Source organism: Terrimonas rubra, from assembly GCF_042686025.1.
Classification (GTDB): Bacteria; Bacteroidota; Bacteroidia; order Chitinophagales; family Chitinophagaceae; genus Terrimonas; species Terrimonas rubra.
Genome location: NZ_JBHUOZ010000003.1, coordinates 230,687 through 346,029, shown reverse-complemented (window position 1 = coordinate 346,029; position 115,343 = coordinate 230,687). Strand labels below are relative to the sequence as shown.

Genomic DNA, 115,343 nt, shown 5'->3' with positions numbered 1-115,343 from the left:
ATAAGGAATACCTAAAGAGCTGTTATCCGTTCCTTTTTTGTAAGGCTGTGCAAATAAAATAGCCAGCATATGGTGCGCATAAGCTCTGGCAACCAATGCTTCACCTTTATAAGGTAATGCGGCATTACCAAAATTACCGTTCTCAATTACTTCCAGTGCCTGGTTGGCGGCAGCAATAGCGCTGTAACAGCCGTTCCAGTAGTTTGTACTGGTATTGGTTCCCGCACCAACATAATCCTGCCAGGTATAGTAGCTGCTGATGATATCATTTACGCTACCCACACCATCACCTTTATCCTCCGAGTTATCGGAAGCGGCTTCGGTAAATGTATAATAATCGTAAGAAGGATATGCCGTGCTCACCAGTTGCGCAATTTTTTCAACCGTATTAATTTCGGTCCTGTTATCGGGCGACTTCTCCAGGAAGCTTTTTTTACATGCTGTCAACAGCAATGCAGATAACAGGTAAATAGATATTTTTCTGAGTTTCATTTTTTTAAAATTTTAGAATCCGATTTTAAGAGATAAGGTAACTTGTTTCATGGCAGGTAATGCCACACCACCCGACGCAAAGAACTCAGGATCCTGGCCATTTAATCTTTTATCTGCATGAATGATCCACAGGTTATTTGCTACTACTGCTACAGAAGCATTGGCCACACCTATACGTTTAGCCAGCGCCTGAGACAGGTTATAACCTAAAGCAACATTTGATAATTTGATATAGTCACCTTTAGCGATACGCTGGTCAGAATAGTTATACAGGTTGTAGGGGTATACTGAACTTACCTGGGCGCCACTGGCATCTACGATCTGTAATTGATATACAGGGTCCATAATGCCCGGAACGGTTGTTCTTGCTTCATCGCCCGGCATCATCCACCTGTTCAAGGCATCTCTTGTCATAGAAGCCATATCAGTGTAGTTAGCCGAGATCTTCGGAGCCAGTCTCAGGTAGTTGCCGTATGCAAATTTTATTAAACCGGATAATGTAAAACCTTTATACCTGATCTGGTTGTAGAAACCACCGGTAGTAATGGGATCAACAGGTCCGATATACTCCAGGTTTGCGATATTATTGCTTTGTAAGTTAATATAGGTTGTATTCGCTTTCGGGTCACCAATACCCACATAAGTAGGATAACCGAAGTAGTGATTCAGGCCGGTAAATTTAACCGCGTATAAACCTCTTTGTGGTTTACCGATAACAGTTCCACCGTTCGGAGATACCAGGGTCCAGATATTAGGGTTAATATCCAGTTTGGTGATTTTATTTTTGTTAAAGGCAAGGTTCAGACGTGAGGTCCAGCCAAAATCTTTTTTCTCGATCACTTTAGCATTTAAGGTAAACTCCACACCATTTGATTTCATGGTAGCGTAGTTACCGATCTTAACAAACTGGCCACCGATACCGGAAGTATTGATAGGACCGATCAGGTCACGGATGCTCCTGTTATAAAAGTCTGTTACGAATAAGATCCTGTTGCCGGGTAAAAATCCTAACTCCAGTCCAATGTTCAGGTCATTTGTTTTTTCCCAGGTCAGTTCCGAGTTCTCCAGGCTGGAAATAAAGGTTTGTGTTTCCTGATCATTCAGGTAAGGTCTGCGAGCTATCTGGTTGTAGAAAGTTGCAGCAGAGTTGGTAGCATTACCAATATTCGCTACTAAACCATAAGAGCCTCTCAGGATAGCTGTGTTCAGGATGCTGTTTTTCCAGAAGAATGATTCACTATGAATATTCCAGCTACCGGAAACGCTCCATGTTGGTAACCATCTTGCAGTCCTGGTTTTTCCCATTTTATTGGAACCATCATACCTGAAAGTAGGGGTAATGGTAAACCTGTCATCATAGGTATAAATACCCTGGAACATATAGGCTATATAGCGGTCAGTACTTGGTTGCATACCGAAATAAGGGCGGCCTTCTTCACCCGCTCTTTTAAAGTACATATGGTATGGATTAACCAGGCCACCGTTACCATATTGGTAACCTACGCCATCAAAGAACTCGTATTGTCTTTCCGCATTCCTTACCTCCATACCGGCAAATCCCTGTACGTGGTGTTTACCAAAGTCCTCCATGTATTTCAGGTCATGACGCAGGAAGTAGCTTTTAAGATTGTTCATGTTCACATTATAAAAACCACCGCTTGGTAAAGTAACAATGGGGTATTCCCATGTATTATCAGGGTTACGGTATAAGTATTCGTTACTACCTAACACGGTAGGATCATAAGCTGCTTTATACGCCTGTACCATGTTAGAGTTCTCCAGGATATGTACCTGGTTCTCGGTTTTGGCATAACGGTAAGCACCGGTAAGGTTATAGTTGATCTTAGGAGTGATCTGGTAACCTAATGAACCCTGAACCCGCAATTCCATTACCTGTAATTTCATGTAATTAGAATTCAGTTCGTTCAATATGTTGAACGGTGCAAAATCCCTGGTAAAATATTCCAGGCTTCCGTCTTCATTATAAGGCGTAATTAAACGGCTGGTGTTCATCGCATAGTTATATGGGTTAATATCAAAACCGCGGATATAGCTACCATATACAGGCTCTGACTGTACATTCTGTGTACCCGGCGCCCTCTGGTTCCTGATAGATCCGTTGGTTAAAATTTCACCGGTTATTCTTTTACCCATTTTAAAGTTAGAACGGAAATTACCGGTAAACCTTTCCACACTGTTACCCAAAGCCTGCCCATCATCTTTTAAATAAGAAGTAGAGGCATAGGTCTGGAATTTTTCAGTACCCGAAGAAACACTCACCGAATGTTCCTGTAAGAAAGAGTTTTGAAATAATATATCAAACCAATCCGTATTGGCATTGGCATACCTTTGCAGGTATTCGTTCATACTGGGTTTGTCATTCCTTAATTTATAGGTATTGGTCACAGGATCATAGTCCATGATATCCCTGTACATTTTATTAAATATACCACCGTTGGCACCGTTGATCATGCCGGGCATCTGGAAAGAACCTTTATTCCACATTTCCATTAATACACCCATCTGGTCAGCAGAGTTCAATACGTCGAACTCAGAGTAGTTGGGTTTAATGTAACGTGAAAAATTACCGGTGTAAGAGATCCTGGGCTGACCTGAAGTTTGTTTACCTTTTTTGGTAGACACAACGATCACACCGTTCATCGCACGGGCACCGTACAATGCAGTAGCGGCGGCATCTCTTAAGATGGTGATATCCTGGATATCATCGGGGTTTAAACCGGCAACAGACGAGCCTAATAAAGTGCTCATATCACCGGTAGATAAAGCTTCATTGGATATATTCACCACATCTTCCAGGATGATACCATCAATTACCCATAATGGTTTATTATCGCCGGAAAGAGAAGTGGCACCACGGATCCTCAGCTTAGGTGCAGCCCCGAAAGTACCCGATACGTTCTGTACCGATACACCGGCAAACTGGCCTTCCAGCATTTTCGAAATATCCGGCAAACCTGCCCGCTCTACATCCGATGCGTTTAAGCTGGTGGCGGCACCTGTAAAGTTTTTCTTTTTAATGGTCTGTAAACCTGTAACAATCACTTCTTCCATCTCTTTGGTGTCTTTTTTCAAAGTGATGGTAATACCTGTAGCCGCGGCCGCTACTTTGTATTCCTGCTCCAGAAAGCCTACCGCCGATACTACTAATACAGTGCCGGCAGAAACATCGCTTACTTTAAATTCGCCCTTGGTATCGGTGTGGGTTCCTTTACCCGTTAAACCTTTTACCTGGACGCTGGCATTACTGATAGGTTCACCGGCTTCATCAACCACCTTACCGGTAACATCAATAAAACGGGAAAAGCCATTATACTTTTCCTTATCATAAAATCCTGGCTTGCCGGGGTTACCATTTGCCTTCGCGTCTGCGCAAGCCACAAAGACAAGTAATACCATAGCATGAAAGGCCGTAAGTTTCCTTACAACGGAATTTCGTTTTCTGAAATCCCGTGATCTCAAGTTCAAAATCATACAGTTTAGTTGTTGTTTATTAATCAAAGCAGTTTCGGAAAAAACAGTTGTTTATATTTTATTTAAAATATCAGTCATGTCCTGGCCGGTGTTCACATACGATACCCTGTATCAATAACCTTTATCAAACAAAAAGATCCTTGATCAGGATTCGGTCAGCAGCATCTGTATACCCCTCTTTTAAATCTATACGGGACCAGATGATTTCTACCCTCCAAAAACAACACACACATTATATTCTAAAAGCTATCATGTCGTAATAGTTATCTCTTTCAAAACCTGCATTATCATGATCAATCAGTGCCTGAGATTAAATGGATAAAGTGCGGGAAGCAGGTTATGAGCAACTCACATATAACTATTGTCGCATATTTATACTATTATATATCAAGTATTTACAAAAATGAAATGAAAACAAAGATGAATTGAATGAAAATAATTCCCACAAATTGGATCTGTAAGGGCTATTTGCCTTCATGAAGTAATTTTTTAAGCAGTTAAATATGTTGGTTAACCCAAATATATGCTTCACAGTTTGGGATTCCAAAACTCATTTCTACCAAACTATGATACAAATTGAGTGTTTTTACTTAACATAAGCTCAAAAAATGAACAAAATCACCCTGGAGAATGACCTATTTTGTTTATAATAACAAATATTAAATATTATTTATAATTATAATATATAAATGAAAAAATGATATTACAATCGTTTGCATAAATTTTCAACAGGCATAAAAAAAGCCGCCATGAATCATGGCGGCTTTTTTATCAGGGTGATCAACTGATTATTCTTTCTAAAACACAAAACCCAGTTTAAAAGCCCAGCGGCTAAAACGGGATTTGATGTATTCATTCATATTATCACAGGGCGGGTTGTTACAAACACCGGGTACTTCAAACCGTTCTTTAAAGTTTTTATAGGAGTAATAAGTTCCAAATAATATCCCCTGTTCAGGATTCCTGGTTTCCAGCCGGAAGCCGAAACCGGCTTCTGCAAACAAACCGGGAAAAGCTTTACTGTCCAGTTGATTCCATAACCGGTTACGTTCACTTTTCCCCCATACAAAATTGGGACCCGCATTCACATTTATAAACAGGTTATTTTGGGATAAGAGGTACCTGGAAACAGATAGGATAACCGGGACAGAGCGGTTCCTGTAATCATCCACCCCGGTTCCAACTCCCGCATACCATGATTTATAACTTACCCCATGTGTAGTGAGTACCTGGTAAGCGGATTTACTGTTACCAATGGCCATACCAACTGTATTAAAAGACCTGTATGCCGGTTTTACCTGTGCCGCTGCCCTTATACCAAAAGTTATGATAACCAGTAAACATAATAGTCTGTTCATAATGCTTAGTGTTTACTGATCCTGCTTAATTCAGCTATTTTTTCAGGGTTGCCGGCATCAAATTGTATAATGCCTTCTTTAGCGCTCACGATTATTTTCCCGTCCAGCGGTATCACATCATAAGCCTCCAGGTTTTTAAAATGGTATTTAACGTTCATTTGAAGCGGGTTAGCGGCATCGTATACTTTTAAGCCGGCTTTACCATCGCAAACCCATAAAAGGTTGCCTGTTTTGCCCAGGCCGTACGGGTTATCCAGCGGATAGGTTTTCAGCAGTGCGGGCCTGGCAACATTGGTTACATCCAGCACCTGCATCTGGCTATCGGTTGTGCCGCCACATACAGTACCGGCACGTAAGGTTACATACGCATACTGGCCATCGGTAATCACCGGATCGCACCGGCGTATATGTGATACGGTGCTGACAAAAGCGGGAGCTGCTGCATTGCTGATATCAAAAATGAACATGCCGGTAGAAGAACCAATGAATAGTTTATCCTTAAAAGGATAAATGGTTTCTATTTCCCAGCCTACCGGAACAGTATTCACTTTTGCAGGATTAGCCTGGTTACTGATATCGAATACCACCAGCGAAGATTTGTTTACTGTATATAAATAGTTACTTACAATGTTAAAGCGAGACATTGAACCAGCAATACCGGCCGTTGCCTTGGCCATGCTTTGTGCGTTAGTATTGCTGAAAGTGGCCAGATCAAACCAAAGTCCGCAACCCCAACATGGTGTACCTTCATAATCTACCGTAGTATCTTTTCTTATCCAATCAACAATATATTGAGAATTATCGGCCACAAAACCATTAACATATTGGCGTTCAGGAAAAACATTCCTTGTTATTTCCGTCACTTCCACTTCCAATGGGTCTGCAATATCCAGCGTAAGCATATCCGTATAAATATCGGCATACAGTGTATTCCCTTTTACCGCTATATCCACATTCCCGGGTATATTAATAAAACGTTTGTTAACGGGGGCGGCAGGGTTACTGTTATCAATCACATGTACGCCTTTATTGATCTCATTGACAAATAAATAGCTTCCATATACATAGATTTTCCCGGGGTTGCCCAGGCTTCTGGCCGTGGTACTGCCCACTTCACTCAATACAAGTTCTTTGGATTTGTACACCGGTTTCAGCAAGGTGTAAGTATGGGTAACTTTGTCTTTTAAACAGCCGCTTAAAAACAACAAAGCCACTATAGCAGGTAGCAATCTGGTTATACGTTGCATAATTTTGGTTTTGCCATACTGACAACCTTTTATGTGTAACCATTGCATCTTATCATATATTTTTTTCCGTTATACTTAATCGTCAGGAGGACAAGTATTTATTGGGAACATTTGGCGGGGAATAGTCAAGCCCCCACTGGTGTTTTAAAAGCATGGATATAACAGTATAAATATTACGCTCGGTACGCTGAAACTGTGGCAGTAATCCCATCATCGCATAACTGATCACATTCACTGCAGGTATAAAAGTTTCCCAGGAATAGCTTTTACCCCAGATCAGCCCTTTCACGGTGATATTTAATTCTGCCCGGTGGGCAAGTAATAAATTCATCACATCCATTGTTTTATTGCTATGCTGGTTCACCGTATGAAATATGGGTGTATGCCCGCCAAAGCCATGTTCATCAATACCTGCCTTTACATTTACATCGGCACCATGTTTTAACAATGTTTCGGCACAGTAGTAATGATTGTACTCTGCGCAGATATGCAAAAGGCTTACCTCGTATAAAGGGGTAAAGGCACAACTGAAAGAATAGCTACGGTTAATAAGGGATTTATCTTTTTGCAGATAACTATCCAGGGTAGCCGCATCATCCAGTAATACGGCCAGCAGTATTTTATCTTCAAAATCAAGTCCGTGATCTGCAAATACCCTGATGCAGGATTTAAAGCCGGGGCCACGGGTGTACATGTTAATAAGCTCCTCTATCAGCGGCTTACCCTTATACACCATATTCGGGTCAATGCCGTTTTCAAAACACCATTTTATTTCATCTGCGGCATGTAGCTCAAACGCTTCGATGATCTTTTGTAAAGGGTTCATGCGCTGCTTTGTTGTTTTATAAAAAATAAAGTCCGGCATTAACCGGACTTTATCGTTTTACTGCTTAAGGTGTTATTCTTACCAGGCCTGCTCCGTTGTAGGAGTGATACTCCCCGTTATACATGGCATCGGCACTAACCGGCCCCTGTTTGTATAACCCGGGAGATACAGCCCGTACTGCATAGTAATAGGTTTGTTTATTATAACCGGCATTTACAAAGAAATGTATCCGGTCGTCACGCACATCCAATGCATCCGGTGTACTGCCGTCTTTGATCCAGTCCATACCCGGTATTTCTTTGGTGCGTGGATTTTCAATTTCAAAACCAGCCGGTAACAGGTCAGTTATGACTACGTTCTCCACTGTTCCGCTGTAATTTTTTTCCAGGGTTACCGCAATAATGATCAGCTCATTTTGTTTGAAGCTGCCACCCTCAATAGCCTGGCCAAAACGGTTGTAATAACGGCGCCTTACTTTCAGGTAACTATCTTCTTCTTTATAATCGCCGGTAGCACTGATGCCTTCGGCCTGCCAGAAGTAATACAGGTTACCGCTGCCCTTGGTCACTATTTCAATATTAGTGCCTTTGAGTGTAGCCTTATCACCACGCCAGCTGCCGCCATCTACTTTAGCGATAGTTTTACCATCACTTTTTATTTCAGCTGTCACAGTTGACTGATTAGCCAGTTTAGCATGTTTTCCGAGTGCCAGGAAAGCGAAAGCACGCTCCTGGGTACTTAACCATGATCTTGATTTTAATTTATCGCTCACATGTTTTACCATCGTACCTACCTGTTTGTTACCGGGATCAACATCTATCAGGGCATTCAGGGCTATGGCTTCGTCACGCACATCGGAGTAGAAGCTGCCGCCTGTTTGCGGTACCGATTCCTCACCGCTGAAAGCAGGTGGCAATAATGCGGCAAATGATTTTTTATCACCTGCAATAGCGTATGCTGCTGACAATAGGTAGCGGCTATCCAGGGCCAGTATAGCAGGGTTGGCTTTGTAATAGTTCATAGCCGGTACATTACTGCGGCCAGCCAGGGCCAGTACATACAAACCATAAGCTACTTCCTTAGGCGCTATTTTTTTATTCTGCTCCCGGTTATAGTAATAAGTAATCAATTCACGGTTACGCAGTTTCAACGTGATATAAGTAAGCATGGTTTCAATTAAACTATTGTCCACTTCAAAACCTGCTTTACGTGCTTCCAGTAAGAAGTGCGCCGCATAAACGGTGGTCCACCAGTTTTCATAACCGCCGCCATCCCACATGGTCACGGCACCATTGTATAACTGGCGCATTTTTATTTTACGGATCGCCTCTATCACATTGGTATTGGCGTTGGTGTTTTTATTCAGCTTCATCAGGTCGGCCAGGTCGCCGTAATATAATTGCGGGAAGGCGGCCGATATGGTTTGCTCTGTACAACCGTAAGGGTATTGCACCAGGTATTGTAACTGGCTGCCCAACTCAATTACCGGTGACCGGCTAACAACCAGTTCATAATTAACGGTGCCGGGGATAAGATCACTCAACCCTGCCCCTATTTTTTTACTGCTGCCACCCTGCACCGAACCGGCATCGGTTCTTTTTTGCAAGGTAGATGGTGGCCTCACCGAAATATCGGTAGACTCTACAAATTGTTCACCCATGCCATCCACGGTAACGGAAATATTTTCCACACCAATCTTAGGATCGGCCACCAGGTTAAACAATACACGTTGTTCGGCCTTGGGTTGCAGGGACACAGATTGTTTGGCATTGCCCATTACTTTCACCGTACCATTAGCTGTTTTAATAGCGGCGGTAACATTGGCCGCTTTTTCCGTGGTATTGGTAATGGTAACAGGTACCAGCACCGTATCACCCGGGCTTAAGAACCTTGGCAGGGCCGAACTGATCACAATAGGATCAGCCACCGTCATGGTGTTTTCGCCGGCGCCAAAACTATTGCCTTTATAGGCTACAGCCATTAAACGCAGCTCACCGCTGAACTGCGGTATCTCTACATCAAAACTTGCTTCACCACTACCATTGGCTTTTACAATTCCGCTCCAGAAGCTTACAACTTTCACCCTTTTGGCAGGCATAGGATTGGTACGCTTGGCCATATCCAATGCCCCGTCACCACCGGTGCTGCTCATCTTGGCACGTACTTCGGCAAATAACAATGGATACAGATCGTAAGCCGTTACCTGTAATGCTTTTTTCTGGTAGAAATAATCGTAAGGATTAGGTGTTTTAAAGTCTGTTATCTGTAATACCCCATTATCCACCGCTGCTAACGTAACATAACTGCCCGGTGTAGCTTTTACCTTTATTTTTTGTTTCGTTTTTGATCGAACCGTTTTTGATCCCTGTATCTCTACATTTATCTTCCTGTTCTTCTCAGTAACACCTACATTCATAAAGCCATGTGCAACGGTTAACGGAATATCAGATACCTCATGTGGTTTGATGAGGGTAGCGGTGATGTACACATTAGGTACATGTTCACCGGTAAGCTTCAGGTTTACACTGGCGCTGCGGTTCTCTACATTTACATATTCATGGCCGATCACTTTATCCGTTTCATAGGTAACCAGCATACGGCCGCTGAAAGGTGTTTTAAACAAGGCTTTTACCGTTTCGCCTGTATTGTATGCCTTTTTATCCAGCTCAATATCAATATTGCCTTCATTGTTTACTTCAAAGGAATTATAGTCGCCGCCATAACTGCCATAGCTGTAAAAAGTTTTAGCCACATAGCTGTTAGAGCCCGGTACATATACCCGCACTTCATAATCGCCGGGTGAACGGGGCACATAAGTGTACACCGTATTATTGGATACCTGAACATTGCCTTCGATCATTACTTTTTCTTCACGCTGCGAAGTATAACGGAAGTAACTGCCGCTTTTGGCCAATACGGTTTTATACTCCTGTTTAATTACTTTAACCAGGGCTGTAGTACTTACCGCATTCCCTTCTTTATTTACCGCAACTATATTGGTTTTTACGGCCTGGTTCAACGGCTGGTAATAGTACCAATCACGTTTTATACCAAAGAAAACTGATTGCGTATAAATATCGGCGCTGGCGCCACGGCTCACCGGGCGGCCGGTTTCATCGAACACCGTAGTGTAAAACGAAGCCTGCAAAGCCCCCATATTGCTGTAAGAAGCAGGTACCTCATATTGTTCACTGGCGTTACCGCCATCATCGGTTTTCCCTTCGCGGAATACTTTATCAAAGAAGCTTTGTTTATTACTTAAACTAAAGTCATAATCGCTGAATTTTTCAGCCGTAAAGTATTTTTGTTTAACCTGTACTTCCAGTTCGTAGTTACGGTTGGCCGCAGGTGGTCCGAAGAAGTTGGTGGCGTTAATAGCCAGCGAGGCCGTTTCACCCGGACGTAAAGAAGGTTTGTCCAGTTTAGCAGCCACTTTAATTCTATCCGGTACAAATTCCTCTACCGAGAAGGTTTTGGTGCTTAACAGTATATCATTGCTGGTATACACTTCTAAATTGTAAGTACCGGTAATGGCCGATGTGGCCAGGTCAACAGAAGCTTCCAGGGATCCTTCCTCGTTCAGGTTTTTCCGGAATGATTTCAGTTCCTTACCATTAGGCATTAAAAATTTAAGCTTTAAGGGTATAGCGCCCGGTGTTTCCCATTTACTGTTACGCAGGATAAGGGAGAAATTAATTTTTTCACCCGGCCGGTAAATATCCCTTTCCGCATACACAAAGGCATCAAAACCGCTGGGGTTGGTACGTTTACCCCCCACTTCAAAACGGGATATATTAACACGGGTATTATTAAAAGGCAGGTAATTAAAATCAGTAGCCGTTTTAGCGATCACCATGGCGGGTTTAAACCCGCCGATATCTTTTTTGGTATAAGCCACTTCGGCTACACCATCGGCATTGGTACTGCCGGTACCCAATAACTGGTTATTGGCAGCATATACCATTACATCCACACCTTTCTCCGGCAGGGCCGTTTTTAAGGAGTTGGCAAATACCAGTATTTTATCCTGGCCTTCTTTGGCTATCAGGCCAAGGTCCGATAAGGAAATGAAACGGCTGTCACGCACCCAGTATTCTTCGGTAGAACGGATCATGACATGATACACACCTTTGAATTCCGGCAAGCGGTCTTCAAACTGGGAGAAGTTCAGTAAACGTCCGCCACCCGATTTGGGTAAAGTACGGGTATCAATTTCTTTTTCAAATATCACATCGCCCAGGGTTATATCGCCACCTCCATAATAGTCACCATCATAGTATTCGCCGTCATACTCATTATAACGGTTATTGTTGGTGGTCTCCTGCGGGTAGTAACCATAACGTTGTGCCATTAACAGGTTGTTCTCGTAAATTTTGGAAACAACCACTTTTATTTTAGGCACACTGGTAATACGTATTTCCAGGTTTTTACCACCCTGTTTGGACAGGTACACAGCTTTGCTGTTGGTAAACCTGATATCAGCTTCCAGCTGACCGAAAGCCACATTGGTCTGAAAATCTTCTTTCAGTACACCGCCCAGTTTGCCGCGTAATCCTTTTTTAAAGGTCACACTATAGGCGTTCTCCACGTTGAATTTATCGCTGCGTAAATTAAAACCGGTTTCCGTATAATCTACTGTATAGGCAATAGCGGGGTCAAAGGTTACATAAGGACGTATATCCAGGCCGGTAACCTGTTGTGATGTACTTACCCTTACAATACCTTCGGTACCGTCATGCTCCGATTGTACATCCTGTATAGTGAGCACATAGGGTGAAGGAATGGATAAGTTATTGGTTATATCGCTGCCGGTACTGTTACTGCCGGTCTCGGGTTTTAAACCTTTACCTATCGTAATTTTTGTTTCATATTCTTTATCCTCGGCTTTCAGGCTGGCAAGGCGTACCGATATTTTTGTATCGGGTGATACGGTAACCAGGGTAAAATCCTGTTTTTTACCATCCACCTCGATGGTCAGTTTATCTTTTAAAGCATTAGGATCTACCGCATAATTGAATTGCATATCTACCTGCGGAATGGCGCTGGTAGCACTTTCACCCTGCCAGATCACCTGTGAGGCCACCAGGGACAGGTCGGGGGTATGGAATTTTATATCATCACCACCGGTTACTTTATCAAACTTGCTGAATTTTAAAACCGATTTGTTAACCGTCGCCGTATAGTTAGTGGCCGGCGCCAAAGGCTGTGCAGGTGAAAACACCAGTTCATCGGGGCTTTGCCACCGGAACTTTCCTTTGATAGCAGGCGAAAAAGTGACAAAATCGGTACTGTCCCAGATATTTAACAGGGAGTCGGCCATTAAAGGCTGGTTAAACTGGAACACAATATTAGTGAGCAGGGGCATCTCATCTTTGGCATTGGTGTAATCCAGCGATACTTTGTTGGTTTTACACGATGTTAACACGAAGGATGCCACGATGGACATGAAAAGAAGCAAGCGATAACGAATACGCATATTGTTGGTTTGTATGTTGCGGAATCAGTTTTCTATTAAAGGATACAATTTGGGTATTAATTACATAAACCTGGCCATGCTGCCCGAACAGCAATGGCAGTATTACAGGTGCAGGCCGTTAAAAGCAACATAATTGGTTCAGGTGGGTGGCTTGCTATTTAATCGTTGCGGCTTTATGCCTGCACAAATAATTAATACTCAAAAATCTAATTAAAAACTAAGGTATCAAAAAACCTTGTATTCCACCAACTGCCTTTATAAAATTTTATAGAAGAATGACACAACTGTGCTATACCGGGGCAAAGTTTTTTTAAAAATTATTCGTTACCAAGCTGCCGGTTTTACGGATATTTGTCTTTGTATGATCTTGTTCATACGCATTACTACAGTTGAAGTGTGCGACGCAAGGGACGATGCCGGTAGTACTGCAGCTGATACCATAAATAATAACATTGAAATTAAGGATAACCAGGAAAACAGTTGTACGCCGCCTGCGCCAGGCAGGCATGGTGCTATTGGGATTAGTGTTGCTTTTTTTTATACTTAACTGGATATTCCCGGTTCCGGATAAAGTGGAGTATTCCACCGTTATCACCGATAACAAAGGCGAGCCTATTCATGCTTTTTTAACCCGCGACGATAAATGGCGGATGAAAACGGAGCTGGATGAAATATCGCCCCTGTTACGTAAGACCATTATTGCCAAGGAGGATAAATATTTTTATTCGCATCCGGGTATTAATGCAGGCGCTGTATTCCGGGCGCTTTTTAAAAATATCATCCGCTTTAAACGCACCAGTGGAGCAAGTACCATTACCATGCAGGTGGCCCGGGCTTTGGAGCCAAGGCCCCGTAACCTGCTAAGCAAGATCATAGAAAGTTTCCGTGCTTTACAACTGGAATTAAAGTACAGCAAGAACGAAATTTTACAATTGTACCTGAACCTGGTACCCTACGGAGGCAATATTGAAGGGGTAAAAGCCGCGTCCCTTTTATATTTCAAGAAAAACCCGGACCATTTATCGCTGGCGGAAATAACAGCCTTGAGCATTATTCCCAACCGTCCCTCCTCCCTGGTTATCGGCCGTAATAATGACCGCATTATTACCGAACGTAACCGCTGGCTGCAGCAGTTTGCTGACGAGAAGATATTTACCCAAAAAGAGATTGCCGATGCACTGGCCGAGCCATTGGATGCCCAAAGAGGCCAGGTACCCCGGTATGTACCGCATTTATCCAATTTGTTCCGCCACAGCCAGGCGCCGCTGATTGAAACCACCATTGACCTGAATGCACAGTTAAAAACGGAGAAGCTGGTGGAAGATTATATACGTACACAACGTTTGCGTAATATTAAGAATGCTGCCGTGGTCATTGTTGACAACCGCACTCATAAGATTATTACCTATGTAGGCTCCTCCAATTTTTATGACAGCCTGGATGGCGGCCAGGTAAATGGAGTAAAAGCCATCCGTCAGCCGGGCAGTACCTTAAAGCCTTTATTATACGGCGTTTGTTTTGATGAAGGCCTGCTTACGCCCAAAACCACCTTAACCGATGTACCCATTATGTACGACGGATATGCGCCGGAGAATTATGATAAAAAATTCCATGGCAAGGTAACGGTGGAGTATGCCCTGGAACAATCATTAAATATACCGGCCGTAAAAAGCCTGCAGCAGTTAACGCATGAAAAGTTTATCCAGACCTTAATACTATGCAATTTTAAACAGGTACAGAAAGACCAGCGAAAACTGGGGCTTTCATTGATATTGGGTGGTTGCGGTACATCGCTGGAAGAATTAACAGGACAGTTCTCCATTTTTGCCAACAATGGCCTGTATATTAAACCCGGTTTTTTACAGCGTGATTCGGTACAGGCAAAGACCCGTATACTCAGTACTGCCGCCAATTTTATGGTGAATGAAATTTTATCAAAAGTTAACCGTCCCGATTTTCCCCTGAACTGGACCGCCACCGAACGTATGCCCAAGATAGCCTGGAAAACAGGCACGAGTTATGGCCGACGTGATGCCTGGAGCATTGGGTATAATACCCATTACACCATTGGCGTATGGGTGGGTAATTTTTCAGGCGTAGGCGCTGCCGACCTGAACGGCTCAGGGATTGCTACACCCCTGCTGTTTAAAATTTTTAATACCATTGATTATAATAACGATAAGGAATGGTTCAGCCCCCCGGCTGATATTGATTTCCGTACCGTATGCAGCGAAACAGGCCTAACACCATCGGCTAATTGCACCAACCTGGTTACGGATTATTTTGTGCCCCTCATATCCTCCACCAAAACCTGCGATCACCTGCGGGAGGTGGCGGTAAGCATTAACGAAAAAATATCCTACTGCAAAGCCTGTGTACCGGAAAGCGGCTTTAAAAAGAAGATGTATAAGTATGCCGAGCCGGATATGATCGCCTGGTACGAAGAGAATAAACTCAGTTATGATAAAATTCCGCCCCATAACCCGGACTGTGAACTGATCTTTAAAGGCAGTGCCCCGGTAATTCAGTCGCCGGTAAGCGGAACAGAATACCTTATCAGTAAAAAACACCCCGAGCCTTTACAGCTATCCTGTAAAGCAGCTAACGATGTTACCACGGTGTACTGGTATGTAAATAATAAATTCTTCAAATCATCCCTGGCTACCGAAAAACAGTTTTTTATACCGGAAGAGGGAAGCAATAAGATCAGTTGTACCGATGATAAAGGCCGTAACCGTGATATAAAGATAATGGTGAAGTATGTTGATCTGTGATCAATTTGATAATGAGACAATGTGCTAATGGCTTCGCCGCCGTTTTCTTTCATTAGCTAATTAGCAAATTATCACATTAGCTAATTCTCTTTATAGTTCATAGTTAATAGTACAGTTTCGCCGCCGCTTTTCTTTCATTAACTAATCAGCACATCACCAAATCAGCACATTATCGTATTAGCTAATTTGCTCCCCCGCTTCTTCACCGGTATTGATCGCGCCTTCCATAAAACCCTGCCAGTCGGCCAGGTGTTCGCCGGCAAAATGGGTATGCATATGCGGCCTGTTGAGTATTGGCCTTAAGCGAAACCATTGGCCTACGCCATATAAGGCATAGGCGCCCTGTGAATATTCATCATGGCCCCAGTAATAATTGGTTTGTCCCAATAGTAGTTTTTGTACATCGCCGAAAAATGGCTGCAGGGTTTGCTGTACCGTTTGTGCACGCCAGGCATCCGTTTGATTGGCTACTACAGCCGCCTTATCACCAATCGTGTAAGATAGCAATACCCCTTTTTGATTGTGCTGGTTTTTGGTGGCATGATAAAAATAATGCGGCGTTTGATCGGTAATCAGATCAAAGTTCTCCCGTTGCCAGAACCTTTCGCTGAACAGCAAAGGATTTTTATTAATGCGGGCATATTGCAGTTCATTCAGGGCATTCACCTGTTCGGCAGGCAGGCCCGGTTGCCAGTTAATTTTTTTTACGGCAAATGTGGGTGCAGTGCAAATAATTTTATCGCCGGTAAACTGTTTGCCATTGTTACAATACACGGTAACCCCGGCTTTTGTTTGTACTACTTTGGAAACAGCATGTTGCAATAAAATTTTATCGCGGCCTATTTCAGCTGCTATTTTATAGGCCAGCTGGCTGTTACCCCCTTTTATCTTACAATCCATCTCGTTTTTATCACTGCTCTCGGCGTACTCAGCCAAAGCGGCAAAGGCCGAAACATGGCGGATACTTTCGCCAAAATCGGTACTATCCAATAATTCTCTTAACTCCAGGTCAAGGCCTGTACAACCATTGTTTACCAAAAACCGCCACCAGTCCATCTTATCCAGGCGCAGCTTATCGGCATGCGTCAGTTTTGTATAGTTCGCCTTAATGGCCTCAAACTTTGCTTCCCATTCCGGGGTGTAACCCCATTCAAAAGCTTTTGCATGTTTACCGGTATAGATCAGGTCGCTTTCAAACTGGTTATCCTCCAAGGCCAGGCCAAAATCGTTGCAGAGATTTTGTACGCGTTCATGTGAGTTCCCTACCCATTCCGCACCCAGCTCCACCACCAGGCCATCGCTGTTATCCATGGTATGCGAAAAAACCCGGCCGCTGATACGGTTCCGGGCTTCCAGTATTACAAAATCAATTTTCTTTTTATGCAGGTAATTGGCCGCAGCCAGGCCGGCAAAACCGGCACCAATAATAATTACTTTGGGTTTGCGGGAAATAAAAATGTTGCTGAAGGCCGATGTACCCACAAGTACACCTGCGCCGGCTAACACCGACGTTTTAATAAACTGCCTGCGCGAGCTCATATAGATAAGGTTTGGTTTAATGGGGGCTCAAAGCTGAAAGCCAAAAGCAGAAGGCTCAAAGCTGAAAGCATTCATCATTCAGCACTCATCATTCAACATTCATCATTCAGCACTCATCATTCATCGTTCAACATTCATCACTTAATCCACTTTTTTTATACTTCCGGCTCCGCTGGTCTCCTGCTTCACATCGGTAGCGCCGCCTTTGTATTTTACATGACTGGCGCCATCTGCTTCCGCTTTAATACTTACGCTTGCATACACTTCGGCCGAGGTCGCACCCGACAGGTCAACTGTTGTATTTTCCGATAGTAATTCAAAAGCCTTGATCTTGGAAGCACCATCGCCATCAATATTCAATGTGCGTGTTTCCCCGCCAATGGTAACGGTTGATGCACCGCTGGCCTGTATATTTACAATGGGCGATTTAGCGGATAATTCTATCTGCGAAGCACCCGACAGGTCAATATCCAGCTGCGAGTTCACGGCAAACTGTCCTTCAGCAACTAATTTGGTAGCCCCGGACAGGTCAAACTTTTTTATAAAAGGGGCAGTCACATAAACCGTTATTCTTTCTTTCGTGCTGATAGAGGTATTCTCTCTTTGTTTAACCAGTAATTTTCCGTTCGTCACCGATATTTCAATATACTCCAGCAGGTTCTCATCACCCTCCACTTTTACACTTTGTACCGAATCCTGTTTTAAATGCACCATTACACCACCGTTCATTTCAATCTCATCAAAACTTTCTACGTTCCTGTCCTGGGTACCAACTTTCCCGTTCCCTCTTACCGTATCATGATCCACCAGTCCGCAGGAAGTAAAAATAAAAGCAGTTAAAAAGACTAAAAAGATATAACGCATGGTATATAGTTTAAACATTAAAATAATAATCGTTGTAAAGTTAGAAAAATGTTGGCCTAGTTCCCAATCCCATTTTAACAGGGGCTGTCATCGCCGGTAACTCCGGTCGGCAACAGTTCCCGCTGTACGCTGCTACTCCGCCACACCCCCTGGCCCCCAAAGGGGGAACCCTGCACACAAGCCTTCAGCGGGGTATCCGCTGCCATCGGGCAGCCCGTCAGCAATATTACACAGCCATTATGACGCTATCCTCTTTCATCAGGTTACTGTTATTAGTTGGTAAGTTTAAGTATCTTTATTTATACCAGTAACTTTCACTTACAGGTACCAGGTGTTCTTAAATATTTTATCCATGGCAACTTATAAACCGCTTCATTACAACTCGCTTTCGCCTTATTTAATTGTGGATAATGCGCAGGAGCTGGTAAACCAGCTGACAGATGTTTTTAACGCCACCGTTCTAAGGCGTTACGACCGGCCCGATGGCAGCATCATGCATGTTGAACTGCAACTGGATGACAGTGTGATCATGCTCAGTAACAGCACGGCTCAATACCCTGCCCACAAAACCATGCTGCATTTTTATGTGCCCGATGTATTGGCCACTTACCGGCGGGCCATTAACAACGGCTGTACCCCTATCAGCGAGCCGGTAAACCAGCCCGGCGATCCGGACACCAGGGGTTCGTTTTACGATGCTGCGGGCAATCACTGGTCCGTCAGTACACAACAATAAGCCTGGTTACTAAGTAATAATGGTCCAATTTACCTTTTGTCATTACAAAACCGGGGCACCCTGCCAGGGTAAAACAGCAGCCCTGACAATGGGCAACCGCGGCATTTTTCTTATCCCGGTTTTTGCTACCTTCGCAGCACTATGACGGAAAAAATTCTGATTCTCGATTTTGGCTCTCAATATACCCAGCTGATTGCCCGCGCTGTAAGGGAAGCAAATGTTTACTGCGAAATTGTCCCTTTCCATAAAAATGTACAGTTTGAACCCGGTTTAAAAGGCATTATCCTGTCCGGATCGCCTTTTTCGGTTAACGATGAAAACGCCCCCGACGTACCGGTAGCTGATTTTATTAAAGAACTGCCGGTTTTAGGCGTTTGTTACGGTGCACAGCTTACAGCCAAAAAGTTTGGCGGTATTGTGGCTAAAAGTAATAAAAGAGAATATGGCCGGGCTATATTAAAACAACAGCAACATGATGTGCTGTTAAATAATATGAGTGCCGAAAGCCAGGTTTGGATGAGTCATAGCGACAGCGTAAAAGAAGTGCCGCCGGGTTTTGAACTGCTGGCTTATACCGACAGTATACCCGTAGCTGCCTTTAAAAAAACCGCTGCAGCAGGAGAACAACCTTTATATGGCGTACAGTTTCACCCCGAAGTGTACCATTCTGTAGAAGGTAAAAAACTGATCAATAACTTTTTAGTGGATATATGCGGCTGTAAACAGGACTGGACACCCGCCCATTTTATTACCGATACGGTGGAAGCCCTGAAAAAACAGATCGGCGACCGCAAAGTGGTAATGGCTTTAAGCGGTGGTGTAGATTCTACCGTTGCCGCCACTCTCATACACAGAGCCATCGGCGACAGGCTGTATGGTATTTTTGTTGATAATGGTGTATTACGTAAAGGTGAGTTTGAAAGCGTACTGGAATTATATGGCAAACTGGGCCTGAATGTAAAAGGTATTGATGCCCGCCAGCGTTTTTATGACGGACTGGCCGGTAAAACCGACCCTGAAGCCAAACGCAAGGTGATCGGCAGCCTGTTTATTGATATTTTCCAGGAAGAAGCAAAAGCAATTGAGGGCATCGGCTTATTAGGCCAGGGTACTATTTACCCGGACGTTATTGAAAGTGTATCCGTACACGGCCCGTCGGTTACCATTAAATCGCACCATAATGTAGGCGGTTTACCCGCACATTTACACCTGGAGCTGGTTGAGCCTTTACGCTTATTATTCAAGGACGAAGTACGTAAAGTAGGCCGTGAACTGGGCATACCTGCCGATATGATCGACCGTCACCCTTTCCCCGGTCCGGGCCTGGCTATCAGGATCCTGGGCGAGGTAACGGAAGAAAAGGTACGATTATTGCAAGATGCTGACCACCTATATGTTAAAGCGTTAAAAGATACCGGTTTATATGCAACTGTCTGGCAGGCAGGTACCATCTTGTTACCGGTAAAAAGCGTAGGGGTAATGGGCGACGAAAGAACCTATGAGTTCACTGTGGCGCTGCGTGCTGTAACCAGTGTGGATGGGATGACCGCAGACTGGGCACATTTACCCTATGATTTTTTAGCTAACATATCGAACGAGATAATTAATAACGTAAGGGGAATTAACCGGGTGGTATACGATATCAGCAGTAAACCGCCGGCTACTATTGAATGGGAATAAACCTCCCCTCATAAACACTTATTCATGAAGCAATTCATTGCCGTTGTTGTTTTTATTTTTGCCGGCTTTAGCCTTGTGCATGCACAACAGGACGGTAAAAAGAAAATAGCCATTTTTGCGCCCCTGTATCTTGATTCGGCATTTTCGGCCGATGGCGAATACAGGTACCCCAGTAACAGCATGCCCAAGTTTATTACACCGGGGCTGGAATTTTACCAGGGTGCGCAACTGGCACTGGATTCACTGGCACAAACAGGTGTACAGTTAGATGTTACCATTTACGATACCCGTGCCCGCTGGCAGAATGTAGATGACCAGTTGGATAAAGCGGTTAAAAACGGTACTTCCCTTATCATTGCCCATTGCAGCAATAACGAGTTAAGAAGTTTTGCCGATAAGGCCCGTGAAAATAAGATACCCGTTATTAATGTTAACCTGCCCAACGATGGCGGCGTAAGCAACAATCCTTATTTTGTAGTACTGAACCCTACCCTGAAAACTCAGACCCAGGGACTGTACGATTTCATTAAAAAGAATTACAGCGGCAGTAATAAACAAATTGTATTCTTTAAAAAGAAGAACAATTCCGAAGCGGCCATCAAAACAATGTTTGAGGATGCCATTAAAAACACACCGGGCAGCGCTGTAAAGATCAAATATATTGACCTGATAGACAGCTTTACCGTGAACCAGTTAAAAGCACAGCTGGACAGTAACAAGCAGAATATCTGCATTGTCGGTTCTTTTGATGTGAATTTTGGTAACAGGGTCATCAAACAACTGGCATCTTTCAGCAAACAATATAAATCGGTGGCAGTAGGCATGCCTACCTGGGAAAACCTGAAAGGCCTGAGCAAGCCGGAGTATAAGGGTGTGGAAATTGTATACAGCAACCCTTTTCATAATGCAAAAGCCGATAAACTGAGCCAGAATATCAACCAGTATTTCACACAAAAAATGTTTGCCCGTCCCAGCGATATGGTGTTCAGGGGTTACGAGGTTACCTGGAAGTTTGCCAAATTGTTACAACAATACGGAAACGATTTTAATGCCAACCTTACCAGTAAAAATTACCAGTTATTTACCGATTTTGATATTCAGCCGGTACTGGATAATGATACCATGACACTGGAGTACCTGGAGAATAAAAAGTTATACTTTGTTAAATGGATGGACGGGGTTGTGAAGCAGGTACTGTAAGATGTAAGATGGCAGATTGAATATTTGGATATTCAGATAAAAACGATAAAAGCGCCTGCGGCGCTTTTATCGTTTTTATGTTATCGGCTGCAGGCTTGGTATTTGGGTTGAACATTTGCTTAGCTACGTTGCCTTTAAAAACATTCCCAAAATCACTTTTATTTGGCTCTGATTAAAAAAAACGAGTATATCACAATGGAAAAGACGCCAACATGGCGTCTCTATTTGTCCATTGTCAACTGTCCATTGTCAATTGTCCACTGTCAATTCCTTTCTATTAGCTACACTACTTTTAATAATAATACCGCAATACCATAAATAACCGTGATGGTAAATATCCCCTTGGCTGTTTTATCCTTATTGGTATTAAGGTATAAAGTAAACAAAGCAATATTGGCCAGTAACATCAGCGACCCGATAGAGGTCAGCATCTGGTTTTGCGTAAAGAAAAAATGTAAAAATTCACCGAAGCTGAAACCGGTGCTCTTGATAAAATAAATGATCACCAGGCCAACAAATAATCCTAAAAAGCCGATGAGTATACCAAACTTAAAATTGTCGGTCTTAAATATGTTTACCACAGTTTTTCCAGTTTTTCTTTTAGCGAATAGTTGGTCAGGTCAAATTGTACGGGCACCACACTTACATAGCCATTGTTCAGGGCCCACACATCCGTATCCTTTGATTTATCGAAGTTAACAAACTCACCGGTAAGCCAGTAATAATGCCTTCCGTTGGGGTCGGTGCGCTCAATAAAATCTTCCTCGTATTTGGCATAAGCCTGTTTACACAGTTTAATGCCTTTGATATGCGAGGCTGGTAAAACCGGGATATTTACATTTAATACGGTATGTTTTTCCAGTTTGGTGCTCAGCATCAGCTCCACCACCTTACGGGCATACACTTTTGCGCCGGAAAAGTCGGCATCAATACTATGGTCCAGTAAAGAAAAACCGGCCGAAGGAATATTTTCAATGGCTGCTTCTACCGCTGCCGACATGGTACCGGAATAGATCACGTTAATACTATGGTTAGCGCCATGATTAATACCGCTGATACAGATATCGGGTTTGCTATGCAATACCTTATCAACAGCCAGTTTTACACAATCAACAGGTGTACCGGTACAGGCATAGGCTTCAATACCGTTAAAGGGATCAACTTTATGTAAACGCAGCGGGTGACCAATGGTGATGGCATGTCCCATGCCTGACTGGGGTTTATCCGGGGCTACTACCACTACTTTACCCAGGTCGCGAACAGCCTCTACCAGGTTACGGATACCCGGTGCCGTGATACCGTCATCGTTCACAATAAGTATGACGGGCTTTTTTTTCTTTACAGCCGTTTTTTTAGCTGCTTTCTTTTTTGTTGCCATGAGTGCAAAAATATACGAATAAGTTGGAAGTACTAAGTTATAAGTTTTGGGTTATACGCTATTGAAGTTATAAAAGGGAAGTAATTTATTATGGGTTGGCCGGCATAATAGTTCCGGACTTATTAACTATCCGTCTTCCCGACTAATATTTAAATGTAGGGCAAAGTGTCTGGCGGCGATTGCCTTTGAAAGTGTCGTATGCACCTTGTTTCACCAGGGATATTTCGTAAGCGCCGCGACGGCCATTATAGTTACCTAATGAAGAGATGGTAACATCGTAATTAAATGTAACCACATAATCCTTAAACCCGATGCCCACCATAGGTATAATGGCATCCTGGTGACGGTAATAAGCTCCGCCGATAAGGATGGTTTCGCCATCGCCGGATAAGTTATAATGGGCATTGGCACCCACAACTGTTTCAGTGGATTTTGTTTGCAGCGAGAAATAAACATTCGGATTCACGATCCATTGATCGTTTAGTTTAAAACTACCATTTACAAAAGCCGTATGCCGCATGGGGATGCGGTTATCAATACCCGGCGCTTCGTTAAAGAAGGATTCCCTTGGCCTGTTCAGGTGATGGGAGGACCAACCGATATTGAGGTAAACATTTTCGTTAGGGAAATAGGCGTAATTCAACCCGGCCTGTATATCCAGATAATTGATATTGGTATTGGCCAACACTACACTGGTAGGCATATTGGCATCAAAGAATTTTCCGTCAAACTGGTCGGGAAATTTCAGGTTGGTTACATTGATCCGTTTATTGGCCCAACCCACATTAAAGCCACCGCTTAATAAACTACCCAGGCCCAAAGTCTGGTGATAGGCCACCGAACCATATACCCTTGTGGAAGTAAGGTTTCCACTACCGGCCACATCTCTGAGTATTAAACCACCCACGCCCAACCAGCCGTCGCGGCTTTCATCATTGAGTAATTGTACATCACCAAAAGCACTCATGGTTTTATAAGGCACCGACATAATGGATGACCATTGGTTACGGTAGTTTGCCCCCACCCGGTAATCCGCATCGGGTAAAAAACCTGTATTGGCCGGGTTGGTGAGTAAGGGCGAGTTCATGAATTGCGAAAAATGCAGGTCCTGTGCATACATAACGGTGCCCGATAATAATACCAGCAGGGTTGCCAGCGATTTACCGATCCATTGTGTTTGTATGTACTTTTTTATATTCATGCCAGTCAATCAGCTAAGTTTTATTTACAGCATTTTAAATGCCGGGTAAGGTTACTGCAGCCCAGGTGTGCGACGCAAGGAACGATGCCAGTAGTACTACAGATGACAACCATAACTAAACTACATAATAAATATGAAATATTTTGTTATTGTTGTACTACCTGATCAGGGTTATATCTCCTTTCTTCGATGCCTTAGTGCCATCAAAAAATTCTACCTCAAGGGTATACGCATATACATCCATGGGCTGTACAGCGCCTTTTACCCTTCCATCCCAGCCTATGTTGCGGTCGTTTGTTTCAAATACTTTTTGTCCCCAGCGGTTCCAGATAATAAACCTCATTTTCGCAATACCAAAACCACGCACTTTTACAATACTGTTTACATCACCACTATTCGGGGTAAAGGCATTGGGCACATCGAGTGCAGGTTCAATGAGGGCACTTACCGGTAAACAGGTGGTATCCCTGCAACCTGTATTGGTAATAGCAATTAAACAGGCGTTAAACGTGCCGGTTGAGTTATACTGGTGCGATACATTGGCACGAGAAGTGGTTTCCAGCGTTTCGCCATCGCCAAAATCCCACACAAAACGAACCGCATTGGCCGATGATTGATTGCTGAACACCGTAGGCGTATTAACCTGTGGCGTTACCGGTGTAAACGAGAACAATGCTTCCGGCAGTTCATTTACCACAATAGTGAAATACGTTGTATCCGTCAGGTTACAGGTATTGGGGTCATTGGCCACGAGCCTTATTCGGTAAGTACCCGGCGTATTAAAGGTATGCGTGGGGTTAACCAGGGTGGAGGTATTATTGGCACCCGAAGCCGGATCATCAAACAGCCATTCAAAAGTTAAACCACCTATCGAGGTATTGGTAAAGTTTGCCGTATAAGGCGCACAACCCGCCGGAGGCGTATCAAAAGCCGCTTCTACATTGGCTGCTACCCGCACGGTGATAGTGAGTGAATCCGGATTATTACAGTAAGCCGTATCCCGTAATATCAGTTTTACATCGTAAGAACCGGGGTTGGCATAAGCATGTGTTAAAGAGTTTAAACCTGCAATAACACGAGGTGAACCATCGCCAAAGTCCCATACAAAGGAAGTATCGGTAAACGGTCTTGACGGATCGGTGGTGGACAGGTTATCGAAACGATAGTTAAACGCTTCGCAGGGAGCCAGTTTCACAATATCGGCCGCAAGATTAGCCCTCAGATCACCTACCCGTATATTAATATAAGACGTGTCCCTGATATTACAGCTGGAAGGATCGATAGCGATCATCATTACCCGGTAAGTACCAACCGTATTAAAAGTATGGGTTTGCGTATAACCCGTACTCGCCGGTAAAGGACCAATATTAAAACCGGAATAAGCAGGATCAGAAGCATCGATAGGTCCGGCACCATTATCACCAAAGTTCCAGATATATTCTGTGGCATTCAATACCTGGTCCCTGAAAGTCACTTCTAAAGGAAAACAACCGGCCGTATCGTTGGGCACACCACCAATGGCTGAAGACACATCACTGCCAACACCCGCCAGGTCAAGCTGTATCTTTAACATGCCCAGGTTACAGTTGGCAGAGCCGGGTTTGGTGGAACCCCACACACCTACGGTAGTAGGATAAGGAGCCAGTAGTCCACAGGCCGCACACATACTCTGGTAAATAATACCATTGGCATCAAAACGGCTGGTACCGCCATCTACGTGGTCAGGGAAACCTCCGTTTTGTCCATAAAAACTGGCATATAAAGGTTCAGGGCCCACCGCATCACGACGCATCACAAAAAAGTAAAAGTCGGAGCCGTCTGTCTGGCGGCCACTACGCCCCGGTGGCGTTACCGCGTTGGCCGTTGTGGGCATGGAGTTGGTAGTACCGGTTAATACACCTGCATAACCTTCCATTACACCTCCCCAACCGGAAACATATACATTTTCGCACCTGTCCACCAGGAAGGCAGTAGGTGAAATATTGGGGGTTGTGCCCCCGCTACCGAAAGTAGTGGAGTAAACATAGGCCGAAAGATCGGACCGTAGTTTAACAATAAATTGCTGTGAACTGGAACCAAAAGCACTGGCATTGATCAGCGGCCATGCACCATTGGTTGTACCCATTACATAGGCAAAACCGTTCCTGTCGAACTGTATACCATATGCCTGGGTAAAAGTATTGGCACCTGTTGCATTTGAATTAAGATAAGTGCCCCGTATCAGGGTATTACCGTCCGGTGACAGCTCGGCCACATAACCGGATATCGTGTTGCTTTTTGTGGGGTTGACCGTTCCGGTACTCTGGCCTGCAAACAAATCTGTACTCTCCGTACCACCGGCCACGTATATATTGCCATTGGGGCCTACACTTAATACATAAGCTGCATCGTTAAGCGAACCGCCTAAGTAAGTACCGAATAGTAAATTATTTAAATTAGGATCGAATTTGAGTATTAGTGCATCCTGGCTTCCCCTTAAAGTGGATTGGTAACGCCCCACGGTAAAATCTAAGTTGGCCGATTTTGTATTGGAAGCTACGAGTATATTACCGCCGCCATCTAAAATCACTTCACTGCGTCCGTCATCACCATAGTTACGGCTGAGTGAACTGGGAGATCGGCTTGTACTGATGTTTACTCCGTCATCACCTGCACCCCCAACCCTTACTGAGCCCAAAAGGCCGCTGCCTGCAGCGTTCAGCTTGGTAACAACAATATCATAGTTACGTGCCGGCCCGCCACCGCCAATAACACCATTGATACTCGAGGGATAATTATTTGAGTTAGATCTTCCGGCCAGCACCAGGTTACCTGCGGCATCTACCACTAAACTATGCGGCTGTTCGTTGCCATTACCACCAATATAAGTAGCATAGACCCTGTTTGTACCGTTAGGATTCAGTTTGATAATACCAATATCAAAGCCCTGCAGACCACCATCACTGACACCTCCGGCAAAAGTGGTTTGAAAAGCACCTGAAGAAGTAGGAAAGCCTGCGCTGAATACGATACCTCCACCAAAAAAACTGCCATCAGGACCATAAGTAGCGGTAAAGCCCCAGTTATCGCCGGTACTGCGCGAGAACGAACAGAAAACCAGCGTAGGGTCAATAACCAGTGTTGCTTTGGGGTCGTAGTTTTTTACATCAAAAGTGACAATATTGTTTTTTACCACATATTTTACCGCCACCTCCTTCATTTGTTTACCATCGCTCTGGTAACTGTATGGATAGGTTTCTACAAAATCGCCCAGGGAGGTATTGGTCACTAATTCTTTGTTCCGGATCGATAATTTATCCACCCCATCATACCGCAGGGCGATCTTTTTTACATCCCCGCCCGGCTTTACAATAATATCGTACTTCAACAGGTTATTATGGGTATAATACCGCACATCCACATTGGGGTACACCTCCTTCATTTCTATGGTCTGGTACACTTTACAATTAGCTGCCCATTTAGAGGGATCATTACCTACAAAATAATTGGTATGGGTTTCCAGCGCTTTGGAAGGAACCACTTTCAGGTTGGGATTGGCATTAACAAAATCAATATTATAGGCATGTGACCGCATCACGATCTTATCGGTCATCCGCATAGCCTGCTGGCCCATAAATTCATGGCCATGCATGGTAGCCATTACTTTTTTATAATCTTCAGGATTGTTTTGCAGGATGGTCACCCCGCCGTTACGAATGAAAAAGCTGCCGAAATTTACGTCGCCTTTGAATTTTACACGATCATCCCATTGACCTTTGTTCTCCACAAAATCGATCATACCATACTCCTGCTGCGCTTTCAACAGTAAAGGCAGTACAAAGCTTACAATAACTAACAGTAAATTTCTCAATGGCGTATATGAATTACATTCCTTAAAATAACGAATTTTAAAGGCAAAAGCATTAAAACTTATGTTAAGATATTTTACTCCACAAAGTTTTTCCCTTTTGCGATTGTAAGAACTGTTTTAGTACACGGTTTTCTTCCTTTTCCAATAAACTATCTTCCTCCAATAATTGTACCGCAAACTTCCTTGCCGTGTCTAAAATGGGCTTATCGTTAACGATATTAGCCAATTTAAAATTCAGCACCCCGCTTTGCCGGGTTCCGTCTATATCACCGGGACCACGCAGGTCCAGGTCCTTTTCCGCAATCTCAAATCCGTTATTGGTCGAGGTCATGATCTTGATCCGCTCCCGGGCATCATTCCCGAGTTTCTGACCGGTTAACAGTACACAATAACTTTTTTCACTACCCCGGCCCACCCTGCCACGCAGCTGGTGTAACTGTGACAAACCAAATTTCTCCGCACTTTCAATCACCATTACCGACGCATTGGGCACATTTACCCCTACTTCAATTACGGTGGTGGAGACCATTATCTGGGTATCATTCTCTACAAACCGCCGCATATTGGTTTCCTTTTGTTCGGCGGGTTGTTTACCATGTACCATACTGATCCAGTATTTAGGCTCCGGAAAATATCCTTTTACCGTTTCATACCCCCGCATCAGGTTTTCATAGTCCATTTTATCGCTTTCCTCAATCAGGGGAAAAATAATATACACCTGTCGTCCCAGGCCTATTTCAGCCTTTAAAAAATCCATTACCCGGCTCCTGTCGTTCTCATAACGATGAACTGTGGTAATTGTTTTACGGCCGGGCGGTAATTCGTCAATAATACTGTAATCCAGGTCGCCATAGGCCGTCATTGCCAGGGTACGTGGTATGGGAGTAGCCGTCATTACCAGTACATGCGGGGGCACGGCTGCCTTCTTCCACATTTTTGCTCTTTGTTCCACACCAAAACGGTGTTGTTCATCCACAATGGCCAGTCCCAGGTTTTTAAACACCACTGCCTGTTCAATAATGGCATGTGTGCCAATGAGTATATGAATTTCTCCATCCGCCAGTTGTGCCAGTGTTTCCCGGCGGGCCCTGCTTTTTGTAGAGCCTGTCAATAGCCCCACTTTTACCGGCAACCCTTCCAGTTGTTTGCTGATGGTTTCATAATGTTGTTTCGTTAATATTTCGGTAGGGGCCATTAAGCAGGCCTGGTAACCATTATCCAGGGCAATTAACATACTTAACAGTGCCACCATGGTTTTACCGCTACCTACATCGCCCTGTAATAAACGGTTCATTTGTTTACCACGGGCCGTATCCTGCCGGATCTCCTTCAACACCCTTTTTTGCGCTCCTGTTAACTCAAAAGGCAGGTAATTATTATAAAACTCGTTAAACAGGCCACCCACTTTCTCAAACACCACCCCTTTGGAATACCGGTGCCGGTCCAGCTTTAACAGGTTAAGCCTTACCTGGGCCAGGAAAAACTCCTCAAATTTTAAACGGCGTATCGCATTGTTATACGCTGTGGTATCGGGCGGAAAATGGGCATGTTTATAAGCCAGGAACCTGTTTTCCAGTTTCAATTGCTGTAATATATTTTCCGGGATATTTTCAGGAATATCTGCCGGTTTTAACTGGGCAAAAATAGCCTGCGATAATTTACTCAGCTGCCGGCCACCCAGGCTGCGGGATTTTAATTTTTCCGTAGAGGGGTATACAGGCTCCAGTACATCCTGGCCATCCTTTTTTGCAGGAACCCATAATTCCAGTTCCGGGTGAACGATCTGCGGCTTTCCCATAAAAAAGCTCACTTTCCCGAATACCAGGTACACTTTACCGGCTTCCAGCGCTTTCTGCACCCAGGTTATACCCTGGAACCATGCCACTTCCAGCACACCGGTCTTATCCCGTATTTCCCCCACCAGTCTTTTAGCCCGGTTCTCCCCTACCACTTCCAGGTTCATCAATACACCGGCCACCTGGATATAATCGGTTGCGGGTGTGATCTCGTTGATAAAAGCAACTTTTGTTTTATCTATATGCCGCAGGGGAAAGTGCTGCAACATATCGTTATAGGTAAAAATGTTCAGCTCCTTTTGCAACATTTCGGCACGTTGCGGCCCTACCCCTTTAATATAGGCAATAGGTGTTTGTAATATATACGGAGGATTACTAATAAAAGTTTTTTTACAAAAATAAGCATTCAGCAACGAGATTATACCCCGACATACCAATCTCCCGGTTTCCTGGCAGGGGTACTTGCAAAATCCAAAACTGCATATTACTTTTAATATGAAAACCAAAGAACTTTTCAGCCAAAACCATTTAATCCATGCCCGATTCCTATATCTTTTTACAGGCCGGCTTTTCCTTTACCGGCAACTTTACCATACCAATTCAGAGTTTTATAACAGCCTTTATTATTTCGCTGCTACTGGTACCCATACTCATAACCCTGGTAACACGTTACCGGTTACTGGACAAGCCAAACGCCAGGAAAGAACACCATACTCCCGTGCCTACCATGGGCGGTATAGCGATAGCAATTGGTTTTTTGTGCAGCTGTTTACTATGGCTACCCATTACCTGGAACGCTATCAACATCAGTTTTACACTGGGACTTATTGTTTTATTAATGATAGGCATGATGGATGATGTTAAGGATGTACCGGCCCGGTATAAATTCCTCATACAAATAGCAGTAGCAGCCCTGCTGGCAGTATCAGGTTTACGTATCCAGGACTTTGGCGGCATTATGGGTATTCACCAGTTACCGCTTGCAGCACAATACAGCTGTACAATTGTCATCATTGTAGGTATTACCAATGCCTATAATCTTATTGATGGTATTAACGGCCTGGCAGGCAGCCTGGCCTTCATGGGCCTGGTAACCCTGGGCATTTTTTTACAAATGGCCGGCGATACCACCGGTAGCTTACTGGCTTTTGCCCTGGCGGGCGGCGTATTGGGCTTTTTATATTTCAACTTAGACCCGGCTAAAATTTTCATGGGTGATACAGGCTCCCTCCTACTTGGTTTTGTTATTGCGGTACTGACCATCCGGCTCATGAACAGCAATATTGTATTACCTAACGGCACAGTGGTACAGGAAAACATTCTCGCCCTGGGCATTGTATTAATTCCTGTTTTTGATACGGCCAGGGTATTCCTGCAACGTATCTGGAAAGGAGGTTCGCCTTTTGTAGCCGACAGGACACATTTACACCATTATTTTACCAATAACGGCCTGGGACATGCTGTAACCACGGCCAGCATCCTTGTTATCAATGGCATTATATTAATGATCGCCCTGAAAGTACAATACAAAAATCCCAACGTGGCCGTATTGCTGCTGCTCACTTTTACGGGTTGTATCACCTACCTCTGTTCCAGCATTACTTATTTCAGCTTCGGCAAACAAAAAAAACTTTCCAACAGCTGATCCCCGGCAATTTTTAACGGTTAACTATTAACGCGAACGGCAAATAAATAAAACCTTCTACCCGTCATAAACCCATCAAACAGTCATAATTTTGACACATGAAAGGGCTTACAAAATGGACGGATACAATAGTAGCAATAGCAACACCGCCGGGCTTAGGCGCATTGGGCATTATCCGGTTAAGCGGCAGTGAAGCGGTGGGTGTGGTAAATGCACTTTTTCCATCAAAAGACTTAGCCAAACAGGCTTCTCACACTTTACATGTCGGCTTTTTACAGGAAGGAGAAACGGTGTTGGATGAAGTGGTGGTGTCCTTATACAAAGCACCGCGTTCCTATACCGGTGAAGATATTGTGGAGATCAGTTGTCACGGTTCACCCTATATTTTACAACAGGTAGTGCATGCCTGTATACAACAGGGCGCACGCCTGGCCACCCAGGGCGAATTTACCCAACGTGCTTTTTTAAATAATAAAATGGACCTGGCACAGGCTGAAGCTGTAGCCGATTTAATAGCTGCCGATACCGAAGCCATGAAACAAACAGCCATGCGCCAGTTGCGTGGCGGTTTTTCACACGACCTGGACAATCTCCGGGAACAACTCATCAACTTTGCCGCGCTGATTGAACTGGAACTTGATTTTTCGCAGGAGGATGTAGAATTTGCTGATCGTACAGCCTTACAGGAACTAATTACCAGTTTAAAAGCAAAGATCAGTGAGCTTGTTAGTTCCTTTAAGCTGGGCAATGTGATCAAAAACGGCGTAAGTGTAGCCATTATAGGTAAACCCAATGCCGGTAAAAGCACTTTACTGAATGCATTACTGAACGAGGAAAGAGCTATCGTAAGTGATATTGCGGGCACTACCCGTGATACGATTGAAGAGACACTTAATATTAACGGTGTACTGTTCCGCTTAATTGATACCGCCGGTATAAGAGAACATACTACCGATGTAATTGAACAGATAGGCGTAGGCCGCAGCCTGGCAAAAATGCGGGAAGCCAATGTTGTGGTATACCTGTTTGATGTGCAGGATACGGACACCCATGCTTTTCAGCAGCAGATCGGTCTCCTGGAAAAAGACGGGCTTATTTATTTACCGGTGGGTAATAAAGCCGATAGTAAACCGCTTGCTAGCCTGCAGAAGGAATATGTACATGATGATATAATCTTTCTATCGGCTAAAGACAAAACCAATATACAGCAGCTTAAACAGGCCCTGTATGATATTGCCGTAGGCGGCACTATCAATACTGAGAGTACCATTGTAACCAATGCCCGCCACCATGCGGCCCTGCTGAAGATACACGAAAGCCTGCAGGACATTGATGCGGGCATGCAGGAAAACCTGACCAGCGATCTGCTGGTGCTGGATATACGCCGTTGCCTGCATTACCTGTCCGAAATAACCGGCCGTATTGAAGTAGACCGGGATATATTGGGTACTATTTTTGGCAAATTCTGCATTGGTAAATAAACCTTTCAGCAACCAAAAAACTTCAATTATCTGCAACTACTTTGCTAGTTAGTTCTAGCGGCCGGGGTATTTAAAACTTTGTGTTCAAACCCCGTTTTTAATCCCGGTGGATTATCAATAAGCGATTTATCCAAAGCACGTGGAGCAAAAGTAAATGTATTGTTATCCTGTTCTCCATCACGCGCTGTTTGCGAAGGTGCTGTAAGTATAAGCTGTGTTTCGTTTGAACCTGAAAAATAATGCAGGTCAACTGTATAAGTCACAGGTTCTAATTTCCAGCTTCCGGATCTAGCCAGGCTACCCCATTCGCTCGTCCTGTTACTGGCAGCTTTGCTCCACCATCCGCCTTTACCCTGGCGGGGTGTAAGAGTAAGTTTATTGCCATTTAGTTTCCAGTTACCAGTTTCATACACAAACTCTATTTCCTTTACAAAAACGGCCCAGTTTTTCATACGGAACAAATATGTGCCGTCGTCATAAAAGGCATATTCTTTCCTAAAATATCCGCCCGAAGGTTGTGGAAATCCATTGGAGTAGCCGCTTGTTTCGATAGTATAACGAACCCACAAACCCACAATGGAGGAGTTATCAGTAGCTGCAGTTGTTGTTGTATTAGTATTGGTACTGGTGTTGGTATTTTTTTGTGCATCGGATAGTTCCAATGAATTAATAAAAGCCAGCAAATCGTTTTCGTACTGCTGTGTATTGGTCATCAATACCACGCTTACCATTTGTCCGCCACCGGTGGCAGTTAGTAATGTTGCCAGTCCTTTTTGAGCATTATCAGTATAATTGGCTGTTCCGGAAATAATATCCCAGCCCTTTTCAGTTATTGGTTCCTGCATATCGGGTGCATCGTTTACCTGTACAGAGGCTTTTACCAGTTTATCCCAATCGGCCTTAAAATTATCAGCAGCACCGGCATCACTTGCTGTAGCCTTGGTAATAAGGGCTATAGCATAAGCACCTGTTTTATTATCGGTAACTGATAATTGCACACCACCCTCGTTTTGCTGTTTTTGCCAGCCCTTGGGAGAAGTATAACTAAGTACATCAAAACTTTGCTTTTGTGTACAGGCATTTAAACTCATTAACAGGACCGAATGAAAAACAAATATTTTTTTAAACAATTGCATGATTATACATTTATAATGAACAACAGCATTATTTTACATCATAGGGGCAGGTGCAGCCGGTGCCGCTGCCGACGCTTTTCTTGCTCTTGCATTCGCAGAACCTGCATTATCCAGTTCCATCGTCAGGGTTTCCATAAACTGGTTAAACTCACTGATACAATCGTTATTATTGGTAAGTAGTTGGTAATACAAAGTTTGACTACCATTGCTTAACGAATAAAAGTAGCTATGTATCTTATCCATTTTTTGGATGGTAGTACCTTTTGAAAAAAAGCTTATTAACCCATCGGCTTCGTATTTGATAACAGCGCCTTTTTGGTTTGAGTAGCTGATGCCCTTACCTCCATTTTTTGTCCGGTAAGCCAGGTAATCGGCATCGGTATTAACTGCTCCCTTTTCAGTGGCCGAGATAATTATCTTGCAAACAACACCTTTTTTTAAGGCCTTCTCCAATGTTACCGTTTCGGTGTTTTTTGTCATTTGCCAGCCGGCGGGTACGGTAAAGCTCGCTTTACCAAAAGTCTCCTGCGCTTTTAATTGATACAGTGATAGCAGCATCAGGCAGGTTATCATCATTCTTTTCATGGTAATAAAATTTTATGAGATAAAAATACGTCCCGTCCATCCCTTTTGTTATCCTATAAAAGCATGATTTTTTACAAAAGAGTAATATCCCTGTCTCTAAACCACTTGCTGTAATCTTCGCCATAAGCACCACCATAATTAATGCAGATTTCGGTGTGGGCAGGAATAGGCTCATGAGCGGTAAATATCATCTGCTTTTCGTCCCGGTCCAATATATATAGGGCATTGGGATACAACCGGTGGTTATACATAGAACCAAAGCCCATCGCCAGCGATAAGGTATTTTCTTCTTTGTTAAAATAAAAACAATAACCGGATAGTGGCGTGCTGTTAAGCAGCACAAAATCATCAGCAGGTACAACAATAACAGGGCAAACTTCAATCGTATCTCCTGCTGCAATATCCTGGTTGCAAAAAACACCTCTCCCCTTGCCCTGCACTTCTTTCAGGTATAAATATGGCTTCATTCCTTGTTTTGTTGGGGAAAATAAACTGCTTCCCTGTTGAGGGGGTGTCCGTTATAATTAATCGTTATTTCTGTACCCGGTTCAATGGTTCTATAGGCATAAATATTAAGGGTATTTCTCTTATTTGAAAACGAATAAAACGCATTAGCTTCGGGCGAATGATTATAAAACGATGCATAGCCAAAACCAAAAGCAGCAGGCATTTCCTGGTTCTTTATTAAAAAATAATAATTGAATAGTTTGGTATAACGCAAGGCCTCTTTTGCTTCTGCCGATAAAAAAACTACGGGAGCTCTTTCAATCAGGCTGCCTTTAAAAATTCTCTGTTTTGCATATACACCCCTGCCATGCAACGGGCTTTCTTTCACTTCAACATTTGTGGGTTGAACAATTCTTTTATTAAAAAGCAACATAGGGCTTATCGGGTTTGCTTTAGTTATCCTTTTTTGTATTCGCTCTTTTGGCTGCTTCCATTTCAGCCTTTTTGGCTGCAGCGGCTTTTTGTTCCGCTTCACGTTTATCTTTTGCTTCTTTTACGGCGGCTTCTTTGGAGTAAGGTGTTGTGTTTTCTTTGCCTTTATCCTTATGTGCGGCCTGTTTGGCCGCTTCCATTTCAGCCTGTTTGGCTATTGCCGCTTTTTTTTCGGCTTCCCATTTTTCTTTCGCTTCTTTTACGGCAGCTTCTTTAGAATAAGGCACCGTATTGTCTTTAGCTCTATTCTTATATGCAGCTTCTTTAGCGGCTTCCATCGCCGCTGCCTGTTTAGCTTTTACATCATCCTTTGTTGCTGCCGGGTTTGCGGCTTTGGGGTCAGTTGAAGTGGTGGTAGTACCTGCAGCCTGGCTACTGCCGGGTTTTTGGGTTTCCTTCTGGGCATTGGTTGTTTGTGCTTTAAGCGATGTAATAAACAACAGGGTACTTAAAACAGATATAATTCTTTTCATTTGTATAATATTTATTGTTTAGCAGAAACTGCTTTATCTGCCACCACATCCGCCTTCTTAATTTCGGCATTTTTAAATGCGACATTTTTTATTGCTGCATTTTTAAACCCCGCATCTTTTGCATCAGTTTTCTTAATTACCGTAGTTTTTTTAATAGTAGTACTCTTAGTCGTTTTTGCGGAAGTATTAATAGCTGTAACGGGCGGAGTAGTTTCTTTTTGTACGTTACTGTTTTGGGCCTTTAAGCCTGCCGTAATAAGCAAGGCACTGACAATAGTCAATAAACGTTTCATTGCTTTTAAAATTTATGAACTAAAAATACACTGTAGCCATCCCCTTTATTATCATATAAAAACATGATTTTTTGTTTCATAAAAACCAAACATCCCGAATATGAAAACCATTTACAATAATCTTCATTCAAAATCGTTAACACCAGGCTATGAATTGAATAGGTTGTTTTTAATAACACGCTCTCACAACTGTATTGTAAGTTGTCGAACCTGGCAGATGCAGCGTAGTGAATTTTCCGGTTGATTCAATTTTACTAAAGGACGGAGGCAAAGGGCTAAAATTTTTATTGTACCCGCAGTCAGTATACGCAATTGGTTTTTATTACTCGTTATATCATCACCCGGCTTGTACCCAAGCAAACCGAAAACATTAAAGCTGATTGTTTTAGCAGCAAATGAAGGATGAGGGTAGGTGTTACCATTTCGGTCCTTAAGATAAAGCGTAACGGGAATCGTATTTATCTTCCAGGCATCACTGGCCCAGGCTTTATTATCATATATAATAGTTAAAGCAAGTCCCTTCTGTTTCAGGTTGCAAAGGGAGATTGGTGTAAGATAATAGGTACTATTGGTAAGAAAAAAAATCAGTTGCAGTGTTAACTTTCATCTCAGGAGCAGAACCTGTTCCTTTTGCCCATTCCCAAAACCAGAAAATCCGCTTTCATTGTAGTTAGCCATACCCAGGTACAAGTAAACATGTAAATTATTCGCTTCCTTATTATCATTGCCGGTATTAATGGTAACTTTTGCGGATTCAATATAGAAAACCGGCATCTTTTATAGCTCCCGCAGTAACAGCCGCCTCAGCTGTATTATTTTTAAGATAAATCAATACCGGTAAATGGTATCGGGTGTCCCTTAAAAGAATAATTTTAACTATTGCAGTAGCCTGTAATAGGCCGGATAATCAAACTTATTGGTAAAGTTTTGTAACAACCGAAGCGATGAGGGCAAGGTAACATACCGGAACGCTACAGTGATGAATTGTGGTGTAGCTGCTCCGGTTGCTGCAGTTTTAAAATAGCCGGCGTTGTATTGATACAATGGCTCACTTTTCTTTTCATTATCGTAAAAACGCCAAAATCGGTTATAGTTAATTTTTTTTTTTAATTTATGCTTGTTGTTCTGGTAGACATCTTCACTCCGGTTAATAATGGCTTGTGCACCCAGCCAATCTTCTTTTTGAGTGGCCAGTATATTTTTTACAAGTTCAACTTTTTCGTTCACCACCGTTTCCCACCCATCGTATTGTTTTACACTGTTATCACGGTCTGCTGTTAATTTTGCGACCAGTTTTGTAAAGTATAGTTTTTCCCGCTCATAGTATTCCAATAAACTTACCAGGTATTCTTTACGGCTTACAGGAATTAATACAGGCATGTTTTTCTTTTTCACAAACCAATACCGGTATATATGTGGAACCCGGCTGTTGAGCTTTACATCCTTTTCGGCTACATCCTGAAAATAATCCTGCCCGGTATTTATGGCTTCCAGCAGCGAGGGGGTATTGCAAGAGAAATACGTAAACAACTTAATCAGCTTATCACCGGGGTCAGAAAGTTTATGATTTTTCCAATCCGCATATTCAAATCCCAAATCATAGTTTCCAAAGCTTCTGCCAAACGGGTTTCGCAAAAAACGTTCTAATGTATTAACCGGTATGGCGTTTACATATACACGCAACACAGTACCGTATTCAGTATTTCGTTTTAGTTTCCCGGCGGCGCAAAAGAACTCATAATGCCCCGCCTGCAAATAATATTTCCCCAGTTTCACACTACCTGCGTATTCGTAGCCATTACCAGAAAAAGTATTTTCCCAATTACCACCGGTAAGGATAAAACCTGCACGGCTTTGCTGCTCGGCCTTTTCAATCTGCTCCAGCGTTTTTTTCGCTATAGCTTTGTCAGCGGCAGTTTTTAGTTCCTTAAAGTAATCAGCCCTTGCCGCCGGCCACGGGTGCTGTGCCGCTGTAAGATATTCGCCAGGTACATTATCTAATTCTGCAGTAGTTTTACAGTTTTGCGCATAGCTGCTTTGTATACCTGCCATCGCCAGACATGCTAAGAAAAAAAATTTCGTTGTCATCATTTTTAATTTACTTCATCAATATTTTTAAACCAGGTAATATTGCTAACCCTGCACGGCGTTCCTGTTCGGTTCGCCATCGTCGGTCTTGTGCTGACGCGATGAATGACAGAAAAAAGTATGACACTACCTTCTTACTAAGCGTAAAAATTTATTGGAGCATTTTTCTCAACGCAGTCATATCAAAACTTTTCAAAAAATTATTAAAATACCGTTCAGAAAAACCTTTGCCTTCAGCTAATTCGTATCGCATCTGCACTTCCATAAACATCGGTTTCGCCGGTTGGCCATCCGGAGCGGTAAAATAGGCCGGATTTAAAATGTATAAAGCCGACGTGTATTCATCTTCTGCATCATAAAACTTACCAAGGTTTTCAAGGCGTTTATTCGCATCGTAGGTTTTGTTATTATTATCAACTACTGCAGGCTTTTGTAACCATGCCTGTTTTTGGCCTGCAAGCAGTTCTTTAATTTTTGCTTTCCGGGCTTCATAAATTCCTGGATAGTCTTTCTTGTCTTTTTCCAGGATAGCACGATCTCTTTTTGCCCCATCAGACATGCTATTGCCAATATTTTTTACCCTGGCCGCATGGTCAAAATAAAAATTAGTCTTTTCAATTTCCAGGTATTCCAGCATATCTTCCAGGTATTGTTTCCTGCTCACAGGAATAAGCAACGGCACACCCGGCTTGGTAATTAAGTAACGCCTGTCTATAAAACGGTATTTGCTTGACGAAGGCTTATACCGGTCGCCGCGTATCCAGTTTTCAGTATACCCGTCACCATGAATGATCTTTAAAAATTCAGTATGCGTGTTTTTATAATCATTGGAGCGATTGGCGAGTACCATCGACTCTGAAATGTACTGCGAAACCTTGCTGGGATTGTTTTTTGCCATATTAACATAATCCGGGCCTTCCCTGGCTTCTATCGGAATTGAGTAGCGAATGCCATTGATGGCAAACTCACCGGTTCCACCTGCTTTTGCGCCTGCAGGCATATATGGATTCACATCTACCCGGAGAACGGTCAGGTATTCGCTGACTATTTTGGTTACATGTTGGGTAACATGACAAACATATTTATAAATGCCCAACTGGTAACCATACCCGGGGTAAGCAATTTTACCATAATTATTATAGTTTCCGCCTGAAAAACTTACCCTGGCCGCACACCCGGTCAGTTTAAAATCTTTCCGGCTTGCTTCCTCCAGTTTTTCAATAGCTATGAGCTGCTTCATCATGGCAGCTTTTATGGTCGCGCCACCTTTGATACTGTGAGAACCATATTTTGGATTAGTATGGTCCGTATAAATTCCTGCTACCGCATCCGCCGTTTCGTGACAAGGGGTTAGCGGGTCTGTTATCTTTTTAACCTGTGCAGGCACATTATGACAATAAAACAAAATAGCGAAACCCAATACTAATATTTTCATCGCTTTAATTTTTAGTTATCACTTGCCATAATAAGTATAGGCAGTCGTATCAGTCTGTACCAAAGCATTGCCCGGTTGTGTGTGTATATTCAATACCCTCCGGGTTACCAGGCCAATCTCATTTGTCTGATACTGGTATTCGATTGTTTGCCTGATTGCATTATTATTAAGTTTATCGTAGTAAGTGGTTTTTTGGAGCAGGTTTTTTGCAGGCTTCCCAGTAAAGGAAACAGGCAGGCCGGTGCTGTAAAAACCGGCACGGTAGGGCAGGTTGGTGTACTCGTACACTACAGAATCGCTGGCATTGGTAATAGATGGAATATGCGCAATTCTTTGGCTATGCGCATAGTTTGCTATGCCATTTTTATAGTTGTACTGTACCCGGTTGGTATAAGTCTGATAATAACTGATGGCAGTAGCCAAACTACCATCGGCATTGTAATGATTTTTGGAGCTTTGAGCAACGGTAGTATTATTGGTAATCCAATTAGAATCGATATATCCGGCCGCGTTTAGCTGGTAATAAACTTTTTGGGAAGAAAGAACACCATTCACATAAGACACCTGCGTGTATAGCCCGTTGCTAAGGGTAGCAATGTATTCCACGGTATTGTTGTTTTGTTTCCGTGTATATTTACAAGTGGTGCCATCGTAGACGTAAAGTGTCGTATCAAATGATATGGAAGAAGTGGTACCTGAATAATTCCTTAGCGAGTGAGTGGCTGTTTTAATTTTATATTGATTGTAGTCGATAGCCGATGGCGACGCTGTATCGTTTTTTGAGCAGGATAAACATCCGAATCCCAAAAAGATGAAGGCGAAAATATTTCTCATTGTTTGCATTTTTATAGGGTAAAAGTACCGGCATGCTATTATTATTATTATCGTCAAAAAAGATGATTTTTAAACCCTATGCTAAAAAAATCATTAAAAAGTATGAGCGGGAAAAGCTACCTTAATGTTTTAATTTGCAGAAACTGAAAATGATCATGTAATGAACAAATGGCTTGTTTGTATAGTTTTACTACTATGTTGCACCACAAAAGCTACTGCCCAGCAAAATATCGACAGCCTGCTTAGCGCATTAAAAACGGCAAAAGAAGACAGCAATAAAGTTTTATTATTATTATCTATCGGGGAGCAATACGAGCGATTTACGCCGGAAACATCCAAGCAATACTATCAGCAATCATTACAACTCAGTCAAAAGATTGGTTATAAGCCCGGCGAAATCAAATATGCCTCCTATTATACCGCTGTATTGAATATGCAGGGAAAGTTTGACTCGTCGTTAATCCTGAACAAAAAAGCGTTAGATCTGGCAAAACAGCTGAAAGATGAATTAATGATCGCAAAAACTACTTTAAATACAGCCAATTCGTTTCACATGATTTCAAAACACGATTCGGCGCTGTATCACTATATGCAGGCTTTGCCCATACTGGATAAGTTGGGGAACAAACGTATGCTGGGTATTGCCTACAGTAATATCCAAAATATTTATACAGATTTAACCCAGTACCAAAAAGCAATTGAATATGGCAGGAAAGGACTTGAGATTTTTAACCGCGAGGTAAATGACCCCTTGAATGAATCCTATTGTTTAAGTAACCTTGGCATCGTTTATAATTATCTGAAAAAGTATGATACCGCCGAGATCTATTTTAACAGGGCTTTGCAAATCAGCCAAAGCATTGGCGATAAATACACCGAATCCGCTGTACTCCTTAACCTGGCCGATATACATTATAGACATGGCAGACTGGAGGCGTCCAAAAAAAATTATGATAAGGCCTATGTAATTGCAAAAGAAATGGACCTGACGGAAACCCAAACTATTGCATTGAAGGGGATGGCCATGTACAGCTTGGAAAATAAGAATTACCGTTCAGCCCGTCAATTTGCAGATTCGGCATTGCTTATTGCTGTAAAAAATGATAATCGTAAACAAAAGCTCAAATTATACAACTTGCTGGCAGATATTTCTTATGCCAGCCAGGATTTAAAAGCGGCACATGAATTTGAAGACAGGGAAGATGCGCTGAATGACAGTATCAATGCTGATAACTTACAAGAAATCTCCACCGAATTTGAAACCAAATACGAAACCGAAAAAAAGGAATCACAAATACAACTACAAAAAGCACAGCTAAGACAGCAATCGGCACTCAACTATTTTTTAATCGCCGGCTCAATAGCCTTGCTTGTCATTTCATTACTTGGTTACCGCAACTACAAACACCGACAAAAATTGCAACAGGTCAAAATTGACGAGCTTGAAACAGAAAAATTACTCACCGCCACAGAAGCAGTAATGAAAGGAGAAGAACAGGAAAGAAGCCGTTTAGCAAAGGATTTACATGACGGATTAGGAGGCATGCTTAGTGGTATAAAACATTCGTTAAGCAGTATGAAAGAAAATTTAATTATGACGCCTGATAATGCACAGGCTTTTGAAAGAAGCATAGACATGCTCGATTCTTCGATCAATGAAATGCGCAGGGTAGCGCACAATATGATGCCGGAAATGCTGTTAAAATATGGGTTAGATACCGCATTGAAAGAGTTTTGTAACGAGATCAACCGTAGCGGTGCGGCAAAAGTGAACTACCAGTCCATTGAAACAAATAATGCTGAGATTAACCAAACCATATCGGTTACTATTTACAGGATTGCGCAGGAGTTGGTGAACAATGCCATTAAACATGGCAAGGCCGACGAGGTACTTGTACAGCTACACCTGCATCAGCAGGAGCAACTGCTGGCACTAACCGTGGAAGATAATGGTATCGGTTTTAACGTAAACAGTTTAAGCGAAGCAACGGGAATAGGATGGAAAAACATTCAAAGCCGGGTAGATTTTATAAAAGGAAAACTGGATGTACAGTCTGTACCCGGCAATGGAACATCGGTAATGATTGAAATTAATATATAATGGCAATACGTATATTTATAGTGGACGACCATTATATGGTAATAGAAGGCATACGGTCTTTACTGCAAAATGAAAGTTCGATAGAATGGATGGGGCATGCCACCAATGCCGCCTCCTGTCTTAGCTTTTTAAAACTGCAGCAGCCCGACATTATTTTACTGGATATTAACCTGCCCGATAAAAGCGGAACAGAGCTGTGTAAAGAAATAAAACAACTGTACCCATCTGTATTTGTATTGGGGCTTAGTACTTTTAACCAGCAGGTCGTTATCAGGAATATGATGAATAACGGCGCCTCGGGTTATTTATTAAAAAATGCCTCTAAGGAAGAAATACTGGAAGCCATTGCTACTGTATTAAAGGGAAAAGAATATTTAAGTATTGAAGCGGCATTCGCCATTAAAGAAACGGATAAACATTTTCCCATCATTACCCGCAGGGAAAAAGAAATATTATTACTGATAGCCGAAGGACTTACCAATGCGGAAATTGCTGAAAAACTATACATAAGTACGCCTACGGTTAATACACACCGTAAAAGCCTTTTGGAAAAATTTGACGTAAAAAACACGGCTTTATTGATAGGTAAAGCCATTAAATATGGGTTTGTGCAACATGAAGATTAAAAGACTTTTACCGACAAACACATGACAACCAGCTAATAACAAGTAGCTGAAAGCAAAGCCTCTCTCCTCTCGTATAAGTTCCGATCCCTGTATTGTAAATCTTATAACACATAACCATAATTGTATAACAGCTACGCCTTACCGTCTGAATAACTTTGTTGTATTAAAAAAACAACAGTTATGGCAGAAGATGTTTTACATATTCCGCTGCAGGATGTAGAAAGCGAACACTGTGCCCTGATAGTAGACAAAGGACTGGGCAAAGTGAACGGCATTTCATCCCATAAAGTAGAATTAAATAATAAACAGGCGGTGATTACCACTGCCGATCCGGTAACTACATTACCCCTGGCGGTGCAGGCCATTAAAGACCTGGGCTACGGCGTGGATACTGTTTCCAAAAACTTTCCCGTTACCGGCATGACCTGCGCCTCCTGCGCCAACAGCACACAAACCATTTTACAAAACCAGCCCGGTGTATTACAGGCAGCCGTAAACTATGCCAACGCATCGGTACAGGTGGAGTACGTTCCAACCATTACCACCCCGCAGGCTTTAAAAACAGCCGTACAAGGTATTGGCTACGACCTGGTAATTGATGAAAGTGAAGAAGCCAAAGACGAACTGGAAGCCATCAATGCCAAAAGGCTACAAACCCTGCGTGTCAAAACCATCTGGGCCATCGCCTTATCGGTTCCGCTGATGCTGATCAGTATGGTGTTCATGAACATGCCTTATGCCAATTATATTATGTGGGCATTGGCCACTCCTATTCTCTTTATACTGGGCAGGCAGTTTTATATCAATGCCTGGAAACAGGCTAAACACCGGTCAGCCAATATGGATACATTAGTAGCGCTGAGTACCGGCGTGGCCTATTTATTCAGTGTATTCAATACTTTATTCCCCCAATACTGGCATAGTAAAGGTATTCATGCGCATGTGTATTTTGAAGCAGCTGCTGTTATTGTGGCCTTTATACTGCTGGGTAAGTTACTGGAAGAAAAAGCCAAAAGCAATACTTCCTCCGCTATTAAAAAGCTCATTGGCCTGCAGCCTAAAACAGTGATACAAATAACTGCCGACGGTACGCATGAAGAAATACCGATCAGCAGTGTACAGATCAATGACAGATTGCTGTCGAAACCGGGTGAGAAAATAGCCGTTGACGGCATTGTGGTTGATGGCAGTTCTTTTGTAGATGAGAGTATGATCAGCGGTGAGCCCATACCGGTAGAAAAGAAAACCGGCAGTAAAATATTTGCCGGCACTATCAACCAAAAAGGAAGCCTGGAGTACAGGGCCGAAAAAGTAGGCGGTGATACGGTTTTAGGCCAGATCATTAAAATGGTACAACAGGCACAGGGCAGCAAGGCCCCGGTACAAAAGCTGGTGGATAAGATTGCAGGCATATTTGTACCCATTGTTATTGGTATTGCCTTGTTAAGTTTTGCAGCCTGGCTGGTATTGGGTGGTGAGAATGGTTTTACGCAGGGCTTACTGGCGCTGGTTACGGTATTGGTGATCGCCTGTCCCTGTGCTTTGGGCCTGGCCACCCCTACCGCCATTATGGCCGGTGTAGGTAAGGGCGCCGAAAACGGTATACTGATTAAAGATGCGGAAAGCCTTGAACTGGCCAACAAAATAGATGCGATCATTTTAGATAAAACAGGTACTATTACCGAGGGCAAGCCTGTTGTGACCAATATTCATTGGGCCAGTGGGAAAGAAAATTTACAACCCGTTTTATCAGGGATAGAAAAAAAATCGGAACACCCGTTAGCCGAAGCTGTATTAAAATATTTTGGCAATAAGCCGGTAACGGACGTAACAGAATTTGAAAGTATCACCGGCTTTGGCGCAAGGGCCGTTTACCAGGGAACCACTTATTTCACCGGTAATAAAACATTGTTAGCAAATAACCATATTGCTATTGCCCCTACACTTGCAGCAAAGGCCGATGAATGGTTAACAGCCGGTAATACGGTCATTTTTTTCGCCGACGAAAAAGAAGCACTGGCTACCATTGCCATCACAGATAAAATAAAAGCAACATCCTCAGAAGCGATAAAAAAATTACAGGATGATGGCATAGCTGTTTATATGCTGACCGGGGATAATGAAAAATCCGCGGCCATTATAGCCAAACAGGTAGGCATCCATCACTTTAAAGCAGGCGTATTACCGGCAGAGAAGGCGGATTTTGTAAAAAGTTTACAAGCCGAAGGTAAAAAAGTAGCCATGGTAGGTGATGGCATTAATGACAGCAATGCCCTGGCACAGGCCGATGTGAGCATTGCCATGGGTAAAGGCAGTGATATAGCCATGGATGTAGCCAAGATGACCATCATCTCCTCCGACCTGGGTAAAATACCTACCGCTATCAGGTTATCGCACCATACTGTTAGCACCATTAAACAAAACCTGTTCTGGGCCTTTATTTATAACCTTATCGGTATACCGGTTGCAGCGGGTATTTTATACCCCATCAACGGCTTCCTGTTAAACCCCATGATCGCGGGTGCAGCCATGGCCTTAAGCAGTGTGAGCGTAGTTACCAACAGCTTACGTTTAAAATGGAAAAATATATAACAACATTCTTCAACAATATAAATAACAACGATTATGAAAACAATGACAATAACCATTCCCGATATGCAGAGTAACCATTGCCAGGCAAGAGTTGCCGGTGTATTAAAAAATATACCCGGTGTAACGGTTGACCAGGTACAGGCAGGATCGGCCAATATAACCGTACATGAAATATCCGCACAGGAAGCCGTTACCATGGCCATTCAACAAGCCGGTTATATGGTGGAAGGCATTAGTGTAACTACCCCGGAAGACAAAATGAAATTCAAGACCAATATCAATTGCAGTGGCTGTGTTGCAGGCGTTACACCGGCTCTGAATGCTTCAGTAGGCGAAGGCAACTGGCAGGTAAATACACAGGATCCCAATAAAACACTCACCATTACCAATACGGAGTTAACTGAAGCAGATATTATTGATACCGTACAAAAAGCAGGATTCAAGATCGAAAAAGCCTAATCACCTGTTACTGATCAGCGGTCATATACCATCAAAGGGAGTTATAAATAATTAAACAATGAAGTACTTAATTACAACATGCCTGGCATTCCTTTTATTTTTTTACGCGGATGCGCAAACCACCAAAACTATTTATACCTGCCCTATGCATGCCGAAGTTCAGCAGGAAAAGCCGGGCAAATGCCCCAAATGTGGCATGAACCTGGAAATTAAAAAAATAGCCGGTGAAAAAAAAGCGGATACCACACAGCGGCAACATGATGACCATCATAAAAAAGAAACGGTGTACAGTTGCCCCATGCACCCGGAAGTAAAAAGTGATAAGCCCGGTAAATGTCCCAAGTGCGGTATGGACCTGGTAAAGAAAGAACAAACAGCTACCAATCCACCTCACACAAACATGGAACATATTAAAAAGGATAGTTTTGATTTTGGCCACAACAAAGCATACACTCCTTTTAACAGGTTTGCCATTCCGGTATTACAACCCACACCACCGGGTGCAAATATTCCGCCTGGTACCATTGCCAACAGGGAAGGCGATATTACCCACAAGCCTATTGAAGCCGCCAATGCAGGCATTCATTTTCCTGCAGGAACAGCGGGAACAAAGACAGTGCGTTACGATCTTTATATCAGCGATACCATGGTTAATTTTTCCGGTAAGAAAAGAAAAGCCATTGCCGTTAACGGGCAGCTGCCAGCCCCGCCCCTGGTATTTACTATTGGCGATACGGCCCTGATATATGTACATAATAATGCCAATGAACCCAGCGCAGTACACTGGCATGGTGTACAATTGGCCAACAGGATGGATGGGGTACCCTATCTCACCCAACTGGAGATACCGCCACATACCACCTATATCTATAAATTCCCGGTAGTACAAAGCGGTACTTACTGGTACCATAGTCACTTTAAACTACAGGAACAACAAGGCTTATACGGCGCATTGATCTTTAACAAACGTACCGAGCCGGATATACCTACCATACCTGTGGTATTAAGCGAATGGAGCGACCTGAAACCCGGGGTTATTAACCGGTACCTGCACAATGCCAATGACTGGTTTGCCATTAAAAAAAATACGGTACAGAGTTATGGGGAAGCCATCGGCCATAAAGCATTAGGTATTAAGTTAAAAAATGAATGGCTGCGCATGAATGCCATGGATGTAAGTGATGTGTACTATGAACGTTTTTTAATTAACGGAAAAAGCAGTAATACGCTTTCACAATTTAAGGCCGGGGATAAGGTACGGTTACGTTTGATCAATGGCGGTGCTTCCTCTTATTTCTGGGTAAGTTTTGCCGGCGGTAAACTGCAGGTGATAGCCAATGATGCCAATGATGTAATGCCGGTAGAAGTGGACAGGCTGATCATTAGTGTATCAGAGACCTATGATGTGATCGTTACCATTCCTGAAAACAAAAAATATGAATTACTGATCACCCCGGAAGACCGGACCAAATATGCCTCCTTATGGCTGGGCGATGGCGAAGCCGTACCCGCAACAAAAATGGGTAAGCTGAATTATTTCGCCGGTATGAAGATGATGAACAGTATGATGAAGATGAACGGTGATATGAAACCCATGGGCATGAATATGAGTTTACAAAAAATGGACATGAATACGGTCATGTATCCCGAAATGCAAAACAATAACAGCATGCAGGGCCATGACCATTCACAACATGCCATGGCCGGTACCGGGGCTACAGATCAAACCACTTATACCTGCCCCATGCACCCGGAAGTAAAGAGTGATAAACCGGGTAAATGTCCCAAGTGCGGTATGGACCTGGTACCTGCTAAAGCCCCTGAACATGCGGGTATGAATATGCCTGCTGCCAAAGGAATTACCACCCTGAATTACGATATGCTGCAGTCGCCGCATAATACCACTTTACCGACCGGTAACTGGCGGGAATTAAAGTTTGTACTGGAAGGCAATATGAACCGTTATGTATGGACCCTGGATAATAAAACCGTGGGTGAAAGCGATAAGATACTGATAAAAAAAGGTGAGAACCTGCGTATTATTTTATACAACAATTCCATGATGCGCCACCCCATGCACCTCCACGGGCATGATTTCCGCACACTGAATAAATACGGTGATAATGCTCCCATGAAAAATGTAATAGATATTTTACCGATGGAGACTGATACCCTGGAGTTTCATGCGGGTGAAACAGGTGACTGGTTTTTCCATTGTCATATACTCTACCATATGATGAGTGGTATGGGCCGGGTATTTTCTTACGAAGCATCAACACCCAACCCCGAAATACCCAACCCGGCCAGGGCATACAGGAATCTGCAAAAAGACGACCGCATGTTTCACCTGATGGCCCAGAACGATTTTGCCACCAATGGTAACGACGGCATGCTGATGTATGCCAATACCCGCTGGGCTTTCCAGGGCGAATGGCGTATAGGTTATACACCGCATCATGGCTATGAAATAGAAACACATTTTGGCAGGTATGTGGGTAAAATGCAATGGCTGTTCCCTTATGTGGGTGTCGATTTCCGCTACCGCAGGGGACATGCAGGTGAAAAAAATATGTTTGGCCAAAAATTAACCAAGAACAGCCGGCAGGTAGTGCATGCAGGTATACAATACACTTTACCTATGCTGGTGGTAGCCGATGCTTCTGTTGACCATACCGGTAATTTCCGTTTGCAGCTAAGCAGGGAAGATATACCCCTTACCCGCAGAACAAGGGCCATGTTTATGGTGAACTCTGATAAAGAATATATGGTAGGTGCGAGATATATTATTACCCGTCACCTGGCGCCCGGTGTACATTATGATAGTGATATGGGTTGGGGCGTGGGCCTTACAGTAACTTATTAAACTATTTATACCGCTGCAATGGTACTCTTATGCAAACCATTAATTTTACAGGCAAATGATAACACTGTAATTTTAGCATATGTCCGTAACGGTTACCTTAGATGCCAGCCAGTTCAATGATCTCGAAGGTTTTTATACCACTATTTACGGGTTAATGGACTGGCATGAAGACTGGGAGCCTGCGCATAACCTGGACGCATTGAATGATGTACTCTATAGTGGTTTTGGTACGGGACCTGTGATATTGATCTGGGAGCAGGCCGGCAAAAGCAAAGCGGAGCTGGGACTGGAAGCCACAAGGGTGTTTTATCAAAACAAGATCGACCAGGGTAAACCTTATAATATAACCTGGGCACAGGAACAACTGGATGCACTGAATGCAGGCGAAGGGCAAACCCTGTATGATATTATTGTAGAAATATTTCAATCACATAAAGCAATAACACTGCTTCTGAAAGAGAACCAAGAAGGTTAAGGCATAACAGTTACCAACAGCATTTTTATACTTCATTAAACCACAAAATCCACCCTTTTGCTAAATTTTGCTAAAAAATTGTGGATTAAAATTTTTTAATGTTAAAAATGTTAGTATTTTGCAGCTAAAATAATTAGCTATGTCAATTGCCAACAAAAACATGAAGTACCTGCGTAAGCTGAGAGGCTGGACCCAGGAAGAGTTTGCGCAAAAGCTACGAATAAAAAGATCCCTGGTAGGCGCCTACGAAGAGGAACGTGCCGATCCGCGAATTGACATCCTGGAAGCTGTTTGCGATATGTTTAAACTAACCCTTGACGATATACTGCGTAAGGACCTTAGCGAAGACTCCGGGAATTATTTAACCAAACGCAGGGCGATGAAGCTGGCCGCCGGCCGGGCCGATATTCCCTTTGTTCCGGTAAAAGCAGCTGCAGGTTACCTGGCCGGTTATGGCGATCCCGACTTTATAGATGAACTGAATACTTTTACCCTTCCCTTTTTGTCAGGCGGTAATTACCGGGCTTTTGAAATTGTAGGTGACTCTATGCTGCCTACACCCAGCGGCTCTGTAATTGTTGGTGAAAAGATCGACAAGATGGATGACCTTAAAAATAATGCAGCCTGTATCGTGGTATCACGCAACGAAGGTGTAGTATACAAACGGGTACAAAAAAATACACGTAACCAGGCAAAGCTTACCCTCATCAGTGATAATCCCGTTTTTCAGCCTTATACGGTGAGTGCCGAAGATGTACTGGAAATGTGGGAGGCCCAGGTGGTTATTTCCAAAACCAGCAGCATGCAACGCTGGAATGTTAACCAACTGGCCAATATTGTTACCGACCTGCAGCAACAGGTAAGCTCCTTAAAAAAGAAAGTAAATTAGTACGACGGCGGAATATAAAATAGAGGACGGCGGTGTGATCAACACCGCTTTTTTTATGCCCTGATCTCTTTATACGACAGAACGTTTTTTACGGCCGAGTTTACGGATATGCTGCAGGCTGTTATTGATAACGGCATAGACATCTTCACCGGTTTGCTGTTTTACCTTATACCGTTTTCCGTATCCGCTGAAAGCCGGTAAGAGGCCTTGCTCCGCTGTAAAATAAAAACAGGGCAGGTCGGCCTTTTGCACCCCATCTACTTTACGGGAAATAACCGGCCTTAAATGTCCCGACAAAGGATACCCCGTCATAGCAGGCACATCGTTTTGCTTTTTGTATTTCTCCAGGTTATGTACAAAACTGAAAGGCCCTTCATTGAACAGGTGATAACAAATATCCACCTGGTGTTCGCGGTACCAGGCCTCTTCAATAAAATCTTCCTTTCCTTTTACCCATACCATTTGTATACCCGAAAAATTTTTACGCCAGTTTTTAAACTCCTGCGGTATATTATTGATGATGCTGTAGGTAAAATCGCCCAGGATAATCAGACGGTCTGCCTTAAAAAAGTAAAGCTGGTGCATTAACCGCTGCAATTCCAGTTCATAGTCGGAATCGTGAATGAGAATATCGCCTGCTTTTATTTTTTTAGAACGGCCCAGGTGCAGATCGGAAATGATAAGGGTGTTGGCCCCCTCCCAGAAAATTGTTTTTTCGGGTGTTAACAGTAAGGGGGTATCCTGTACAATATGATAAAGATAATCCTGCATACGGTTACAAATGTATTGAGAATTATGGCGAGCTGCGGATGAATTACAAAGGGAAAAGTAAAAATTAAAGATAAGCATGGAGGGCGGGGTGATAACCGGCCCGCCGGGTTGTTGAACTAATATTAGTCATTATTTGTTATACCAGAGGGTAAGCGTAATAGAAGCGGGCATCATAGCCACCCGGCGAATATGAGGTGGCGTGACAGCAGAAAACGCCGGGGAAGAAAAGATACCCCTGCCGGGCCTTAGAAGATAGCAGAAGGGCTGCCCCGCTTAGGCGGAAATAGACCCCGCCTCAAAGCGGGGGATATTGCAGACGGGCGGGGAACCGCTGCCCATAAGCATTACCACAGCCGACAGCCCCAAAATGATTTTATTGCTGTCAACCAATCCCCTGCATGACACGTCTTTTTTTTCTGTAATCTTTTTCAGTAAATTCGTATTTCATGGAGACTGTAGCACAAATTCCCAAGTATAACCTAAATGAAGAACAGGAGCGAAAACTGATTCTGAGAGAGTACCGTTCCCTTTTACGATCGCTGAAGCTGAAACTGAAACCGGGTGATAAACGCCTGTTACGCATAGCTTTTGAAATGTCGGTAGAAGCGCATAAGACCATGCGCCGGAAAAGCGGGGAACCTTATATTTTACACCCTATTGCGGTAGCCAAAATATGCGTGGAGGAGATAGGCCTTGGTGTGCGTTCCTCCATCTGTGCACTACTGCACGATACCGTAGAGGATACGGATGTTACCCTGGACGATATTGAACGTGAGTTTGGCGGCGAGATCACCCGTATTGTGGACGGGCTGACCAAAATATCGAATGTAATAGATATTAATGCATCGCAGCAGGCGGAGAATTTTAAAAAGATATTACTGACCCTGACCGATGACCCGCGGGTGATTTTGATTAAGCTGGCCGACCGGCTGCACAATATGCGCACCATGGACAGCATGAAACGGGAGAAACAATTAAAAATTGCTTCGGAAACCGTATACGTGTATGCGCCCCTGGCCCACCGGATGGGTTTGTATAATATTAAGACCGAGCTGGAAGACCTTTCCATGAAATACATGGAGCCGGAAATTTATAAGGATATTGCCCAGAAGCTGGCCGAAACGAAGAGGGAAAGGACGAAATATATCAATGAATTTATCCGCCCGCTAAAAGAGAAACTGGAGAAGAACAATTTTAATTTTGAGATCCAGGGCCGGCCCAAAAGCATTCATTCCATTTCCAATAAAATAAAGAAGAAGGGCGTAAGCTTTGAAGAAGTATACGACCTGTTTGCCATCCGTATTATTTTAGATTCACCGGTAGAAAGAGAGAAAGAGGATTGCTGGAAAGTGTATTCTATTATTACCGATGCCTACTCCCCCTCCCCCGAACGTTTACGCGACTGGTTGAGCAGTCCAAAGGCCAATGGTTACGAAGCATTGCACACCACGGTGATGGGCCCCAAAGGTAAATGGGTGGAAGTACAGATACGTACCAAACGTATGAACGAGATTGCTGAGAAAGGTTTAGCCGCACACTGGAAATATAAAGAAGGCGCATCGGATGAAAGCCGTTTTGATAAATGGTTCCAGCAGATACGCGAAATGATCAGCAGCCAGGAGACGGACAGTATTGACTTTTTACAGGATTTCAAGACCAGCTTTTTAACGGAGGAAATTTATGTATACACACCCAAGGGTGATGTGAAGATGATGCCGGTAGGCTCCACCGCACTGGATTTTGCCTTTGCTATTCACAGTGCCATTGGTGTAAAGACCATTGGCGCCAAGGTAAACCACAAATTGGTGCCCATCAGTCATGTGCTGCGCAGTGGTGACCAGGTGGAGATCATTACCAGCAGTAAACAAAAACCTTCGGAAGACTGGCTGACCTTTGTGGTAACCGCCAAGGCACGCGGCCGGATTAAAGATGCGTTGAAGGAAGAGAAAAAGATTGTAGCCGATGAAGGCAAGTATACCGTACAGCGTAAACTGGAAGGTATGGGCGCCAGCATGCAGCAAAGTAATATTGATGAGCTGGTACAATGGTATAAATTAACCTCTAACCTGGAATTGTTTTACCAGGTGGCAGTGAAGAATATTGATTTAAAGGACCTGAAAGAGTTTAAGGTAACCGGCGATCGTATTGAGGCTCCGAAACCGGTGAAGCCGGTGATTGAACATAAGCCGGAAAATAATCACCAGCATCATAATAATTTAAAGAAGGATGCCGAACTGATCATTTTTGGCGAGAGCAGCGATAAGATTGTTTACAACCTGGCCAATTGCTGCAAACCCATTCCGGGTGATGACGTGTTTGGTTTTGTAACCACCGGTAAGGGATTGACCATACACCGCACCAATTGCCCCAATGCCACCAAGCTAATGGCCAATTATGGCCACCGGGTTGTAAAAACCAAATGGGCTAAAAACAAGGAAATATCATTCCTTACCGGTGTACGCATTATTGGTATGGACGATGTAGGTATTGTAAACAAAATCACCATGCTGATATCCGGTGAATTGAGATTGAATATTGCGGCCATTACCATTGAAGCCAAGGAAGGGTTGTTCGAAGGCAATATCCGTCTGTATGTACACGACAAGGAAGAGCTGGACGAGCTGGTAACCAGGTTAAAAGCACTGGAGGGTATTGATTCGGTAGAACGTTATGATACAGAGGATATACCGGGTTATTAAAGTTGATATTGTTTTATTCCCGGACATAGTATAAAAAAGAAAGAGTCGCCTTGTATGCAGGGCGACTCTTTCTTTATCTGTCACTACGTTCACCAATTATTTCGACAATCCATCGATAACCGCACTGTATTGGGGAAAATGTTTTTTAACATCCGCTTTAAAACTGTACATCTGGAAATTATCATCCACCAGTTTGCCTTCTTCATTTATGATCACATACCTAGGAATGCCGTTGAATTTGAATAATTCACGCAGGTAATGGTAATCGCTGATCTTTAAATAGTGGGTATTGCCCAGCTTTTGTTCCTGTATAAATTTATTGTAGTCCTCTTTGGGCGATTCATCTTCTGATGTAATAAAAACAAAATCAAATTCTGGTGTATTGTTAAATTGCTCTCTTACCGCATAATTACTTTTAATGCCGGCTACACAGGGGCCGCAGGTAGTAGCCCAGAAATCGACATAGAGTCTTTTTCCTTTGTAGCGGTTAATAATATCTTTAAAGATTTGTGCCGCCCTGGTATCGGGCAGGTCCGTGCCTATATTACTTTTACGTTTGAGGTCGGCTGTCGCCAGCCGGTCCTGCTCCTGGGCCAGGAATTGTTCAGTCAATTGTTTTTTGCTAAAGCTCAGATAGCTGTTCTTATCCGCTTCGGTTACTTTATCAAAAACATAACGCAGGGTAAAAGGCAGTGCCCGTATATGTATGATCTGTAAAATTAAATTGCTGTGTTGAGGCCCCAGTACATAAAACAGGGAATCAGTTACCTGGTATTTCCGTTGTTCCCTTTCCAGGGCAGGCGTTTCATTATTCACCAGCCGGTTGGCTTTAAAAATGGGTTCGCTATACTCCAGCCGGTTAATGAAGGTAGAAAACTCGCTGGATATAAGCAGTTCCCGGTTGTTGAGATCAAGATCGTTGATAAAATTAAAGAATGATGGCTCTAACGGAAGCTGAACAATTTTGTTAGCAGTATCGGCTTTTTCGTATTCCCGGTACATGGCATAATCAAACAGGTTGGTAGCAAATAATACATCCTGGTTGGCTAATGCAATAAGCTGTGTTGTTGCCGCTATTTTTTTCTGCTTAAACTCCTTACGCAACTGCGCTTTGGCATTTTTCCATTTTGCCAGTGTTGCTTTTTTAAAATCATCCGGTGCCATAGTTTTAACGGCATCGTTCAGTTCGGTGTACTTAATGCTTTGAAAGTTTATAGCAGCCAGTTCATTATTGATCCGGCCGGTAGTGCCGGCATACCGGTAATATCCTTTATCCAGTTTTTGGGCTTCCTGCTTTGCTTTATCAACAATAACGGCGACTGTTTGTCCAGGTTCCAGGTAAAAGGGAATCCATACATCATCAATATTAATATTATTGATCTGCGGGTATTGTAATATAAAATCCGCTTCGAATGATCCATCCGGGTTAATTTTTACTACGGTAGGATAATCCTCTCGGGTAAGGTTATTGGCTGTATAGATCATGCCGGTGGTATAACTGCCGGCCGCATTATATCCTGTTAAATAACCGATGACCCTGGATGTTTTAGGAGCAAAGAAATCCCCTTTATTAAAATCCTTCATCAGGGTTTTATCAGGTGCTTTTGCCAGCTCCTTATCTATCCAGTTTTGTACATTTTTGGGGACAATAATATTTGTCTGGGCGTGAACGGTCCATACGCCAAAAAGAAGGATAAGTGTAAAAATATGCCTCATAAAACAGATTATTTTCTTCACTAATGTAAATGAAAATAAGCCAGGTACCATAGAAATATTGTTAAAACGAATAAGAACACCTGATGGTGTTCTTATTGCCTTGTAGAGCCACCAGCATGATTTGAATGATGGTTTCCTTATTGTCTTGTAGAGCCACCAGCATGGTTTGAATAATGGTTTCCTTATTACCTTGTAGAGCCACCAGCATGGTGTCTCTACAAGGCTAAATATTTACCGGTATGACTGGCTTTTATTTTTTTAATCCCTTTGGGTTCACCGGCGTAAACTAAATTACCGCCCTGGTCACCGGCTTCGGGGCCCAGTTCAATTAACCAGTCGGCGCTTTTAATTACATCGGTATTGTGTTCAATTACCAGGATACTATGTCCCTGTTCGATCAATGCCTGGAAGGATGCGAGCAGTTTTTTAATATCATGAAAATGCAAGCCGGTAGTAGGCTCATCGAAGATGAAAAGGATATTATTACCAGCCCGCCCTTTGCCTAAGAAAGAAGCCAGTTTAATACGTTGTGCCTCACCGCCCGAAAGGGTATCGGATGATTGGCCCAGTTTTACATAACCCAGTCCTACATCACTCAGGGGTTGTATGGCCCTTGCAACAGACTGACCATCTTTTACACTGCTGAAAAATTCAATGGCATCATCCACACTCATATTCAGCACATCGTAAATACTGTTATCCTGCAGTTTTACTTCCAGTACTTCATCCTTAAACCGCTTGCCGCCGCAGCTCTCACATACCAGGTGTACATCGGCCAGGAACTGCATTTCCACTACGGTTTCGCCTTCACCCTTACAGGTTTCACAGCGACCACCTTCTACGTTAAAAGAAAAGTGTTTAGGCAGAAAGCCCCGCATTTTACTCAGCGGTTGTTTGGCAAAAATATCCCTGATATCGTCATAGGCTTTGATGTATGTAACCGGGTTACTGCGGGATGAACGGCCGATCGGGTTCTGATCCACCATCTCCACCTGTTGTATGCTGTCTATATCACCGGTGATGGCTTTATGAAAACCTACTTTATCGCCGCTGAATTCCCCTTTTAGTTTTTGTAAAGCAGGATAGAGAATTTGTTTTACCAGGGTTGTTTTGCCGCTGCCGCTTACACCGCTTACCACGCAAAGTACATTCAGCGGAAAACTTACATCAATATTTTTCAGGTTATGCTGGCGGGCGCCTTCTACGGTAATGCTACGGGTCCATTTACGTACATGGGCCGGCGGCGTAATACTTAAAGCCCCGCTTAAATATTTACCCGTAAGGCTGGCAGGGTTGCTGATCAGTTCATCATAATCGCCTTGTGCAATTACTTCACCACCCAGGTGTGAGGCCAGGGGACCGATATCAATAATATGATCGGCCTGCTGCATCATCATTTCATCATGCTCTACCACGATCACCGTATTACCCAGGTCGCGTAATTCCTTTAACACCCTTATCAGGTTATCGGTATCCCTGGCATGCAGACCAATGGAGGGTTCATCCAATATGTATACCGAATCGGTTAAGTTATTGCCTAAACTGCGTGTCAGCTGGATACGCTGGCTTTCACCACCGCTGAGGGTATTGGCCAGGCGATTGAGGGTCAGGTAACCTAAACCAACATCCAGTAAAGTATGTAAGCGGTTCACAATTTCAGTGATCACCCGGCTGCCGATGATCTTCTGGTTGGCAGTAAGGCCTTTGTTTAACTGGATAAAAAATTCATTCAGGTCTTTAACCGGCATTTCGCTAAGCTCACCGATATGTTTACCGCCTACTTTTACGCATAAGGCTTCTTTGCGTAAACGGGTACCACCGCATTCAAGGCAGGTTGTTTTACCGCGGTAACGGCTTAATAACACGCGGTATTGAACTTTATACAGGTTCTGCTCAACTTCCTTGAAAAAGTCGTTGATACCATTTACATATTCATTACCCGTGTACAGGGTTTTTAATTGTGCTGCGGTAAGGTCGGCTATCGGTTTGTGTATGGGGAAATCAAATCTTTTAGCGCCGCGTATAAACTGGTCTTTCCAGGCACTTAGTTTTTCACCGCGCCAGGGGGCCACTGCTCCTTCATATACACTGATGAGTTTATTGGGGATCACCAGGTCCTGGTCAATACCCAATACCTGGCCATAACCTTCGCAGGTAGGACAGGCACCAATCGGGTTATTGTAAGAAAATAAATTGGGTTGTGGTACTTCGAAAGTAATGCCGTCCAGTTCAAAACGGTTATTAAAGTGTAAGAGTTTTACCGAATCGTTTTTCCCCTGCACTTCAACATATACATCACCCTCCCCTTCATAAAAAGCAGTGCTTACCGAATCGGATAAACGGTGTTCGTCTTCTTCTGTAAATGTTTTTACCACCATCCTGTCTACCAGCAGGTAAACACCGGATACCTTTTTAGGGATTATTTTCTGCAGTTCTTTGTCTGTCAGGGCAGTAAGCTCATCCAGTTTATGTAAAGTGCCTGCCGTTTTATCACCGGTTATGTAGAGCCGGGAAAACCCCTTCTGGATCAGGATATTCAATTCTTCCGGTACACTGCGGTTGGCATGCTGTTTAAAGCGGGACAGGATAAATACTTTATCCCCTTCCTTGCAGCCGGCAATGGCTTTTACCACATCTGTCACATCATCCTTGGTCACTTCTTTACCGGAAACGGGAGAATAGGTAATCCCCATACGGGCATATAATAAACGAAGATAATCCTGTATTTCGGTCATACTGCCCACGGTACTGCGGGGCGTACGGTTAATTACTTTCTGTTCAATGGCAATGGCCGGGCTTAGTCCTTTAATATAATCCACGTCGGGTTTATTCATCCGGTTAAGGAACTGGCGGGCATAAGCGCTCAGGCTTTCTGCGTACCGGCGCTGGCCCTCGGCATATAAGGTATCAATGGTCAGGGACGACTTCCCGGAACCCGATACACCCGTAACAACAATGAGTTTATTACGGGGAAATTCGACGGTGATATTCTTTAAATTATGGACCCTGGCCCCTTTAATAAGTATATTTTCTGCGGAAATTACGGTACCCTGCCCCTCGTGGTTATGCTCTTTTATTTTGCTGCTCCTTGCCATAGTCTACAAAAATAAACTCATTGCTCCATGTTATAAAAAACAATTATCCTTATTTTTCAAATCTGTTGAAACACAATACCACACTGCATTTCAGGCCTAAATTCGCCAGTACCCGGTTTTCCAACCGGCCTGTAAGACGTGAAATCCGGCCTGAGAGTATTAACATTTGTTTTAGAAAATTGATCGCAAAAGGCACAATAAATATTTGGCGGTTATCTAAAATGGTGTAATTTTAATTTCCAATCAATCCAATGAATAAAATGAGAAACCAAAAAATCACACGCCTATTGTCATAAACTTCTACTCAATTTTTTTAGTTCAACCGAATTTACTTTAAAACCAATATCTATCGTCGTGTACCTCTGCGTGCAGCATTGTGTACATGGGGAAACTATTAAACCTGTAGGAGTATTATGAAATCATTCAGTCAAAAAACCGACAATGAGTTGGTGGACCTGTTCACCAATGGTCATCTTGATGCGCTTGAAACGCTTGTTTTAAGGCATAAGGACAAATTGTATACATCCATCTTATTTATGGTAAAGGACAAACACCTTGCCGAAGATATTTTCCAGGATGTTTTTATCCGTGTTATCGACACGATGCGTAACGGCCGTTATACCGATGAGGGTAAGTTTTTGCCCTGGGCCATGCGCATTGCCCACAATTTATGTGTAGATCATTTCCGTAAAGTAAAACGCACCCCTACCATCCGCACGGGTGATGATAAGGACATATTTGAAGTGCTTAACTTCTCTGAAGAAAGTGCCGAGTATGTCATGATCAAACGCCAGAGCCATGACAGGGTTCGTAATATGCTGGATCATCTCCCCGAGGATCAGCGTGAAGTGATCATTCTCCGTCATTATGCCGACATGAGTTTTAAAGAAATTGCTGCAGCTACCAATTGCAGTATTAACACCGCTTTAGGACGTATGCGTTACGGCTTAATAAATCTGAGAAAAATGATGACCCAAAGACAGATTGCATTATAATTTCCCTTAAGTTTGCAATACACGAACAATCATTCGTTTTATCGATATAAGCTTGTCGTTCTGTATTTCCTGACGAAAAATCAAATTGATATATAGCAGTTTATCAACTTGCTTGCCGGTCGCCGGGTTTTTACAGAACGACACCAAATTGAAACCGTTTTCTTTAAGAGGAAACGGTTTTTTGTTTGTAACAGGTGAGAAATTTAGGAATTAGGATTTTTTTGATGTAGGATTTGCGGATAGTTGTTGAGAGTTTTGACGCTATGCAAAACTTCCAGTTTCGCATCCTTATTCTATTGCCTCCGGCAATCTTCCTTACTCCATAAATACCCATCCTTCCCGATTAATTACTGTTCATTTTAGTTCCAGGTATTGAGTAAATCGGGGAACCATACTATATCATACATCTTATACGTTATACTGCTGGAAAATTTTTACAAATAAACCAGCTATTACACTTCAATTTCCCGCTTGCAATTAAAGACTCAAAACCTAATTCATCATACCATACAACCATTTATGCAAATAGTTAGCACACTTTTTTTACTTCTGTTTTATTTTGTTGCTGCAGGGCAAAAAGTTGAATACAGGCATGACAGCTTGTTTGTCAATAACTTTTATGTTGATGCACAAACAAACAAAACTACTATTGATAGTTTGTTGGGAGTAAAAGGCAAGACAAAGACATCAAAAGACTCCTACAAAATCAATCCCGCCACTGGTAAAAAGGTACTGAGAACCACCTATTTTTATTATACTCTCGGCTTGTTTTTTCGCTACTATGATTACGACACAGTCAAACTTTCCGTTGGTATTAAACTTCACCGGGACACAGACACAAAGAGAGATAAAAGAGAAGAATTATCGGAAACCTTCGCCGGCCAATTATACATCGCTGATAATTACATAAACGACAAAAGAAAAATCGAGGAATTGAAACATTTAAAAAACTGTAGTGTAACTGTAGATCAGGCGTCCTTAGGTTACTATTCAAAAATAATTGGTGGTGATATAATTTATGGCGAAAATATTATCAGACTTACGTTTGACTCCAATACAACTGAACTAAAAGCAGTTTACATTCATCACAATTTTAAAGACCGGTAGTAGATATACTTCATTACCCTTGAACTATGACCACCCGCTATGCGAAACGTTTAGTTTCGAATACTTATTCTATTGCCTCCGGCAATCTACCTTATTTACACACACCATAAACCCCCATCCTTCCCAACTAATTACTGTTCATCTTTATGCAATAAAAAAAGCCGCTCTTACGAACGGCCCTGTATTAATATTTTTATCATTATCCCAAAGGAATATTAAAAGGCACTTTTTTAGGAGGCAGACATTTTTTGTCGTCGCAGGTCTGGAAGGTAAGTTCACCCAGCAGGCTTGTTTTTACATTCGATTTTACTTTTACTACCTGTACAAAATCCACCGTTTTTGAATACTGGTTGGCCGAAGCGCCCAGTTTGGCATCGTGGAATTTTTCCATTTTACCTTTTTCTTTTACAGCGCCGTCCATGGTTAATAATGGGTTAGCGGTAAACTTAAAAGTGGTAGGCATGGCTATCGCATCTTCCGGTTGGGTTTGCGAGTATAGATGCCAGCCCGATTCCATGGTAGCCGTTAAATGCACTTCGTAAGTTTTATCGGCAATTTTTTTGGCGGTAAACTTCCAGCTTACCGGGTTGGTCTGCGCAAAACTGATGGCAGTAACCCCTAATAATAATGCAAGCGTAATTATTTTTTTCATACTGTGTAGATATAAATGTTCAGCTATTAAACACCAAAGAAAAACAATTGTTTGGGTAATGGCGTACTAATGTAACGTTAAACTTACCCGTTAACCTCCTGTAGACGATTTACTTAGCCTACCAGTTGCTTGGCCATCAATAAGGTTTCGATGATCTCACGGCCATCGGTATTACCTAAAATGGAAGAGCAGGCACGCTCGGGGTGCGGCATCATACCAAATACATTACGGTTGCTGTTACTGATGCCGGCAATATTGTTGGTGGAACCATTGGGATTACCCAGGTCGTTCACCTCACCGTTCTCATCGCAATAACGGAAAATAACCTGGCCGTTAGCTTCCAGGCCGGCTAAAGTGGCTTCATCGGCAAAATAACGTCCTTCGCCGTGTGCAATCGGAATTTTATATATAACCTCTTTATTTTCAATCGCTTCTTTATAAAAGCCATCCGGTTTAATAAAAGTGTTCTTACAAATGAACTGCTGGTTCTGGTTACGCAGTAAAGCACCGGGTAACAGGTGCGATTCGCATAAGATCTGGAAGCCGTTACACACCCCAAATACCTTTCCGCCTTCATTGGCAAAAGCGATCACATCCTGCATAATATTGCTGAAACGGGCAATGGCGCCGCAACGCAGGTAATCACCATAAGAGAAACCACCGGGTAAAACGATACAGTCATCTGTGGAAAAACCGGGCAATCCCTTGTCTTTATGCCATAACATGGTTACTTCCTGACCAAGGTCTTTAGACAGGGCATCCTGCATGTCTCTATCGCAATTTGAACCCGGAAAAACGACAACACCAAATTTCATAAACGGAGCTTTATTAATAATGCTGCGAAGGTAATAAAAGCAAATGAGCAGGCAATGCTCAAAAATTGAATCGTACATATTTTTGCATTTTCCTGCAGGCAGCTGGTGTTGCCAATTGTCCATAATTCTCTTAAAACATAGTAGAATATGGGTTTTTATTCCGATTTTTACCGCTATTAATAATCCCCTTAAACAAAATCATCGCAACCGCAATTAACATGAAGCTGGAGCATATTGAGGCTTTTCAACAAATAGTAGGAAGCCAGTACGTACAAACCGATGCCGAAACCCTTGAACAATATTCCCACGATGAAACAGAACGCCTGGTGTTTTTACCGGATGTGGTTATTCGACCCCGGACCGCCGAAGAGATCAGTGCGATCATGAAAATATGTAATGCGAACAGTATACCGGTTACACCCCGCGGTGGCGGTACCGGTTTAAGTGGCGGCGCCCTGCCCCATTTAGGTGGTGTGGTGATAACAACTGACCGTTTAAATAATATTATTGAAATAGACGAGCGCAACCTGCAGGTAACCACTGAACCCGGTGTGATAACCGAAGTGTTACAGAACGCCGTTAAAGAAAAAGGATTGTTTTACCCGCCTGACCCCAGCAGCCGCGGCACCTGTTTTATTGGTGGTAATATTGCTGAGAACAGTGGCGGACCAAAGGCAGTAAAGTATGGGGTGGTAAAGGATTATGTATTGAACCTGCAGGTGGTTTTACCTACCGGTGACATTATCTGGACCGGCAGCAATGTGTTAAAAAACTCCACGGGCTATAACCTTACCCAGTTAATGGTGGGCAGCGAAGGCACCCTGGGCATTGTAACCCGGATTGTTTTACGCCTGATCCCCTTGCCCAAGTACGACCTGCTGATGCTGGTACCCTTTGTATCACTGGAAAAAGCCAGCGAAGCGGTAAGCGCTATTTTCCGGGCCGGCTTTACCCCCAGCGCCATGGAGCTGGTAGAAATAGATGCTTTACAGATCGTGAGTAAGATGGTGGACAGCCATGCCGTACCGGTAACCAATGATATTGCCGCACATTTAATTATTGAAGTGGATGGTAACAACCTGGATGTACTGATGCAGGAGATGGAACAGATAGCCGAAGTAACTACCCAGTATGAAGGTGGCGAGGTTTTCTTTGCAGACGATTCCCAGCAAAAAGATGAATTATGGAAACTACGCCGCCGTACTGCCGAAGCGGTAAAGATGGCCGGCTATACGATTGAGGAGGATACCGTGGTACCCCGTGCAGAACTGCCCGCATTGGTAAAAGGTGTAAAAGCGCTGGGATTAAAACATGGTTTTCATGCCGTTTGTTACGGACATGCAGGGGATGGTAATTTACATATCCGTATCAATAAACCGGGTACGCCTAACAGCCATGGTGATGAAGCCATGACCGCCATCCTGCGTGAATTATTTGCGTTGGTGAAAAGCCTGGGGGGCACCATCAGCGGTGAACATGGTATTGGCCTGATACAGAAGCCGTATATGGATATTGCTTTTGATCCTGTGCAGTTACAGATCATGCGTGGGATTAAAAAAATATTTGACCCGAATAATATCCTGAATGCGGGTAAAATATTTGACCATGCATAGCCCCGGATCGCTTTAACGCAGGTTTAACAGCATTTGAAAATATCTTTGTAACGCTGATACAAACTAAAACATTTGTGTTGGCGTTATTTGTTAAGCGTCCGAAGAAAAAAAGTTAGATTAAAAACAAGCCGGTTGCCTTTTCATTTTGTAACCGGTATTAAAGTGAGATATATGCAATTAAAAAAAGTTTTATTGTGCCTGGCCATTAGTTGTTCAACGCTTTCTGTATTTGCCCAGGACAAAACCAATACCCCTAAGCCTGAAGAAAAGTTTTTTAAACTTGAAAATTTATTCACCGGTGGTAATGTAAGCCTGGGCTTTGGCGGAGGCTCCAGGATCAGCCAGTTTTCCGCTGGCATTGTACCTCATTTTGGATACAAGTTTTTTAATTGGTTAGATGCAGGTATATCTTTTAATGTTAACTATAACCAGTTTAAAGACAAAAATGCCTCTCCTGTTTACAAGCAAAATCAAACTACTTTCGGACCTGGTGTCTTTACAAGAATTTATCCAGTCAACTTCATATTTGCCCAGGCACAGTTTGAACATAATTTTACATCAGGTAAAGAAGGATATAGCGGTTACCCAAGCCAGAAATTTAATGTTGATGCCAGTTCATTATTATTAGGTGCGGGATATGCACAAGGAAGAGAAAACGGTAATAATACTTTCTTTTATCTTTCTTTATCGGTTGATGTGTTAAAGAATATAAACTCACCTTATGTAAACGTTGTGTACAATTCACTTACCGGTACTTATCAAGCCCGGATGGCTCCTATTTTTCGTGCAGGTGTCAACGTAGCGCTTTTCCAAAACCGCTTTGGCAAATATTAAATGTTAAAACAATGAATCGTCCTAAAATAAGTTGACAGATTTTGAATAAGTCCCGGTTGCTTTAAGTAGCCGGGATTTTTTATTTACAAGTTACAGCTTCATTACCTTTACATTTAAATAAAGTTCATGGGCATCTGGAAACAAATAGCCGAGTATTTATACCTTAAAAAGAAAGATAAGGACAGGCCTGACAGCAGCTGGGTAAAGTACATGCATGGCATCAACCGCCTGAGCATACTGTTGTTCCTGGTAGCTTTAATTATCCTGGGCTTTAAGTTAGGCTGCTAAAAAATCAACGATCGATCTTGCGGCTTTTTCGGAAGCATTACCACCCTGGCTTAATAATTCTTTCAGGGCTTTATAATCACTGGCCAGTTCCTGTTTACGTTGCGGATCATGCAGTAAAGCTTCCAGCTCTTTGGTGATGTTTGCCGGTGTCAGTTCATGCTGTATCAGTTCCTTTACTACCGGCTTATCCATAATTAAATTTACCAGCGAAATATATTTTATACTGATCACTCTTTTGGCAATAGCATAAGAGATTGGAGAACCTTTATAACAAACCACTTCCGGTACCCCGAATAATGCCGTTTCCAGGGTGGCCGTACCCGATGTTACCAGGGCAGCGCTGGATTGACGTAAGAGGTTATAGGTCTGGTTACTGACATAAGATACATTGCCATACCCCTGTAACATTTCATCGTAAAAACTTTCGTCCAGGCCGGGCGCTTTGGCCACAATGAACTGGTAGTCCGCAAATTGTTTGGCCACCTGTAACATAATAGGCAGTTTAACTTTAATTTCCTGCTTACGGCTGCCCGGTAATAAGGCCACTACCGGCTTACCGGATAGTTTCTGTACGGGTTGTTGCTGCATGGCCTCATCAATTACATTCACCAGCGGATGGCCCACATATTCCACCTCCCAGTTCCATTTGTTTTTAAAATAGTCTTTTTCAAAAGGAAGTATCACCAGCATTTTATCAATGCACTGTTTCATCATTTTTACCCGGTTGGCTTTCCAGGCCCATACCTGCGGGGAAATGTAGTATATAACTTTAATGCCCTGCTCCTTTGCCCATTTGGCTATGCGTAAATTAAAGCCGGGGTAATCCACCAGTATGATAGCATCGGGTTTGTAATTGCTGATATCCTGCTTACAAAGTGCCAGGTTTTTAAAGATGGTCCGGAGGTTCATCACCACTTCCACAAAACCCATAAAGGCCAGGTCGCGGTAATGTTTTACCAGGGTGGCCCCTGCGGCCTGCATTTTATCGCCGCCCCAGGCCCTGAAATCGGCGCCGGGTTGTAAAACTTTCATGGCTTTGATCAGGTTACTGCCGTGCAGGTCGCCGGAGGCTTCGCCGGCAATGATATAGTATTTTGTTGTGTCAGGCTTCATAAAAAAAGTGCTCAAATGTACAAAGGTTTAGAGCAGTGCGGGGTATAAAAAATGATGACTGACAGCCTCTTTTGACAGCTGAGAGGAGCAAAAAAATAAATTTTCAAAAAAAGCCTCATTTCCAAAAAAACCTTACTTTTGCAGCCCATTATAAAGTTTAGCAGGTTTGTGAACACTTTATAATGTGTGGGCTGAATGCCTTAGGTTCTTTCAGTTTTCAATAATAGTCTTCCGGATGTGGTGAAATTGGTAGACACGTCAGACTTAGGATCTGATGCCGCGAGGTGTGGGGGTTCGAGTCCCTCCATCCGGACAAAAAATTAACGCCCCTAACCGGGAAAATGAAAGAACAGTTACTTATCCGGTAACTGTTTTTTCATTTTATAATAAAATGTATCCGACTTTGTCGGGCTTTAAAAACATATCATGGCAACAATTACTAAAGAAAACATCGGTCTATTGCACGAGAAACTTTCCGTTACAATAGAAAAAAACGATTATCTCCCTTCTTTTGACAAAGCATTAAAAACATACAGCAAGCAGGCCAATATTCCCGGCTTCAGAAAAGGAATGGTGCCTGCCGGTTTAATTAAAAAAATGTACGGTGCTTCTTTATTTACCGACGAGGTATTAAAGACCATTGACAAGGAACTGAACGCTTACCTGCAAAGCGGCCAGGTAGAAATTTTTGCCCAACCCCTGCCCCTGGAAGCTGATTTCAAAAGTATTGATGTAAACAATCCACAGGATTACACTTTTAATTTTGAAGTTGGTTTAAAACCTGAGTTTACTTTACCTGACCTGGGCAGCGCCAGCATTACCGGTTATAAAGTAACCGTTACTGATGCCATGTTAGATGAAGAAGTAGAGCGTTTACAAAACCGCTTTGCCGATACCAAAGAAGAAACTGCGGTAACCGGCGAGGATAATGTATTAACCCTGGCTTTTACCGAGAGTGATGAGAAAGGCAATGCCGTTGAAGGTGGTGTTACCAGCAACCAGGTATATGTTACCAAATATTTTAACGAAGCTACCCGTACTGCTTTACAGAGCAAGGCGGTTAACGATACCATTACCATCCAGTTAAAAGCTGCGTTTGAAGATAAAGAACTGGCTTCTGTACTGGAAGACCTGAAAATAAGCGAACAGGAAGGCGCTGCTGATAAGTTTTTCACCCTTACCATCAATAAAATTGGTTCTAAAATAAAGAAAGAACTGAACCAGGATTTCTTTGATCAGCTGTATCCTAACCAGGAAGTAAAAACTGAAGAAGACCTGCGTGCTAAAATTAAAGCGGAGATTGAAGCCTACTGGAAAAGCCAGAGCAGCAACCAGATCCAGGACCAGATCTTCCACCAGTTAACTGACCATACTACCATTGAGTTTCCCGAAACCTTTTTGAAAAAATGGTTACAGCAGCAGGGCACTGAAGAAGGTGCTGCGCCTAAAACCGATGAGCAGGTTGAACAGGAGTTCCCCGGCTTCCTGAAGCAATTAAAATGGTCACTGATCTCTGAAAAAATCACGAAAGACCAGGCTATTGATGTTAAACCCGAAGAAGTGCGCCAGTTTGCCCTGAACCAACTGTTCAGTTATATGAGCGGCATGGGCGGCGGTATGAATCTGGAAGACCAGCCATGGGTGAAAGAGTATGTAGACAAGATGATGAAGGATAGGAAATACGTGGAAGATGCGTTCATGCGTTTACAAACACAAAAAATGTTTGACTGGGCCGAAACACAGGTAAAACCGGTTGAGCAGGAAATTTCTGTAGAAGATTTCACTAAAATGGTACAGGAGCACCAACACGCTCACCATTAACAGATAATAACAGGTTTTAAAACCCCTCAAAAGAGGGGTTTTGTTTTTTTATGGACCAGCTGCATCGCCCTGATTATACTCCTGTTGCGACGCTCCGTTCATCGTTTGTTTCGCTTATCGGCACTGAATAATTCCGTTTATGAAACCGGTTTGTTTTTGGTTTTTATCGCCGGAGGCGATAGAATGGTCATGCGAGACTGCAAGTCTCGCATAGCAAGCATTACAAGTCTCGTATAGCGAGGTCTTGTATAACCGGTGTGTAATGTTTTGCCATATGTGTCAGATCGCCGGAGGCGATAGAATGATGGATGCGAGACTGCAAGTCTCGCATAGCCGCAGTCTCGCATAGCCGCGTCCGGCATCACCAAATCCTGCATTGCTGACGCATAACAAGCATGTCAACAGCTTTCAGCATTCTGCATTCAGCTTTCAGCTTTAGGCTTTCTGCTTTCAGCTTTCTGCTTTCGGCTTTCGGCTTTTAGCTTTCGGCTTTCGGCTTTTAGCTTTCGGCTTTCGGCTTTCGGCTTTCGGCTTTTAGCTTTCTGCTTTAAGTCTCTAAAATTGCCAATTTGTCCTGTTTTTTCCATTTTCCTCCAAACCTGTCATAGTATTTTGTGGTTTTAGCATTTGGACGGATATTTGAAGGAAACAAACCCGTAGCGGCATTACAGGTAAAGGGCCGGTTAATAAAAAAACAAACCCTTATCTTTTTTGTTACTATATTAGTTTTACCATCATTCAATTAATAATTTTTATAGATGAGCTTTAATTCTGAATTTGAAAAATATGCTGTAAAGCATCGCGGTATATCCAGTAATACTTTACATGGTTATGCATCGCACCTGGTTACCGGCCTTACTCCTAATATTATTGAAGAACGCCCGATGAATGTAGCCGTAATGGATGTATACAGCCGTTTAATGATGGACCGTATTATATTTTTAGGCTACCCCATTAATGATGAAGTAGCTAATATCATTACGGCCCAGTTATTATTCCTGGATTCTACCGACCGCACCCGTGATATTAATATGTATATCAACAGTCCCGGTGGCAGTGTATATGCCGGCTTAGGTGTATATGATACCATGCAGTATGTGAGCCCCGATGTGGCGACCATCTGTATCGGCATGGCAGCCAGTATGGGCGCTATTTTGTTAACGGCAGGCAGCAAGGGCAAACGTGCCGCACTGAAACATGCCCGTGTAATGATGCACCAGCCCAGCGGCGGCATTGGCGGACAGGCCAGTGATATTGAAATTACCGTTAACGAGATACGTAAACTGAAAAATGAGTTATACGATATTGTTAACTACCACAGCAATCAACCGCTGGATAAAATTGAAGCCGATTTTGACCGTGACCATTGGTTAACAGCCACTGAGGCCAAAGAGTATGGCCTGGTAGATGAGGTATTGCTGATAAACCCGAGGAAAGAGAAGAAGGATTAATTTGGTAATGAGCTAATTTGAAAATTTGGTAATTGAGTTTACGGAAAAAAGAACAGCCGCTTACACAATGCCCAATAGCATTACCAGACGTACAAGAGAGTGACACAACAGGCGATGATAGTAGCAATACAGCCGGTAAAATAAAAAATAACAATTAAAAAAATTAAAATAGCATGAACCATAGTAATTTATTATCAGGCAACTGGCGCATGGATGATGAAGAGGATGAGAAACAACCGGAAGACAAACGTGACGACCTGATGATGCTGAATAAAAAGCTGGAGAAATTATTTTTTGAAAAAAGAGCCGTTTACCTGTGGGGTGTAGTAGACGACAAATCGGCGAGGGAAGTAACGACCAAGTTGTTATTACTGGAAGCTGATGCCCCGGGTAAAGAAATAAAATTTTACATTAACAGCCCCGGTGGTGTGGTTACCAGCGGCATGGTGATACATGATACCATGAAACTGATCAGCAGCCCGGTAAGCACCATTTGTATGGGTATGGCTGCCAGTATGGGTAGTATTTTGCTGAGCGCCGGCGAAAAAGGTAAACGCTTTATTTACCCTAACGGTGAGGTAATGATACACCAGCCTTCATTAGGCGGTATGATGCGTGGTGTTGCCGCCGACCTGGAGATACAGGCCCGCCAGACACAGCGTGTTAAAGAGATAGGCGCCCGTATTTTAGCAGAGAACTGCGGTAAAACCATAGAACAGATCATGAAAGACTTTAACCGTGATTATTATATGGATGCCAAAGAAGCGATTGCCTACGGCATTGTAGACGGCATTGTAGACAAGCTGTAAGACCCTATTAATCAGAAAGTTGTTGCAAAAAACTATTTTTGCAATATCGTAATAAAAAAAGCCCTTCTGTCAGGAGGGTTTTTTAATTTTGCATATTAATCATTCAGTAACGAGTTTGCTTGTTATGGCTGCATTTGCCGGGTTTGTTTGAAGCCTGTTAAAATGAGCCCGGTAACGCCGCAAACAGACTCAGCACTCAACTAACGGCATTTTAATTTGTTGTAATAACATGGCAAAAAGTCCCTTACATTGTTCGTTTTGTAATCGCACCCGTGATGATGTGAAAATTTTAATTGCAGGGCAGGAAGCGCATATTTGCGAAAACTGTGTGGAGCATGCCCGTGAGATCATTGAACAGGAACTGGTTTCCCGCGATGACAAAGGCAGCTCCGGCTTTAAACTGACCATTAAAAAGCCGGTGGAAATAAAGAAATTTTTAGATGAGTACGTGATTGGGCAGGATGATGCCAAGCGTACCATGGCTGTAGCGGTATATAACCACTACAAACGTTTAAAACAACGCAACGGCGATAACAAAGAGAATAATAACGATGTTGAAATAGAGAAGAGCAATATTATTATGGTGGGTGAAACCGGCACCGGTAAAACCTTACTGGCAAAAAGTATTGCCCGCTTACTGAACGTTCCCTTTACCATTGTAGACGCTACCGTATTTACCGAATCGGGTTATGTGGGTGAGGACGTGGAAAGTATTTTATCCCGCTTACTGCAGGTATGTAATTATGATGTGGCTGCAGCAGAACGCGGCATTGTGTTTATTGACGAGATTGATAAAGTGGCCCGTAAAGGAGATAACCCTTCCATTACCCGCGACGTTAGCGGTGAGGGTGTACAACAGGGTATGCTGAAATTACTGGAAGGATCGGAAGTGCTGGTACCCCCACAGGGCGGCCGTAAACACCCCGAACAAAAACTGGTAAAGATCAACACCCAGAATATATTGTTTATCTGCGGTGGTGCATTTGACGGCATTGACCGCATTATTGCCCGCCGTGTACAGACCAATACCATTGGGTTTAACGTGGATAAAGAGCAGCAGGAAGATATGAAGAAGAACCTGCTGAAATATGTTAACCCAACGGATTTAAAATCGTTTGGTTTAATACCCGAATTATTAGGCCGTTTACCGGTGGTAACCCACCTGGACCCTTTAACCGCAGAGACCTTACGCTCCATTTTAACCGAGCCTAAGAATGCCCTGATTAAACAGTACAAAAAATTATTTGAGCTGGAAGGCATTGAACTGGTGATTGATAACGCAGTACTGGACTTTATGGTGGAGAAAGCCGTAGAGTATAAATTAGGCGCCCGTGGATTACGCAGCATTTGCGAAAGCATTTTACTGGATGCCATGTTCGAACTACCCTCCTCTAAAGAGAAGAAGTTTGTATTGGATATTGAATATGCCAAACGTACTTTTGATAAGAGCAAGATGAATTTATTGAAAGTGGCTTAAACCATTAACAGATTTAATTAACCCATAATTCCTTAACATGCAAGAATTAATTGACAAGATAAAAGCGGAAGCCGGTATTAACGACGAGCAGGCTGCAAAAGCCATAGAGGCTGTAAAACAGTATGTGATAGAAAAATTCCCGATGCTGGAAGGTGCGGTGGGCAACCTGTTTGGTCAAAATTAACCGGTTGATAAAGTAAAACATTAAAAAGCGAATGATCAGTCATTCGCTTTTTTTATTAACGCCTGCCAGTATGCATTTTATTGCGGGTTTATTTATGGCCACAACTTATTAACTTAGGTTTTTAATTATTGCTATGCAGTTACGCCATTTTCATTACTGGGGCATTATTGCCTGTTGCCTCTTAACCACTACCCTTTGCGGGCAAAAAAGGGCCCGCGAGCTGGGTATTGCACCCGGCGTATTAACACCCGGCAAATTAAACAGCATTACCGATGTAAACGGTGTGCTGGTAGGCCATACCACATTGATAAAAGCCGATAGTATCCGCACCGGTGTGACGGCTATACTGCCCCATAACGGTAATGTTTTCCAGCAAAAAGTACCGGCAGGCATTTTTATAGGCAATGGTTTTGGCAAACTGGCAGGCAGTACCCAGGTAATGGAACTGGGCAATATAGAAAGCCCCATTATACTGACCAATACACTGAGTGTAAGCACGGCCATGAACGCTGTGGTAGGTTATACTTTACAGCAGGCCGGTAATGAAAACGTACAATCGGTAAATGCCTTGGTAGGCGAAACCAATGATGGTTGGCTGAACGATATCCGTGGCCGGCATGTGCAGGAGCAGGACGTATTGAATGCTATAAAAAATGCGGGCAGCAACGTAACAGAAGGCAATGCAGGCGCCGGTACCGGCACTGTTTGTTTTGGCTTTAAAGGTGGTATAGGTACGGCTTCACGCCAATTACCCAAAAGCCTGGGCGGTTATACCGTAGGCGTACTGGTACAAACCAATTATGGCGGTGTATTACAGGTAGATGGCATACCTGTTGGCGAGGAGTTAAAAAAATTCTCCTTCAGCAACCAGTTATTGAATAATGTTGACGGCTCCTGCATGATCGTTATTGCTACTGATGCACCATTGGATAGCCGTAATTTAGAACGCCTGGCGGCACGGAGTATGCTGGGCCTGGGCAAGACCGGCGGCATTGCCTCCAATGGCAGTGGTGATTATGCCATTGCTTTTTCTACCCATGCAGGCGTACGTATTCCGCATCAACCGGACAGTACCGTATTCACAATGCCCTTACTACATAACGATTACACCTCGCCCCTGTTTATGGCGGTGATAGAAGCAACAGAGGAGGCCATTTTAAATTCCCTGTTTATGGCTACCACCACCACCGGTTATAAAGGCAGGAAGATTGAAGCCTTACCTGTGAACACTATTAAAGAACTGCTAAAAAAATATAACCACAAACCATGAGCCCTTATTACAGTTTTGTAAACGACCAGTTAGTGCCCGCCAATAATGCCCGGCTTACCATTACCGATATGGCCATACAAAGAGGCTATGGCATTTTTGATTTTTTTAAGTTCATTGATCACCGGCTTATTTTTATAGATGACCACCTGGAAAGACTGGAACGATCGGCCGAAGCCATGCGCCTGCCCCTGCCCTATAACCGGGAAGAGATCATTACCATATTGAAGGAACTCATTATAAAGAACGACATGCCCAATGGCGGCATACGTGTAGGTGTAACAGCCGGTTATGCACCGGATGCCTATTCTATTGCTGCACCTAATTTTATTATTACCCAGCAGGCTTTACAGTTACCCGCTACCCTGGCAGCACCCGTTTCACTGATGACTCACCAGCACCAGCGTCAATTACCCCACGTTAAGACCATTGATTATTTAATGGCCGTATGGCTGCAGCCGGTTATTCAGCAATCAGGCGCACAGGAAGTGTTATATTACAACAGCAATAGTATTACCGAATGTCCCAGGGCTAATTTTTTTATTGTTGATAAGGATAATACCCTCATTACCCCTGCACAACATATTTTAGCAGGCGTTACCCGCAAGCATATCCTGGCTATTGCCGGAAAAGAGTTTAAGGTAGAACTACGTGATATAAGCCGGGAGGAAGTGTATGCCGCCAAAGAAGTCTTTATCAGCAGCAGTACACTCAATATAAAACCGGTTGGTACTGTTGATGGTCAGCTGATCAACAACGGTGTGCCCGGCGAGGTAACCGGACATTTGTTCCATAAACTTTTACAGGAGATCAATCATTAAACTGTAACTGGTATTTTATACTTTCCATTGCGCCTGTAATATAGACCAATGGTGCATTCCAGTTAATAGCAATTTCATTGGACGCGAAAGAACAGGCAGCATCGGTATACTGCAGTTCGGGTACCAGGCTGTTGTATACACACTTATCCTGCGCGGCGGCATGTCTGTTAGGCCCGCCCACTAAAAAACCGGGAACAGGCTCAGTAATACCATCCGCTGCTGAAGGCCGGTGATGCGGATACATGGGTGTTTTTTTGCCAAAGCCCGTTATAAAAGAATACTCCGTAGCATTACGCCCTGTTAAATATTCCAGGTTGGTTAAAGCGGCATGTACGTATTTTGTTTGCCCGTTTAATAAATAAGTTTTTATCAATAACATGGCCTGGTTGGCCGCCACCGCATTACTACCCCAGGAGTAATTGGCCGCATTATACCCCATTACCGTAGCAAAAGCAGTTTTATTCTGGACGGCGAGGTATTCATCGGCCAGTTGCCATAATCTTTGTTTTAATTGTGACACAAATGATTCAGGTAAGGCTACTGCGGTTGCATGTTTTAGTAAAGTGTAACAACCCATCATGCCTACATTGGGCCAGCCCTGCAGATCATATACAGGCTGCCAGTATTGCTGTGCATAGTTCAAAAAAAAGGTGTCGCGGGTAGTAATGTATAGCTCGGCCGCTGCCCAAAACCATTCATCCTCCAGTTTTTTATCGCCATAACCGCCGGTTGTAATAGCAGGCTGGTATTGTTTGTTCATGGCATCCTGGTCGTAATACAGCTTGGGATTTTTAATTGCCCATTGCCAGGCTTTGTTTGCTGCTGTTAAACAACTATCGCTTAATTGCCGCAAACCGGGCATGGCTTTCATAATGCGGGCCGCCTGCGCTGTTACCGCCGCAAAGTCGAGTGTGGCAGCTGTACTTTTTTTTACTACATAACGTTTGTCTTTTGTTATACCGGGCATTACCATCCCGTCAAAAGCAGCATTAGTACATTTGGTGAATACACCGCCATCCGTATCCTGCATGGTCAGCATCCAGCGGAGGTTGTAGATAATTTCATTGATAATGTCCGGTATACCATTACCGGATTCCGGGATATTGAGGGATAAAGTATCATAATAACCGGAAAAATCTTCATAGGCCGTTAATAAAGTGCCCATGGTAATGCCAGCGTTAACAATGTATTTGTTGTAATCACCGGCATCGTACCAACCTCCGGGAGATTTTATTCTTGCGCCCGCAGGGTGTGTATCACCCAAAGCTGAAGGATGTATATAGACTATAGTATCGGGATGACCGGCCCCACGATGCCATTTGCCGGCATATTGCGGTAATAAAGGCATAGATGCCCGCTGGTAGTAGTAAGACTTTATAGCTCCTGCACTCAGCGCATGGTAAACAGCCGGTTGAATATAAAAGCTATCCAGGTTTTGTCCTTTATACTGTATGGCATAGTACCCGTTTTTTTTCAATGCCGAAAATTCAGCGGCATACCCGGTGATATCAGCAGTAGGAGATTTTCTGCCTGATGTTAAACGGCCTGCAAAAACATTTTGCCGGGTATCCAGATCAATAATACCAAAGGGCTCATTAGCTTTTGCATGCGTTAGTATAATGGTTTTAGGGCCATTGGTATAAAAGCCTGATTGTGTAACGAAGGCTTTTGCAGACTGAGCATATGCCGGTTTATTGATGATAAAACCCAGTATTATTAAACCTGATACGTATGTACCCAAGCATTTCATCATTACCATTTCATTTTTTGCCTGATAAAGGCAGTGAGTTGTTCCGCAATAAGCCGGTGTTCGGACAAGCTGGGATGAAAGTCGCAACCTGCCGTGTATTGGTTTTCAAAAACAAAAATATCTACCCTGTTATCTCCACCCTGCTTCAATTCTTGTACCACAGCAGCCAGAGCGTTTTTTAAAAATGTTCTCAAATGCTCATCAGCCATGGGGCTGGTAACACAGATAAATTGCGCTTCAGGATAGTACGTTCTTAGTTGTTTTAAAAAACGCACATAGTTATTAACGAATATAGCGCTGTCCTGTATACCATCGTTTTGCCCTAAACAAACTGATACCAGGTCGGGTTGGTATTGGGCAAAGTTCCATGGTAAAGAATCATTGTGCATACTGATTTTATCAAAGACCTGCGGCATGGTTATTTTTACACCACAACAGCTATGCATTAAACCAATGCCGGAAACCGATGATAAATGATAGCGGGCATTTAAGGCTGCGGAAGTAAGCGCTCCGTAACTTTTGGCGGCATTATGCTGATCGTACCATTGCCCTTTACCACAGGGAATATCACTGGTATCGCTGCCCATACCACAGGTAATGGAGTTGCCAATGAATTCTATCTTCCTTGGTTTCAGCGCCGGGGGGCCTAACAATTCCCGGGCAATAATACCTTTAACAGCGATATACCCGATACCAGCTTCCGTATTTTTTATAACAGATACCTGGTGTGCTGCTACTCCTGTTTTACCCCTGAACCAGATGGTATCGATGGCCTTGTACAGACGTAACCTTTTTTCAACACTATCCACTACCACTTGAATATAATTGTGCGAAGTACCCCATAACTGTTCATCCTGCAGGATGATACCACAGGAATCACCCGGGAAAGTAAAGTTAACCTGTACACCGGGCTGCCAGAAGACTGGTTTTGTTGAATCGGAAAAATCAACCCGGCCGATATATTGAATACCCGGATGATGAGAGGGAAAAAACTGTAGCTTTTCCGGGGCCGGGTTACAAGCCCCTACACCAAAGGCCAGGCAGCATAGTATTACCAGCCTGCTGCATAAGGAACAGAACGATGAAGTGTGCGACGCAAGGGACGACGATAGTAGTAATACAGCTGGCTTCATAAAAATTATTGGTAGGTGATGGTTGTTTTTTGATCGCCTATATATAATTCAAAATCACCCGGCTCGGTAACCGTTTTTAAAGTCGCGTTGACAAAAGCCAGGTCTGCCGGTGTTATAGTGAAGCTCACTGTTTTTGTTTCGCCGGCTTTTAAAAATATTTTGGTAAAGGCACGCAACCGGCGCATACTGGGTGTAATACTGGCATAGAGGTCACGGCTATATAACTCTACCGCATGTTTCCCATCCCGATTGCCTGTATTGGTAATATCAACCGTAATGGTAATTTTTTGCCCGGCCTGCAAGGTTTTGTTACTGACCTTTAAATTTTTATAAGCAAAACCGGTATAACTTAATCCATGACCGAAGGGGAATAAAGGATCGTAGCCATCCCAGCTAACATTCTCATTGAGTATCTCCCGTTTCTCTTCTGTGCCTTTTCTGTCATACATCACTATTTCGCCCATGCTTTTGGGATAACTGAAGGGTAACCGGCCACTGGGGTTATGATCACCCCAAAGAATATCAGCCAATGCTTCGGCAGTTTTCTTTCCGCTCCAGTAAGTCATTACAATACCCTTTACCGACGGTGCATAGTCCGTAATAAATAAAGGCCGGCCTTCTGTTAACACCAGTATTACCGGTTTACCCGTAAGAATAGCCGTCTCCACTAATAACTTTTGGTTATCCGGCAAGGCCAGGTCGCGTATATTACCCGGGCTTTCCGCATAGGCATTTTCGCCAATACACAATACGATAGCATCAACGCCGGCCGCTGCTTTTTTTAAACTTTCCGCATCATCGTTCAATGCATTGGTAAAACCCGGGCCGGTGGTAGTAACTACCTTATCAGCGCCGATCTTTTCTTTTATTGCCTGCAGGATGGTTTTACTGTCTTTGGGATACCAGCGGTCATCGTTACCCTGCCAGGTATAACTCCAGGCACCATTCAGGGCGGCCAGGCTTTGTGCCGAAGGGCCGGCCACCAATACTTTTGCCTCTTTGGAAAGTGGTAATACCTGGTCATTTTTCAATAAGGTGATAGCCTCTCTTGCCGCTTCCAGCGCGAGTACCTGGTAGGCCGGTTTGCCGAAATTTTGTATCGCTTCTTTTTCGGGATAAGGATTATCGAACAGGCCCAGTTTATACTTCATTAACAGTATACGTAACACCGCATCATCTACCCTGCTTATGGGAATAAGTTTTTTATTCACTGCTTCAATTAACAGGCTGTAAAAAGAAAGATCAGAGGGTACCATGCTCATATCTACTCCTGCATTGATGGACATGACCACCGCATCTAATGGTGTGGGAGCCACATGATGAATGGTATGCAGGCGGATAATATCTTCCCAATCGGTCACCACCACACCCTGGAAGCCCAGCTCTTTGCGCAATACATCGGTGAGCAGGTATTTATCGGCATGCACAGGAATGCCATTGATCTCACTGGAGTTGATCATGATAGATGCCGAGCCTGCTTTAACAGCCGCCCTGAACTGCGGCAAATGCAGTTCTCTTAATTCAATCTCCGGCAGGTAAATGGGCGTTCTGTCTTTGCCGGTACGTGAAGCGGCATAACCCAGGTAGTGTTTCATACAGCTGGCAACGGCGGTGGTATTTTTCAGTCCGTCCTCTTCATATCCTTTAATAGCGGCCACACCAAATTGTGTAACCATATGCACGTCTTCGCCGTAGGTTTCGGCAAAGCGTGACCATAAAGGCTGCCGGCCAATATCGAGTACGGGTGCAAAGTTCCATCGCACACCCGATGCTCTTAATTCATTGGCGGTTACTTTAGCTGCCTGGCGGGCATATTCCGGATCACGGGTGGCCGCAATGGCAATATTATGAGGGAACAGGGTGGCATCCAGCGTATAGGTCTGGCCATGAATGGCATCCAAACCATAGATCACGGGTATTTTCAACCGGGTATTTTGGGCTTCATCCTGTATTTGTGTAATGAGCTTTACCCAGGTATCCACCGGCAATGCATGGGCGGTGGTGTTAAGTATAGAGCCAATATGATGTTCGGTGACTATTTTTTTTAAGGCTGCAGGGTCTAAAGCACCATCTTCATTACCCCAGCCACCTTTGGCTATCAGCGCCAGGGTGATCTGTGTCATTTGTCCGGCCTTTTCTTCCAGGGTCATTTTTTTAACCAGTGCTTTGGCTGCACTTATCTCAGCAGCCGTTTGCGCCGGTATAGTGGCGGACATAACGATAGTGCCCAAAAAAAACAGTATTAGTTTTTTCATGTTACGCTTTGTTTTATATGATTGATCAAACCTTATTGCACCTGCAGTTCGATGGTAGCCGGTGGTAAGCCTGCAGCGCTTGCGGTTAATTTAATAAGACCTGTTTTATTTTTTGCTTTGACGATCACCAGGCATTTTCCATGAAAGGCTTTACGATGTAATGCTTTAAAAGATTCCATACTGGTCTGGCTGCCATTATCAACGCCAACGATCTCTGCATCTCCCTGCAGGGTAAATGTAACCAGGTTATCGGCCAGTGGCACTGTATTGCCTTTTTTGTCTTTGATGGTAACGGTTATAAAAGAAAGATCATTTTTATTTTTCTGTAATTGTTTCCTGTCCGCACTTAAAGAGATAGCCGCAGGTTCACCGGCCGTTTGTATAAGGGCTTCTTTAATTATTTTACCGTTTTTCCTTGAAACCGCTTTAAGTATGCCGGGCCGGTAGCTTACCCGCCAGACCACATGCATAGCATCATTTTGTTTTTTCCTAATACCCAGTGACTGGCCATTAAGGTATAATTCCACTTCATCCGCCTGGTTGTAATAGGCCCATACATCTACCGTTTGTCCGGGTGTCCAGTTCCAATGCGGAAAAATATGTAATACCGGTTGGCTGGTCCATGTGCTTTGGTACAGGTAATACACATCTTTAGGGAATCCGGCCAGGTCAACAATACCAAAATAAGAACTGCGGGCCGGCCATGGATAAGGAGTAGGCTCGCCGATATAATCAAAGCCCGTCCATACATACATGCCGCCGATATGATCATATTTTTGAAACAGCTTCAATGATTCTTCATGCGTAGAACCCCATGGAGTGGCGCAATTATCGTAAGCTGAGCAGGTAGTATCGGTATTACCCGTTGTTAAAGGCTTATCCCAGGCCTCGGGCCAGCGGCGGATACTATCCGAAGGCATATCATAACTGCCGCGGGTTTGTAAAGCAGAGGTAGACTCCGTTACAATAAAAGGCTTTTTACCCCAGCGACTATGGACACTATCCCAGTATTTATGACTATAATTATACCCGATCAGCGGCGTTATATTTGCCTTTAATAAGTTGTTGTAGGTATTGATCTCGTTATTGGCTGTAATGGCCGGGCGATCATCCAGTTCTTTTACGATATTTACCAGCTTATCCAGTATTACCGCACCGGAAGAATCTTTACCCCATTGCTCTATGATCTCGTTCCCTACGCTCCACATAATAACAGAGGGATGATTCCTGTCACGTAATACATGGTCCCGCAGATCCCTTTCATGCCATTGGTCCCAGTACAGGTGGTAATCATAATCCGTTTTCTTTTTCGCCCACATATCAAAGGCTTCATCCATTACCAGGAAGCCCATTTTATCACAAAGGTCCAGCAGTTCAGGAGCAGGTGGGTTGTGAGAAGTACGGATACTGTTACAACCCATAGCTTTTAATATTTCCAGTTGTCGTTCAATAGCCCGGGTATTGATGGCAGTACCTAAAGCACCAAGGTCGTGATGCATGCAAACACCCCGAAGTTTAGTGGCTTTGCCATTCAGGAAAAAGCCTTTATCCGCATCAAAGTAAAAGCTACGGATACCGGTTCGGGTAGTATAACTATCCATTATTTTATTATTGTCATCAATTACCTCGCTGACTATTTTGTATAAATAAGGGTTTTCATCAGACCATAGAACAGGTCTGGTAACAGTTAGCTCCTGCTGCAGGTTAACGGTTGTTTCCGTTGCCCGGAATTTGTTTTGTGACTGTAACAGCTGTACACCTTTGGCATCAAATAACCGCTGGCGTAATCTATAGATCGCCCCTGCCGGCTTATCGATATGAACAGGTGTTTCTATTTTAATGACAGCTTTTCCGGCCCTGATCCCGGGTGTAGTAATATAAGGCCCCCATTCACTGATGCGTATACCGGAACTACTCTCCAGCCACACGTTACGATAGATACCCGAACCACTGTACCAGCGGGAATTGGGTTGTTTATCATTATTCACTTTTACGACCAATATATTTTTTTGCTGACCGTATTGCAGGTATGGCGACATATCGTAACTAAATCCAATATAGCCATTGGGACGTACGCCCAGCAAGTGACCGTTCAGGTACACTTCGCTATTCATATATACGCCGTCAAAACGGATAAAGTGTTTTTTATGTTTATCTGCTTCCGGTAATACAAATACTTTCCGGTACCAGCCCAACCCACCACGTAAAGCGCCACCCCCTGTTCCTGTTGGGCTTTCTTTATCGAAAGGCAATTCAATACTCCAGTCATGCGGAACAGATAAGTTACGCCAACCCTCGCCTTTAAATGTAGCGTGGTGAACCGATTCATCGGTTTGCCCCAGGTAAAACTGCCAGTCATTATTAAAAGTCCGCCGGCTGCCCGGTTGACCGTAACTAATAACAACCATTAACAGCATGAATAATATCAATCCCGCACTCCTGTATCTTTTATTTAAATAGTTGCTCATTATAATTTTACTACCTGTTTTTTACCGGTATAGGTTACTTTTAATCCCGTTCTTTCTTCAAAATCAATACCTGCCGGTTGCTCTTTACTGATAAGCCGGATATAAAATGTTCTTTTCTTTAACATGCCGCTAAAGTTTCCTTTTCGGTCTTCAATAGTGAGGGTTTTAGTTTTCCCGTTGTAATTAAAAGTGATGGCAGCAAAAGCATTTTTTTCGTAATTATAATTCAAACCTTCATCTTCATACAAGGTAAAGCTGCCATCCTTACCGGCATATACATACAGCGTAATAGGGTCAGCAAGCTTCTCACCTGTAAATTGCAGAGCAGGCCCTGCAGGAATAATAGCGCCTTCCTTTACAAATACCGGCATGGTTTCATAAGGTGCATCCACGGTAACCGTTTGTCCGCCGGCTGTATATTTACCGGTGTACAGGTCATACCAACCCTGCCCCGCCGGTAAATAAAGTGTACGCTTCCTGCTTTTATATTCATGTACCGGGTTAATGAGTAAAGAAGGGCCGAACATATACTGATCACCGATATTGGTTACAGTAGTATCTGCAGCAAAATCAAATACCAGTCCACGCATAATGGTGGCATCTTTATGATAGGTATCACCGGCCAGTGTATAGATATAGGGCATGAGCCGGTAACGCAGTTTGTTGTAGTACAACATGCTCTTATAGGCAGGATGGTCTTCCGGCGCTATATGATAAATTTCGCGGAAAGGGAACTGGCCATGCACCCTGAATAAGGGCGCAAATGCCCCGAACTGGTACCACCTGGTATTAAGCTCCCGCCATTCCTCCAGGTCTTTTTCATTTGGTTTTTCATAGCGGCGTTCTACCGAGAAGCCACCAATATCCATGGTCCAGTAGGGCAGGCCCGATAAAGAGAAGTTGATACCCGCACTGATCTGTGCTTTCATATCTTCCCATCTTGTGGCAATATCCCCGCTCCAGATAGTAGCGGCATAACGCTGCGAACCGGCATAACCGGAACGGGTTAAGAGAAATACTCTTTTATCCGGGTCAACACTTCGCTGGCCCTCATAAATACCTTTAGCATTTTGCAGGGGATAAGCATTTAAGTATTCAGCAGCCGTTCCCAGGGCCGTAGGTGACATCTGTTGTTTTCTTCTCTCCGGTGACACATTGGACAATATATCCGGCTCACTGGCATCCATCCACCAGGCGTCAATACCCTTACGATATAATTTTTTATCAATCAGATCCCAGAAACCTTTTCTTGCCTGTTCGTTGAAAGCATCATAAAAGGTAGAAGTATAACCATGGGCTATCCAGTCTTTTTGCCGGTCGGCTATATTACGTTTGTACAACCAGCCTTTGCTGTAGAAACTGTCGTAAACCGGTATACCTTCATAAAACTTAGGCCATACCGATATCATGATCTTTGTATTATACTTCTTATGAAGGTCATTGATCATTGCATCCGGGTCAGGAAAACGTTTTTCATCAAAATCCTGGCTACCCCACTCTGCTTCCCGCCAATAACTCCAGTCCAGTACAATATTATCCAATGGGATTTTTCTTTTCCGGAATTCCGCTACCACATCTACCAGGTCTTTTTGCGTTTTATATCTTTCCCGGCTTTGCCAAAAGCCCATCGCCCATTTGGGCACGATCTGTGGCTTACCCGTCAATAAACGATAGCCACTGATCACCTCGTCCGTATTATGTCCATAGACAAAATAATAATCTACCTGTTTACCCGCTTCGGCATCAATGGTAAAACTATTTACATCGGCCGCAGGTACCGGCGGCAACCATTTTACTGTAATATAGGATTCACCGCCATCCGGTATCCACTCAATACGTATTGGCAGAGGTGTATCTTTTTCAAATAGCTGATTAATTACTCCTGAACCTGGGTTCCAGGCCTGGCGCCATTTATCAAATACCAGCTTACCATCGATCCACACTTTTGTATAACCGGCATAGGTCAATCTGATTTTATGCATACCCGCTACACCACTGGCAATACTTCCCTCCCAGTTGATCACCCCTTTTTCTACATTAAACTCCTTGGGCAGGTGGAGTTTGCTGTCATTTACATAAGCATAGTTAATATCCGATTCTGCTTTGACAATAGCTGTGGTCTCCGGTTTATTCCTGTCGTTACTGTAGGTGGCTGTTAACCAACCCCTGTTATTATTTTTATCATATAGCTTTAACGATGATAAAGATTGAAAATCCCTGGTATCCCCAACCTTCGTCAGCGAATAGTTATCCCATAATAAGCCGTAATTTTTATTGGAGACTAAAAACGGCACTGCTACTTCGGTATTATTCTGGAATAACAGTACCTGCTGCCCTTTATAGTTATACATATCTTCCTGGTGCTGCCCCAGGCCATAATAAGCGTCACCGGCAGCCATATCAAAAGTTTGTTTAACGCTGTACAATGATTCGCCTTCCCATACAACAGGTTGTAATAAACGGCCCGTCACCTTTCTTTCTGATAAAATAACCTTCCCGTTTTTCTCTAAAAAACCAACGGCACCTGTTTGCCTGTCCACCACTACCTGTAATAAAGCCGTAGCCAAGACCAGTTTACCAGCTCCCTGTTCTGTAACTGTAAAAGCTGCCGTTCTTTGCTGTGGTAATACCACCAGGCTTTCCTGTTGAGCCGGCTCCTGAACAGGTGATGCCACCACCCTTATTATTTTATCGCTGATCACCCGTAGTTGTACCATTGCCGCATTCCCCGACAATATTTTATCGGGATAGACCACTACACCATCATCCGTTTTTTTATAATTCCCCTGCGCCTGCACATTCATCATCATTGCTACAAAAGACAATACCATTAAAAACCTCATGCTTATTATATTTTCATTTTTATTTCACAAACAACCGCTGCATTCATTATTGATCATACCATCTCAGCGGCTTTTGATCAGCACATTACCAAATCGTCACATTAGCTAATTACTTTTTGTCCACCCCAATAAACACCGCCGCCCTTGCCGGTACTGTTAGTTTAATACCATTGGCAGTAACGGCTGCATTGGCAGGGATTGTTAAATAATTATCCGGGCCACCTGCCGCTAATGCTGTTGTACTACCATTTACCAGTACCTTACGGGAGAATTCGCCGTTATCGGTACCACCGGTGAGGGTGTACCAATAAAAACGATTTCCTTTTAAAAAATTCTTTATCACTATTTCTACCGGTTTGGCACTGGTTCCTGTATTTAATAAAGTAATACCCATTTGTCCCGAAGTAAAGGATGAAGCATAGGCTTCCAGCTCGGTATGGCTGCTGGTCACCGCGACGGTTTTATCGCCCAGGAAACGCTGGAAGAAATACATATGGTAAAATGCCGGCCTTGGCGTCCATTTAGGAATACCATCTGCCTCATCGCCCTGGCTGAACCAGCCATGATCATTACCATTTTCCCAGGCATTGGCCAGGTCCCAGCGGGAGGCAAATCCATATTTTTGTTTTAAGAGTTCTGACAATACTGATACGGCATGTAACCCACTTACGTGAGATACCATTTGTTTAGAGCCCACCGCAAAAATGTTCCATTCATCTAAGGCAACCGGTTTCTCCGTTACACCATAGGTTTGCAGCTGCTGTTTTACATATTGCATCATCTGTTTGGTATTGGAAGAGCCGGTAGCTAATATCTCTGCTGCTGTTGAATTGGTATTATAGGGTGTATAATAACTATGGATCACATAATAATCCGGGGTATTGGCAACACCAGGTATCACACCTGCATTCCAGTTTTTAAAAGTATTGGTTTCCCAGGAAGGAGCCGGAGCTTCCAATATCACCGCACCGATATAAATTGTTTTTCCAGTTTCCTGTGCCGCCTTACGCATAGAATCGGCAAATACCTTGAAATGTTGTGCATACAAAGCACCCGTAAGGTATTCAGGCTGCCCGTCTTTATTGTCGGCCGTAGCAATACGGTAACCGGCTTCCCAGCTACCAAAGTTTTCATTCCCTACTTCCCAGTATTGTGTACGTCCATTATCATAACGCACCCAGTCTGCTGCCAGGTGTGCTGCTTCTGCTACGGGGTTAATACCCTTACCATACCGTGCAAAGCCATAGTTCACCGTGATCAGTCCTTTATTGCCGGTTTGCTGTAACATATTGTAATAGTTATCTACTGACAGTGTCCAGTCAGCAGTGTTTTTACCAAACCAATAACCTGCATCTTCCACCGCACCATCGGCTTTCACCAGTTTAGCAGGTGCATTTACTGGCGGTGTATTGGGTTGTGCATTCCAGAAAAAAATATCACTGATACTTCCGCCCGGGAAACGGATATAACCGGGTTTGTTTTTTGTCAGGTGATTGATCAATACAGGTTGGTTCACTAATTGTGTCATCCAGGTATTGGCATTATTACCAAATAATGCGGGTGATACTTTACTGATCACCTCGCTTCGGTCAACAGTAACTGTATAACTGGTGGCAGCAGGTGGCATAACCGTATTAGTGGCTGCGGGAATAACAAAAGTTTTGGGCTGCCAGTCATTCATGAAGAATCCAATGGTTGCTGCAAGAGCGGGATCATTTTGTGGTTTTATCTCTTCATCCGGCGGGTCCACAACCGGCGGCACAGCGCCACCTTTATTTTTATTACAGGCCATTGTTGCCAGCCATAACAGGCAGGCAAAACAGTACCTTGTATAAAATTTTAGTTTCATTGTATGGCAAACATTTAAGTAACCGGCTGATGTTTTTGCATCCTGCCGATCAGTTGTAAACAGGCACGTACATTATGGTAAGGACATTTCCAGAAACCGGCTTTAGGCTCATAGAGTAATTGTCCTTTTTCATCAATACCCCAGAACCACTCACCCTTTTCCGTATCGATTAAATACTGCTGTATAAATTGCCAGCTCCTCCCACATAACTGCACATATAATTTATTGCCGGTAAGCTGGTAGGCATTGTAAAAGCCCACCATGGCTTCTGCCTGTACCCACCAGTGCTTTTGCCTGTTTATTGTTTTACTGCTAATATCCAACTCATACCATAAAGCACCATCCTTGTCCACCCAGTTCAAGGTAGTTTGTGCCATTTTCACAGCCAGGCTTTTAAAATACTGCGTATGTATACTGCTTTCTATCACTTCAGCACAATGCTGCAATAACCAGGCAGCTTCTATATCGTGTCCGAAGGAACAGACAGCGGTCTGCGACTGCCATTCCCTGGTAAAAAATAGTTTTAAATGATATGTATTCCTGTCAATAATGAATTGATCAAAAATGGTGAGCAGGTTTTTGATATTTTTTCGTAATTGTTCATCCGGCCATACCTCATATAAATTGGCATAAGCTTCCACTATATGCAAATGGGTATTGGTTGTTTTAGGTGTATTGCTGTCCTTATCGGAGAGCCGCAGATCTGCTATAACTGACCAATCCTCCCGGAAAGCTTCGATATACCCTTCACCGGTTATATCCCTGGCATGTGTTTCAATATTGTTGTAAAGATCAATCGCCAGCTGTAATGCCTGATCACTGCGGGTAAGCTTTACGTATTCACTTAATCCATAGATACAGAAAGCTATACCATACACCTGTTTTTTTGTATCCAAAGGCTTGCCGGCGGCATCTACCGACCAGTAAGCGCCGCCATGTGTAAGATCAATAAAATATTGCTGTATATAATCAAAAGACCGGTCTGCCGCTTCTTTATACTGTTGATTGTATTCATGTGTAGCAGCAGCGGCAAATGCCCACAAAATGCGGCTGTTCAATACCAGCCCTTTAGGAGCTGTTGTGTCCGGTATATTGTCGTTGGTTACCGAGCCATAAAAACCTCCGTTGGTCTCATCAACCGTATATTGCAACCAGTACTGCAGGATGGCCCGCAATTCCTGTTGAAACTCATGCGTAAATTGTTCCGGCGCTATTACACCGGCAATGTTGCCCGTATTGCTAATATCTTGACTAATGGGTTCCATTTACACTGGTAACTGTTTTAAACCTTGGTATAAAGGCCTTGTTTTTATTAATAATCGTATGGATGGTTTGTACGGTGGTATAAGAAGTAAAGCCATCCGCCGGAGCATTCATCACATAATCCACCAGCCGGTCGATGGTGGAAGTAGCCACATGGATCCGGGTATCGGAAGAAGCATAGTAAATGAACACGGTGCCATCTTCATCGGCTATCCAGCCATTATTAAAAACAACATTGGATACATCGCCGATTCTTTCTTCGCCTTCAGGCGCTAAAAAATAACCGGCCGGTTTATATATCACTTTGGTTATATCCTGCAGATCAGTCATAAACATATACATGACATACCGCAGCCCCGCCGCTGTATTACGTACACCATGTGCCAGGTGCAGCCAGCCTTCTGCCGTTTTAACAGGAGCAGGTCCCAGGCCGTTTTTCAATTCGGAGATAGTGTGGTATATTTTCCTGTCAATGATCACTTCATCGGTCACCACAGCATGTTCCATATTACCGGCAAGGCCCAATGCGATGCCGCCCCCGGAACCCGCTTCAATAAAACCATCCTGCGGACGGGTATAAAAAGCATACTGACCATTTACAAATTCGGGATGCAATACCACATTACGTTGTTGTGCTGAATTGGTTACCAGGTCATCCAGGCGCTCCCAGTTAACCAGGTCCCTCGTACGCACAATGCCACATTGGGCAACTGCTGCAGACTGATCTGCTTCGGGTGCTGACGGGTCGCGGCGTTCGGTACAGAATAATCCATAGATATACCCGTCTTCATGTTGCACCAGGCGTATATCATAAATATTGGTATCAGGTATATTGGTCTCAGGTATCAATACAGGATAGTCCCAGAATTTAAAATTATCAATACCATTGGCACTTTCGGCAATTGCGAAAAAAGATTTCCGGTTCACGGCTTCTACCCTGGCCATGACCAGGTATTTGCCATTCCATTTAATGGCACCTCCATTCAGTACCGCATTGATACCAAAACGTTCCTGTAAAAAAGGGTTAGTGTTTTTGTTAAGATCATAACGCCAGAACAAAGGAGCATGTGCAGCGGTGAGTACGGGGAATTCATGCCGTTCGTACACTCCGTTACCATTTGCCACAGGCCTGTTTTTCCGGGTAATCAGTTCATCATGTTTTTGTTGAAGCGCTGACAACCGCTGTTCAAAATTGCTGTCCATACTATTGTATTTTAATCTTGTGTGGTGGTTCCGTTACGTGATGCCAGTGCTGTGGATACTTCAGCTACTTTTTGTTCATGCAACGGGTAAAAGAAAATGATGATCACTGCTATGGCTGCGCCGGCAGCCGGTAAAAAACTCAACATATATTTAATTCCTTCCAGGCTGCTGGTGCTCTGTACTACATTGGCCTTAAAGCCAAAAGAAGCCAATAACCAGCCGGTGGCTGCACCGCCAATCGTCCAGCCGAATTTCTGGGCCATGGACGAGGAAGAGAATATCAACCCGGTAGCCCTCCGGCCGTTTCGCCATTCGGAAAAATCAGCTATATCGGCATACATCGACCATAATAAAGGGAAAACACTCCCTGCGCAAATACTGATGATACATTGCAGCAATAACATGGCCCCTACATTTGTTCTGTCCAGGAAATAAAACAGAATACTTAAACTAGCCGCCAGTACGTTGGCCGTAAAGAAAACCTGCTTTTTACCAAACCGGTTTGCCAATGGCGTGGCCAATACTACACCAATGATATTGGAGGCCTGGCCTATTACCAGGTATAAGGTAGTTAAAGATAAAGTGGCCGACCACAAACTATAACTATCCTGTCCCACTACCCCATCACTTACATAATATTTAAAATAGTACACTGCTGCCCCGTCGCGAATGGAATTAAATACCAGGGCCGCAATGGCTGCCACCGACAATATCCACCAGGGTTTATTGGCAAACAGGTCCTTTATATCATCTTTTAAAGAAGCTGCTTTCTCCACTACAGGCTTTACCCTTTCTTTGGTCAGGTAAAAGCACCCCCAGAATAACAATACAGCCACCAAGGAAAACACGACCATGGCCCAAACCCATCCCGATGATGAGACCATTGTACCATTGCCAAAGTTTTTCACCAGCGGTTCAATACCCCAGAGCGCTACCAGGCTGCCACCAAAAGCGAATACCATGCGATAGGAAGACAGTGCATTCCGGTCCCTGGTATCGGATGACATTACACCTAATAAAGAAGCATAGGGCACATTAATGAGTGAATAGATCATCATCATCAGTGAGTAAGTAATATAGGCATAGATCAATTTACCCGTTTGTCCGAAATCAGGAGTATAAAACGTGATCACGCCTATCAAGCCGAATGGAATGGCGATCCACAATAAATAGGGTCTGAATTTCCCCCATTTCGATTGTGTCCTGTCAGCCATTACCCCCACCACCGGGTCAAAGAACGAATCCCATATCCGGGTAATTAAAAACATGGTGCCTACTACAGCCGCATCCAATCCAAAAACATCTGTATAAAAGAACAGCAGGTACATGCTGAATACTTTCCAGAACATGGAGGATGCCGCATCGCCTAAACCATACCCTATTTTTTCCTTAAGTTGTATATACATATCCTTCTTGTCCTGAAAAATGAATTAAACAATAAAAGCTGCCTGCTGAGAACAACAGGCATTCCTTTTTCCGATTGCATGAGAAAAATAAAAGCCCATATACTGCTTATTTATACAAGCTTTGTTCACTAACTGATTGCTGAAAAAAAGTTTTATCCAACTTATAAAAATCCAAAAAATCTTTTTCCGATACCTGTCCTTTATAAGGGGCATAATAATGCATGGTATTATTCCATTTGGCCAGGCCATGATTACGCCATAACAGCACATAAGAAGCATCATGTTTTTCCATCGCTTTCCACAATACACCGGTCCACCAGGCAGGGTAAGGCACGGCTTCATAACCCGTTTCAGTCAAGGCATGCAGCTTGTTTTTATCTTTTGCTATTTTGCTTACTATCCCCATCAGCTTGTCTACATTGGTTATAAAGGCATTGCTTGTTGCCGGATCATCATATTGGTAGGCATCAAAACCCAGCATATCCACTACATCATCACCGGGATATCTTTCCAGGAACCCGGCTTCGGATTGTACATCACCTGCCGTAGAATACACCCATAAAAGATTATTTAACTTTTTTACGTCCTGTAAATAGTAAACGGTAAAACGCCATAAGGTTTTATACTCCGCATCTGTAACGGCATTTTTACACCACCAGAACCAGTTACCCGTGTGTTCATGATAAGGCCGGAATAACACAGGGATCAGTTCACCCTGGTTGCCTTTTAAACTTTTAAAGAACTGGGCCAGTTTATCCAGCCAGCTTTTATATAAGCTATGATTGGCACCACCGGGTAAAATACTCGTTACGGTACCATGCGTAGTATCCCAGGAGCCCTTTTCAGCACCTAGTGGACTGCGTGCATGCCAGCTGATGGTATTAACACCGCCTCGATCATAAACCTGTTTGATATAAGTCCTCATTTTTTTAAAGGGCACACCGTCCAGGTTGTTCTCATTCCCCATTTCAATCCCACCCACATCCCAGCCATATACAGCCGGGTGTTCGCCGGTTACATCTTTTATATCACTCCGGTCATTTTCATAACGCCAGGTTACGCCATAAGCCAAAGCATCCTGGTGACCGAACATAACTGCTTTACCTTTTAATGCATGCAGGTTTTTATACAGGTTAACAGTTTGTATATTGGCGTTTTTAGCCGATGGCAATACCTGGGCCAAACTACTGCAACCATAACCGATCAATACCATAAAGAGAGCCGTACAGAATATATATCGCATGCTATAAAAATAATAACTCAGTTAACGATGGACAATAGGGAATTTATAATGGACAGTTGACAATGGACAGTTGACAATGGACAATTGACAATTGATAAATAGCAATAGGCAATCCAGGATGTATCATCCAGCTTTAGATCTTCAATTCATAACGCCTAATTCATCATTCTTCATTTATAATTCTCAAAGGCTGGAATCATATTGATTTATTTGACGAACATGATGTTATCGTAATACATTACACCGCCTGTAGCACCCTGTATCTGTAATTTGATTACACTAACGGAATTTAAACCGGGATAAAAAGCTGTTAGGTCTTCTTTGATATTTGTCCATTTTTTAGCCGGTATGCTCAGCGATTTTGTTTTTTCGCCACTCCACCCGTTGCCATTGATACTCAGGTTAACGGTACGCTCGGTTTCTTCCCCTTTTACCCAAAAGGATAAATATTTTGTACCGGCAGGCAGTACCAGGTCCTGCCACATACCTATTTGTAACCCTCCGTCCTTATCATAGGTTGCCTTCAGGCTTTGATTACCCATTATTTTAAAATCAGTGGAAGGGGTATAGCTACCGCCCCAGGACCAGCTTTGAGCCGGATCGATGAAGTCTTCCAGAAACACATGTGTAGCTACATCTACATTTAAAAATTCCTGGCTCGTGATCAGCTCACCGGTAACATTGGTAACACTTAGTTTTGCCCTGCTGACGGTTGAGGCAGGCATGGTAAGTACCAGCTCTTTTTTGGTGGCCGATACAATGGTTGCTTCATCGGTAGTTCCCTGTAATAAAACTTTTGTAACATCATCCAGGTTATTACCAGTCAAAGTAACCGTACTGCCGGCAGAAAAATCTGTTGGAAAAGCCTCATCCACCACCGGGAAGGCCAGTGCATTAAATGGTACTGACAGTGTTTTACCCGCGCCATTGGTCAACACTATATTTTGCGGGCCTCCATTTACCTCATTCGGCACGCGGAATATAATATTGCCGGGAGAATTCAAAGTAGGATTAAACGATGCCACAACATCACCTTTATCAAATACAATGGTGCGTATATCCCCAAAACCATTACCGGAAATAGTCACCATGGTACCACCACCGCCTTCTTCAGGAAAAACACTTTTAAAAGTAAGGTCACCCGATTTATAACCAGGCGTACCATCTTTATCCTTTTTGCAAGCGGTTAATAATATACTTGCCGTTAACAGGTATACCCCCAGCTGTCTTAATGCAAACAATATTTTTTTCATACGCTATTATTTAGTCGTTGTATCTCTGTTAAGTAAATTTTAATAATAAGGTACTGGCGCTTCCAGTAAAGCAGGGTTGGCCAGTGCCTCTGTAGCCGGTACAGGCAGGTCCATATCATCGTCCTTTGCGTAAGCCGGCGTTATGTATTTACTGAATTCCATAGTGCCCCTGTTTTGTGCCTGTATTAAGGCTTTCGCTTTTACATAACCCTGGCGTTTAATATCAAACCAGTAATCTCCTTCAAAAGCAAACTCTACACGACGCTCGTGTAAAATATCATCATTGGTAATGGCACTTTTAGGTTGCAGACCGGCACGCTCCCGTACTTCATTAAAAGCTGCCAGCGCATCGCTATTACTGGTAGAAGCTGCTCCGGCCAGGATAGCTTCCGCATAAATTAACAGGACATCAGAATAACGCAGTAACATGGTATTGATACCCGTGTTCATACCCAATACCGGCTCGCCGCCATAAGAAGCACCAGGCCCTACAACGTATTTTGCAATGTTTGAGCGGGTATCATTTTTTTGACCACCTGCGCCACCCGCAGGTTGCAGGGTATCATATTTATAGCCGTTTGCCATAAAGTTGTCATAATCTGCCGTACCGGTTTTAGGCTTCCATGCCGGGTGCGACCAGCCATGTGTCATGATGGAACCGCTTTTACGCAAGTCGCCTGACTCATAGGCATCACGCATATCAATAGTAGGTGCATATAATTCCCACATACTGGCTTCGGTGGTTTGCAAATTACCCGGGCCGCGGTCCGGTTGCTTCTGGCTGCCCGTACCCCAGGGGTTGGTCGCTAATTTTTTTTGTATGGCAAATATTGACTCTGTACTGTTATTATTAGCACTGCTGTTAAACAGTGAACCATAATTATCTAACAGGGTATATTTTTTCGAATCAATTACTTCTTTGGCTTTTACACGTGCATTGTCATAATCTTTCATATACAAATACACTTTTGCCATCATGGCTTTTGCCGCATATTTTGTTAAACGTCCCGGTACATCTGACTCGGGCAGGTCTTTTTCCGCAATTTTCAATTCCTCGATAACAAACTTCAGCACATCGCCCTTCAGGTAACGCGGAATTTTGAAATTACCTGAAAGCGCCACTCCGGCCGGATCTGTTACAATAGGAACATGTCCCCATATACGGGTAATATAGAAATATACAGTGGCCCGCATAAAATGACATTCGGCAATAGCAGGATCAATAAATGACGCACTGGTACCGGAGGCTTTTTTCTGTTCTAATGCTTTAATGTATTCACTTGACCAGCCCCCGATTTTGTAAAACACTTTCCAGGCCTCGGCTAAACGTGCCGAGCCGGAAGTTAATGTGAGATTTTTAAACGGAGCATCATCCGCGTTGCCGTCGCCGGTGTATGAATTGCCGGCCATAACATCACCGATACAGTCCATTGCACGGTTATCGTACCCTGACCATGGGATACCATATAAAGTAGCGGTAAGTCCCCTTACTTCAGAAGCCGTATTATAATAGTTTGATAAAGTAGTGCCATCTAAAGCCGGACGGTCAAGAAAGCTTTTTTTGCAAGACACTGCCATCACCGCAGGAATGCATAAAGCATATATTAATTTACTTGGTTTCATAATCTTTTCTTTTAGCAATCGTTTAAATTAAAACTCAATGTTTGCACCTATTGTAAATGTGCGTGGATTAGGATAGTGACCCACATCTACATTGGTTAAGCGAAAATTATTGTTAAACGAACCAATTTCAGGGTCTAGGCCGGTGTATTTGGTAAACGTGTGCAGGTTTTGTACAGAAAGATAAAAACGCACATTTGTCATTAACAGTTTGCTGGTATATTTAACCGGCACCCTGTATCCCAGGGTTATATTCTGAATACGCAGGTAAGAGCCGTCTTCCACATACCTGTCAGATATCTGGATATTGTTATCAACACCCGCTACATATCTTGGCAGGCTACCATTGGTATTATTTTCGGTATACCTGTCAAGTACTGTACGGGACTGGTTTAAATAAGGAACGTCCATACGTTCTGTTCTATGTCTTAAGAAATTAAAGATCTTAGCGCCGTAACTTCCCTGTAGAAAGATGGCCAGATCAAAGTTTTGATAGGTAAAGTTGTTGGTAAAGCCATAAGTGAATTTAGGCAAAGGACTGCCAATGTAGGTTAGGTCATGTGCATCAATAATACCATCGGGCTTACCGTTGGGGCCACTGATATCTTTGTACCGTACATCACCCAGCCATATCCTGTCCTGTGCAATGGGTAAATTAAACTGTGGTAAACTGTTATCCAGGTCGGCCTGTGTACGAAACAGCCCATCGGTTTTATAACCAAAAAATGAGCCTACCGGGTAACCGGGATCGGTATAAGTGATCGTATAACCATCATAATATACTTTGCCCTGTAAACCGGCAGTCGAGTTGTTCATCTTCTCCAGTTTGTTTTTATAGTGCGAGAAGATCACAGTGCTGCGCCAGTTAAATCCTTTTTTATCAATCACGGTAGCATTCAGGCTGATATCCACACCCGTATTGCTCATTTGTCCAACATTCACAACAGGCGCTTTCATATCGTCCCAGTTTTCGCCTAAACCAATAGTAGTACCACCAACACCAAACATCAGCATATTGGTGGTTGTTTTTTTGTATACATCTACCGTTAAAGCAATGCGGCTTTTAAAAAACGATGCATCTATACCGATGTTTTTTGTTACAACGGCCTCCCAGCCCAGGTCCGGGTTTTGTGAAGTGATATAACTGGCCGTATCAAAACCTACCGGGCCAGGCCAGAATAAAACATTTGCTGTATAAGGCGGGTTGGGTGCTCCGCCAGGCAGGTTTTGATTACCTACGGCTCCATAACCGATACGCAGCTTAAGATCGTTAACTACCGGTTTTATAGATTGTGCGAAACTTTCGTTGGTAATATTCCATGCAACAGAGCCGCCGGGGAAATAACCCCACCTGTTATTGGTACCAAAATTAGAGGCACCATCGGCCCTTAAACTCAGGTTAATAAAATAACGGTTATCAAAGGAGTAAGTACCCCTTGCAAAATAGGATTCCATGGCCCAATGTCCTTTACCACCACCTAACTCCCAATCCGTTGGTGTGGTGCTGCCGGCGTTCAGATCCAGGATATTGTTTTGCAGTTTTAATTTTTTACCTGAGATGCCTTCATAATAAGAGTATTGTGCTTCGTGACCGAGTGTTGCCGTAATACCATGTTTGGCTGTGTACTTTTGATAGTTCAGGTAATTACGCAAAGCCCAGTAATAGCTATTGCCCCTGTAATCGGCCAGCTGGCTCTGTAACTCTGGTCTTGTACCAATTTTACCCGCTTTTTGATAGGCCATATTATTATTCATACCAAGTGAGTAAGCAAATTCATTTTTAAAAGAAAGGCCTTTGGGTAACAGTATATCTGCATACACCGAACCAAAGACCTGGGAACTGGTATTTTTGTTGCCCCGGAAATAACTTTCGGCTATGGGGTTACTGATATCCGGGCGCTGGCCGTTGTAAATAATATTACTACCGGCAGCCCAGGTACCATCAAGATTTTTAACCGGTGTTAAGGGGCTTAAAATTGCCATATCCCAGATAGCGCCCGGCGCCGCATCTGCAAGGGTTACATTCTGTATACTCCTGGTTACATTAGAGCTCACGCCAATTTTCATCCACCGTTTCAACTCGTGATCCATGTTGAAACGTGTTGTATAACGGGTAAAATCTGAACCGTTCAATGTACCGGTCTGTTTAAAATAGTTACCGGATAAGTAATAGGTAGTTTTATCCTTGCCCCCTGAAAAACTTAACTGGTGATTTTGTATATGCCCGGTACGGAACATTGCTTCCTGCCAGTCTGTTCCCTCACCCAGTATTTCCGGGTTTTGAAATTCCTCCATCGGCACAAGCGACACTTCGTTGTAGTATTTTGCAAATTCCTGCAGGTTCATTAAATCCAAACGCGTAGGCACCCTTGCCTGTCCATAATAAACATCATAGTTTATTTTACCATCACCGGATTTGCCCTTTTTTGTGGTGATCAATATTACACCATTCGCCGCCTGTGAGCCATAAATAGCCTGGGCCGAGGCATCTTTTAAAATATCAATTGATTCTATATCACCCGGATTCAAAGTAGCCAGCACACTGTTCCCTGTTTGGCCGTTTGCACCGCCTAAACCGGAAAAACCGGTTGTTGACCGGGTATTACCGGGAAATAATACACCATCAATAACCACCAGCGGATCGTTACTGTTGATAGAAGTTATACCCCGTATATGCATGGATACGCCGCCGCCCGGTGTACCACTATTATTGGCAATGGATACGCCTGCTACCCGGCCTTGTAAAGCCTGGTCAATACCGGTAACTGGCATATCTTTTAAATCCTTTGCTTTAACCGATGAGATAGCGGTGGTAACGTTGGACCGCCTGGTGGTACCGTAACCAATAACCACAACATCTGACATGGCAGTTGCTGTAGAAACAAGCTTGACAGTGAGGTTATTATTTTTACCTACCGTCACTTCCTGGGTTTCCATACCAATAAAACTAATAACCAACGTATTAGCATTGCCGGGTAATTCAATACTGAACTTACCATCGACATTGGTAGCCGTAGTTTGAGTAGTGCCTTTCACTGTAACACTGGCACCGGGAAGCGTAGTACCTTTTTCATCAACAACGGTTCCCGTAATAGTTCTGGACTGTGCTAACACAAAAGAAGAGAGGGATAGGCATAGAAGAAACAGCCATATCCGTAATAATGGATTTGGTCTCATATAGCAAGTTATTTGTCCAAATGTAGCTTACAATAGCGTTTAATAACTAATACTATTTTATCCAATAATGGTATTTTTTAATGTGTTGTTTATACAGTTATAAATATTATCCCTTATTTTACTCATTTTGCAATCGAGTACATAAAGGGCAGTTTTACAATTAAATATGATACTATTTTAACATTTTTATAATATCTTCGGAAAGTCAATTATGCCATATGTACGATAATATTATGCGGGAAATAACGCCCCTTACCAAAAGCGATTGCTTTACCATCTTCTCCCGTGAAAAAGATTATTTCGATTTCCCCTTACACAGCCATGAAGAACTGGAACTGAATTTTATTATGAATGGCAAAGGCGCCCGCCGGGTCATTGGTGATCATATCGGTAATATTGAGAACATGGAACTGGTACTGGTAGGCTCCAACCTGCCGCATGTATGGCAGACCCATGAATGCAACAGCAAGTGCATTAAAGAAACGACCATACAGTTCCACAAAGACCTGCTGGATGAAAAGTTTTTACGCCGCAACCAGTTAAGCTTCATTCGCAAGATGATGGAACAATCTGCCCGTGGCATCCTGTTTTCTGTAGACACTGTTATACAGGTAATGCCCCGTTTAACAGCCCTGAACCATACCCAGGGCTTTGATTCGGTACTGGAGCTACTGTCCCTGTTACACGACCTGTCTATTTCCAGGAATATGACCACGCTATCCGATGCCACTTTCAGCAATGCCGAGTTATCCTATAACAGTAAACGTATTGAAGCAGTTATGGAATATATGGCACATCATTTCCAGGATACCATTACACTGGCCGATGTAGCAAGACTGGTAAATATGACCGAAGTATCATTCAGCCGCTTCTTTAAAGCCAAAACAGGAATTACTTTTGTAGAAAGTTTACTGGAGATGCGCCTGGGACATGCATCACGCATGTTAATAGATACGGCTGATCCGGTATCAGCCATTGCTTACCACTGCGGTTTTAATAATATCTCCAATTTTAATCGTTTATTTAAAAGCCGGAAAAGCTGCACCCCAAAAGAGTTTAGAGAAAACTATACTTACGATAACAGGAAGTTTATTTAATTAATAATTGGGTTGCGTAATTATATTCAATAGTATTACTGCAGTTGAAGAGTGCGACGCAACAAAAGTTCAATCAAGGGAGGGACGTTGGTAAAAAACAAAAATAGCGTGTGTTCTACAACTTAATGCTGTAAAACACACGCTATTTTTATGATCCCGGCGATATTAACACAGATGATCGTTCCTTGCGTCGCACTCTTCAACTGCAGATCGCTAATCAACAGTTAATACCGCATAAGTAAATTATCTTATAAAAAAGTATCTTGGGCTACTTACTCCGGTCAAGAAATTCTCAGGACTAGATCCGTTCAGGTTTGCACGCCTGATAACATTATTTGTTCTATCAGTCCAATATAACTTTCCTGCGGTGTAATCTATTCCTATTCCGGCTACCCTTAATGAGCTTCCAAGTTTTACTACCTCCTGAATATTTGTACCATCTAAATTAGCTTTCATGATGGCTTGTTTACCTCTATCATCATAATAAATTTTACTATTCACATCATCAATAAAAATTGCATACCCAAATATGTCCGGTATAAGTATTTGAGCATTTGTTCCATCCGCATTGGCTATATGTAAATTCTCAGCATTAAAGTCATAAAAATAAATTTTATTGGACTTAGCACTATATGCTACACCTGTAAAATCGGCACCGGTTACGGTTATAAAATCTGTTGTTTCATTAGTACCGTCAAAGTTTACCGTTGAAATATTTTCACCATCGGACCAGTATACTTTTTTGGCTACTGAGTTTACAGCAATGCCATAGGGAGCATCAGCACCTGACGCAATCGTTGTGGCATTAGTTCCGTCAATATCCATACGCACTATACTTCCAGCATCTTCATTAGTATAATACAACTGATCATCTACGGCGTCATAAGCAATACCCAATCCGGTTTTACCAGAAATATCAGCAATTTGTACAGGTACCGAGCCTGGGGCAACTGCCATCTTTTTTATAAGATCTACACCATACTCCATAAAATATAAGGCTTCTCTACCTGGTGCCGGAGCATTTGGATCTATAATGGTAACATCTTTTGAAAAAGTACCTGTGCCGCCTGCACCTACAGCTTTTAATACAACACTATAAACTCCGGCATCGGGATATACTTTTTTAGGATTTGCTTCGGTTGACGTTGTACCATCACCAAAATCCCAGGTATATGTTTCTGCATTTAAAGATTCATTTTTAAACTGAATCTCATCGCCCATCTCAAATCCTGTGCTGGTTATGGTATAAAAACTTTTAACTGTAGGTGCCAGGTCTTTAAAATTATAACTATCTTTTTTACATCCTGTTGCTATTGCCAGCAGCAGCATTAATGCCGGGAATAGTCTTTTTACTATAGTCATCATTTGCATATTTTAGTTTTGTAGCGGCTGATTGTTCTGCCGAATGTTATTATTATTATAAGGTAAAGCTTTGCCCGGCCGAATACAGGGAAAGCTGTGCATTTTTAAAACTTATTTTATCGGTACCGAATAATTTCAGTTTTTTGGGCTTTGCCAGTACCACCACCTGGCTTTCACCTGTAACGGTTGCTTTTTTCCCGGTAACAATAATGGCAGTACTTTCATCAATGCCAATTACCGTTTTATCAGGATGATCGCCCAGTACACTTAAAAGACGGTTGTACCGGCTGCGTTTAATAAAGTGCTGATCTATGATAGCGCCGGAAATAAAGCCCATACCCTGTGAAGTAACAGCGCTGTTCACTTTTACCTCTTTAAAGGCATCGCTGCTTTTTTTGCCTTTATCTTCACCGGTGATCATGATCTGCGACATAACAGCTGCCCCGGCACTGGTGCCTGCAATAGTGCCGCCGTTCTTAAAAGCCAAATGCATGGCATCATACAGTTTGGTACCCTGCACTACGGCCATAAATTTATTCTGATCCCCGCCGGTGATATAGATCATCCTCGCATTTTTAACCGAGTCAATCCAGCTTTGGTTATCATTTGCCTGCTCTTTTGAAAAATTAAAACTGGTTATCTTATTTGTACAAATAGACGTTAGCTGTGAACTGATATAACTCACCGATTCTTCCGGGACACTGGTTGCCATGGGTAAAATAACGATATAATCATTCGCCCTGAGCTTCGCGGTCTCCACCATCGTTTTGGTCAGTACATCCGATCTTTCACCCCCACCTATAATAAACAGGCTGCCTTTATTTTGTGCATGAGCAAACAATACTGCACTGATAAAAGCAACTAACAAGAGACTCTTTTTAAAAAAATTATATTGCATTACTTATTTATAAATTTGAATTGATATTTTTCCATTTTCATCTACGGTACCACGATACATACCGGAAGTATTGAATTCCATAGCCACTTTGCCGGACTTATCCAGGCCAATTATACCGCCATCACCGCCTAACTTACCTATTTCTTCAATTACCTGTTTGGCAGCATCAGTAATAGAAAGTTTTTTCAACTCAATCAGCGATGACATCCTGTTAGCAGCTACTTCCCTGATATAGTATTCACCCCAGCCTGTACAGGAAATACCGGCCGTAGCATTATTACAATAAGTGCCGGCGCCAATGATAGGAGAATCACCTACCCTGCCATATTTTTTATTGGTCATACCACCTGTAGATGTGCCGGCAGCAAGGTTGCCTTTCCCGTCTAATGCCACGGCACCCACTGTTCCGAATTTTTTGTCACGGTCCGATATACCTGATATCCTGCTTTTTTTAATATCAGCATCGCTCACAGAAGCCGCCCTGCCGTTCTCTTCTTCTTTTATGGTTCGTTGCAACTGATCCCAGCGCTCCTGTGTAAAAAAGTAAGACGGAGGAACCGTATCACATCCGTTGGCCGCCGCAAACTGTTCTGCTCCTTTCCCCACCATCATCACATGCTCCGATTTCTCCATAACAGCTATTGCTGCATTGATCGGGTTTTTAATATTGGTAACACCAGCCACAGCACCCGCTTTCAGGGATGAACCATCCATAATAGAAGCATCTAACTCATTTTTACCTTCATGGGTAAATACAGCTCCTTTACCGGCATTGAATAGCGGAGAGTTTTCCATGATGTTAATGGCAGCCTGTACTGCTTCTACAGATGTTTTACCCTGTTTCAGTAAATCATACCCGGCCTGCAGCGCTTCCGTTAAGGCAGCGGTATAGGCTTTTTCTTTTTCAGGTGTCATCAAACTCTTTTCAATGGTACCTGCCCCGCCATGAATCACCATGACATATTTTGAAGTATCGCTGTTTGTTGTAGTGGTGGTGGTTGTTTGATCCTTGCAGGCAAACAAGACCAGGCTACAGCTTACAACAAACCCAATTGTTTTAAAAATATTTTTCATCTTTTTTAATTATACTATTGACTAACTATTATCATATTGCCTGCTACAATGGACCACCAGTAGGATTCCAGCCCCAAAGTATTGGCAGGTTCAAATGTGTTTAAGTTAAATTGATTATTCCTTACAGCAGCCGATATAACCGAAGCATGAATAGCTTTCCCATCATTATTCCAGGTAACAGTCTGGTTGGCATTAAGCGTTTCCGGTGCTTTACCTGTACTGGTTTTCAGGAAAAAAGCCTTGTTGGTCCCCAATACTTCAGCCATACCATTTTCATCTATACAAACCGCAGTTCTTTCATCCACCGCAATGGCATTGGGGGTTTTACTCCAGTCTTTCATAATGCGTCCCAGGAAAACCGCCGAACGTCCTTCACGGGTCCTTTGTGAAAAGTGCTGATCGGTAATCACGTTCTGCAAAAAAGGCGCCTGTAAAAAATCATCCCTGCCAATGGTTATGGTTTGCGCATACGGATTTGCCAAGGCCTCAGCCGAAGTAACACTTCCTCTTTCCCCGGTATAATAATAATTACTCAGGATAGCCGCGCCGGCGCTTGTTCCGCCTACCGGTACTTTCTTTTCATTCAACAGGTAATTAATAGCGGCCATTACTTTGGTACCTTTCCAGTACCCGGTATAATCGGACTGGTCGCCGCCGGCAATGAACAACATTTCAGCATTCCTTATAATGCGGGCCACGCCATCATCATCAGCCAGTTTACGGGAATCGATCTTCAGGGTTTCCACCGAGTTAACGGTACCCAGGTTTTTTACGTAAGGGTTATAGGCATCCGTGCCTGTAGCTCTTATGATCACTACATCCCCGCCACCGCTTCTGCTGATCATCCATTGAAAGGCCGCATCCACATCTGTACCGCCGCCCATGATCACCATGCCTGCTTTAGTAGTGGTTTGTACATCGGCAGTATCACCCACCACCCCGATAGAAGAAGGACGGGCCACGGGATTAGTGGGCGTTGGTACACCCGGATCAAACGGGTTTAAAGAATCCGATTTACTACAGGCCGTTAACAGCACAAACCCGATAAACAGTGAACTAAATCTTTTCATTATTCAAAAAACGGTATTACTGGTAATTAGGGTTTTGACGCATATTCTTATTCACATTCATTTCAAGTAAGGCAATAGGGAAACAGTATTGTGCCGCAGTTGTCTCCAGTTTAATAGCACCTGATGTATTAACCGCATCCTGGGCGGTACGTTCAACCGGTAAGTTCCTGCGTTTTAAATCAAAGAAACGATGTCCCTCGAAAGCCAGTTCTTTAAACCTTTCGTTATAGATAGCCGTTACAAGACTTGCTTTATCAGCGAAGGTCTGATCGGTATAATTATAGATCCTCGCTCTTCTTAATTCGTTCAATGTTTGTGCTGCAGCAGTGATGCCAGCTGGTGTATTATTATTTTCCAGTTCGGCTTCTGCTTTGATCAGGTACATTTCACCGGTACGGAAAAGCTTAACGGCAGCCAGCCCGGGATTGGTAACAGGATTACCACCTACGTATTTTTTAACGAGGTAAGCCGATTTTACACCACCGGAATTATCCTGCCTGGCCTGGTTGTAGGTGATATAGGAATTGAACCTGATATCATCGGTACGGTTAAATGTGTTTATCAATTTGAAGGAAGGTGCATATAAAACGATATCACCTGTCTGGCGGAAAAATATGCTCCCTATTGCGCCGTCACCAACTATTCTTGCCAATCTCCACACTACTTCTGACTGGCTGTTATCGGTCCATATTTTATCAAAGTCATTTTTCGGGGCCAGGGGTTCGCTCGCTATTACCTCCGAGGCATAAGTAATGGCATCCGGCCAGTTTTTTTCGTAAAGGGCTACCCTTGCCTGTATGGCTGATATGGCAGTCCGGGTGATCCTGGTATTATCATTAAAACCGGCGGGAATCAGTTCTTTTGCTGCTTTCAGATCAGCATTGATATTATCAAAGTTTGACTTTACCGTTTCCCTGGCTGGTGAACCTACTTTACGTTCTTTCATATAAGGTACGCCCATGCCATCAGGATTATAAGAGGATGCATACGCTCTTAATAATTCAAAATGGCTATAGGCTTTTACTGCCAGCAGTTCACCATGATACTGGTTTAATAACGACTGCGTATTTGCATTTACCGGAACATTGGGCAATGCTTCTATTACCCTGTTGGCCCGGTCAATCACATCATAGTATTCATACCAGGCCGATGTTACAGAACCCGAACCGGAATTATACAGCCACCTGTGCTGCTCGGTATTCGATACCGTATTTTCGGTGGGAAACATGACTTCATCTGAAACAATAGCGCCTGCTTCAATAAGCGAAGCGCCCAGGGGTGCGTAAGTCCCCAATACACCCATGTTTACATCATTCAGGTTACGGAATGCTCTTGAAGGATCAATAGAATCCTTAGGACCGGCATCCATTTTTTTACAAGATTGAAACACAACCCCTGTCGATACTAATAAAATAAATATATTCTTGATATTCATAAAATTTCAAATTAAAAGTTAACACTAATTCCACCTGTGTACTTACGGGCATTGGGATATTCAAAACGGCCGTACACCCTGTTATTTTCAGGATCCAATCCTCTCCATGATGTCCAGGTAAATAGGTTCTGTCCCTGAACAAAAATGTCAACAGATTTTAAAACTTTTACTTTATTTAATAATGCAGCAGGTACGCTGTAATTCAGCCTCAGGTTTCTTAAACGCATAAAGGCAGCGTCCTGGATATCTTTCGAGGTAAAACGTCTTGGTATATCAATGCGTTGTAAAGTGGCAATATCACCCGGCTTTTTCCAGCGGTCATATAACATCCTCTTGCTCTGGTTACTGGTCATATAGGCCTGGTTCTCGATATAAAAATCGATATTATTCCAGCGGTCAATGCCGGTAACAAAAGAGAACAATGCACTTAATGTAAAGTCTTTCCAGCGCACATCGGTAGTAATACCACCTGTTAGTTTAGGGAACATACTTGCCGAAAGCGGTACAGATTGTACATCCGCATTATATACATTGGTTACAGTACCATCAGGATTATAGTATAAAGCATCACCATTGGCAGGATCAACGCCGGCCCATCTTGGAGCATAATAAGTACCATAAGGCATGCCTACTTTAATAACCCTTGTATCACCATCCGGCATTTGATCAGTCAAATCGGCTACGCGTAAAATCCGGTTTTCATTGAACGCACCATTAATGCCTACATTCCAGTTGAAATTTTTCTCTTTTATAATATCACCACTCAAACTCAATTCAATACCCCTGTTTCTCATACGGCCTGTACTTAACATTACAGAAGTACCTACGCCGCCGCCGGCAGTAGCCGATACATCCTGTTCGATAAACATGCCTTTAGTTACTTTGTTATACCAGTCAAATACCACTTTTATTCTTTGTGAGGCAAAAAGTGACAGATCAAAACCGGCATTAAACTCATCTACATACTCCCAATCAAAATCAGGATTACCAAGATTGGAAGGACGGATCGTTCCCTGTCCGTTATATGTACCTGTTACTGAATAGGTGGGGTAATAACCAAAAATACTACCAAAAGGACTGGCCGTTTGACCATAACTTGCCCTTAAACGTAATGCCGAAATAAGACTTACATCACTTAAAAATTGCTCCTGTTTTGCATCCCAGGTAGCGCCAAAAGAATAGAATCCGTGCCAGCGATTTTTTTCAGGCACCCAGGATAAGGATGCCCCATCATACCTGTAGCTGGCAGTAATGGTATATTTATTATTAAGTGTGTACCGGCCTACACCCATTAAAGATGACATAACGGTGCCTGAACGTCCTCCATCTAATGTAGCAGGAAAAGTGGAAGCTCCTGTAATACCATTGGGATCATCATATAAACGGTCATCTAAACGATAGCCCCTGTAACTAAAGGCCCGGGAATTGTTTTGGAGGTATTCAAAAAATCCGGATACTTCAAAATCATGTATATCTATTCTTCTTTTATAGGTAAGTCCCGAGGTAGAAACAAGGTTAAAGTTTCTTCTAAACCCTTCTCCAAAGTAACCTGCCTGGCCGGTTTGACGGCTACCTATATAAGATGAAGGATTGATATAGGCTTCATCGACTGAGTTTCTCAAATCTATACCAGCACGTGTAGTAATTTTCAAACCCTTCACTATTTCGTAACCCAGGTCTATACCCAATGTTGTTTTAAATTGCTGCGTTTTATCAGAGGTTCCGTATAGCACATCTATACCACGGCTTCCTTCACGGGTATCGTATACAGTGGCAGTTTGATCCGTTGGATGAAACACACCATCCGCTGTATAAGGGTATTCATAAGGCAAAGCATAGTATACCGATGCCATGGGCGATCCAACTCCGGTACCACCTTCATTGTAGGTAAATTTAGAATCGGAATAACCCAGGTTCAGGTTAATACCGGCAGTAAACTTGCCATAATTTAAGTTAGTATTACTGCGTAAGGAAAATCTTTTCATTCCTGTTTCCTTTACAATGCCATCTTCCTTCCAAAAACTGATAGCATTGTAGGTTTGTACATTTTCACCGCCACCACTCAGGTTAATCTGTTGTTCCATGAAAGTAGAGTTCTGGAAAAACATATCTCTCCAGTCCGTATTCATGGTCCTTAAACTATCCAGTATAAAATCAGCACGTTGCTGCCATGCCGCCGATTGAGTAGCATAGTTAGGGTTTAAAGGAGAGAACCTCCAGCCCGGGCCAATATCCCGTCCTGTTTCCGAGCCTACTTCTTCTTCAAATTTCAGACGCTCTGTTGCATCGGTCATTTCAAACACAGGCTGTGTAAGGGTAGAGATACCATACTGTGAGCTATAACCGATACTTAATCGTCCTTTGCGACCTTTTTTAGTGGTAATAACAATTACACCATTAGATCCGCGGGAGCCATACAATGCTTTTGCTGATGCATCTTTCAATACATTCATAGACTCTATATCCTCGGGATTAAGTGTCTGGAAATAACCATTCTCAATAGGAATACCATCCATGATATATAATGGTTGTGTAGAGCCATTAATAGTTCCAATACCTCGTATCACCACCGCTGCACTTTGTCCCGGCTGACCTGAACTGGAAAGTACGCTAAGCCCCGGTACACGTCCCTGCAGGATCTGGTCAACAGAACTCATGGGCACTTTATTGATATCACCAGCTTTTACCACAGAGGAAGCACTGGGGCTTTTGCTGCGGGAATAGCTGGTATAACCGGTAACCGTAACCTGTTCCAGGTCGTTTACATTTTGCTGAAGTGTAATGGATAAACGGCTTTCGGCACCCACTTTAACCGTTTTACTGATATAGGAAATATGAGAAAAGACCAGGTCTTCACCTTCATTGGCCTCAATGGTGAAGGTACCGTCCAATGTTGTAGTCACCGTAGCCTTTCGGTTATTTACACTTACGGCCACGCCTGCAACCGGCTTACCCTCTTCGTCAATAACGGTTCCGGTAATCGTTTTAAAAAAACCAGCTTCCTCACGGGGATTTATTTCATAACCGGTAATCGTTTTAAATCCTGTAGTTCCGGCATTGGACTGCAATGCTAAAAACAGGGAGCTCCCTATAATTGCCCCGTTTTTAATGATCCCTTTTAAAAAAGGTAGCCCGGGACTTCCTTTTTTTGCATAACGCATTTCTCTCATATTCAATTAATATTAGTTTTTAACTGCTGTAAATTAGGTTTTTATATTCTTATAAATGAAAAAATATATGTGTAAATACTTACCGTTTATCCTTTAACATTTTATTGATGTATGTTAAGGGAATATGCAGTTTTTTGCAGCCGTAAAAAATACAAATGTTAGTTATTGTATAAAGAAAAATACCAGCCTGTTCAGCTTAAATGGGAGCTGCTAACCCGGATATTCAAGTTAAAACAGAAGGAGAGAAAGAGAAGGTTCATGGAATGGCCGGCGCCAGCAGGTGGTTCTGTGAGGATAGGGAAACACCTGGAAATGCTCATGAATCATAAACGAAGAAGTATGTCCTGTTCAACAATAACGTGTAAGCTGAACAGGACATACTTAACAGTTATACCAGTTTATATTCTATGGTAATAGTAGTATTTAATAACTTACTGATAGGACAGTTTTCTTTTGCATCCAATACGGCATTGGAGAAGGCCGCTTCGTCAATCCCTGGTACGGTAGCACTTACTTCGAGGTGGCTTTGCGTAACAGCACCATTTTCAAAAGTAATTATACATTTGGTATCAATATTATCCGCTGTAAAGCCTGCTTCATTCAATACAAAGCTCAGCTTCATGGTAAAACAACCCGAATGAGCGGCTGCGATCAGTTCTTCAGGGTTAGTGCCAATACCTTCTTCAAAGCGGCTTAAGAAAGAGTATTGTGTATTGTTTAATACGCCCGATTGGGTACTGGTAGTACCTTTTCCGTCTTTACCGGAACCTTTCCAGTTGGCTGTAGCTGTACGTTTCATGTTTGAATATTTTAAAGGTTATAGAAGGTTAAACGTCAGTATCTTCTTCTTTATTACCGGCTTCACCCGTTGGCTCAGTACCGGCAGTATCATCACCGGACTGGTTCACGTCCTCATTCTCCTCTTTCCAGGCTCCGGCTTCTTCCTGCATTCTTTTTTCTTCCTCCAGCTCAACCAGCCTGTCTTCAGGAGAGTTGTATTCGAGGATAAAATTATTCGTGCCTTCACCGATCATGATCTTCATGTATTTCTGCTGCACCAGTTCAAGCAGGGATAAGAAAAGGAAAATTGCATGTACCCTGTTTTCCGCACGCTGGAATATTTTTTCAAATGAAACCGTTTTATCCTGCTCTACCAGGGTTAACATATCCTGGCGGCTGTCATCCATGGTATACCGGTATTGCACCACGGTGTGTACCGGTTTGTTCACCCTGTCCGAGTATTTCTGCATGGCTTTTTCAAAAGCCTTCATTAATTTAAACAGGGTAATATTTTGTATCTCGGTACCTTCACTGGCTTCCTCACCTATACCGGAAAGTTCTTTTTGTATGTTACCGCGTTTTACCATTAACATACGCAGGGCTTCCATCTCGGCCATCTGGGCAGAAGCTTCCTTAAACTTCTTGTACTCCAGCAGCTTACTTACCAGCTCGTCCCGGGGATCTATCTCCTTACCATCCGCATCTACCTCCTTACGGGGGATCAGCATTTTTGCCTTGATACGCATGAGGGTAGAAATAAACAGGATAAATTCACTGGACATTTCAATATTCAGTGATTCCTGTTGTTGTATATAACCTAAAAAGTCGTTGGTAATACGGGTAATGGGAATATTGTAGATATCCAGTTCATCACGTTCAATAAAAAACAACAACAGGTCGAAGGGACCTTCAAACTGCGGAAGTTTTATCTGATAAGAAGCCGGTGTTGACATGTTCACAAAAAATTAAAAAGCCCTCCCGGGTGATTTCCCGGCAGGGCTCAAAATTACGGAATTATATTTTGCCTTACTTTTTTAAGGAATCGCGGATCTCACGCAGTAAAAGAACCTCTTCAGAAGGCGGTGCAGGAGCAGCCGGGGCAGCTTCTTCCTTCTTTTTCAGCTTGTTAATTGCTTTTACCACCAGGAACAAGAATCCGGCAATGGCTACAAATTTAATGATCGCTGAAATGGCCATACCATAGCGAAGTTCAGCACTTCCTACTGTCAAGGCCAATGAGTTAAAATCGATACCGCCGGTTATCATACCTATGATGGGCATTAAAATATGATCGACAACGGCACCAACAATAGCGTTAAAAGCAACACCTAATACAGTGGCCACTGCCAGGTCCACCACATTGCCTTTAACAGCAAATTCTTTAAATTCCTTTAAAAATGCCATACAGAATGAAATTAAGAGTTATAAAATAGTGTTTTTTAGTCAGGGTCAAAATACGGAGTAAATTGATAAATTACCAATTTTACTTTTCCAACTGGGGATATTTCATATCCAGGCTTTTCAGCAGATCATAAAATGCCTTGGCCACCGTATATTCTTTTACCCAGTTCTGATCCGCCGGGGTAATGATCCATTCGGGTTGGTTGCAGTTATTAAAACAGTCCTCGTACATGGTCATGTATTTATCCCAGCGTTTGGATTCTTCCATATCCGAGGCATTGTATTTCCACATTTTTTTAGGATCTTCTATACGCTCCGCCAATCTTTCGTGCTGCTCTTTCTGCGAGATATGCAGGTAAAATTTGAGGATATGCGTATTATTATGCTCCTGCAACAGGTATTCAAAGTCGTTGATGGAACGCATTCTTTTTTTTGCCAGTTCATCATCGCACCAGCCATGCACCCTGGTAATTAAAATATCTTCGTAATGCGAACGGTTAAATACACCGATCATGCCTTTTTCGGGTGTATGGTCATGTATACGCCATAAAAAATCGTGGGCCAGTTCTTCTTTGGTAGGTGTTTTAAAAGAAGTAACCTGTACACCCTGCGGGTTCATTTGCCCGAAAATATTACGGATAGTACCATCCTTACCACTGGCATCCATTCCCTGCAAAATAATAAGCACCGAATGTTTCCCCTCGGCATATAACAGGTTTTGTAATTCATCCAGCTCTTCAATTATTTTAGCAGTCTTTTCCTTTATCGTTGTTTTGTCCCAGCCTTCGGGGGCTCTTGTACTGATATCCTTTAGTTTGATCTTGCCCATAATGGTTTTGATGTTTATTGCAATTTATATAAGATGTTACGGAAATAAAATTTTCCGGGTTATTCTTTTACAGGTGTTTCAGGTACAACAAATACCTGACCAAAATTGTCATTACACCATATGCACGTTTTTTAGGGCGAGGGATGGCAGCGGCATCCTTTTGTACTGCGCGGCTTGTGTGGTGCCGGACAAAAGATACAGCGTACAGCCCGGTACCCGGTTTTATTGTAACAGATACAGTGTAACTGTTCATGATCTATCCTGGTTGTTGTTGTGCCTGTGACCGGGGACGCCCCCTTATTTTTTTAATACCTTAAAGCTTTCCGTTGTACTGCCGTTACTGATCGTAATTAAATACAGGCCACTACCGGCTGCCTGCAAATGCAGTTGCTCCTTTTGTAAAAAGCCGTTGCCGGTCCAGTTACCCGAATACACCAGCTTGCCTACCCCATCGTGTACAGAAACAGTAATCCTTTGCCCGTTCACCGCCTGGAATACCACGTTAAATAAACCTGGTGATGGATTAGGATAAACGGTCCACCCCGCTTCATTGGTAAATAATACCGGCTGTACATCCGAATACCGGTAAGTACCATCCTGGTCGATGATCTTTAGCCTGTAATAACGTACACCTGATTTAGCCAATTCAGTATCGTTATAAGTATAATTATTAACCTGTTCGCCACTGTTATTGGCGGCAGGCACTTCCCCTAACTTATTGTAATTACCGGCTGCAAAAGCCGCATTCCCCCTGGCTACTTCAATTTCAAAACGCCCGGCATTTATTTCAAACTGTGTGCTCCACTGTAATAAAGCATCTTTATCGTTTGCTGCCTTGTTTGCTGTAAAACTATTCAGTTGTAAGGATAATGGCCGGGTAGCTGCGGGACCTCCGTTGTTTAACCAGAATTCTGAGAATGATTTCACTTTATACTCGGCATAGTACCCCTGTGCATAAGGCACTTTCACCACTTTATGCGGTGGAATAAATTGCCAGCTCAATAGATGATTGTTCAGTATACTGCCATCCTCGGCTATTTTACTGGTATCGGTATATTTTGATACCCCTAATTTATAGGCCGAAGCGGGTTTATCGCAGCCAGTACAGCTTGTGGCCTGTAATAAGCGTTCGGTCTCCGTATCTAAAAAATAAAACCTTACGCTAACCGAATCTGTGAGCGTTGTATTAGCCGGCTGTACCGTGATATTTCTATCGTGATAATATTGATTATCCTTATTACGTACAGCGCCTGTATTGATATAAGCCTGTACCCTGGTATTACCAAGTGTTTGTCCGTTGGGGTTTACAGATGCTATCACCTGCTGGCCTGTGGTAAAATGTGTCCATCCTGAGCCTGAAACATTATTAACGGTAACAGCATTGGATAATGTGGGGCCATCGTAGATATCATAGTTTTTATCGAAAATATGTATATCGTCAATCGCGATACCCTCCCTGCTTACAAAAGGATCGGTTTGCAAAACAACCCTTAATCTTAATTGACTAAGTCCGGCAGGTAAAGGAATACTGGCTACATGCCAGGTGGTATAATCCTGTATACTCCATAAAGGCCCCAGCGAGGTTATCTGGCGGTTGTACCAGTTTTTACCCTGGCCAAAAGATCCCAATTTATTCCAGTTTGTTCCATCAGCTGAGTATTCCACCCATGCAATATCACAGGCCGAGCTGCCGCAATCTTCCAGGTCAAGGCTTAAACTCATACTAAGCATAGGATTAACAAGCCCAGATATATTGTAACAGGGTGAGTATAGATAAGATTGTTCCGCATCGTTATAATTGCCCGTTAAATTAGTTTTCCAGGCTTTGGAGCCGCTGGCTGCCCCCTTTACTTTAGCAGTGGCCGGTGTACCATATTGCCATGATACATTGGTACCTGTTGCAAACCAATGTCCATCGCTGTTCTCAAAATTTTCCAGGTGAGGGAAACTGGTAATCAGCGGAAGGGCCCTGACCGTTTTTTTGATCGTATCGTTTAAGCGATAGGTATCCGATGCATAATCCACCCAGGCATCCAGCTGATGGGTGCCCAAAGCAGACAGATCGGCTTTCTGTGTAAACTCATAGGTTATGCTGCTATTAGCCGCAATAGATGGTATAGAGCCGTTCACAACGGTGCCATTATTCAGCCGGTATTTTACCGGTATGTTATTTAATACCTGGCTGCTGCTGTTCCTCACTACTATTTTTACCGGCACTGCATTACTCAATGCACAACCGGCAATAGCCGGCGTATCGATCCTTATCAACTGCAGGTCGTTTTGTACCATGTATAACTGCAACTCATCAATAGTATACCCGGCCCCGTTTACATTGTCGGCAACCAGGTTAGTGCCCCATTGCCCCCAGCGTACCTGGAAACTACCGGAGAATTGCTGGCCTGCATTTTTTAACAGGTTACTCAACTCCAGGCTTGAAGATCTTTTAACCCTTCCCACCCTGTCCTGCTGTGCAAAGAGGTCATAGGCTTCCAGCCAGTTATCGGTATCCCGGCCCCTGATCCATACCTTGTTTGCAGGATTGGCTTCCTGGTTATGGTGTTTAAATAAAAAGTCGAAACGGAGGTCCTGGGTATTGACATCATAACCCGAAAGATTAAAGGTGGCCGTGAGTGAATCGGTTGTGCCGCCATTGTACCTGTCAGCATCTAAAGTAAATGACCTGTTACCCGCAATAGCAAGACCGGTATTTACAAAACTCCTTAACCTTCCCCATTGGGTACTGGAAACAAAATCGTACCGATCACCTCCCGGTAAACCGGTGGTTTTGGAAAAATATTCCAGCGGGGCAATGGTTTCCACATTATCGGTAAAGGCATTGGCAAGTGTAATGACCAGCGGTTCATTGGGCAGGTGTTTTACCAGCACGCTTACCGTATCATTGGAACGGTTAGGATCAACAGCCGCCAGGTTCTCCACAACCGCCATTAACTGGTAATTACCAATGGCGGAAAAGTTATACGGCACAGTGAATTGCTGCGTAACAGTCTCCAGGGCATTTAAGGGAACACCGGCCTGTGTGGCCTGTAATATATTATTAACAAAGTATTTTACCTGGTAATTATTTGCTGCCGCATTATCCAGGTTTTTAACACTGATCACCACCGGTGTGACAACGCCTAATGCAGAACTGGTATTTGCCCGGCCGGACACGGGTGATATAATGGCATTTAATTTCAGGTCATTATCACTGTAAGAAGCGGCACAGGTTCCACTGTTAGGTATAATAGCCTGTGCAACTGAACGCTGTCCGTATGCCTCGTGTAAACGGGCCCGCATACTTACCCAATAGACACTGTCTTTAGAAAGGCCACTGATAACGTAATCATTTACATTGCTGGCCACAGTAGCAACAGTCTGCATACTGTCTTTTCTGAATAATAATATATCATAACCGGTTGCACCCGGTACACTGGCCCAGTTTACATTAATATATCCTTCACATTGTACACCGGAGAAGTTGAAAGCCGGTGTATTAATGATCGTAAAACTATTACCGGTACTCACCAAAGAAGTTCCGTTCCGGGTGATCCTGATCTTAGCGTCCCTGGTTTGGATATTCACCGGTGTAGTCCATAGTAATTGCCGTAAGGCCGGTGCTACATTATTACTGATAATAACCCAGCTTGCACCATTATCCAAAGTATATTCAATGGTAAAGGTTTTATCATTCTCGCCAAAAGCGTCCCAGGTAATGAGTACGTTTTCATTGTTAAAAAAAGATTCGCTACCGGTTGGATAGGTAGCCGTTACGGATACAGGAACAAAGTCGTAGGCTATAAAATAATCCTGCCGCGGATTTTGCGCAATAGCCGTTCCTTTTACCGCAATGGTATAATTACCGGCACCCGGGTTATCAATGACCACCTGTTCAATATTATTGATATTATCAACACCGGTCTGCGCAACCGCTGTAACATTGGCGGGCAGTGTATCTAATTTCTGAGGATAAACCACAGTTGCAGCAGGTGTGGTAACTGTAAGATCAAGATTATTGACCAGGGTTTGTTTTGCCATAGGCGCAGCTGCAGGATCGTTCCAGTATAACAATACTTTTAACTGTGCCGTATTAGGAGGCACTGTCACTAATACATTTTTAGTTTGCGCAGTAGCTACCGAATCATGTACATATTGTTCTGCCTCCAGCATAGTTACTGAACGCAACAGGTTCATAAATCCAAAGCCATAAGCATAATCGGGGCCGGGCCTGCCAACATCTGTGGCGCCATTTACCAGTAAGGTTTTCATTAACCCGTTCCGGGGATTATTACCCCCGTGCAGTTGTTTATATCGTTGGTATAATAAAGCAAGGCCACCTGCAACTGCCGGTGAAGCCATACTGGTACCGCTGTTACTACCATAATTATTGGTTGGTGTAGTAGACACAACAGCAGT

The 115,343-nt window shown here is 43.2% G+C and carries 79 protein-coding genes and 1 tRNA gene (2 of these 80 running past the window's edge); 28 read left to right on the top strand and 52 right to left on the bottom strand.

The window, feature by feature from the left end:
• The 6 genes from ACFS6H_RS10995 to ACFS6H_RS10970 form a co-directional block, all read right to left on the bottom strand.
• A protein-coding gene (locus ACFS6H_RS10995) for a RagB/SusD family nutrient uptake outer membrane protein (protein ID WP_386098270.1) crosses the window boundary here: on the bottom strand, positions 1–492 show its start. Its footprint begins 972 nt before the window's first position; 492 of the gene's 1,464 nt are visible here — the first part of the coding sequence; it begins with the start codon at positions 490–492; the stop codon falls past the left edge of the window.
• A 12-nt stretch (positions 493–504) separates the two neighbouring features.
• Positions 505–3,891 (bottom strand): SusC/RagA family TonB-linked outer membrane protein, encoded by a 3,387-nt coding sequence (locus ACFS6H_RS10990; protein ID WP_386098268.1) that lies wholly within the window; start codon positions 3,889–3,891, stop codon positions 505–507.
• 890 nt (positions 3,892–4,781) lie between these two features.
• The gene (locus tag ACFS6H_RS10985) at positions 4,782–5,342 is read right to left on the bottom strand and encodes a hypothetical protein (protein ID WP_386098266.1); all 561 of its coding nucleotides are present in this window, start codon (positions 5,340–5,342) and stop codon (positions 4,782–4,784) included.
• A gap of 5 nt (positions 5,343–5,347) precedes the next feature.
• Positions 5,348–6,589, bottom strand: coding sequence for an LVIVD repeat-containing protein (locus tag ACFS6H_RS10980; protein ID WP_386098264.1), 1,242 nt, complete (start codon positions 6,587–6,589; stop codon positions 5,348–5,350).
• 82 nt (positions 6,590–6,671) lie between these two features.
• Positions 6,672–7,415 carry a hypothetical protein gene (locus tag ACFS6H_RS10975; RefSeq protein WP_386098262.1) on the bottom strand — a complete coding sequence of 248 codons (744 nt, stop codon included), beginning with the start codon at positions 7,413–7,415 and terminating at the stop codon, positions 6,672–6,674.
• Positions 7,416–7,479: 64 nt separating this feature from the next.
• Entirely contained in the window at positions 7,480–12,891 is a 5,412-nt protein-coding gene (locus tag ACFS6H_RS10970) for an MG2 domain-containing protein (protein WP_386098260.1), read from the bottom strand.
• A 452-nt stretch (positions 12,892–13,343) separates the two neighbouring features.
• Between ACFS6H_RS10970 and pbpC the strand changes: the two genes are divergently transcribed.
• Positions 13,344–15,665 (top strand): penicillin-binding protein 1C, encoded by a 2,322-nt coding sequence (gene pbpC, locus ACFS6H_RS10965; RefSeq protein ID WP_386098258.1) that lies wholly within the window; start codon positions 13,344–13,346, stop codon positions 15,663–15,665.
• Positions 15,666–15,842: 177 nt separating this feature from the next.
• On the opposite strand, the gene ACFS6H_RS10960 is transcribed toward pbpC, so the two are convergent.
• A complete protein-coding gene (locus ACFS6H_RS10960) occupies positions 15,843–17,204 on the bottom strand; it encodes an FAD-dependent oxidoreductase (RefSeq protein WP_386098256.1) in 1,362 nt (453 codons plus the stop codon).
• A gap of 141 nt (positions 17,205–17,345) precedes the next feature.
• Positions 17,346–18,068, bottom strand: a complete 723-nt coding sequence (locus tag ACFS6H_RS10955) for a head GIN domain-containing protein (protein WP_386098254.1) — start codon at positions 18,066–18,068, stop codon at positions 17,346–17,348.
• Positions 18,069–18,420: 352 nt separating this feature from the next.
• Here ACFS6H_RS10955 and ACFS6H_RS10950 point away from each other — a divergent pair, with 352 nt between their 5' ends.
• The 3 genes from ACFS6H_RS10950 (at position 18,421) to ACFS6H_RS10940 (ending at position 21,684) form a co-directional block, all read left to right on the top strand.
• Positions 18,421–18,804: a VOC family protein gene (locus tag ACFS6H_RS10950; RefSeq protein ID WP_386098252.1), complete on the top strand. Its 384-nt coding sequence runs from the start codon at positions 18,421–18,423 to the stop codon at positions 18,802–18,804.
• A gap of 141 nt (positions 18,805–18,945) precedes the next feature.
• Positions 18,946–20,484, top strand: a complete 1,539-nt coding sequence (gene guaA, locus ACFS6H_RS10945) for a glutamine-hydrolyzing GMP synthase (protein WP_386098250.1) — start codon at positions 18,946–18,948, stop codon at positions 20,482–20,484.
• A gap of 24 nt (positions 20,485–20,508) precedes the next feature.
• Positions 20,509–21,684 (top strand): amino acid ABC transporter substrate-binding protein, encoded by a 1,176-nt coding sequence (locus tag ACFS6H_RS10940; protein WP_386098248.1) that lies wholly within the window; start codon positions 20,509–20,511, stop codon positions 21,682–21,684.
• A gap of 281 nt (positions 21,685–21,965) precedes the next feature.
• Here ACFS6H_RS10940 and ACFS6H_RS10935 read toward each other — a convergent pair whose 3' ends face one another.
• The 5 genes from ACFS6H_RS10935 to recG all read right to left on the bottom strand — a co-directional run bounded on the left by ACFS6H_RS10935 (position 21,966) and on the right by recG (position 30,322).
• Positions 21,966–22,265, bottom strand: a complete 300-nt coding sequence (locus ACFS6H_RS10935; protein WP_386098246.1) for a hypothetical protein — start codon at positions 22,263–22,265, stop codon at positions 21,966–21,968.
• Entirely contained in the window at positions 22,259–23,062 is an 804-nt protein-coding gene (gene surE / locus ACFS6H_RS10930; protein WP_386098244.1) for a 5'/3'-nucleotidase SurE, read from the bottom strand. Before surE ends, ACFS6H_RS10935 begins: the two co-directional genes overlap by 7 nt.
• A gap of 142 nt (positions 23,063–23,204) precedes the next feature.
• Entirely contained in the window at positions 23,205–24,263 is a 1,059-nt protein-coding gene (locus tag ACFS6H_RS10925) for a PorP/SprF family type IX secretion system membrane protein (RefSeq protein ID WP_386098242.1), read from the bottom strand.
• Between the two features lie 157 nt (positions 24,264–24,420).
• The gene (locus tag ACFS6H_RS10920; protein ID WP_386098240.1) at positions 24,421–28,113 is read right to left on the bottom strand and encodes a DUF7948 domain-containing protein; all 3,693 of its coding nucleotides are present in this window, start codon (positions 28,111–28,113) and stop codon (positions 24,421–24,423) included.
• 64 nt (positions 28,114–28,177) lie between these two features.
• On the bottom strand, positions 28,178–30,322 hold the full coding sequence (gene recG / locus ACFS6H_RS10915; RefSeq protein ID WP_386098238.1) for an ATP-dependent DNA helicase RecG: 2,145 nt from the start codon (positions 30,320–30,322) through the stop codon (positions 28,178–28,180).
• 122 nt (positions 30,323–30,444) lie between these two features.
• On the opposite strand from recG, the gene ACFS6H_RS10910 reads away from it, so the two are divergent.
• Positions 30,445–31,554 carry a glycosyltransferase family 4 protein gene (locus ACFS6H_RS10910; RefSeq protein WP_386098236.1) on the top strand — a complete coding sequence of 370 codons (1,110 nt, stop codon included), beginning with the start codon at positions 30,445–30,447 and terminating at the stop codon, positions 31,552–31,554.
• Between the two features lie 98 nt (positions 31,555–31,652).
• Positions 31,653–33,035 (top strand): tRNA uridine-5-carboxymethylaminomethyl(34) synthesis GTPase MnmE, encoded by a 1,383-nt coding sequence (mnmE, locus tag ACFS6H_RS10905; RefSeq protein ID WP_386098234.1) that lies wholly within the window; start codon positions 31,653–31,655, stop codon positions 33,033–33,035.
• 44 nt (positions 33,036–33,079) lie between these two features.
• Here mnmE and ACFS6H_RS10900 read toward each other — a convergent pair whose 3' ends face one another.
• The 9 genes from ACFS6H_RS10900 to ACFS6H_RS10860 all read right to left on the bottom strand — a co-directional run bounded on the left by ACFS6H_RS10900 (position 33,080) and on the right by ACFS6H_RS10860 (position 40,818).
• Positions 33,080–34,171, bottom strand: coding sequence for a hypothetical protein (locus tag ACFS6H_RS10900; protein WP_386098232.1), 1,092 nt, complete (start codon positions 34,169–34,171; stop codon positions 33,080–33,082).
• Between the two features lie 33 nt (positions 34,172–34,204).
• Positions 34,205–34,756 carry a hypothetical protein gene (locus ACFS6H_RS10895; protein ID WP_386098230.1) on the bottom strand — a complete coding sequence of 184 codons (552 nt, stop codon included), beginning with the start codon at positions 34,754–34,756 and terminating at the stop codon, positions 34,205–34,207.
• Positions 34,757–34,827: 71 nt separating this feature from the next.
• The gene (locus tag ACFS6H_RS10890) at positions 34,828–35,223 is read right to left on the bottom strand and encodes an SET domain-containing protein-lysine N-methyltransferase (protein ID WP_386098228.1); all 396 of its coding nucleotides are present in this window, start codon (positions 35,221–35,223) and stop codon (positions 34,828–34,830) included.
• Complete coding sequence (locus ACFS6H_RS10885; RefSeq protein ID WP_386098226.1) at positions 35,220–35,636, bottom strand: SET domain-containing protein-lysine N-methyltransferase; 417 nt, start codon at positions 35,634–35,636, stop codon at positions 35,220–35,222. Before ACFS6H_RS10885 ends, ACFS6H_RS10890 begins: the two co-directional genes overlap by 4 nt.
• Positions 35,637–35,655: 19 nt before the next feature.
• The gene (locus tag ACFS6H_RS10880) at positions 35,656–36,168 is read right to left on the bottom strand and encodes a hypothetical protein (RefSeq protein WP_386098224.1); all 513 of its coding nucleotides are present in this window, start codon (positions 36,166–36,168) and stop codon (positions 35,656–35,658) included.
• Positions 36,169–36,179: 11 nt separating this feature from the next.
• Positions 36,180–36,461, bottom strand: coding sequence for a hypothetical protein (locus ACFS6H_RS10875; RefSeq protein ID WP_386098222.1), 282 nt, complete (start codon positions 36,459–36,461; stop codon positions 36,180–36,182).
• An 876-nt stretch (positions 36,462–37,337) separates the two neighbouring features.
• A complete protein-coding gene (locus ACFS6H_RS10870) occupies positions 37,338–38,552 on the bottom strand; it encodes a hypothetical protein (protein WP_386098220.1) in 1,215 nt (404 codons plus the stop codon).
• Positions 38,553–38,700: 148 nt separating this feature from the next.
• Positions 38,701–39,984, bottom strand: a complete 1,284-nt coding sequence (locus ACFS6H_RS10865; protein WP_386098218.1) for a hypothetical protein — start codon at positions 39,982–39,984, stop codon at positions 38,701–38,703.
• Between the two features lie 18 nt (positions 39,985–40,002).
• Positions 40,003–40,818, bottom strand: a complete 816-nt coding sequence (locus ACFS6H_RS10860; protein ID WP_386098216.1) for a hypothetical protein — start codon at positions 40,816–40,818, stop codon at positions 40,003–40,005.
• A 160-nt stretch (positions 40,819–40,978) separates the two neighbouring features.
• On the opposite strand from ACFS6H_RS10860, the gene ACFS6H_RS10855 reads away from it, so the two are divergent.
• From ACFS6H_RS10855 to ACFS6H_RS10825, 7 genes are all read left to right on the top strand, one after another.
• Positions 40,979–42,919, top strand: coding sequence for an ATP-binding protein (locus ACFS6H_RS10855; RefSeq protein ID WP_386098214.1), 1,941 nt, complete (start codon positions 40,979–40,981; stop codon positions 42,917–42,919).
• Entirely contained in the window at positions 42,919–43,545 is a 627-nt protein-coding gene (locus ACFS6H_RS10850; protein WP_386098212.1) for a response regulator, read from the top strand. The genes ACFS6H_RS10855 and ACFS6H_RS10850 overlap by 1 nt, the downstream gene beginning before the upstream one ends.
• Positions 43,546–43,725: 180 nt before the next feature.
• Positions 43,726–46,137, top strand: coding sequence for a heavy metal translocating P-type ATPase (locus ACFS6H_RS10845; RefSeq protein WP_386098210.1), 2,412 nt, complete (start codon positions 43,726–43,728; stop codon positions 46,135–46,137).
• A 33-nt stretch (positions 46,138–46,170) separates the two neighbouring features.
• Entirely contained in the window at positions 46,171–46,596 is a 426-nt protein-coding gene (locus ACFS6H_RS10840; RefSeq protein WP_386098208.1) for a heavy-metal-associated domain-containing protein, read from the top strand.
• A gap of 58 nt (positions 46,597–46,654) precedes the next feature.
• Positions 46,655–49,459, top strand: a complete 2,805-nt coding sequence (locus ACFS6H_RS10835) for a heavy metal-binding domain-containing protein (RefSeq protein ID WP_386098206.1) — start codon at positions 46,655–46,657, stop codon at positions 49,457–49,459.
• A 79-nt stretch (positions 49,460–49,538) separates the two neighbouring features.
• The gene (locus ACFS6H_RS10830; RefSeq protein ID WP_386098204.1) at positions 49,539–49,934 is read left to right on the top strand and encodes a barstar family protein; all 396 of its coding nucleotides are present in this window, start codon (positions 49,539–49,541) and stop codon (positions 49,932–49,934) included.
• 139 nt (positions 49,935–50,073) lie between these two features.
• Positions 50,074–50,823: a helix-turn-helix domain-containing protein gene (locus tag ACFS6H_RS10825; RefSeq protein WP_386098202.1), complete on the top strand. Its 750-nt coding sequence runs from the start codon at positions 50,074–50,076 to the stop codon at positions 50,821–50,823.
• Positions 50,824–50,892: 69 nt separating this feature from the next.
• Here ACFS6H_RS10825 and ACFS6H_RS10820 read toward each other — a convergent pair whose 3' ends face one another.
• Positions 50,893–51,594 (bottom strand): hypothetical protein, encoded by a 702-nt coding sequence (locus ACFS6H_RS10820; protein WP_386098200.1) that lies wholly within the window; start codon positions 51,592–51,594, stop codon positions 50,893–50,895.
• Positions 51,595–52,040: 446 nt separating this feature from the next.
• Between ACFS6H_RS10820 and ACFS6H_RS10815 the strand changes: the two genes are divergently transcribed.
• Positions 52,041–54,293: a RelA/SpoT family protein gene (locus ACFS6H_RS10815; protein ID WP_386098198.1), complete on the top strand. Its 2,253-nt coding sequence runs from the start codon at positions 52,041–52,043 to the stop codon at positions 54,291–54,293.
• A 96-nt stretch (positions 54,294–54,389) separates the two neighbouring features.
• On the opposite strand, the gene ACFS6H_RS10810 is transcribed toward ACFS6H_RS10815, so the two are convergent.
• Both ACFS6H_RS10810 and uvrA read right to left on the bottom strand, forming a co-directional pair.
• Positions 54,390–56,009, bottom strand: a complete 1,620-nt coding sequence (locus ACFS6H_RS10810) for a TlpA family protein disulfide reductase (RefSeq protein ID WP_386098196.1) — start codon at positions 56,007–56,009, stop codon at positions 54,390–54,392.
• A 215-nt stretch (positions 56,010–56,224) separates the two neighbouring features.
• Entirely contained in the window at positions 56,225–59,104 is a 2,880-nt protein-coding gene (uvrA, locus tag ACFS6H_RS10805; protein WP_386098194.1) for an excinuclease ABC subunit UvrA, read from the bottom strand.
• A 413-nt stretch (positions 59,105–59,517) separates the two neighbouring features.
• Between uvrA and ACFS6H_RS10800 the strand changes: the two genes are divergently transcribed.
• A complete protein-coding gene (locus ACFS6H_RS10800) occupies positions 59,518–60,099 on the top strand; it encodes an RNA polymerase sigma factor (protein ID WP_386098192.1) in 582 nt (193 codons plus the stop codon).
• Positions 60,100–60,618: 519 nt separating this feature from the next.
• Positions 60,619–61,206 (top strand): hypothetical protein, encoded by a 588-nt coding sequence (locus ACFS6H_RS10795; RefSeq protein WP_386098190.1) that lies wholly within the window; start codon positions 60,619–60,621, stop codon positions 61,204–61,206.
• Positions 61,207–61,405: 199 nt separating this feature from the next.
• Here the strand turns inward: ACFS6H_RS10795 and ACFS6H_RS10790 are convergent, their stop codons facing one another.
• Together ACFS6H_RS10790 and purQ are read right to left on the bottom strand one after the other, a co-directional pair.
• The gene (locus tag ACFS6H_RS10790) at positions 61,406–61,858 is read right to left on the bottom strand and encodes a protein-disulfide reductase DsbD domain-containing protein (RefSeq protein WP_386098188.1); all 453 of its coding nucleotides are present in this window, start codon (positions 61,856–61,858) and stop codon (positions 61,406–61,408) included.
• Positions 61,859–61,971: 113 nt separating this feature from the next.
• Entirely contained in the window at positions 61,972–62,673 is a 702-nt protein-coding gene (gene purQ, locus ACFS6H_RS10785) for a phosphoribosylformylglycinamidine synthase subunit PurQ (protein ID WP_386098186.1), read from the bottom strand.
• Positions 62,674–62,891: 218 nt separating this feature from the next.
• Between purQ and ACFS6H_RS10780 the strand changes: the two genes are divergently transcribed.
• The 3 genes from ACFS6H_RS10780 to ACFS6H_RS10770 all read left to right on the top strand — a co-directional run bounded on the left by ACFS6H_RS10780 (position 62,892) and on the right by ACFS6H_RS10770 (position 65,408).
• On the top strand, positions 62,892–64,286 hold the full coding sequence (locus ACFS6H_RS10780) for an FAD-binding oxidoreductase (protein WP_386098184.1): 1,395 nt from the start codon (positions 62,892–62,894) through the stop codon (positions 64,284–64,286).
• Positions 64,287–64,457: 171 nt separating this feature from the next.
• Positions 64,458–65,120, top strand: coding sequence for a hypothetical protein (locus ACFS6H_RS10775; protein ID WP_386098182.1), 663 nt, complete (start codon positions 64,458–64,460; stop codon positions 65,118–65,120).
• Between the two features lie 126 nt (positions 65,121–65,246).
• Positions 65,247–65,408 carry a DUF6728 family protein gene (locus ACFS6H_RS10770; RefSeq protein ID WP_386098180.1) on the top strand — a complete coding sequence of 54 codons (162 nt, stop codon included), beginning with the start codon at positions 65,247–65,249 and terminating at the stop codon, positions 65,406–65,408.
• Here ACFS6H_RS10770 and lpxB read toward each other — a convergent pair.
• The gene (gene lpxB / locus ACFS6H_RS10765) at positions 65,397–66,521 is read right to left on the bottom strand and encodes a lipid-A-disaccharide synthase (protein WP_386098178.1); all 1,125 of its coding nucleotides are present in this window, start codon (positions 66,519–66,521) and stop codon (positions 65,397–65,399) included. The two genes, ACFS6H_RS10770 and lpxB, sit on opposite strands and share 12 nt — an antisense overlap.
• 231 nt (positions 66,522–66,752) lie before the next feature.
• Here lpxB and ACFS6H_RS10760 point away from each other — a divergent pair.
• The 8 genes from ACFS6H_RS10760 to ACFS6H_RS10725 all read left to right on the top strand — a co-directional run bounded on the left by ACFS6H_RS10760 (position 66,753) and on the right by ACFS6H_RS10725 (position 74,351).
• Positions 66,753–66,834 (top strand) — tRNA-Leu (locus ACFS6H_RS10760).
• Positions 66,835–66,947: 113 nt separating this feature from the next.
• On the top strand, positions 66,948–68,342 hold the full coding sequence (gene tig / locus ACFS6H_RS10755; protein ID WP_386098176.1) for a trigger factor: 1,395 nt from the start codon (positions 66,948–66,950) through the stop codon (positions 68,340–68,342).
• Between the two features lie 758 nt (positions 68,343–69,100).
• Positions 69,101–69,793, top strand: a complete 693-nt coding sequence (locus ACFS6H_RS10750; protein WP_386098174.1) for a ClpP family protease — start codon at positions 69,101–69,103, stop codon at positions 69,791–69,793.
• A gap of 173 nt (positions 69,794–69,966) precedes the next feature.
• Positions 69,967–70,602 (top strand): ClpP family protease, encoded by a 636-nt coding sequence (locus tag ACFS6H_RS10745; protein ID WP_386098172.1) that lies wholly within the window; start codon positions 69,967–69,969, stop codon positions 70,600–70,602.
• 229 nt (positions 70,603–70,831) lie between these two features.
• Complete coding sequence (clpX, locus tag ACFS6H_RS10740) at positions 70,832–72,079, top strand: ATP-dependent Clp protease ATP-binding subunit ClpX (protein WP_386098170.1); 1,248 nt, start codon at positions 70,832–70,834, stop codon at positions 72,077–72,079.
• Between the two features lie 37 nt (positions 72,080–72,116).
• On the top strand, positions 72,117–72,263 hold the full coding sequence (locus ACFS6H_RS10735; protein ID WP_386098168.1) for a hypothetical protein: 147 nt from the start codon (positions 72,117–72,119) through the stop codon (positions 72,261–72,263).
• Between the two features lie 133 nt (positions 72,264–72,396).
• Entirely contained in the window at positions 72,397–73,533 is a 1,137-nt protein-coding gene (locus ACFS6H_RS10730) for a DmpA family aminopeptidase (protein ID WP_386098166.1), read from the top strand.
• Positions 73,530–74,351 carry an aminotransferase class IV gene (locus ACFS6H_RS10725; protein WP_386098164.1) on the top strand — a complete coding sequence of 274 codons (822 nt, stop codon included), beginning with the start codon at positions 73,530–73,532 and terminating at the stop codon, positions 74,349–74,351. The genes ACFS6H_RS10730 and ACFS6H_RS10725 overlap by 4 nt, the downstream gene beginning before the upstream one ends.
• On the opposite strand, the gene ACFS6H_RS10720 is transcribed toward ACFS6H_RS10725, so the two are convergent.
• The 13 genes from ACFS6H_RS10720 to ACFS6H_RS10660 form a co-directional block, all read right to left on the bottom strand.
• Positions 74,341–76,104, bottom strand: a complete 1,764-nt coding sequence (locus ACFS6H_RS10720) for a glycoside hydrolase family 9 protein (RefSeq protein ID WP_386098162.1) — start codon at positions 76,102–76,104, stop codon at positions 74,341–74,343. The genes ACFS6H_RS10725 and ACFS6H_RS10720 overlap by 11 nt on opposite strands.
• Positions 76,104–77,234 (bottom strand): SGNH/GDSL hydrolase family protein, encoded by a 1,131-nt coding sequence (locus ACFS6H_RS10715; RefSeq protein ID WP_386098160.1) that lies wholly within the window; start codon positions 77,232–77,234, stop codon positions 76,104–76,106. The genes ACFS6H_RS10720 and ACFS6H_RS10715 overlap by 1 nt, the downstream gene beginning before the upstream one ends.
• Before the next feature lie 5 nt (positions 77,235–77,239).
• Complete coding sequence (locus ACFS6H_RS10710) at positions 77,240–79,489, bottom strand: glycoside hydrolase family 3 N-terminal domain-containing protein (RefSeq protein ID WP_386098158.1); 2,250 nt, start codon at positions 79,487–79,489, stop codon at positions 77,240–77,242.
• Between the two features lie 32 nt (positions 79,490–79,521).
• Positions 79,522–81,957, bottom strand: a complete 2,436-nt coding sequence (locus tag ACFS6H_RS10705; protein ID WP_386098156.1) for a glycoside hydrolase family 2 TIM barrel-domain containing protein — start codon at positions 81,955–81,957, stop codon at positions 79,522–79,524.
• Positions 81,957–84,800, bottom strand: coding sequence for a TIM-barrel domain-containing protein (locus ACFS6H_RS10700; protein ID WP_386098154.1), 2,844 nt, complete (start codon positions 84,798–84,800; stop codon positions 81,957–81,959). Before ACFS6H_RS10700 ends, ACFS6H_RS10705 begins: the two co-directional genes overlap by 1 nt.
• A 109-nt stretch (positions 84,801–84,909) precedes the next feature.
• Positions 84,910–86,649 (bottom strand): alpha-L-arabinofuranosidase, encoded by a 1,740-nt coding sequence (locus tag ACFS6H_RS10695; RefSeq protein ID WP_386098152.1) that lies wholly within the window; start codon positions 86,647–86,649, stop codon positions 84,910–84,912.
• A 14-nt stretch (positions 86,650–86,663) separates the two neighbouring features.
• Positions 86,664–87,914, bottom strand: a complete 1,251-nt coding sequence (locus ACFS6H_RS10690) for an AGE family epimerase/isomerase (protein WP_386098150.1) — start codon at positions 87,912–87,914, stop codon at positions 86,664–86,666.
• The gene (locus tag ACFS6H_RS10685; RefSeq protein WP_386098148.1) at positions 87,901–89,115 is read right to left on the bottom strand and encodes a glycoside hydrolase family 130 protein; all 1,215 of its coding nucleotides are present in this window, start codon (positions 89,113–89,115) and stop codon (positions 87,901–87,903) included. The genes ACFS6H_RS10690 and ACFS6H_RS10685 overlap by 14 nt, the downstream gene beginning before the upstream one ends.
• Positions 89,116–89,126: 11 nt before the next feature.
• Complete coding sequence (locus ACFS6H_RS10680; RefSeq protein ID WP_386098146.1) at positions 89,127–90,521, bottom strand: MFS transporter; 1,395 nt, start codon at positions 90,519–90,521, stop codon at positions 89,127–89,129.
• Positions 90,522–90,627: 106 nt separating this feature from the next.
• Positions 90,628–91,764 carry a glycoside hydrolase family 26 protein gene (locus ACFS6H_RS10675; RefSeq protein WP_386098144.1) on the bottom strand — a complete coding sequence of 379 codons (1,137 nt, stop codon included), beginning with the start codon at positions 91,762–91,764 and terminating at the stop codon, positions 90,628–90,630.
• 206 nt (positions 91,765–91,970) lie between these two features.
• On the bottom strand, positions 91,971–93,017 hold the full coding sequence (locus tag ACFS6H_RS10670) for an IPT/TIG domain-containing protein (protein ID WP_386098142.1): 1,047 nt from the start codon (positions 93,015–93,017) through the stop codon (positions 91,971–91,973).
• Between the two features lie 39 nt (positions 93,018–93,056).
• Entirely contained in the window at positions 93,057–94,640 is a 1,584-nt protein-coding gene (locus ACFS6H_RS10665) for a RagB/SusD family nutrient uptake outer membrane protein (RefSeq protein ID WP_386098140.1), read from the bottom strand.
• Between the two features lie 27 nt (positions 94,641–94,667).
• Positions 94,668–97,814 carry a SusC/RagA family TonB-linked outer membrane protein gene (locus ACFS6H_RS10660; RefSeq protein ID WP_386098138.1) on the bottom strand — a complete coding sequence of 1,049 codons (3,147 nt, stop codon included), beginning with the start codon at positions 97,812–97,814 and terminating at the stop codon, positions 94,668–94,670.
• 218 nt (positions 97,815–98,032) lie between these two features.
• On the opposite strand from ACFS6H_RS10660, the gene ACFS6H_RS10655 reads away from it, so the two are divergent.
• Positions 98,033–98,911 carry a helix-turn-helix domain-containing protein gene (locus ACFS6H_RS10655; protein WP_386098136.1) on the top strand — a complete coding sequence of 293 codons (879 nt, stop codon included), beginning with the start codon at positions 98,033–98,035 and terminating at the stop codon, positions 98,909–98,911.
• Between the two features lie 243 nt (positions 98,912–99,154).
• Here ACFS6H_RS10655 and ACFS6H_RS10650 read toward each other — a convergent pair whose 3' ends face one another.
• The 11 genes from ACFS6H_RS10650 to ACFS6H_RS10600 all read right to left on the bottom strand — a co-directional run.
• Positions 99,155–100,276: a PKD domain-containing protein gene (locus tag ACFS6H_RS10650; RefSeq protein WP_386098134.1), complete on the bottom strand. Its 1,122-nt coding sequence runs from the start codon at positions 100,274–100,276 to the stop codon at positions 99,155–99,157.
• A 52-nt stretch (positions 100,277–100,328) separates the two neighbouring features.
• Entirely contained in the window at positions 100,329–101,141 is an 813-nt protein-coding gene (locus tag ACFS6H_RS10645) for a cyanophycinase (protein WP_386098132.1), read from the bottom strand.
• A 33-nt stretch (positions 101,142–101,174) separates the two neighbouring features.
• The gene (locus ACFS6H_RS10640) at positions 101,175–102,245 is read right to left on the bottom strand and encodes an isoaspartyl peptidase/L-asparaginase family protein (RefSeq protein ID WP_386098130.1); all 1,071 of its coding nucleotides are present in this window, start codon (positions 102,243–102,245) and stop codon (positions 101,175–101,177) included.
• Positions 102,246–102,259: 14 nt separating this feature from the next.
• On the bottom strand, positions 102,260–103,315 hold the full coding sequence (locus ACFS6H_RS10635; protein WP_386098128.1) for a cyanophycinase: 1,056 nt from the start codon (positions 103,313–103,315) through the stop codon (positions 102,260–102,262).
• A 16-nt stretch (positions 103,316–103,331) separates the two neighbouring features.
• Positions 103,332–104,750, bottom strand: coding sequence for a RagB/SusD family nutrient uptake outer membrane protein (locus tag ACFS6H_RS10630; protein ID WP_386098126.1), 1,419 nt, complete (start codon positions 104,748–104,750; stop codon positions 103,332–103,334).
• Between the two features lie 11 nt (positions 104,751–104,761).
• The gene (locus tag ACFS6H_RS10625; protein WP_386098124.1) at positions 104,762–107,920 is read right to left on the bottom strand and encodes a SusC/RagA family TonB-linked outer membrane protein; all 3,159 of its coding nucleotides are present in this window, start codon (positions 107,918–107,920) and stop codon (positions 104,762–104,764) included.
• A 388-nt stretch (positions 107,921–108,308) separates the two neighbouring features.
• Positions 108,309–108,719 (bottom strand): OsmC family protein, encoded by a 411-nt coding sequence (locus ACFS6H_RS10620; protein WP_386098122.1) that lies wholly within the window; start codon positions 108,717–108,719, stop codon positions 108,309–108,311.
• Positions 108,720–108,747: 28 nt separating this feature from the next.
• Positions 108,748–109,653, bottom strand: coding sequence for a segregation and condensation protein A (locus tag ACFS6H_RS10615; protein WP_386098120.1), 906 nt, complete (start codon positions 109,651–109,653; stop codon positions 108,748–108,750).
• Positions 109,654–109,726: 73 nt separating this feature from the next.
• Entirely contained in the window at positions 109,727–110,104 is a 378-nt protein-coding gene (gene mscL / locus ACFS6H_RS10610) for a large conductance mechanosensitive channel protein MscL (RefSeq protein ID WP_386098118.1), read from the bottom strand.
• 79 nt (positions 110,105–110,183) lie between these two features.
• Positions 110,184–110,930 (bottom strand): PPK2 family polyphosphate kinase, encoded by a 747-nt coding sequence (locus ACFS6H_RS10605; RefSeq protein WP_386098116.1) that lies wholly within the window; start codon positions 110,928–110,930, stop codon positions 110,184–110,186.
• Positions 110,931–111,227: 297 nt separating this feature from the next.
• On the bottom strand, positions 111,228–115,343 hold the 3' portion of the coding sequence (locus ACFS6H_RS10600; RefSeq protein WP_386098114.1) for a S8 family serine peptidase. It continues 1,266 nt past the right edge of the window; 4,116 of the gene's 5,382 nt are visible here — the last part of the coding sequence; its start codon lies off the right edge, out of view — the gene reads right to left on this strand; its stop codon occupies positions 111,228–111,230.

Excerpts from the sequence above, each read along its gene's own strand:
- ACFS6H_RS10985 (WP_386098266.1), bottom strand. The coding sequence starts at position 5,342 with ATGAACAGACTATTATGTTTACTGGTTATCATAACTTTTGGTATAAGG.
- ACFS6H_RS10980 (WP_386098264.1), bottom strand. The coding sequence starts at position 6,589 with ATGCAACGTATAACCAGATTGCTACCTGCTATAGTGGCTTTGTTGTTT.
- ACFS6H_RS10975 (WP_386098262.1), bottom strand. The coding sequence starts at position 7,415 with ATGAACCCTTTACAAAAGATCATCGAAGCGTTTGAGCTACATGCCGCA.
- ACFS6H_RS10970 (WP_386098260.1), bottom strand. The coding sequence starts at position 12,891 with ATGCGTATTCGTTATCGCTTGCTTCTTTTCATGTCCATCGTGGCATCC.
- ACFS6H_RS10960 (WP_386098256.1), bottom strand. The coding sequence starts at position 17,204 with ATGAGCTCGCGCAGGCAGTTTATTAAAACGTCGGTGTTAGCCGGCGCA.
- ACFS6H_RS10955 (WP_386098254.1), bottom strand. The coding sequence starts at position 18,068 with ATGCGTTATATCTTTTTAGTCTTTTTAACTGCTTTTATTTTTACTTCC.
- ACFS6H_RS10950 (WP_386098252.1), top strand. The coding sequence starts at position 18,421 with ATGGCAACTTATAAACCGCTTCATTACAACTCGCTTTCGCCTTATTTA.
- guaA (WP_386098250.1), top strand. The coding sequence starts at position 18,946 with ATGACGGAAAAAATTCTGATTCTCGATTTTGGCTCTCAATATACCCAG.
- ACFS6H_RS10940 (WP_386098248.1), top strand. The coding sequence starts at position 20,509 with ATGAAGCAATTCATTGCCGTTGTTGTTTTTATTTTTGCCGGCTTTAGC.
- surE (WP_386098244.1), bottom strand. The coding sequence starts at position 23,062 with ATGGCAACAAAAAAGAAAGCAGCTAAAAAAACGGCTGTAAAGAAAAAA.
- ACFS6H_RS10925 (WP_386098242.1), bottom strand. The coding sequence starts at position 24,263 with ATGAATATAAAAAAGTACATACAAACACAATGGATCGGTAAATCGCTG.
- ACFS6H_RS10910 (WP_386098236.1), top strand. The coding sequence starts at position 30,445 with ATGCCCGATTCCTATATCTTTTTACAGGCCGGCTTTTCCTTTACCGGC.
- mnmE (WP_386098234.1), top strand. The coding sequence starts at position 31,653 with ATGAAAGGGCTTACAAAATGGACGGATACAATAGTAGCAATAGCAACA.
- ACFS6H_RS10900 (WP_386098232.1), bottom strand. The coding sequence starts at position 34,171 with ATGCAATTGTTTAAAAAAATATTTGTTTTTCATTCGGTCCTGTTAATG.
- ACFS6H_RS10895 (WP_386098230.1), bottom strand. The coding sequence starts at position 34,756 with ATGAAAAGAATGATGATAACCTGCCTGATGCTGCTATCACTGTATCAA.
- ACFS6H_RS10890 (WP_386098228.1), bottom strand. The coding sequence starts at position 35,223 with ATGAAGCCATATTTATACCTGAAAGAAGTGCAGGGCAAGGGGAGAGGT.
- ACFS6H_RS10885 (WP_386098226.1), bottom strand. The coding sequence starts at position 35,636 with ATGTTGCTTTTTAATAAAAGAATTGTTCAACCCACAAATGTTGAAGTG.
- ACFS6H_RS10880 (WP_386098224.1), bottom strand. The coding sequence starts at position 36,168 with ATGAAAAGAATTATATCTGTTTTAAGTACCCTGTTGTTTATTACATCG.
- ACFS6H_RS10875 (WP_386098222.1), bottom strand. The coding sequence starts at position 36,461 with ATGAAACGTTTATTGACTATTGTCAGTGCCTTGCTTATTACGGCAGGC.
- ACFS6H_RS10870 (WP_386098220.1), bottom strand. The coding sequence starts at position 38,552 with ATGATGACAACGAAATTTTTTTTCTTAGCATGTCTGGCGATGGCAGGT.
- ACFS6H_RS10865 (WP_386098218.1), bottom strand. The coding sequence starts at position 39,984 with ATGAAAATATTAGTATTGGGTTTCGCTATTTTGTTTTATTGTCATAAT.
- ACFS6H_RS10860 (WP_386098216.1), bottom strand. The coding sequence starts at position 40,818 with ATGAGAAATATTTTCGCCTTCATCTTTTTGGGATTCGGATGTTTATCC.
- ACFS6H_RS10855 (WP_386098214.1), top strand. The coding sequence starts at position 40,979 with ATGAACAAATGGCTTGTTTGTATAGTTTTACTACTATGTTGCACCACA.
- ACFS6H_RS10850 (WP_386098212.1), top strand. The coding sequence starts at position 42,919 with ATGGCAATACGTATATTTATAGTGGACGACCATTATATGGTAATAGAA.
- ACFS6H_RS10845 (WP_386098210.1), top strand. The coding sequence starts at position 43,726 with ATGGCAGAAGATGTTTTACATATTCCGCTGCAGGATGTAGAAAGCGAA.
- ACFS6H_RS10840 (WP_386098208.1), top strand. The coding sequence starts at position 46,171 with ATGAAAACAATGACAATAACCATTCCCGATATGCAGAGTAACCATTGC.
- ACFS6H_RS10835 (WP_386098206.1), top strand. The coding sequence starts at position 46,655 with ATGAAGTACTTAATTACAACATGCCTGGCATTCCTTTTATTTTTTTAC.
- ACFS6H_RS10830 (WP_386098204.1), top strand. The coding sequence starts at position 49,539 with ATGTCCGTAACGGTTACCTTAGATGCCAGCCAGTTCAATGATCTCGAA.
- ACFS6H_RS10825 (WP_386098202.1), top strand. The coding sequence starts at position 50,074 with ATGTCAATTGCCAACAAAAACATGAAGTACCTGCGTAAGCTGAGAGGC.
- ACFS6H_RS10820 (WP_386098200.1), bottom strand. The coding sequence starts at position 51,594 with ATGCAGGATTATCTTTATCATATTGTACAGGATACCCCCTTACTGTTA.
- ACFS6H_RS10815 (WP_386098198.1), top strand. The coding sequence starts at position 52,041 with ATGGAGACTGTAGCACAAATTCCCAAGTATAACCTAAATGAAGAACAG.
- ACFS6H_RS10810 (WP_386098196.1), bottom strand. The coding sequence starts at position 56,009 with ATGAGGCATATTTTTACACTTATCCTTCTTTTTGGCGTATGGACCGTT.
- uvrA (WP_386098194.1), bottom strand. The coding sequence starts at position 59,104 with ATGGCAAGGAGCAGCAAAATAAAAGAGCATAACCACGAGGGGCAGGGT.
- ACFS6H_RS10800 (WP_386098192.1), top strand. The coding sequence starts at position 59,518 with ATGAAATCATTCAGTCAAAAAACCGACAATGAGTTGGTGGACCTGTTC.
- ACFS6H_RS10795 (WP_386098190.1), top strand. The coding sequence starts at position 60,619 with ATGCAAATAGTTAGCACACTTTTTTTACTTCTGTTTTATTTTGTTGCT.
- ACFS6H_RS10790 (WP_386098188.1), bottom strand. The coding sequence starts at position 61,858 with ATGAAAAAAATAATTACGCTTGCATTATTATTAGGGGTTACTGCCATC.
- purQ (WP_386098186.1), bottom strand. The coding sequence starts at position 62,673 with ATGAAATTTGGTGTTGTCGTTTTTCCGGGTTCAAATTGCGATAGAGAC.
- ACFS6H_RS10780 (WP_386098184.1), top strand. The coding sequence starts at position 62,892 with ATGAAGCTGGAGCATATTGAGGCTTTTCAACAAATAGTAGGAAGCCAG.
- ACFS6H_RS10775 (WP_386098182.1), top strand. The coding sequence starts at position 64,458 with ATGCAATTAAAAAAAGTTTTATTGTGCCTGGCCATTAGTTGTTCAACG.
- ACFS6H_RS10770 (WP_386098180.1), top strand. The coding sequence starts at position 65,247 with ATGGGCATCTGGAAACAAATAGCCGAGTATTTATACCTTAAAAAGAAA.
- lpxB (WP_386098178.1), bottom strand. The coding sequence starts at position 66,521 with ATGAAGCCTGACACAACAAAATACTATATCATTGCCGGCGAAGCCTCC.
- tig (WP_386098176.1), top strand. The coding sequence starts at position 66,948 with ATGGCAACAATTACTAAAGAAAACATCGGTCTATTGCACGAGAAACTT.
- ACFS6H_RS10750 (WP_386098174.1), top strand. The coding sequence starts at position 69,101 with ATGAGCTTTAATTCTGAATTTGAAAAATATGCTGTAAAGCATCGCGGT.
- ACFS6H_RS10745 (WP_386098172.1), top strand. The coding sequence starts at position 69,967 with ATGAACCATAGTAATTTATTATCAGGCAACTGGCGCATGGATGATGAA.
- clpX (WP_386098170.1), top strand. The coding sequence starts at position 70,832 with ATGGCAAAAAGTCCCTTACATTGTTCGTTTTGTAATCGCACCCGTGAT.
- ACFS6H_RS10735 (WP_386098168.1), top strand. The coding sequence starts at position 72,117 with ATGCAAGAATTAATTGACAAGATAAAAGCGGAAGCCGGTATTAACGAC.
- ACFS6H_RS10730 (WP_386098166.1), top strand. The coding sequence starts at position 72,397 with ATGCAGTTACGCCATTTTCATTACTGGGGCATTATTGCCTGTTGCCTC.
- ACFS6H_RS10725 (WP_386098164.1), top strand. The coding sequence starts at position 73,530 with ATGAGCCCTTATTACAGTTTTGTAAACGACCAGTTAGTGCCCGCCAAT.
- ACFS6H_RS10720 (WP_386098162.1), bottom strand. The coding sequence starts at position 76,104 with ATGATGAAATGCTTGGGTACATACGTATCAGGTTTAATAATACTGGGT.
- ACFS6H_RS10715 (WP_386098160.1), bottom strand. The coding sequence starts at position 77,234 with ATGAAGCCAGCTGTATTACTACTATCGTCGTCCCTTGCGTCGCACACT.
- ACFS6H_RS10710 (WP_386098158.1), bottom strand. The coding sequence starts at position 79,489 with ATGAAAAAACTAATACTGTTTTTTTTGGGCACTATCGTTATGTCCGCC.
- ACFS6H_RS10705 (WP_386098156.1), bottom strand. The coding sequence starts at position 81,957 with ATGAGCAACTATTTAAATAAAAGATACAGGAGTGCGGGATTGATATTA.
- ACFS6H_RS10700 (WP_386098154.1), bottom strand. The coding sequence starts at position 84,800 with ATGAGGTTTTTAATGGTATTGTCTTTTGTAGCAATGATGATGAATGTG.
- ACFS6H_RS10695 (WP_386098152.1), bottom strand. The coding sequence starts at position 86,649 with ATGAAACTAAAATTTTATACAAGGTACTGTTTTGCCTGCCTGTTATGG.
- ACFS6H_RS10690 (WP_386098150.1), bottom strand. The coding sequence starts at position 87,914 with ATGGAACCCATTAGTCAAGATATTAGCAATACGGGCAACATTGCCGGT.
- ACFS6H_RS10685 (WP_386098148.1), bottom strand. The coding sequence starts at position 89,115 with ATGGACAGCAATTTTGAACAGCGGTTGTCAGCGCTTCAACAAAAACAT.
- ACFS6H_RS10680 (WP_386098146.1), bottom strand. The coding sequence starts at position 90,521 with ATGTATATACAACTTAAGGAAAAAATAGGGTATGGTTTAGGCGATGCG.
- ACFS6H_RS10675 (WP_386098144.1), bottom strand. The coding sequence starts at position 91,764 with ATGCGATATATATTCTGTACGGCTCTCTTTATGGTATTGATCGGTTAT.
- ACFS6H_RS10670 (WP_386098142.1), bottom strand. The coding sequence starts at position 93,017 with ATGAAAAAAATATTGTTTGCATTAAGACAGCTGGGGGTATACCTGTTA.
- ACFS6H_RS10665 (WP_386098140.1), bottom strand. The coding sequence starts at position 94,640 with ATGAAACCAAGTAAATTAATATATGCTTTATGCATTCCTGCGGTGATG.
- ACFS6H_RS10660 (WP_386098138.1), bottom strand. The coding sequence starts at position 97,814 with ATGAGACCAAATCCATTATTACGGATATGGCTGTTTCTTCTATGCCTA.
- ACFS6H_RS10655 (WP_386098136.1), top strand. The coding sequence starts at position 98,033 with ATGTACGATAATATTATGCGGGAAATAACGCCCCTTACCAAAAGCGAT.
- ACFS6H_RS10650 (WP_386098134.1), bottom strand. The coding sequence starts at position 100,276 with ATGATGACTATAGTAAAAAGACTATTCCCGGCATTAATGCTGCTGCTG.
- ACFS6H_RS10640 (WP_386098130.1), bottom strand. The coding sequence starts at position 102,245 with ATGAAAAATATTTTTAAAACAATTGGGTTTGTTGTAAGCTGTAGCCTG.
- ACFS6H_RS10635 (WP_386098128.1), bottom strand. The coding sequence starts at position 103,315 with ATGAAAAGATTTAGTTCACTGTTTATCGGGTTTGTGCTGTTAACGGCC.
- ACFS6H_RS10630 (WP_386098126.1), bottom strand. The coding sequence starts at position 104,750 with ATGAATATCAAGAATATATTTATTTTATTAGTATCGACAGGGGTTGTG.
- ACFS6H_RS10625 (WP_386098124.1), bottom strand. The coding sequence starts at position 107,920 with ATGAGAGAAATGCGTTATGCAAAAAAAGGAAGTCCCGGGCTACCTTTT.
- ACFS6H_RS10620 (WP_386098122.1), bottom strand. The coding sequence starts at position 108,719 with ATGAAACGTACAGCTACAGCCAACTGGAAAGGTTCCGGTAAAGACGGA.
- ACFS6H_RS10615 (WP_386098120.1), bottom strand. The coding sequence starts at position 109,653 with ATGTCAACACCGGCTTCTTATCAGATAAAACTTCCGCAGTTTGAAGGT.
- mscL (WP_386098118.1), bottom strand. The coding sequence starts at position 110,104 with ATGGCATTTTTAAAGGAATTTAAAGAATTTGCTGTTAAAGGCAATGTG.
- ACFS6H_RS10605 (WP_386098116.1), bottom strand. The coding sequence starts at position 110,930 with ATGGGCAAGATCAAACTAAAGGATATCAGTACAAGAGCCCCCGAAGGC.